This window comes from Vibrio olivae (assembly GCF_042428525.1).
Classification (GTDB): Bacteria; Pseudomonadota; Gammaproteobacteria; order Enterobacterales; family Vibrionaceae; genus Vibrio; species Vibrio olivae.
The window spans coordinates 1,034,893-1,150,235 of the sequence record NZ_JBHMEP010000001.1 but is presented as its reverse complement, the minus strand read 5'-3'; the positions used below and the strand labels follow the sequence as shown (position 1 = coordinate 1,150,235).

Here is a 115,343-nt window from a genome sequence, read left to right as displayed (position 1 = left end):
TAGTTCTAAAAAGAGGTTAAGAATCTGCGAACGCATGGCCATATCGAGTCCATTAAGGGCTTCGTCGGCTACGATGATCGATGGCTGAAGAATTAAAGCTCGAGCTAAGCACACACGCTGTTTTTGACCTGTGGCCAGCATTTGTGGATAAAAGTAAGCATGTTCAGGCAGCAAGCCCACTCGAAGTAAGGTCTCTTTGACCCGTTTCGTTCGCGCTTCGTGGCTCATACTGGTGTTTCGAATCAGTGGTCCTTCAAGGATTCGACCTATTTGAATTCGCGGATTGAGCGAAGTATTGGGATCTTGAAATATCATTCGAATCAGCTTACAACGTGTCGAATAATCTTTATGCTCAAGCAGCTCACCATTCACGCGAATCTCACCTGATGATGGCTCAATGACTCCCGCCAACATCCGTGCCACTGTTGATTTTCCAGAGCCATTTTGGCCAATGAAACCAATGGTTTGCCCAGCGTCTAAACTGAAATTGACGGGTTTGACTGCGTGATGAATTTGCTTACGAAATAAGCCGGGGCGGGTAATAAAATCTTTAGATAACCCCGCGACTTCTAACAGACTGCTCATGCACCTTTCTCCGTTATGGCTGCTTTATCGCTGACCGGTTTACTCTCTAGAGGCTTTTTACCCATGCCGCGTTTTTCAATTGCTTTTTTATCACTAACTTTTTTGTCACTGACCTTCTTTTCAGTATTGAGAGGAAAATGACAGGCAAACTTATGATTTTTAATACGCTGAGTACGCGGGCTCTCCACACATTGGCGTTGAGCATAAGGGCAGCGCGGGCCTAGACGACAACCAATCGGCAGGTGCTGCAACGGTGGAATCGAGCCAGGAAGCGATTGTAGTTTCTGCTTATGAGGGATACTTTCGTCAAAGTCGGGCATCGCTTTGAGTAGCGCCGCAGTATAAGGATGCTTAGGTTTTGCCATGATCTTTTTCGTATCTGCCGATTCCACCGACTGCCCACAATACATAACCGTAATGCGGTTTGCCCATTGGGTGATGGTGGTTAAGTCATGTCCAACCAGCATAATTGTGGTGTTGTCGATCTGATTCATACGACTAAGCAAGCGCAAAATTTGCGATTGGGTGATTGGATCAAGGTCGTTCGTTGGCTCATCGGCGATCAAAAGTTTGGGCTTAGCCGCAATCGCCATTGCAATCATGACTTTTTGACATTCACCATCGGTTAACTCATACGGATAACTTTTCATGATGCGATGGTGATCTTTGATGCCCACTTTATGCAATAATCCTTTCGCTTGTTTCCGACGCCATTTAAAACGTTGCCACCACTTGCCAGCAAACGCGCGTGATGGAATGGATTCAATAAGCTGACGGCCCACTTCTTCCGAAGGGTCTAAACAGGTTGATGGCTCCTGAAAAATCATGGCGACATCGCGAGCAATCACACGGCGGCGCTCGCGGGGAGTAAGCTGCAACAAATCAACGTTGCCTAGGCGCATGCGGTCAGCCGACACGCGCCAGTTATCTTTCATCACGCCAACAATGGCTTTGGCAACCAAACTTTTGCCCGATCCAGACTCACCAACCAGCCCACGGATTTCGCCTTCGGTCATGGTGAGGCTCATTCGGTCAACCGCTTTCATCAAGCCTTGTGGGGTTTCAATTTCTATCGTCAGATGACGAATGTCCAACAATGCCATTATTCGATTCCTGCGTTTAGCGCGCGTCTGACGCCTTCACCAACTAAATTGATGATAATTACGGTAAACATGATGGCGAGCCCCGGAAGCGTTACTGTCCACGGCGCTAAGTAAATAAGTTCAACAGAGTCACCGAGTATCGCTCCCCACTCGGTGCTTGGGGCTTGGGCGCCCAAACCCAAAAAACCAAGTGCAGTGATGTCGAGTATGGCAATGGTTAAACCTAAGGTGATTTCTGACGCAATGACCACCAAAATATTTGGGAAAATCGAGTTCCACAGTAGATAGAGATCATTGGCGCCATCTAAGCGGGCGGCCATGATGTAATCTTTCTCTACTTCACGGTGCACGGCCAAATAGACCGAGCGAATGAAACGCGGAATCAGCGCAAGGCCTATCGCCAGTAAGATATTAAATTCCCCAAAGCCGAGGAAAGCGACAAAAATGATCGCCAGCAGCAATGAAGGAATAGACATTACCGTATCGAGCAGGTGGTTTAGCGTGCTCGACAGCAAGCCTTTGGTCATGCCTGCTAAAATGCCGATCGAACAACCCACTAATGCTGCAACCGCGGTGATGATGACGGCGGCGCCAAAGGTTAGGCGTGAGCCATCAATTAAGCGCGACAAAATATCGCGGCCTAAGTCATCGGTGCCCAAAAAGTAATCGACGGTACCCGCAGGATTCCAAGATGGCGGCAGTAAAAGCTCACCTGACTGCATCTGCGGATCATTCGGAGCAATCCACGGTGCGGCAAGCGTGATCAGCACAATAAGGACTAAGCACCACAGGGCAAACATCGCCATGCTATTGGCACGATAGCTGCGCCAAAATCGCTCAAACTGAGTGGGAATATGCTCTTCCTGGTAAACACTATTTGTTAGCATACCATTCCTTTCTCACCAATGGGTTGATGATGGCGCCAATCAAATCGGAGAGTATGTTGGCGGTTAAAACCAGTGTCGCAACGACAATCACGCCGGCTTGAATCGAAACATAATCTTGGTTGGCTAAAGCATCAAGGAGCCAGCGTCCAATGCCGGGCCAGTTAAAAATCGACTCGGTCATAATCGCTAAGGTTATCATGGTCGACAGTTGAACCCCAATTTTAGGGATGATCGGCGGAATAGCGTTTCTAAGCACATGTTGAGTGACAATTTCGTACGTCGAGAGACCTTTAATACGCGCGGCGCGAATGTAGTTTTGACGCATCACTTCAGCAACTGCGGTTCGCATTTGACCAATCACTTGGGTGGTTGGCGTCAGTGCTAAAACCAGACACGGTAACATTAAATGTTCGATAACACTTTTTAACGCGTGGGCGCGATATTCACCCTCGGAGATAAAGGCATCAATGATCGAAAAACCGGTGACGTGTTTGAAGTCGTAGAGGAGATCATAACGACCAGAGACAGGAAAAACTTCGAATTTGAGTGAGAAGAACATGATCATCATCAGCGCAAACCAGAAGATGGGCGTCGAGTAACCGGACATCGAAATGAATGAAATAATATTATCAATCCATTTACCTTGCTTCATGCCGGCAATGGTACCGAGTGGAATGCCCACCAACAGCGACATAACAAACGCGATCAAACATAACTCAAGCGTTGCAGGAAAGACGACTTTGAGTTCGTCAACGATCGCCACGCCATTTTTATTCACGCCGAAATTTAGCTGCAGCAGTTCACCGAGGTAGCTTGACCAACCTTGCCAGAAGCCAATTTCATTCCAGTGTGAACTTGGGTCGAGTCGTAGCAAACTGAAACCGACCACGGTCAATATCAGCAAGGTGATAATAAACAGGTTAAAACGTCGAATAGCGTACAAAACCATTTATTTAACCCTCTCTACCAAATCAAACGGCTGAGCGTTGAAAGGGCTGACGCGGAAACCCGTTAGTGTTTTTGAATGGGCGCGAAATTGCATCCCGTGACTGAGTGGTATCACCGGAAAACTCTCGTTCAGTATGTTTTGAGCTTGTTTATACAAGTTAATGCGGTAACGCGTTTTATCGACTTCTAACGCGAGATCGAGTAGGAAATCAAAATCAGGGTTACACCAGCCTGCAATATTAACGCCTGCGTTGTGTGAGTAACAAGAGAGCAGCGGGCGTAAAAAGTTATCTGGGTCGCCAGTATCGGCAATCCACCCAGTGAGATACAGGTCGCTATTGGTTTGCAGCGATTGCTGGCGGTCAAAACGGTCGTCTGTCACGATACGTAGCTGCACACCAACATCCGCAAGGTTTGATTGAATTAGCTCAGCAGTCTTTCTCGGGCTTGGGTTATAAGAACGAGGCTCCAAGGGAACAGACATTGTCAGCTCTAATCCTTGCTCATAACCTGCTTCACGCAATAAACCAATTGCATAATTCCGGTCGTAGCGAATTTGGGTATTTTCACGTTGATAGGCCCAAGAATCGGGCGGAAGTAATGAATAGGCTTGGGTGCCGGTACCGTAGTACACCGAATCGAGAATATTTTGACGATTAATGGCGTAGTTTAACGCCTTACGCACGCGAACGTCATTGAGCGCAGGATGTGAGGTATTAACCGCAATAAATGAAACGTTCATGGTTGGTTTGGCCGTCAATTCAATGTTATCACTGGCTTCAATGATCGGAATCTGGCTTGAAATCGGGGAACTCAGCACATCACACTCGTTACGCAGTAATTTCGCCAGTGTGCCAGTACCTCGGTGAGAAATATCAAACACCACTTGCTGCATCAAGGCAGGTTGTTTCCAATAGCGGTTGTGACGTTTGAGGCGAACTAAGTCGTTGGCTTGGTAATCTTCTAGATAGAAAGGCCCAGTGCCGACGGGTTTTTCATCAAGTTGCGGTTTTTCGTCGCGTAATTCCAATTGCGTCGCATACTCTTTGGAGAGAATGACGGCGTGGCTGGTCGCGATATTTGATAAAAAGCTGTTATCTGGGCGACTAAGTGTGAACTTAACTTGATGTTCAGACAGCGCTTCTACCTTGGTCACCAAATTTTGAAAATCAATGCCGTAAAACCAAGGGTAAGTGGCATTGCCAGTATGGTGGAAAGGATGATTTTCATCAATGATGCGTTTAAAGCTAAACACCACGTCATCGGCATTTAATGGACGAGTCGGCGTAAACCAGGCGGTGTGATGGAATTGCACGTTATTACGTAGGGTAAACGTATATTCAGTACCCGCATCATTCACTGTCCACTTAGTGGCAATATTGGGTTGTGGCTGATAAGACGTGGGATCGAGCACTAATAATGTATCGAAGAGTTGAGGGCTCAAGGTTTCCGATGTAATGCCACTGTCGACCAGTTGTGGATTAAAGGTTTCCGGACCAGCTTGGCCACAAAACACAAAGCCAGTTTTTCTGATTTCACTATGGTCAATCTCTTTACCACAACCAGCGAGCAAGCTAAGGCTAAAAATACTTAGCGTCAGTTTTACAAAAGCTTTCATAGAGAGCTCAAATTCATTTAAACAAGACATAAGGCATGAATTCCAGATGCCTTTGGATCAGAGTAATTTACCATTTTTGCTATTGTGAACCAAATGAAAAACGGAAAACCTTTTAGTTTAAGATAGGTTAGTGAGCTGATACTTTCTAATCATTCCGCGAAATTGATGGTAACTCAGTCCTAACAGTTCAGCCGCTTTACGCTGATTAAATTTGGCTTGTTGCATGGCGTGCGTGAGTAACTCGATATCTTGTTCTGCTTGCCAAGTTTTGTAATCGATAGGAAATTCAAGCTTGCTGAGTGGCTGTTTGGGTTGTTCCACTTCTTGCTGTTGTGTTTGCTTGTCAGGGTGCCATTCCACCTCAAACGGATTGAACTGTAAGATCTCAATAGGCGTTTGTTGCTGACCGTGCTGATAGACCGCGCGCTCGATGACATTTTTTAGCTCACGCACATTGCCTGGCCAGTGGTAACTGAGTAGGGCGTTTTGGGCGGAAAGCGAAAACCCAGCGAAATACTCTAATCCGATTTCTCGGCACATGCGAATAGCGTAGTGTTCGGCAAGCAACAGAATATCTTCTGTGCGGTGGCGAAGTGGTGGTAATTGAATGACATCAAACGCTAAGCGGTCAAGCAGATCAGCGCGAAATTCGCCTTGGCTGGCCATTTCAGGCAAATTAGCATTGGTTGCACAAATAAGACGTACATTCGCGCTCATCAACTTATCACCGCCAACCCGCTCATATTCGCCGTATTCAATCACTCGAAGTAGTTTTTCCTGAACCAGCAGTGGCGATGTAGCCAGCTCATCAAGAAAAAGAGAGCCTCCTTCTGCGCGTTCGAAGCGCCCTTTATGCTGACCTCGAGCGCCAGTAAATGCCCCTGATTCATGACCAAATAATTCCGAATCGATCAAACCTTCACTTAGGGTAGCGCAATTAAGAGAGATAAGAGGCTGGTCCCAACGTGCCGACAGATAATGAAGTCGCTGAGCAATCAACTCTTTTCCGGTGCCTCGTTCGCCAATGATCAAAACCGGGCGTTCAATAGCGGCCAGTTTTGAGACTTTATCAAGCACAGAGAGAAACGCTGGGGATTGCCCAATTAAATTCTGTTGCATTGCGCACCTTTAGAGTTGGTTAATTTCGCCTACTATCGGTTAAATTCATCACGCTTTCTGTCTGAGCACAAGACCCTATTTTTTAACTTATTGAATTGTATTGCATTTAATCTTGGCACGTTTGTTGATTAACCATACTCATCGAGCCGCAATTCGCGCTCACCAATTTTGTTAATAAAGGAGTGTCACATGGGCATTTTTTCTCGATTTACCGATATCATCAATTCCAACATTAGTGCGCTACTTGATAAAGCAGAAGACCCTGAAAAAATGATTCGTCTCATTATTCAGGAGATGGAAGATACTCTTGTTGAAGTAAGAACCAACTCTGCAAAAGCGATTGCGGATAAAAAAGAGCTGGCTCGCAAAGTCGAAGCAATTGAATCTCAAGTTGAGGAATGGCAGCAAAAAGCGACACTGGCATTGACCAAGCAAAGAGAAGATTTGGCTCGCGCAGCGCTGATTGAAAAGCAAAAATTACAAGATGTCCTCAAAGGTCTTCATACTGAGCAAACACTTGTCGAGGAGACGATAGAAAAATTGACCAGTGAAATCAGTAAGCTGGAAAGTAAAATTACCGAAACTCGCGCCAAGCAACAAGCACTCGCTATTCGCAATCAAGCGGCTTCAAATCGTCGGGATGTGCAAAAGCACCTGCACACTGCACGAACCAATGAAGCCATGGCAAAATTTGATCAGTACTCACGTAAAATTGATGAGTTAGAAGCTGAGGCAGATTTGTACTCCAATAGCGGTCAAGGTAAATCGCTCGACCAAGAGTTCGCGGAGCTTCAAGCGCAAGATGAGATTGAAAAAGAACTCGCAAAGCTTAAAGCGGATATGGAAAATAAGCAGCAATAAGGTCGTATGTACACTCTCTGCCAATAATAACGGGCTCACTTGTGGGCTGTATAAGGAGCGATAAAAATGTCTTCGGTTTTGTTTTCCGGTCCATTGATTGTTTTTTTAATTTTCGTGGCCCCTTTGTGGTTAATTTTACACTATCGTAGCAAACGCAAAATGAGCCATAGCCTCTCTGGAGAAGAGCACGAGCGGTTACATCAGTTAACGGAAAAGGCGCGAGGGTTGCAACAGCGCGTTGAAACCCTAGAGCGTATTTTAGATGCAGAATCGCCAAGCTGGAGGAATCGTTATGACTGATCTGTATCGCGATCCGGTGAATGGCAAACTGTCTGGGGTCTGCGCTGGGTTAGCCAATTTCTTTGGCATGGAAGTTTGGATTGTTCGTATTTTGGTGATATCTGCGTTCTTGCTAGGGGGCAGTTTTCTGGTTGTCTTGGTCTACTTCGCGATGACGTTTATGCTCGAGAAGACCCCTCCAACGTATCAGAAAAATATCCAAGCGGCTCGTGAGCACACGCTTAAAAACAAGCCATGGCAATCGGGGCTTGGCGTCAGTGAGTTGCTCTCAACGTTGGAGCAAGATTTTGAGCAGATTGAACATCGCGTAAAGACGATGGAAGCGTATGTGACGTCAGAATCGTTTAAAGTTAATCGCGAATTCAAAAATTTGTGATAGCGTCAAATTGGCGGTAAGTTAAAATATTCGGCGCTGCGAGCGATAGGCTTAGCAGCGCCTTTGTATTTTTTGCGCCAATTCTGCTGACATTAGGACGAACATCATGACGGAGACAAACATTTGCGCATGGGCGCTTAATCATCCTCTAGAGCGAGAATATCATGATAGAGAGTGGGGCGTTCCCGTATATGATGATCGCATCTTGTTTGAGTTTGTGACACTTGAGGGAGCTCAAGCAGGGTTAAGCTGGATCACGATTCTTAAAAAGCGTGAAGGGTATCGTCAGGCCTTTCTTGATTATGATATTGCCCAACTGGCACAAAAAGGTGAGCACGATGTTGAAGTCATTATTGAGCAATTTGATGTAGTCAAACATCGCGGGAAAATTGCTTCGGTGTTTACTAATGCTAGGGCGACGCTCGAATTGATTCAAGAATATGGCTCACTCTCCAATGCATTGTGGCAATTTGTCGACAACCAACCGTTGATTAACCATTGGGAATCGATGTCTCAAGTGCCTGCATCAACACCCACCTCAAAAGCGATGAGCAAATTTTTAAAAAAGCGCGGTTTCAAATTTGTTGGTGAGACGATTTGCTATTCGTTAATGCAAGCAACTGGCATGGTGAATGATCACCTTATTGATTGCCCTAAAAAGCATCGCTAATTTGTTATTGAGATGGTAAGAAACAAAAAAGTCTGCCAACGGGCAGACTTTTTACTTCTCAAAAGACGCCGTTAAGAGGCGCTCGATTCTTTTTCAAGGATCACCGCGTTATAACGGCTTAGTCCAGCTTCAAGATCCGCGATGAGGTCATCCACATTTTCAAGCCCAATGTGTAGACGAATCAAGGTGCCTTCAAAGCCCGGGTTAGCGACTGTCCTCAGACTGTTGAAACTTTTGGGTTCGTTGGCCAAAATCAGACTTTCAAACCCGCCCCAAGAGTAGCCCATACTGAAATGCTTCATACCGTCAAGCAATGCGGTGGTGGCGCGAGGTTCGCTGGTTTTCAATACAACGGAAAACAGCCCGTTACCGCCAGTAAAATCCCGTTCAAAAAATTCGTGACCGGGACAAGTGTCGAGCGCAGGGTGGCGCACATGGTCCACTTCAGGGCGCGTTTGTAGCCACTTGGCAATTTTCAAGCTGCTTTGCGCATGCTGCTGTAGGCGGATGTCCAGCGTGCGCAGCCCACGTAATCCTAAATACGCGTCATCAGGAGAAATACACTGGCCCATTAAGTAAGCTTGTTCACGCAGTTGATCCCAGTATTCACTGCTCGCAACAGCGGTTCCCAGCATGACATCGGAGTGACCGACAATATACTTGGTCGCTGCTTGAATCGAGATATCGACGCCATGATCAAAAGGCGAAAAGTTCACCCCCGCAGCCCATGTATTATCCAACATGACAATAATGTCATTGTCGTGGGCGATACGTGAAAGAGTCGGAATATCCTGCACTTCCATTGTGATAGAGCCCGGTGATTCACAAAATAGGACTTTCGTGTTCGGCTGAATCAAGCTTTCAATATCAGCTCCTATCATCGGCGGGTAATAGGTGGTTTCGATCCCCATTTTTTTAAGGATTTTTTCACAAAAATCACGAGTAGGCTCGTAACAGGTATCAGCCATTAAAATATGATCGCCAGACTCTACAAAAGCCAGTAGCGTATTGGAGATTGCCGCAGTGCCGCAAGGGAATAACGCGCATCCAGCGCCACCTTCAATCTCTGTCATCGCTTCTTGGAATGCGAAGTGGGTTGTTGTGCCGCGACGTCCATAAAAGAGGGTTTTATTTGCGCGGTTGATGGTTGCGTAATTTTTATCCGCGACCGTGTCAAAAACGACGGTAGACGCACGTTGTACGGGTGGGTTCACGCCGCCATGAGTCCATTTTTTGTTGCGGCCCGCAGTAATTAATTTGGTTTGTTTGTCTTGCGACATAAGCGTTCCTTGTCTTAACGTTATTGCTTATTTAAATCATGTGAACGCTTGAATATCAAGGGCAAAAAACGTTAACTGTACGTTTGTTAGCCTGTCAATTTCTTATATCTCAGATAAAAAAATACTGAATAAGGCGATTTAGACCAATAAATTACAATAATGGGTTAAAAAGATAGAAAACCCGTTCTAAGAAACGAGAATAAAAGCTACGTTTCTGCCACTCAGTAAAATCAACACGGTATGACTGTTCGATATAGCTTTGTTGAAGTTCATACATTTCTTGCGTAAAGGTTTCGTCGTCAATGGCGAGCGTGAGCTCAAAGTTAAGCCATAAGCTTCTCATATCCATGTTGACGGTCCCAACTAAACAAAACTGGCGATCTATGACTACGGATTTAGTGTGCAGAAGGCCACCATAGAATTCATAGATTTTCACACCCGCTTGCATCAATTCAGTGTAAAACGCGCGAGATGCCCACTGCACCATCATTGAATCATTTTTATGGGGGATAATCAGTTCTACTTCGATGCCACGCTGCGCTGTCATTTTTAAGGTTTCAACTAAATCGGCGCTAGGGACAAAATAAGGTGTTGTGATACGGACCGATTCATTGGCTTGGTTGATGGCTAAGGTCAGGACCTGATGGATCAAGTATTCTGGCATTCCCGGGCCAGAAGGAACCACCTGAATTGGGTTTTGTACTTCTTCAGGTTCAACACTGCACTCAGGCAGAGAAGGTAACATACGCCGACCCGTTTCAACTTCCCAGTCCCAGCCATGGATCGCTGACATCACGTTAACGCTTGGGCCAGTGACTCGCACCATGATATCGACCCACTGACCAACACCAGAATTTTGCTTGAAATAGGCGGGGTCGACCATATTCATCGAACCGGTGTAGGCGACGAGTTCATCAATGACGATGATCTTTCGATGCTGACGTAAATCAAGACGACGTAAGAAGATACGCCAAGGACTGACTTCTAACGCTTGCAATACCTCAATACCGGCATCACGCATCATGGTGTACCAAGGGCTTCGGAAAAAGCGAGGGCTGCCCGCAGAGTCGAGCAGCAATCGAACTTTTACCCCTCGTTTTGCTGCTTGAATCAGCGCCGTCGCCACGGAATCCGCAAGCCCTCCTGGGTGCCAGATATAAAACACCATCTGAATCGACGTTTGTGCGTTCTCAATATCATTGATCACCGAGTGCAAAATATCTTGTGGTGAGCTTTGCAGAGACAGTGTATTTCCACTTAATGCAGGTAGGCTTAATCTGTGATTACACAGTTGGTCAATTTTGTAGATATGCCGCCCCATGGTTTCAGGAGAGTGGGCGTTACAATCGTTAAGTTGGTTAAACCAGTGGCCAAAGGGCTCGAACATCTCTTTTGCACGTTCAGCGCGTTTTTTTCCAAGGTTCATTTCACCAAAGAGAAAATAGCAGATCACGCCCACAATCGGCAGGATGTAGATGATCATTAGCCAGGCGAGAGAGATGCTGACCGCTCGGCGCTTGAGTACCACTCTTAGAGTAACACCTGCAACCAGCAACCAGTAGACGACAATTCCGGCTAAGGTTAAGAAATGGTAGAACTTTTCCATTTGAAATCCTGGTCATTGGTTTGGAACGTAGATACTAAAACGAATTTGATACAAGAGGAACCGCCATGGCGCCAATATGCATGAAATTTAAATAAGAGATTAAATGTATATAACAAATAGAAAGGAGAAGGATGCGTTATGAGTGTTCAAAAAGGCAGCATTTAAAAGTAAAAATATTGTTCAAAACCAAAAAATATACCGTTTGGTCTTCCAATCCTAAACATAAACTGATTTACTTGCCACACTTCGCGGTAACCCCAAAATTCAGCTTTGTGTACACTTAATTTTACACTTGATTTTGGGAATGCAGAAAGCAAACACAACAGTGGTAATAGAACGATTATGGCAACAAATTCAAGAGAACACTTTTCAACGCGATTAGGGTTCATTATGGCAGCAGCAGGCTCTGCTGTTGGTTTAGGAAACGTTTGGGGTTTTCCGACAAAGGCGGCGAGTAACGGTGGCGCAGCATTTTTGGTGATCTACTTGGTGATGGTGTTTTTGCTCGCCTTTCCAATGTTGGTCGCAGAGTTAACGATTGGTCGTCATGGTCAGTCAAATCCCGTCGCTGCACTACGTAGTATCTGGACACGTAACCGAGCTGGCGCGACCTTTTTTGGCTTAATTGCCATGGTGACGGCGTCACTTCTCCTAAGCTTCTACTCCATTATTGCTGGTTGGCTCATGGGCTTTTCAGCAGCACCCACTTTTGAAGCGTTAGGTGTGACTTCGGTTTCCGAATGGTTAATCAACTTTGGGGATAGCCGTAATGTGTCACTGTCTGTGCTGTTTTCCCTATTAACCATTTACGTTGTGAAGAATGGCGTGGCTGACGGTATTGAAAAGTGGTCAACGCGTCTGATGCCGATGCTGTTTGCGCTGTTTGCAATTATGATTGTGTACATCTTTACGCAAGATGGTGCGGTTGAAGGTCTGAAAATGTACCTGATTCCTGATGTTTCACATATCACCGCACCTTTATTGGTTGATGCGCTAGGCCAAGCCTTCTTCTCACTCTCTCTCGGCGTTGGCTCGATGATTGCTTACGGCTCGTACTTGAAGAAAGACGTGAATATTCCTAAAACAGCGGCACAAGTTGCGGCGATTGATACCGGTGTTGCCTTTGGGGCAGGGCTGTTGATTTTGCCTGCGATGTTTGTGGCCAAACACAATGGTGTTGAGATTTTTAATAACGCGGGCGAATTGATTAGCTCAAGTGATTTGGTCTTCCAAGTATTGCCTTCGATGTTTGATACCATGGGCAGTGCGGGTATTCTTATCGGTACGGTCTTTTTTATCTTAATGGTGATTGCTGCGCTGACATCATCGATTTCACTGCTTGAAGTCCCCGTGTCTTGTGCTCAAGATGAATTAAACATGACTCGTGGTAAAGCTACGTGGCTTATTGGTGGTGTGATCATGCTGACCAGCATTGTGATTTCACTCAACTTTGGCGCGTTATTTAACTTTGTTGCGACCTTTACAACGGTCTACATGCAGCCGTTACTTGGCGCGGTTTGGGCTGTGTTTGTTGGCTGGATCTGGCATCGTAACAATTTGCTGAATGAGATTAAGCAGGGTAATCCAGAGATCGAGCAAGGTCTGTTCTGGAAGATTTGGCCGTGGTATGTGCGCCTTGTATGCCCAGTTGCCATTGTTATGGTATTCGTATTTTCAATTCTATAACGATGACAGGTCTGAAAAGCCTCCTTTTAGGGGGCTTTTTGCGTTTCAGTCGCCGCGGTTTTCTGGTATTCGCTGTTTGAATCGGTATACTTTCGCCACCTAATTGGAGCGGCTTAATGTTTGACATCGTATATTCTCATTCCGACTTTGTTGTCATCAATAAACACCCGAATGTGTCTGTGCATAAGGATGACGGAGATACCGTACTGGTGTCTTCGGTGGCCAAAGCGGTTGAGTGCCAAAAGTTATATTTGGTTCACCGTTTGGATAAGATGACATCAGGCCTTTTGATCTTGGCTAAAAGTCATGACAGTGCCCGTCGTTTATCACAATTGTTTGCTGAGCGAAAAATTCAAAAGTTCTATTTGGCTATCGGAACGAAAAAGCCGAAGAAGAAGCAAGGTCTGATTCGCGGTGATATGGTGCGAGCTCGTCGCTCAGCGTGGAAGTTGGTTGCGAGTACTGAGAACCCTGCAGTAACTCAGTTTTTTTCTGTCGCAGGAAGGCCCGGTGAGCGTGTATTTATCTGTAAGCCGCATACGGGTAAAACGCACCAGATTCGTGTTGCGCTCAATTCGCTCGGCTCTTCGATTGTTGGGGATCATATTTATTCGCCGTCAAGCCAAGCTGACCGTGGTTATCTTCATGCTTTTGCCCTGTGCTTCACGTATCAAGGGCAAGTTCTTGAGTTGGTGTGTGATCCAAGACATTACCAAGATTTTGGTCAGCAATGGCAGAGCACTGAAGTTAGCAGCGCGATAGACGCATGGTTGACGCCTTGGCAGCTCGACTGGCCCGCTTTGTAATCCATTCATTTTGATAGCTAACCGATAGTGCTATCTCTAAAAACAAGAGTAACGATTCATGCAAGCAAGCGCATTGCCCGTGTTTTTTGACTATTTAACCTCTCAGCTTGAGCACGCACCCGACGAGGTTCGCCGCCTTTTCCATGGACGAGGACGACGTTGGTCGGGGCTAGAACAGCTCACATGTGATTGGCTGCAGGGGCAATTAGTCATCTCACTATTTAAGCCCGTCGATGATGGGTTTCTCACCGAATTACAGCAAGGAGTTGAGCGTTTCACTCAACAAGAGTTGTGGTTACAAAAAGGCGGCCGCTGTGTGTTACTTCAACACCGTTATCAGGATGGAGCTCCTGCTCAGGTATTGTTTGGTGAGTTAGAAGATGCACCTGTGGTCACTGAGAGCGGTTTACGCTATCAACTGAACTTGGGACGTAACCAAAATAGCGGGCTATTTCTGGATATGAGGTATGGGCGTGATTGGGTCCGCGGCCAAGCGCAGCATAAAAATGTGTTAAATCTCTTCGCCTATACCTGCGGTTTTTCTGTCGCAGCTATTGCTGGTGGTGCAGATAACGTCGTCAATGTTGATATGGCGAAATCATCACTATCAAGAGGGCGTGAAAACCATCGCCTCAATGGTCATAACCTGAATCAAGTGAAGTTCTTGGCGCATGATATCTTTAAATCTTGGGGAAAAATTAAAAAATCGGGTCCTTACGATCTGATTGTGATTGACCCACCATCGTTTCAAAAAGGAAGCTTTGCGCTGAGCAAAGATTATAAGCGTATATTGCGTCGATTACCTGAGTTATTGGCTGAGAAGGGGGAGGTATTAGCGTGTGTCAATTCACCCATGGTGAGCAGCGATTTTCTGATTGAAAGCATGCAGCAAGAAGCGCCGCAACTGCAGTTCATCGAGCGTTTGGATAACCCGCCAGAATTTGCTGATTTAGATTGTGAATCCGCCTTGAAAGCCCTGATTTTTAAATAAAAGAAGCCAGTCGAAAGACTGGCTTTTTACCGTAAAGTATAAGCTGATTATTGACGTTCAAGCGTAAACATCTGATGTTCAAACCCTGCGGTACATTCGTACTGAAGCAGGTTTGCCCCATCGTCTGTTGACGCATCGAGTACATCTAAACACAGCTCACTGTTGCGGTTAATGATACGCCACTTGCCTGACCCTGCTGATTGGAAGCGGAACTGTTGATTCGCGCCGGCCCAGTATTCATAGAGCATAATATTTTCTCCATTGCTGGTTGACGAGTTATACACATCCAACGCTTGGTTTGGTGCATTTACCGGTGAAATGCGGTGCCAGATACCATCAACACTTGAGATATTGAATTTTTGGCAGTCGTTATTCAACCAGCCCCATTGTTGAACATTGGTACCGTTTTCAGTTCCGCAGTTTTCAACATCAATGGTTTTTCCACTATGAAGCGGTGTAATTTTGTATGTCCCATTGACAATACCGTTGTTGGTGGTGCCACAGCTTCCATTTGATACCGCTAACCCGGTATTCGCGCCCGCAGTTTGTGAAACAATGGTCGGTACACAACTGGCGTTATCTAAAGAGTAGTTATAAGGAATCGAAATGGTTGTGGTTGAACTTGGGTTCGGGCCTGCGGGGTGAGAATCGTCACCAGGTGATGACCAAACCACATTATCCCAAATGTTGCCACTGACTTGCCAATAACCCATGTCATTGGTGTAGAAGGTACCAAGTGGATCTTTTGAGTCTTGCACATAGTTGTTTTCTGCGCGAATTCGGCCTCCGATACGAGGGTTCATACCAGAAGAGATCAACCCATTGTAGTAGTTGTTGTAGGAGTGTGCAGTCGCATGACGTAGCAGTGGGGTACGTGAATTGATATTTTCATAGTAGTTGTGATGGAAAGTGACAGGGCCATTGTTATCATCGCTATCACTTGAACCTACTAACCCGCCACGCCCAGAGTTGCGTAAAATACTGTAGGAGAGGGTGACGTATTTGGTGTTGTTTTTCATATCGAACAATGCATCGTAGCCATCACTTTCACCGCCGCTTGCTTCAAGCGTGACATGATCAACCCAAACATTGCTGACATCTTTTTCCATGCCAATGGCGTCACCGCCATTCGATATTGGTGAACCGGATTTTTTTACATTCCGAACATGGACATTTTGAATAATAATATTCGATGAATCACGAATATGGATGCCCAATTGGTCGAATAAAGCGCCATTACCGACACCCAGCAGTGTAATATTACTGACTTCTTTTATTTCTATTTTATCTTCGGCGGTATTACAGCTATTACCGGAGACTTTACTGGTATTACTGTGATTAATTGTTCCTTCAACCTGAATAATAATTGGAGTATCACTGGAAGCACGATTACACAGTGCCTGGTGGATTTGAGTCCCGGTAGTGGCGTAAACCACATTCCCGCCAGCGCCGCCCGTTGTGCCGCCATTTTGAGTGGCGAAACCGTCAGCAAGTGCAGGTGTTGCCGCGAGAGAGACGGTAAGGGCAGTGAATTTTAAAGACATGGGTATGTGTCTATCTAATTGAATTATCATCATAAATCCTATTATATTGTTCTATAAATGATAAATCGGCCAACCAAGATGATACGACATCTTGACCATCATTTATTGTCGTTTCCGTTATTTGATTATTGCTATAAATGTGTTTGACGTTGTTAGTGGTTGTTCTATCTCCTTGTTAGTAAAACAGTGTGCGTTAAATATAGAAACCATGTTTCATATAAAAATACGCCGGACATAAAGAGAGTTCAAAATAATGATCGTCAAATTGAACATATTTCACACAATTAACGGTATATAATTTTATCCTGATTAATTTGTCAGTGAATGATTTTATTTATTTGCGGCTGAGCATCTTTTTAAGAAATGTCATACTGAGCTAGGATAGAAGTAATAAATATAAATAAAAAAGCCAGCAAAAATAGCTGGCTATATAAGTTAAACATCGATCTAAAATAATTGTTTAGCGTAAGGTGTTGAATCCAGAATAAATCCGAGTGGCTGTTGTAAACCAACATGCGGTGGCAAACAGATAGGCGATAAACGCAAAATAATCTGGGAACAAACACATCATTACGAAGCAGGCGATGGTTTCGGTGCCTTCAGTTAGTCCTCCCATGTAGTAGAGAGATTTATTTTTATAAATGGGATTTTCGATATCGCGCTTACTCGCCATCACAGCAAAGGCTAAAAAACTACTGCCAGTGCCAATAAATGCGAAAATAATGAATGCTCCAGCGACGGCATTGAATTCAGGGTTGGCAACAACAAACCCGAACGGGACGAGTGAATAAAAGAGAAAATCCAAACTAATATCAAGAAAGCCGCCCGCATCAGTGACGCCTTGTCGCCGTGCTAACGCTCCATCGAGACCGTCACATAAACGATTGAGCACTATGATAATCAGCGCCAGTGTATATTGTTCTAACGCCAGAGCTGGAAATACCAAAAGACCAATGATGAAACCCGCTAACGTTACTTGGTTCGCGTTAAATCCGGCTTGGTCTAATAGACTCGCTCCCCAGTTCAAAGGCGCTCTAATCACCTTAATGCTATGCCTATCCAGCATTTTTAACCTCCCAAGGCCAAATCATGAGTGGTTGAGACGGTGGAATGTCTTGCTGGTCATGAGTGACCATCACCGTGGGTATTGCGGCTTGCTGTAATTGTCCAAAGACCCAGTCTCTAAATTGGGTACGAAGGTCACTATCGAGCTGGCTAAATGGTTCATCAAGAAGCGCTAAGTTTGGCTCGGAAAGCAACATTCTAAGTAAGCTTACTCGGGCGCGTTGGCCGCCCGATATTTGCTGCGGATAAGATTCTGCAAGCGATATTAAATCGAGTGCTTTCAATGTTTGCGTGGCACGATGTTTTCTCTGATGGCGTTTAATATGGTTAGGCATTGCAAATGCTAAATTTTCCCAAACGTTAAGGTGGGGGAACAAAAGGTCATCTTGAAATAAAATTCCCACCTTACGTTGCTCTGCTGGAAGGGGAAGCAGATTCGTACCATTGAGTTCGATATGACCTTTGCATTCAAATTCAGGAGATAAATGGCCGGCAATCGCACTTAAAATCGTTGATTTTCCGCATCCGCTCGGCCCCATCAAAGAGAGTATTTGACCGGGTGAGACGTCAAAACTTAGGTTATGACACAGTGTTTGTTGGTTATTCGAATGGATGATATTGAGCTGGTGAACCTGGAACGTCATAACGAACAAGCATCCTTGTGTGCGGTGGGTGTTTGGCTTGAAGCCACACCATGACCGCGATGGCTGAGTAACAATGACAAGGCAAAAAATACGAGTGGTAATAAGCCTTGCCAGAGCGCGTATATTGCTGTGACCCTGCGATCAAAGCCGCTAGATAGTGCCACCGCTTCGGTGGTTATGGTGGTAATTCTTCCAGCGCCCAGTATGAGAGTCGGCAGGTATTGGGCAAGGCTAACGCTGGCTCCTAACGCCCAAGCATAGATAATCGCCGCCTTCAATAATGGCATCTTTATAAATACAAAAGTGTAAAAGCGAGATTTACCTAAGCTTAAAGCCATGTTTGAGAAATTCTCGTTGTAACTACGCCAAGGCCCGTCTAGCGCAAGATAGACAAAGGGGAACGCGAAAAATAGATGTGACCAAATTACCCACAGATAGTAATGCTGAGCTCCAAGCCATAGCGTTGTCACTTGCATGCCAAGTAACAACGAAAGTTGTGGAAGTAGCATTGGAATAAGAAACAAATAACTCGGTAAACGCCAGCGTGAACGTAGCCGATATTGCTGAGCAACCATGGCGAGAATTAATGCCAGCGTTGCCGAAATTGTGGCAATACTCAGGCTCGTAAACAGGGTCGGATACACCCCAAACCACTCGTTGATCCAAAATCGATTGGTGAACTGTGACGGGATTAAGTCAGGAAAAGACCAGCGCTGCGCGACACTCCATACACTAAGTAGCGGAATGATGGCAATGCTGAGAGACGCGCACAGCGCCATCAATAGCTTTCCTGGTAGAGCAAGACCAAAGCGACCGGAGTATTGCCAGCGACGCCAGACTAGCGTAATGAGTTTTTCAACGGTGACCATTCCAACCATCACCGCACACAGCAGCACAAAAAGTACTACCGCGCCCGCGGCGGCCTGCGGTAAGTAATTCAGGTCCGGGTCGTTAAACCATTGCCAGACAACAACGGCAAACGTTGGTGACGCTACGGGGCCGAGAATCAAGCCTAAATCGACCACAGAGACGCCATAAGCGGCTACGGCAAACAAGGAAAATCGAATACGAGGCAGCCATTGAGGCAACACGGTTTTCCACCAAAATTGTACGGGCGTGTACCCCATAGAGCGGCAGCTTTGAAATAATTTCGGCACATTCAGTTGCTGCAATATTGGAATGCTCATAAAGAGTAGAAACGGGACCTCTTTAAACATCAAGGCAATGGTTAACCCTAGAGCATTAGGGTCTTGTATGAACGACGTTGCTTCTGAGGCATTTGGCGTGTACTCGAATAGGGCGTAAATGAAACGAGCAATAAACCCGGTAGGCGCAAATAAAAATGCGAAACCAATCGCAAAGGCGACGTGCGGAAGCGCGAGCAGAGGTGCCAACAGCTTTTCAATGTTGGCCCAGTATCGACTTAGCCACAGCGATTGCAAAATGGCAAAGCACAGTAGAAGAGCGCCGTAGGTGCTGACAACAGAGCTTATGATGGTGAGCAAAAGCGACTGAGTGACGCCAGGCCATTGCGTGATCTTCCAAAAGGCGTCAGCGCTTACTTGATCCATACCAATCGCAGGAATAAAGCCGAACGCTGCACTTAACACGCCGATAAAGCCAGGAGCAAGCGGCGCTAGGCAAAGCACAATCACCGTAATGTAGCCCAAATGCAGTATGAATGAGGGGCTGTTATATTTGCTCATTATTGACCGTAACGAGTTTTCCAAGCGGCTTCTAGCGCACCTTGCCAACTAGGATGTGGCTCGGGGATAGCTTTGAATAAACGTGTTTGATGTGCACTACCGGTTAAATACTTGGTCTCCAAAATGGATGGGTCTCCCCATACATTGAGGTTACCCTTACGCGATTGCGCTTCGGAACCCATCAAGAAATTAATTGCTACAAGCGCGCCCGCTTTAGCGTTAGCGTTCCAAGGGATCGCAAGAAAATGCACGTTAGTAAGCGCACCTGCTTGCATCGCATATGCGCGTGTACTTTTCGCTAATGTTCCATTCGCTTGTGCAGAATAAACCGCATTTGGATTGAAAGTGATGGCGAGATCAATTTGATTGTCGTCGAGCAATTGCATCGTTTGTGCGCTGCTGGTTGGAAATTGTTGACCTGAACGCCAAGCACTTAGGTGAAAGTCATCAAGATATTGCCAAAGTGGGGCGGTTACTTTTTCGAAATCGGCATCGCTGACCGGATGGGCCAGTTCTCGAGTATTATCGGTTAATTCAATGAGTAGTGCTTTTAGGAAGCTTGTGCCGTGAAACTCTGGAGGCTGAGGGTAGGTGACACGGTTTGGAAATGTTTTGGCATAGCTTAACAGTTCAGAAAATGACTGCGGAGGGTTATTCAACCGTAATTCATCATAAATAAAGACTAACTGGCCAACGCCCCAAGGTGCTTCTAATCCCATGGTTGGCTCGGAGAAATCACTTTCTACAGGAAGGCTTTTATCAACGAATTGCCAATTAGGTAAAGTTTCAACAAATGGTCCGTAGAGCAGTTTGTTGTCTTTCATAGATTTGAAGTTCTCTCCGTTGATCCACACCATGTCCGCGCTACCTCCGGTGTTTTGACCAGCGGCTTTCTCTGCAATCAGACGGGTCGTGGTTTCTGAAATATCGGTCACTTTGACATGCTTGAGAGTAACGTTATAGCGACGTTTTAGCTGTTGGCTTACCCAGCGCATGTAGTTATTGATCTCCTGACTTCCGCCCCATGCATGAAAATAGACCGTCTGTCCTTTGGCTTGCTGAAGCGTCTCAGACCAATTTGTTTGCGCATATACAGAGAGGGAAAACAGGGATGTTGCAAGAAATATCAGCAGTCTTGTCATAATGGTTCCTAAAAATGAAGGTTATAAGTAGACAGACCGAATAAATCTGACTTTCTATTCATTATGACGGAAATTAATGACTTTGGTATGTTTCTGAAACATCTAGAAATAAAGCTGTGATGAGGGTAAAAAAGAACAAGGCAACCAGTGGCTGCCTTGTCGTCAATTATTTTAATTCACTCAATTTGTAAGTGAGTTGGTTTACATCGGTTTTCAAGGTTAATGTATCGGCAGTGAGCGTGACATCACTCCAGTTTTGCAAAGCTTGAGAAATCGCTTGCTCAAAATCCATCACATCACCAATACACATTTTCATGGTCATGCCCATTTTATCGATGCGAAATTGGTTGTCATTCAGTTCGGCTTGGCCGATGAAGTTATTACAGCCAGCACTTCCTGATGCTCGAAATCCTTCGCTGATCTCAAGGAAAGGACGTTGTTTAGGGTTTGCTGGTTTAAAATCTTGTCCATTAACGTTAACTAACTCCCAGCGGTGATTTTGCAGATCGGCTGCGGTAATTGCATCACTATTGTCATTACTTTTCATTTGAGAACATCCAACGACCAAAAGAGGAAGCGTGATTGTGGTAAGTAACGCTTTTGAACTAAGCTTCATATAAATTGACTCCAAAAAGTGGAATTATTAACTTTACACAGACTTAAACTCGATTCATTTAGTATATTTAATCGCGAACACTGTATGTCAGCGTCGAGTCATACTTTACGAGAGTTCACTATGGAAGTGCTTGATTATATTTATATTCTTAATGGTTGTGGAACCGAAACATGCAGCAGCTAGAGTTTTTCTCCGTCCCCAGCCCTTGCGTCGGTGTCTGTACTGTGGATGAGAAAGGTTACTGTCAAGGGTGCATGCGCAAGCGTGAAGAGCGATTTGGATGGCTCGACATGACGCCGGATCAGCAGCGCCATGTAATCAAGTTATGTCAGCAGCGTTATAAGCGTAAAATGGCAAAAAATAAGTTAAATCCGGACCAAAAAACGTCAGCGATTGAACTCGATAATCCTCAACAAGACTTATTTTAATCCCCAACGGTCACTTACCCAACCGCCAATATGTTCGTCAAAGTGGCAACCCGCAAAACGCCGATTAAGCTCTACTTCTTGGCTGACGCCTTGAGGCTTATGATCCAATAAATCCTGAATATAAGCTGCCATCGGATCGCCGCTATGGAGCCGCTGCTGTTTTACTGCGACTTCTTTTATTAATTGTAGACGATACGAATTTGTGGCACGTTTCATATTTATGACCTCCCAGTGACAATACCTATAAAAAATTTAGGAATCGACGGATTTTTAGTCAACTGAGGTTTTTCAGTTTTTAGTCAAAAAAACTGTGTAAAAGGGGGAAGGTAAACAGATTGTGAACAGAATTATTGGGTATCTCATTGTTTAGCATATAACTCACCATTTTGGTGAAATGATGACTGTCATAAAAAATTCATATTTCTCTTGCCTCTTCGCTTGACCTTACCCCAAGGGAAAGGGCTAAGTTGGTCGTATAAACGTACTGTTAGGAGGTATTATGGGATGCTGCAATGAGCCACCTCGGGGTGGAAGTAACAACGTCAAGTTATTGGTAAAGTGCACCTTAATCTTTTTTGTCATTATCTTCGCCATCGCTTGGCTGTTTGGCTAATACGGCTTGTCGCTGACTGGTTTAACGTATACTGTTAGTTAAGTGAGTAATAACCAATTAGTGAGTAAGATAAGCGTTGGAGTCAATCATGGAAGGCACGGTGACCAAACAACGAAGAGCGTTTTTTCGTTTAAATTATCCTAAGCGCGCACGGCCAAACGTTAGAATTGATGGTGATCTTTATCATGTTAGTGAGGTGTCTGAGCAAGGTATTCGTGTCGTGATGAATCCAAGAGGGTTTTATCATGGTTTGACGTTAAAGGGTCGCCTCAATCTACATCAAGATAAGCAAATTGAAGTGCAAGGACAGGTGATACGCATGGAGGAGACTGAAGTCATTTTAAAGCTTGATCTTGGTCCTTCGTTTCGAGATATGGTCCAGGAACAGCGTTACTTGCGTCAGAATTACCCCTCGATATTTTCTCGAGTGAATCACCAACAGGTATCTAAATAACCGTATCTTTTGGCGATTTGAACCAGTAAAAAGGCTACCTTCGGGTAGCCTTTTTTCGTACGTACAAGCCTGACATTATTGATTATCCATATTGCGTTTGCTTTTAGGAACGTAATTTAGAATAGAAATTGGCACAGGCTTTTTGGGTTCAAAGCCAGCAACGTCACGACGTTCAATAAGATGACCAAGACGGCTCTCAATCATGCATAAGTTCTTAAAGTTATCTTTTGAGACAAATGAGATTGCCTCACCTTTAGCATTGGCGCGCCCAGTACGGCCAATACGGTGAACATATTCATCTGCAGGGAAGGGCAAATCATAGTTGATAACACGAGATAACTCATCGATGTCGATGCCGCGTGCGGCAACGCCTGTCGCAATAAGGTATTGAATGCGTCCCTGCTTGAAATCGTCAAGTAGTTGAGTACGAACTGCTTGGCTGCGTCCACTGTGAAAAGCTTCTGCTTTAATTCCCCGTTTTTCTAGCTGGGTTGCTAGCTTGGCTGCACCGTGTTTCGTCTCGATAAAAATCAGCGCTTGATCCCATTGGTTCTCTTGGATCAAGTGGCTTAATAGTGCCGATTTTTTATCTTTGTCGACGGTAATTAACCACTGCTCAATATTGCTTTTTGAAGCTTGGTTGGCAGCGATACTAATTTCTTTGGGGTTGGGAATCGCTGATTTCGCAAGTTCACGAACTCGATGCGACAGCGTCGCGGAAAAGAGCAGGTGTTGTATGTCTTTTGGCAGGCGATCGAGGATACGATTAATATCATCGATAAATCCCATGTCCAACATGCGATCCGCTTCGTCTATCACCAACATGTCGACTTCTTCAAAATACACTGCTCGTTTGGCGTACATATCAAGAAGCCGGCCAGGAGTAGCAACAAGCACGTCCACGCCATCGATCAATGCTTGCTTTTGCTGAGATTCATCGACACCACCGTACATTGCCAGTGAGGTTAAATCCAGATGTTGGCTATAGTCTGCGACCTTTTGGTTAACTTGAATAGCGAGTTCGCGAGTTGGAACCAAAATTAATGCTCGAACACGTTTTTTCTTTTGAGTTTGTCCTGAGCTGAGTCTATCTAAAATGGGCAGCACAAAGCTTGCGGTTTTGCCTGTGCCTGTTTGCGCGGCAGCAATTAAATCATTCCCCTGCATAATCACAGGAATCGCTTTATTCTGAATATCTGTCGGCTGGGAATAACCGACGTCGGCAAGAGCAGTCAGAATGGCAGGGTTTAAGTTGAAGCTAGAAAATGACATCAGCGATCTCGAAATTGTTAAATGAAAGGCAGAGCAGGGCTGCAAGGCGCGGATTTTAACACAGTCAGTAGAGTAGGCGAATGAATTGTTAAATAGCCGCTATTCACTCAAGAGTAGCGGCTTTCGAGAGAGCAACTAAACTGCAACGCTGTCATAGACAGGAATATGAGTGAGTTCCGTGACTTCATCTATGTATTGGCGTACCCGAGCAGGGAATTCAATGCCTTTAATCACCGTAAGGTTACGCAGTGTTGGATACGTTAAAATATCATCGTAGCTCAGAGAGTGACTTTTCTCTGAAGGTAAGGCCAGCCAGTCCACTTCTTTAAGTAGTTGATTGACTTGTTGTATATATTCTGCACTGTGCTCCAGTGCTTTTTCAAATGTCATTCCAATCATGGTGGATTTGTTTTTGGTGTACCAAGCTTTCGCTTCATCAGACTGAAATTCAGGGAGGTTAATTTTCATCCAACGCGGATGTACCAGTGGCCCCTCATAAGGACGAATTTTTTTCTTCCACGCATCAATGGTTGTCTCTTTACTCGCAGGGGCTAAGTGTGTTGTCGAATCGAGTGTGTCCAAATATGCAACGATGTCTAAACTTTCCCCCATGTAGCTGCCATCTGGTTTTTGCAAAATAGGGACCATATTGGCACCGACTTTTTCAATACGGGCATCCACATCGTGGTTTTGCAGATAGTCGATAGCCACATCGAGTTTCTTATAATTCGCGGTCATCATTGCTCGAACACAGAAGGGGCAATGCTCAAATACGAACAGCTTCATGGGATCTCCTTAGTCATAGTTGACTTTACATCTTCATTGTCACGCTATCAGACCTAAAGTGTATGAGAAAGCGACTCAATCGAATATTTACTGTTTATCCCGACTTTGTGTCTGTTATTCGCTGCTATTGGCTCTTTTGGTGTTGACAGTTCATTATGAACTGATTAATTATGAGCTATAACATCATATGGTCTATTTTGGGGTGTTGAATATGAATTCCTACATTTATACGCGATTGTCTCCACGTAATCGAAGTCATGAAACGCAATTGGCGCAGCTCAATGCTGCTCTGCCGGGCGCAACGCTGTTTGAAGATAAAGTAAGAGGAAATGTGCCAGCGTTTGAGCGAGAGGGCTTTTCGCAATTGCTGGAAACCCTCCAAACGGGTGATACTCTTGCGGTGTGGTGGTTGAACGTTTTTGGGGCTGATTTTCGGCAAAGCAGTGACGTGGTTGAGCACCTTTTGAGTAAGGGGATTCGGCTGATGACGCTCTGTGAACGTTTAACATTCAATCCAAATTCGAGTGAAGCATCGGTGTTACTCTCTGTTTTAAAAGGGTATGCTCAGGTTGAACGTTTCCACCGCTTACATGCTGCAGAGCTTGGGCGTCAAGCATTAAAAGCGGATCCGCAAGCATGGAAAGACAAATTTCGCGGGCGTCCTGCAAATCGTGAAAAGCATCATCAGATCGCGACTCTGTTATTGGCGGGGCAGACGTTACAACAAGTGGCTGACGAAGTCGATGTCAGCTTGTCGACCGTCAAACGTGTAAAATCTCGAATCATCGAGCAAGATGATGAAGGGCAGTTACGTCTGCGTTCTAAACATCATCGAAAAAAATAGTCACTTCGGAGCGAGCCTATCGCTGGCATAGTTATGCTAAACATCAAGATTAAACCTTCTCATTTCCTAGGACCCTAATGACCCACATGATTCAAAAAAAGACCATCATTCTCGCCTGCCTCATCATCAGTGTCGGGCAATTAAGTATGGGTCTTGTTATGCCTTCACTCCCTTGGATCGCAAGAGACTTCAATATTAATCTCGACCAAGCGCAGTTACTGGTGAGTATCTATTTACTCGGTTTTGGCCCATCACAATTTATTTATGGCCCCGTTTCTGATGCGCTTGGACGCAAAAAAGTGTTGCTGTTTGGCTTGATGGTGGCGGTAAGCGGTCTGGCTGTAGTGATCGCCTGCCAATCGTCATTTTCTGGTATGGTCGCTGGACGTTTTCTGCAAGGGCTTGGTACCGGTTGCTGTGCCGTTTTAGCTCGTGCGTCGACACGAGACCGATATAACGGCGACGACTTGCCTGTGGCGATGTCTTACATCGCAATGGTTGCGTCGATTACACCACTATTTGCGCCAGTCATCGGAGGCTTTATTAACGCACAATATGGCTGGTCAATGGTGTTTGTTTCATTGCTTGGGTATGTGGTGTTTGCATGGAGTATTATTGCTCTGCGTTTTGATGAAACCATGCGCGTGAAAAGTGCCATCCCCTCCGTAAAAAACATTACGAAACAATACGTCAGCTTAATCCGTTCAAGCTACTTTTTGAGTTTTGCGAGTATCAGTTGGCTTAACTTCAGTCTGATGATCACAACGGTTTCGGTTATGCCATTTATTATGCAAGATCAGATAGGGATGACTTCTGATGAATACGCGCTTTGGGCATTGATTCCGACCATGGGTATGCTGATTGGAACGTCAACTTGTAATCGTTTAAGGCCCCGTATTGGTACGCGAAACATGCTGATGTTTACTCCAGTCTTGCATGTGAGTTCTGCGATTTGGTTTTTCTTCTGTCCAAATGAGCCACTGTTTTTAATGATTGGACAGTTACTGATGATCCTCGGTAACGGAATCGCTCTTCCTTGTGCTCAAGCGATGGTGATGCTGCCTTATAAAAAGCAAGCCGGTGTTGCTGCAGCGTTGTCTGGTGGAGGGCAAATGATTGTGTCATCGATTGTCAGTATGACCTTAGTACAGCTCGGATTAAGCCAAGTGTGGCATTTATCGCTGGTCATTGTGCTATTTGCCGCAATCACGTTCACTAATATTCGTCGTGGATTCCAAGTACCACAACCACAGGTTGAAATGGCATCGGCAAATTAAGTCGGGGTTGAGCAACTTTAGGTGCCATGGGATTGACAATTATTGACCCCCATAAACGGTGAAACCCCAGAGGTGGTAAGTCTCTGGGGTTTCGAATTTTTAGATGTCTCGGTTGGTAAAGCCGATTATCTTATATATGCAAAAGGCTGGATTTCTCCGTCTTATTCCTGGTAAAGGAATTAAGCGCGGATGAAGTCCATGTGCTCAACTTTTGGCTTGAACGCGTGACGTTGAACGTCTTGCGGCTTAACCTTCACTTCTGCACCGTCGATCACTAGAACGATACCTTCGTAGAACTCAGGCTTGTCCATTTGGTTAACGACGTCATCGTGGTTTAGAGCGATTGATACTGGCGCAGCCTCACCACCGTAAACGATAGCAGGGAATTGACCAGCGTGACGTAGGCGGCGGCTCGCACCTTTACCTAGCTCAGTACGTACTACTGCTTCAAATTTCATAGTATTACTCTCAAATTAGAAATCATAAAGTTATAGGAACAATGCGACCTTGTTCTCTATAGTAAAGTTTTGCAAGAAAGGCTTCTTACAAAACGAGCGCGGATACTAGCATTCAATGTTAATGAGAGCAAGAGCGTTGGCATGATTGTTATTGTTTTAACGAATTATTTCGCTAGAACTTGGTGGTTTTTGACGCTCTTTTATTGCGTTTGTGTGATGGTTGATGGCGCTGCAATGTTAAAATCGCTTTTACGCCACCAAGCTCGGCACACTCTAAAATGAGATTTCCTCGGTAGCTGTGCGCCATTTCGCTGACTATATTTAGCCCAAGCCCACTACCAGGCGTCGACTCATCGAGACGAATGCCTCGCTTCAATGCTTGCTGACGCTGAGGTTCAGGAATCCCGGGGCCATCATCTTCAATCACAATACTGACGGTTTCACTATCACTGGTTTGCTGATGCACCCGAATCAGTGATGCTGCCCATTTATAGCTGTTTTCGAGCAGGTTACCGAGCATTTCATTTAAGTCGTTTTCATCGACCGCAACCAAGGTTTCTGAATCAAGCTCATTGACTAAAGTGACACCGCGCATGGAGTACAGCTTATCAAATGCGGTCCCGATAGTATCTACGCTAAGTGATGGTGATGATTTAACCGAGAGAATATGTTTTGAGCCAGCCATTCGAGCTCGGCTCAAGTGATAATCAATCTGTTGTTGTATCTGTTGTAACGGCAATTGCAGTTTTTCTTGATCTTGCTTATCAAGGGCTGCCACTTCATTACGTAACACGGAAATCGGAGTTTTGAGGGCGTGTGATAAGTTGCCGGCGTGATGGCGTGCTCTATCGAGCAACTCCTGATAATGAAACAACAGAGCATTGAGGTCAGAAATGACAGGGGCAATTTCTTGAGGGTATTCTTGATGCAAGTCGTTTTGCTCGCCAGCTCTGAGCTTGACAAGTTCTTTCTGCAACTTACGCAGTGGTGCTAAAGACCAATAGACTTGTACCCCCATGACCACGATTAAGCCAATAAACAACAAACCGAGTATGACCCATAATTGACCGCGTAGTTTGGCGATGGATTGACGAATTGGTTTTTCATCGATACCGATGGTGACTTGGACGGGCTCTCGATATTCGGGTAAATACAAGGTCTTTTCTATATGGATCAGCGGCTCATTGCGCGCGCCAAGCAAATTGTTTTTCAGAGGTTGAGACTCGATGGTTCTGTCCCAAAGTGACCGTGAGCGCAAGCGGTGATTACCAGCCTCTATCGACCAATAAAGCCCGCTGTAAGGGCGTCGAAAGCGCGGGTCAGAAAGTTCGCTCAGCATCGCCAGTTGGCCAGTATTATTGGTTTCCAAATTAGCAGCTAGCTCGTCCATATAGATATTAAGCTGTGATTTGGTTTCATCGACCATATACGAATAGACTTGGGTCGGTATCACGACGCCCGCGGCGAGAATCATCGCGGATAGCCAAATCAACGCCGCCAACATCAAGCGGTTGCGAAGGCTTAGGTGTGTGAGAATGCGTGTGACCTTAGTTGGCATTCAACTGATACCCAAGTCCGCGAACGGTTTTGATCACCTGTGGTGCGATTTTCTTTCGAATACGACCGATAAATACCTCAATAGTATTGGAGTCGCGGTCAAAGTCTTGTTTGTAGATATGCTCGACCAGTTCAGTGCGTGAAATGACCTTATCGGCGTTATGCATAAAGTAGGCGACGACCTTGTATTCAAGGGCGGTTAAACTCACCGCGTGACCTTGCCACAGGACTTTGGATGTCCGTGTATCAAGGCTCAAATCACCGACTTGTAAAATCGGAGAGGCGTTACCCGATGCGCGGCGCAATTGGGCGCGAAGACGAGCAACCAACTCAAGCAGTTCAAAGGGTTTGGTGAGGTAATCGTCCGCGCCGGCGTTCAGCCCATCGATACGTTGAGTTAAGGTGTCACGTGCACTTAAGATAACGACAGGCGTGTTAATATTCTCATCTCGAATGCCTTTAAGGACGGTTAATCCGTCCAGTTTCGGTAAACCTAAGTCCAGAACAATCGCATCCCACTGTTCAGAGGTTGCGCGGTAAAGGGCATCAATGCCATCGATAGACAGTTCAGGCACCCAACCAGCGTCTTCGAGCGTTTCAATAATTTGTTCGCCAAGGCGAGGTTCATCTTCGACAACAAGAATTTTCATGCTTTATTTCTTTACTATGAATGGGAAAAGTATTTACTGAGCGTGGATTATTCAGCAAGTTGAATCGGTTGAAATTTTAGAACACTTTTAAGGTCTCGACCTTTTAGCAGGCGCATCTCAAGCGTGGTTGCACTGTATTTTACTTGCACAATACGCCCATCGTGAATCAGCTTTAGCTCATAAATCCACTCGTCGTCATCTTCTTCAAGTTCAACTTTAATAATGCGCCCAAACAGGTCTTGTTCAACCTCGTTGTACAATTCAGAAAACGGACGAATTTTTCCTGCCTTAACTGCATCGTAAACGTCGTCTTGATCTTCATCGATGTCGACTTCCGTGCCTTGTTTATACACGTCATTAACCAGATCATGTCCATTTTTTTCTTCCGCGCTGGTGGCAGAAAACGCACAGAGATTGAGTGCGATAAGGGTACACAGGGTAAATGAGCTAGGGCGTGGAATTCGAAGCATAAAGTTACCTTTGGTTAACTGTTTCATTCAGTCTACTATGCCTTGATGAATAGAGACTGAATAGCCATGATATCGAAATTAACCATTTGTTTCATCTACGCTTACTTTCGGCACTACGTCGCTAAACTAGGTCAATTCGTCAGAAAAGACTTTATCTCGCATTTTCCAAAATCGGCCGACTTTGCGCGCAATGACAAACTGAGGAGGACGAAAACGGTGTTGATTATCCACCACTTTGCTTGGAGAGGCGGCATCAAACGTCCGATGCTTATCAGCTAAGTGAGGACGAACAAATCGACTTTTAAATTCAGCTTTTTGCTTTTTGGTCGACAATGACCAAAACTCATGGACCTGCGCTTGGTTGTCGCCCATGTAGGTGACTTTAAGCTGGTTATTCCCTTTGTCTGACTTGTGGATCGTCAGCGACATCTCTAAACACTCGAACACCAGCGCATCTTTGAGATTAAGGGCGTCTTTAAGTTTTTTGTCTGGATCTACTAGGGTGGCATCACACTCATGGCAAATGCGCGCAGCGATGTCATTATCCGCACCGCACTCACCGCAATACTTGGCCCGAAAACGGTAGTTACAGTGTTCTCGTTCCCCGGTTTCCTCATCAGTAAAAAAGCCTTGGCATTTTCGACCAAAATGCTCGAGTAGGAAACCGTTACTATCAAGCTTGCCCCAGAAGTTATTATTAAAACCACAGGCAGGGCACGGAATGGTGATAATTTCGCTGTCGGAGTCAGGTTTAGGATCGCCGACTTCTGGTTGATAAAGATCGTAGCTGTTGCCAGCGTAATCTAAGACTAAACAATCCGTTTTTCCCTCTGAAAGACGCAATCCGCGGCCAACAATTTGTTGGTAAAGACTGATGGATTCTGTTGGTCTTAAAATGGCAATCAAGTCTACATGAGGCGCGTCAAAGCCGGTGGTTAATACCGACACATTGACTAAATATTTGGTCTCTCGGTTTTTAAAGCGTTGAATAATCGCATCACGCTCGAGAGTTGGAGTATCCCCAATCACTAACTCTGCTTGACCCGCAGGAAGCCGTTGATGAATCTCTTGTGCGTGGCGTACCGTTGCTGCAAAAACCATAACGCCCTGACGCTTTTCTGCCATTTCGACAACTTGGTCGATAATTTGCGGCGTGGCACGTTTGGCTTGGTCGATCACCATATCGAGTTCTGACTCTTTATAACGCCCGGTGTGACTCGGGGTGAGCTGTGAAAAGTCATAGCTGAGTACGGGAGTGTCGAGAATCTTTGCGGGGGTTAAAAAGCCTTCATCCAGCAAGTAGCGAATGGGTAACTCAAAAATACAGTCACGGAAAAACCTCGCATCTTCACTGCGAACTTGGCCTCGAGTATGGTATTGATAAATCCATCCCATGCCCAAGCGGTAAGGGGTAGCCGTTAAACCCAGTACTTTGATACCAGGATTAAGCTCTCGAAGATGGCTGATGACTTTTTGATAGCTACTGCCCTTATCATCCGGAACACGATGGCATTCATCGATCACCAACAAAGAGAATTGGTTTTTAAACGCATTAAGATTTCTGACGACTGACTGAACCGAAGCGAACACGACTTGTTGTTCCGTCTCTTTGCGGCCTAGGCCGGCGGAAAAGATCCCCCCTTGCTGGCCATAGCCTTCATATTTAGCGTGGTTTTGTTCAACCAACTCTTTGACATGAGCTAAAACCAAGACGCGGCCTTTGGCTAAGCGTGCGAGTTCTGCGATGACTAAGCTCTTTCCCGCTCCGGTAGGAAGAACGATGACCGCCGGTGTGCTGTGCTGGCGAAAATAGTGCAAAACCGCTTTGACTGAATCGGCTTGATAAGGGCGTAAGGTGTACATAAATTCTGTGAAAGGGCTCAACTATTTAGTTTTAGATGTCTATAATACCGCAGCAAGCAGAGATGAGGTATTCATGCGTTTAGATAAATATTTGTGTGACGCACTAGGCGCGACACGTAAAGAAGCAACAAAAATCATCAAAAGTGGTGATGTTACGGTTAATGACCAAACGCAAAAAAGCGGCGCGTACAAGGTTGGCGAACAAGACGTTGTCGAGTGGCAAGGTCGAGAGTTGAGCCAACCAGGGCCAAAATACATCATGCTATTTAAACCTCAAGGTTATGTTTGTTCACATGAAGATGGTTTCAACCATACCGCATTTGTATTGCTTGATGAAGCCAATACCAAAGATTTGCATTTTGCCGGACGCCTTGATGTCGATACCACCGGCTTGGTTTTGATTACTGATGACGGTAAATGGTCGCATCGTATTACGTCACCTAAACATAAATGCGAGAAAACCTATCGTGTTTGGTTAGTTGATCCTATCGAGTCTTCTTATATCGAACAATTTGAGCAGGGAATTGAGCTTCGAAATGAACGTGAGCTAACAAAACCAGCTCAGCTTGAAATCGTCGATGAGCAAGAGCACGAAGTGCTGCTCACTATCCATGAAGGTAAATATCACCAAGTGAAACGTATGTTTGCCGCGCTTGGAAACAAAGTTGAACACCTGCATCGTGAACGAATCGGCGATATTATACTGGATGAAGCATTGGAACCAGGTGAGTACCGTATGCTTAGCGAGCAAGAAATCAATTCTGTTTGGAAATAAGCGTAAATAGAAATAATCGTTCCTGTAGGAAATTCTTTATTTCCTAATAAGAACTAGTCTTTTGTCTATTTTTCAGTAAGCATAGCCGCACTACACTCAGTTCAGTACTAGAGCCATACCATGAAGCATGACCTCATCGGTCATGCTTTTTCGTCATATATAATTAGGAGTTTTATGCAGCCGCAGCCGTCAACCTCTTCCCAGAGGCCCCCGCTCACATTTTTACTTTTCATTATTTTAGGGGCTATCGGGACGTTAACACCATTTGCTATTGATATGTACTTACCTGCAATGCCTTCGATTGCGAGTGATCTCGGAGTGACGGCGGGGGATGTACAAATTACCTTAACCGCGTATACCGCAGGTTTTGCGATTGGTCAGTTAATTCACGGTCCACTGGCCGATAGTTTTGGCCGTCGTCCCGTATTGCTGCTTGGTGTTATCTTCTTTGGCATTGCGGCGGTTGTGAGTGCAACCACGCATGGCATTGAAGCGCTGACTATGGTGCGTGCAGCACAAGGTTTCTGCGGCGCCGCAGCGGCGGTGATTATTCAAGCAGTGGTTCGTGATATGTTTGAGCGCGAAGACTTTGCGCGCACCATGTCGTTTATCACTCTAGTCATCACGATTGCACCGCTGATCGCACCGATGATTGGTGGTCACGTTGCAGTGCTTCTGGGATGGCGTGCTATTTTTTGGTTTCTTGCTATTTTCGCCGTTGTTGTGGTGGCTATGGTGTTATGGAAGATTCCAGAAACATTGCCTGTCGAGCACCGCCAACCTCTGCATCTTCTCACCACACTGCGTAATTATTCTAAGCTGGTTTCCAATCCGGTCGCGATGGGGCTGATGCTGTCAGGGGCTTTTTCATTTTCAGGGATGTTTGCGTTCTTAACGGCTGGCTCGTTCGTCTACATTGATATCTATGGTGTAAGACCGGAAAACTTTGGTTATCTGTTCGGGTTGAATATTGTTGCAATGATCATCATGACAACGCTGAATGGACGTTTGGTTCGCAAGGTGGGCTCCCACGCGATGTTGCGTTTTGGTTTAACGGTTCAACTCATTGCCGGTTTAGGTTTACTCGCCTGCTGGGTATGGGGCTGGGGGCTATGGCAAACCGTAATGTTTGTTGTGATGTTCATCGGTACACTTTCAACCATCGGCAGTAACTCCATGGGGCTGTTATTAAGCGGCTATCCACATATTGCGGGTACGGCCTCATCATTGGCTGGCACATTACGTTTTGGTATGGGATCATTAATCGGTGTTGCAGTAGCGGCGATGCCATCGGGGGTTGTTTGGCCTATGCTGGTGGTCATGAGCTGCTGCTCTATTTTATCTGCTGCCTGCTATTGGATTTTTGGAAGAAAAGCATAATGACAACGTCATACAGTGAAGAGATTCAGCATGTGGTCAACTCGGCATTAAGTGAGTTGGCTGAAGAACATCGCTCGGGGAAATTGGCCAATGCGCCTGTTGCTAATAATCATTTTTTGGTGCGCTGGGTGACAAAAGCACTCAAGAACCAACGTTTTGCGCGCTGTGTTGGGGATGATTTGACGCGTTGGCAAAAAGCGGGACGCTCTAAAGGAAATGACGCAGCGCTAATGACGGTATTTGAACGGATATCCGCATTCTATCGTCAGTTTTTCACTCAGCATACGAGTGAGCAGCCAATCAAAGACAGTGATATTGAAGCCTTTCTTGATCACATGGAATCTCTTGGGTGGGAGGTGTCGACGTCAGAACCTTTGGTCGGCGTAGGAAAAGTTCAGATCTACACGGACGGTCAGAACTCGCTAGCGCTATGTAGCGAGCAGTGTGACAACTGTTTTGATGGTGAAGACATGGTTAAGCCGATGAGTTGGTTTGTTCGTGGTCATCATGCGGGATTTGTTGAAGCGGCGACTCAAGCGGGCTTTATGGTCCACAAAGTTACCGACTATAAGTCCAATGTTAAGTACCATGGAGAGTACAAAATATTCCCAGGTAATTTGGGGAATCAACTCCCAGAAATTCCCTTGAGCTTTACCGTGGATAAGTAACAAAATTGGGAATCGATAAGATTAAGGCCGCGACCAACATCGCGGCTTTTTTGTGCTAGAAAGCAATCAATAAGCGCACGTTCTTATTGCAAAAGGATCTATAGAGTCGATGTTTATAAAAAGATCGTTTTTATAAAAAAATGTTGCAAAGATTAAAATAAATTTGACTTGAACAAGGTTTGTCACAAGAGGATGATAGAAAAATGAGAGGTAGAACACGTGTTTACCACTTGATCCTCGGTATCAATGATAAATCACAGAAGAGAGGAAGTTTATGAGCAACAGCATTGCCTATTTTATTGCCGAAACGTTACAGCAAGCCGGTATTGAGCGAATTTGGGGAGTCACTGGAGACTCCTTGAATGGCATCAGTGATAGCTTAAGAAAGCTTGGTAGCATTGAATGGTTAGGAACAAGACATGAGGAAGTCGCTGCGTTTGCCGCCGGAGCGGAATCTCATGTTACTGGTAAGCTTTCCGTGTGCGCTGGATCTTGTGGTCCAGGTAATATGCACTTAATTAACGGCTTATACGACTGTCACCGTAATAAAGTGCCAGTATTAGCGATTGCCGCGCACATCCCTTCTTCTGAGATTGGCAGTAACTATTTCCAAGAAACGCATCCCCAAGAACTGTTCAAAGAGTGCAGTGTATATTGTGAATTGGTTTCTAACCCTGAGCAAATGCCTTATATGTTAGAAACGGCGATGCGCCAAGCCATATTGAACAATGATGTGGCAGTGCTGGTTTTACCGGGGGATGTGGCATTGAAACCGATGCCAGAAGGCATCAAGCCGAAATGGAATGTCCCGAAACCCGCACTGTATACGCCCGAAATCTCTGATATAGAAGCGTTAGCAAGCGAGCTTAACAGCGGTAAAAAAATCACCATGTTGTGCGGAGCTGGTACCAAAGGCGCGCATGATGAGGTGGTCGCGCTCGCAGAAAAGTTACAAGCTCCAATCGTTCATGCAATGCGAGGCAAAGAATTTCTTGAGTACGATAACCCTTATGACGTGGGGATGACTGGACTCATTGGATTTGCTTCTGGCTATCACGCCATGGGCGAGGCCGATACGTTATTGATGATTGGTACTAGCTTTCCTTATCGTGCGTTTTATCCCGACAAAGCCAAAGTATTGCAAATTGATCACTCACCAGCTTCCTTAGGTCGTCATACTCAAATTGACTTGGGAGTGGTTGGTGATACGAAGACAACCCTTCAACAATTACTGCCGTTGTTAGAGGGTGAACGGTCAGATCGTCATCTGAAAAATTGTGTTTCCAACTATCGTGAAGCGCGTAAAGACTTGGATGATTTGGCCAACGGTAAAACCGGTAACAACCTGATCCATCCTCAATATTTGGCGCGTTTACTGAGTGAACAAGCGAGTGACGACGCGATCTTTACGTGTGATGTGGGGACACCAACGGTATGGGCTGCACGTTATCTTGAAATGAACGGCAAGCGACGACTCATTGGTTCGTTTAACCATGGCTCGATGGCGAACGCCATGTCGCAGGCAATGGGCGCTCAAGCGATTGATCGTCAACGTCAAGTGGTCGCAATGTGCGGTGACGGTGGTTTTTCGATGCTAATGGGGGATCTGCTGTCTCTTAAGCAACTGAACTTGCCAATTAAAATCGTGGTGTTTAATAATCGCTCTCTTGGGTTTGTGGCGATGGAGATGAAAGCCGGTGGTTATTTGTCTGATGATACCGATTTGGACAATCCAAGTTTTGCCAACATTGCTGAAGCGTGTGGTATTAAAGGCATCCATGTCGCGGATCCGAAGGCGCTTCCTGAAGCAATTTCAGAAACCATGGCGTATTCAGGACCCGTTGTTTTGGAAGTCGACACCGCAAAACAAGAGCTGGCGATGCCGCCGCAAATTAAGTTAGAGCATGCGAAAGGCTTTAGTATGTATATGATGAAAGCAATCATCAATGGGCGAGGCGACGAAATCGTCGAGTTAAGTAAAACCAATTGGTGGCGCCGTTAGACGGGCGATGATAGAGATAAGAAAAGGCCGCGTTAGCGGCCTTTTCTTATTCTTGCTTTCCTTACAATCGCTTTGACCATTCCTTTAAAGATGAACAGGTGGGCTGGCATCATCACAAACCAGTAGAGTAACCCTGGAAAACCTTTTGGGTGCCACCAGGCGGTGACATTCAGCTCTCGTTTCGCACCATGATCAGTAATGGTAAATTCAAGTCGACCTAATCCCGGTCCTTTCATTCCGAAAAACAGGGATAAAAAGGCATTTTTTTTACAGCGAATCACTTTCCAAGAATCAATGTAGTCTCCGACCATGAGCTCCGGGCCGGGAGGTGAGCGCCGAACTGGTTTTCCACCACCCGCAAGTACATCAAGCCACTCTCTAAGGCGCCACAATGCATTGGCGAAGAAATAGCCCTGCTCTTTACTGCCTATGGTTTCAATAACTTGCCACAGTTTTTGTGCACTGACATCGGTATGGATACTGGCACCTGCTTTTTTGGGGAAGTAACCAAATCCGGGTTGCCAGCGCTTTAGAGCGGCGGGGTCAAACCCCCAAACATCGCTGCGAACAAATTGTCCTTCCTGAATAATGCTAATTCGCACCATTTGCTCAAAACTCAACAGCTTTTGAGGATACTCACGGGTTATTTTTGACGTATCAGCAATAAAGTCATGTTCAAGGCCGGCAAGTAATGCTTTACCAATCGAGGAAGGAACGGAGGTAATTACGCTTAACCATTTCGAGGCAATCGAAGGTGTTAGCCAGCGTGTCGACCAAAGACGAAAAGGGCGATAGGTTTGATCGCAAATCACTTTAAATTGTTCGCGGTAACTAAGAACATCCGGCCCACCAACTTCGTATGTTTGATGCTGTGTTGGTCTGCGATGGCTAAGTGCTAACAGATAGTGGTTAAGGTTATCAAGTGCAATCGGGTTTGCTTTCGAATCGACCCATTTCGGGGCAATCAAAATCGGTAAGTTGTAAACAAAGTCGCGCATGATTTCAAAGGCGGCTGAGCCAGGGCCGATAATAACACCTGCTCGAAGTTCAGTCACAGGGACATGAGTTTGACGGATGATTTCTCCAGTTTTCCGGCGAGCCTCAAGGTGGTCAGAATGCCCTGTTTGTGGTTGAAGAGCACTTAAGTAAATGACATGCTTAACATTGCTGATGGCCAGTGCATCACGGACGTTTTCTGCTAACGATAATTCATACTCGATAAAGTCATGACCTTGAGCCATGCCATGGACTAGAAAATAAACCACATCGAACTTAGGAATCATCTCAGCGGTGCGCTTGGCATCGCTTAAGTCCAGAAATAAGTAGTCAAGCAATGGATGACGTTTGGTTCTTGCTTTTAAATAGTGTAATTGTCTGGCCGCGGCCGTGACGTGGTAACCTTCTTCAATCAATTGATGAAGTAGCTGCGAACCCACATAGCCAGAGGCGCCCAATACTAAGACTTTTTTCACCTTGCCCCCTGTGAATGTTCTAGTCGCTCTATAATCACTTACGTATAATGACACACCTCGTGTCTCTTCTCGACCAAGCTATTCAATTTTGGAGTCATTTTGTCTTTTCTTTCTCAGGTATTTGCCCACACTAAAGGCGAATTTTTACGACGCTTAATCGCGATAGCACTGCCAATCACTTTGCAAAGTATCATGTTTTCAAGTCGAGGACTGGTGGATGTGCTCATGCTTGGCCAATTGGGTGAGGCCGAGATCGCTGCGGTGGGCGTTGCGGCGCGTGCGACTTTTGTTACCACCATCATGTTGGTGGGAGTTACGACTGGTGGGGCGTTGCTCACTGCGCAATATTGGGGGGCGGCAAATCGGCAAGGGGTGAGAGAAAGTACAGCATTAACTTGGTTGGTGACCATGCTTTTTGCAGCGTTAACGGTCATCATTTTCTTGCTATTTCCTAGCCAGATCATGGGACTCACGACCGATTCACAGCAAGTCAATGAGCTCGGAAGTCTTTACTTGATGATTACCTCGGTCAGTATGTTTGCCGTGGGTTGCGTGGCGAGCATGGCTGTTGGACTGCGCGCTATGCATAAACCCGGTATCAGTACTTTCTTTAGTGGGATTGGTATCGGTTCAAATATTTTCCTTAACTGGATGTTGATTTTTGGTCACTTTGGATTTCCAGTACTGGGCATTCAAGGCGCTGCAATCGCAACGGTATTGAGTGGTATTATCGAAGTCGGATGCTTATTCGGTTACCTGTATGCGAAACAGCATTTACTCGCTTTTAAATGGCCTGACGTTGTTGCCGTGTTGCGACTAGACCGAATCGTCCGATTTTTGCGTCTATCCTTACCCACCACCTTTAATTTTCTCGCGTGGTCAGGGGGGTTATTTGCCTACCATGCAATTATGGGGCAATCAGGTGTACAAGGTTTAGCGGCTTTGTCGGTGATGACCCCCGTTGAATCGATTTCGCTGAGTTTGTTGATAGGGATGTCCAATGCAGCGGCGGTGTTAGTGGGAAACCAACTCGGCGCGAAAAGTTACGACACTTTATACTATCAAGCGGCCGGTGTTGTCTTTTTGAGTTTACTGGTCGCGATAGGTGTTTCCATTCTATTATTTTTCGGCCAGTCTCTGGTATTGGGAGCGTTTGGAGCGCTGACCTTGCAAACTCGTGAGTTAGCCGAGCAGTTTATTACGATTTTAAGCCTCGGCATTATTTTACGCGCGATCCCAATGACACTGATTGTCGGTATTTTACGCGCTGGTGGTGACGTCAAGTTTTGCTTGTATCAAGACTTTGTGGCGCAATGGTGTATAGGCATTCCTTTGGCTGCGTTTTGCGCAGTGTATTTAGGGGTTGATTCACAATGGATCTACCTGCTGTTTTTGACGGAGGAAGTGGTCAAATGGGGTGGGTCTATTCAGCGTATGCGTAGTCGAAAATGGATGCGTAATTTGATTGAAGATTAGGCGTTAATCAATAGATCGGTGAAATTCAGTGCATAGAGTGTGACGTTCCCGCCAAAACACTTTCTCCATCAAGCATTTTGGTGTAGGCTCACATACCCCTATCAATGAATGTGAGATGTTGAATGTTACAACTTAAAGATCTCTGTAAAGGCTACGTTGACGGTGGTGAATTCCATCCAGTTTTACAGGGCGCTGAGTTGTTGTTGGAACGAGGTGAGCAAGTCGCGCTAATGGGGGAAAGTGGTTCAGGAAAAAGCACTTTGCTCAACATGATCGCTGGGCTTGATACCGTTGATTCTGGTGAGATCTTATTTCCAGACTTTGCCATGCATGATGCCGCTGAAACAAAGCGTACTGTGTATCGTAGAAATAACATCGGTCTTATTTTTCAGCAGTTTAATTTAATTCCAACTTTAAACATCGCAGATAACATTCGTTTTTGTCGTCAGTTAAAAGGGCTACCCGAAGACCAAGGTCTGTGGCGGCAAATTCTTTCGGCGTTGAATCTGATGCCCTTACTCGGGCGTTATCCTGAAGAAGCTTCTGGTGGGCAGCAACAACGAGCGGCTATCGCTCGCGCGCTCTATATGGAGCCCCAAATCCTGCTAGCGGATGAGCCAACTGGAAGCTTGGATGAGCGTAATGCTGAAGCGGTGATGCGCTTGTTGACGTCGCTGACACGGCATCTTAATTGTACGCTTTTACTGGTGACACACAGTGAACACGTCGCCCAGCATATGGAAGGATGCATTAAGCTTCAAGGAGGCGTATTGAATGTTGTGGCCCGTAGTTAAAGCACTGCTTGGTCATTATCGACGTTATCCTTTCCAAATTTTACTTGTGTGGTTAGGGTTAACGCTAGGCGTATCCCTTCTTGTTGGTGTCACCGCGATAAACCACCATGCTCGAGCCAGTTATGAGCATGGTGAGCGCTTGTTTTCAAACCCTCTCCCATATCGTATTCGCCCTAAACACAATATCAACAAAATTCCTCAAGGCTTCTATATCCAATTGAGAAGAGAGGGGTTTAAAGAGTGCGCGCCACTTGAAACTTTACGCCTGCATACCGAGCGTGGGCGAGATTTGCAATTAGTCGGCATCGATCCGGTTGCAATGATTGATCTGAAATCAGATAAAACGCTTGGTCAATTTTCGATTCTCGCATTGATGCACCCACCATATCCGGTGCTGATTAGTAAAGATCTTGCTAAGTACCTTGATGTCTCCTCAAATGATTTTATTAAACTTGATGATGGTCGAGAGCTTGGTCCTTTGTTGGTCGATAGCCAAGATTTGGTCAGTGGTACGCAAGTCGCCGCTGATATCTCGTTATTACGCCAATTTGAGCGCAGTGCTGGAATCTCTGTGATTGCGTGCAGTGAAATGTCGAGTGCGCGTTTGGCGCAGCTTGAATCTATTTTGCCAAATGGCATGTCAGTGACGCGTAGTTCTCGAGCAGAACTGGAGTCCTTGACTAAGGCCTTTCATGTCAATCTGACGGCGATGGGGATGTTGGCTTTTCTGGTGGGGTTATTTATCTTTTATCAGGCAATGTCACTTTCTTTTATTCAGCGTCAGCCACTGGTTGGTGCGCTGCGTCAAATGGGCGTGTCAGGTTGGCAATTAGCTCAAGCTCTGGTTCTAGAGCTTCTGCTGCTTATCTTGGTCAGCTGGTTATGCGGCAATATCTTCGGGCTGCTGCTTGCCAATCAATTGATTCCAACTGTCTCGGAAAGTTTAAATGATTTGTATAGCGCCAATGTTGGGCTTTCGATCAACTGGAGCTGGTCAGCGAGCCTATACAGTTTATTAATGACAGTCATCGGCGCGGTTCTCGCTTGTACTTGGCCGTTGGTTCGTTTGCTGCGCACTCAACCGATACGTTTAAGCGCTCGTTTATCCTTGGTGCGTTTTGCTGGACACGAATTCTTTATCCAAGCTTTGTTTGCGACAGCGCTGTGTGTTGCCGCGATAGCCATTTACCAAGCGCCGAAAACTCAGCAGTCAGGTTTTGCCATTATCGCTCTGATGTTGATGAGCGCCGCATTATTTACGCCGTTCCTGATATGGAAAATATTTAATAGTCTGTCGTTTACGTTACGTTGGGTAAAAATACGTTGGTTTTTTGCTGATGCGGCCTCCAGTATGAGTTACCGCGGTGTTGCAACGATGGGGTTTATGCTAGCGATGGCGGCAAATATTGGTGTTGAAACCATGGTGAGCAGTTTCCGAGATACGACGGATAACTGGCTGAATCAGCGTCTCGCTGCGGACTTGTATGTTTATCCGAATACCAGCAACGCGGCACGAATGAGTGAGTGGCTGATCCATCAGCCGGACGTCGAGGCCGTATGGTGGCGCTGGGAGAAAGAAATTTCCAGTGGGACTGGCACCACTCAAGTTGTGAGCACTGGGGGAGCGGAAGGTGAGCTCGAAGCGTTGACGGTGAAACTCGGCATCCCTAATTATTGGTATCATTTACATCACACGCGCGGTTTGATGATCAGTGAATCAATGGCTATCAAGCAGGGGATTCGACCTGGAGATAGAATTAACCTGCCTGGAGCACTTGGCAATAACTGGTTGGTCGTGGGTGTATATTACGACTACGGAAACCCATACAACCAGATTCTACTATCACATCGTAATTGGCTTTATGCTTATGCGGGTAGCGGTAATGTGGCACTTGGTGTCATAGCCGGCCATAACGCGGATATTGAAAACTTAAAGCAACGCTTGTCGTCGGTCTTTAGGTTAAGCTCCGAGCGGCTTTTCGATAATAGTCGAATCCATACTCAAGCGATGCAGGTATTTGACCGCACGTTCTCGATAGCCGATACCTTAGGCAATATCACACTAGTGATTGCCGTGTTTGGTATTTTCTTTGCGACTTTGGCCGGTGAGATCTCACGTCAGCGTCATTCTGCAATGCTTCGCTGCTTAGGTATGTCTGGGAAAGAAATGATTTTAGCAGGCAGTATGCAACTGTTACTGTTCGGCCTTGTGGCAACGGTGATTGCAATACCATTAGGCATCGGATTGGCCAAATTAGTCGTGGATATCATCATTAAGCAATCATTCGGTTGGACGCTTGAATTGCAGTTTATTCCGAGTTCGTATTTATACACTAGTGTATTAGCGATGCTTTCCTTAGTGGTTGCGGGCGCAATTCCAGTGATTCGTTTAGCGAAAAATACCCCAATTAAGTTATTAAGAGACGCATTGTGATGAAGAAGAACTTCAAAGTATTAATGCTGATTGTTGTTGCTATCTGTGTTGGGACAGGCGCATCGGTATTATGGCTTTGTTGGCAACATGTTTCTCAGCCTAAGTTAACTTCGCTCAATGAGTTTGATTCGATATTAAGTGCGAATAGCCAATCCGTGTTTGAACCCGTGTTACCGGACTCTCCGGTTATTCTTCCAGAAGACTTCCGCTTTCACCAAGATTTTCAACAAGAGTGGTGGCATTTCTTTGCTAATGTGACTGATGAGAGAGGGCGAGAATATGGTATTCAGTGGAGTTATCTACGGGTAGCGAGAGAAGAAGCGGCGCAGAGAGGATGGCTGAATCCTCAATTGTTTATTTCCTACATATCGATTGGTAGCCGAGAGAATAGTGTTCATGAGCAGCGAATCGCACGTGGCGGTGTTGGCCAAGCAGGAATGGAAAATCGACCGTTTCGGATTTGGTTAGATAACTGGAACTGGCGATCGTTAGGAAAGACTCCGTTTCCTGGACAGCTTCGAGCCAGTTCGGATAAGTTTGCGATCGACATGTTAGTAAATCCGGTTGGGCCATTTGTGCTTCCAGGCGAGCAAGGTTACGTCGTCAAAGACGACATGTTGCCGATTGCCTCCTACAATTTCTCAGCGCCGTTTTTAAATGTGAACGGTAAGATGATGTTAGATGACGGAGACCAAGTGACTGTCCGTGGCCATGGTTGGCTGAGCAAAGAGTGGGGCACAGGATTACTCGCGAGTCAGCATCAAGGCTGGGATTGGCTTGTGATTCCGCTTGATGAGACATCGACATTATCGGTTCATCGTTATCGCCGTGAAAGCCGTCAACCTTACCTGTCTGGCTACATAGCAACAAATGATGGTAAATATTGGGCGTTAGATGATTCGCAATTAACGCTCGAGCCTTTACTCCATAGTACGCTAGAGAACGGGCATTCTGTTCCTCTAGAGTGGGAGCTGCGAGTACCAAGGTTTGGTGTAAACGTTCGTGTTCGCCCTATTAATACCAATCAATGGCTGCCGTTTGTCGTGCCGTATTGGCAGGGGGCCATTGAAACGATTGGCAGTCATAATAGCCAAGGTTTCATGCAGCTTTACGGCTATTAATCATTATTTTTCGATAAAATTCATCATATTGGCTTGGACTAAGCTATTCTTCCTATACGTGTGTTCGTTATAGTTTTTACGTACATTCTCTTTCTACTTATCGGTAAAACCGAATTAAAACATCTAAACAAGCGATTTTTCCTTATGTCAGGTTGTCGCTAAACTCACGACTTAGATTGTTGAATTTATATAACTATTTTTAAAAAGGGAGATTTCATGAACAACGTCATTCGCGATTTTTTCAAAATGGAGTCTGCGGGAGGCATTTTATTGGTTATCGCTGCTGCCATTGCAATGGTAATAGCCAACTCTCCTTTGAACGAGTGGTATCAGGGCGCGCTTCACACTTATATTTTCGGAATGTCCTTTTCTCACTGGATTAACGATGGTTTGATGGCCATTTTCTTTTTGTTAATTGGTTTGGAAGTTAAGCGTGAATTACTAGAAGGTGCACTGAAATCTAAAGAAACAGCGATATTTCCCGCGATAGCAGCACTAGGGGGCATGCTCGCTCCTGCGCTTGTTTATGTTGCTTTTAATATCGGTGATCCCGAAGCCATTCAGGGCTGGGCAATACCAGCCGCTACAGATATCGCGTTTGCGCTGGGGATCATGGCGCTTCTTGGAAACCGTGTTCCAGTAAGTCTTAAGGTATTTTTACTCGCGTTGGCGATCATTGATGACCTTGGGGTGATTGTGATTATCGCACTGTTTTACTCGAGCGATCTTTCAACGTTGGCACTGACGATTGGTTTTGTCATGACCGCGGTGCTGTTTATGCTTAATGCTAAGCGGGTGACCAAGTTGACACCTTATCTCATCGCTGGTGCCATTTTGTGGGTGGCCGTTCTTAAGTCTGGTGTGCATGCTACGCTAGCGGGGGTGGTGATTGGTTTTGCGATTCCACTGAAAGGACAAACAGAAAAAGACCATTCGCCATTAGAGCATCTCGAACATGCGCTGCATCCTTACGTGGCTTATGGCATTTTACCTTTGTTTGCTTTTGCCAATGCAGGTATTTCTCTCGCAGGTGTTTCTGTTGAAGGGCTAACATCAATGTTGCCATTGGGTGTTGCGCTTGGTCTGTTTGTTGGGAAACCGCTGGGTATTTTCACCTTTAGCTTAGCGGCGGTGAAGTTAGGAATAGCGAAGCTTCCAGAAGGTGTTAACTTTAAACAGATATTTGCAGTGTCGGTATTGTGTGGTATCGGATTTACCATGTCGATCTTTATTGCCTCACTTGCGTTTGGCGGTGACAACGTTCAATTTGATACTTATGCTCGATTGGGTATTTTGATGGGGTCAACCCTGGCCGCTGTTGTTGGCTATGTACTTCTTAGCCGCTCTCTGCCCAAAAAGTCTCAAGCGTAACGACGCTTATAGCCTACAAAAAAGCCCCAACGATTAGGGGCTTTTTTTACGCTTGGTCCTTATAAAAAGATTATTTTTCTTTGACGCTGAATATTGTCCATTCTTCAACAACTTGCTCTGTTAACCCCACGACTGTTGCGGTAACTTTTCGGTTGACTGCATGTGAGGCTGGGTCATCACCTTCGGCTTCTAAACGCGTTTCACCGTAACCAACAATGCGAACTCGCTTTGGATCTATCTCATAAGAGAGCAATTTATCTTGTACAGCATTCGCTCGCTGTTTAGACAGTGCCAAATTATAGTCTTGCTGTCCGACCTTACTGGCATAGCCTTGAATTTCGATAGATGCGGAACGATAACTTTTTAAGAAGTCCGCCATGCTTTGTATTTGATTTGCAAACACAGGATTAATTTCATAAGAATCATGAGCAAATAGAATACGTAGCTGCCGCTCATCTTGTTCTCTGATACTTGCGCCACATCCGTCGTTGTCGACTAGGGCGCTTTCTGGTGTATCGGGACAGAAGTCTCGAGCGTTCACAACCCCATCTCGATCGTCATCTTGTAAGTCGGCAATCTGATTTGCGATCGGGGTATCAATATAATCGTATTTGTCTGCGCTGCATGCACTTAAAAAAAGTGATCCGGCGAGCGGCATAAGTAGCAGGGGGGTCATTTTCATATTCAGTACTCCACTCGTTCAGTCCACTCTTCCGGTATATCAACCAGCAGGGCATCCAGTAGGTTACCTGTCGCATTCATCACGCGATATTTCGCGTATTGCTCTGCGTAATGCGCATCCAAATAATCCTTGCGAGCTTCAAAAAGCTCGTTTTCAGTATTGAGTAAATCAAGCAACGTACGTTGCCCAATTTGATACTGTTTTTCATACGCAATGACTGTTTCAGAGGCGGAATCGACATGATCGCTGAGGAAGTTTTTTTGTTGCAAAGTTAAGTCAAGAGCACTCCAAGAAAGTCGTAAACTTTCTTCTACTTGGCGGTAGGCATTATCCCTTAAATCCTTAGATTTATTGAGTTGATATGCAGCGCGGTCTGACATGGCGTTATCGCTCCCACCATTGTAGAGATTGAAACGCATACGAAGCATCGCTAGAGTTTCATCGCCTCGGCCTTCATCTCCACCTGCATCATCGCGCCATGTTTGGCTCGCTTCGATAGAAAAGGTTGGGAAGAATGTACTTTTGGATTGTTTGTACTGGAATCGTGCAGAGTCAACATCGGTATTTGCGATACGAATTACCGTGTGATTGTCATAAGCATCGGAGATGGCATCTGTCAATGACAGCGGCAATTTCGATTCGTCTGCACGAGGGTAAATGAGCCCTAGTGGCTCTTGCCCGACCAATCGACGAAACTGTGTATGGGTATCAAATAAATTATTTTGTGCCGCTAACAAGTTACCGTGAGCCTTTGCAATACGAGCTTCAACTTGTGACAGATCGGCTGTGGAGCCAATACCTGATTCCGCTCGACGTTTAATGTCGCGATAAATATCTTTGTGGACAGCAACATTGCTTTCGGACAACGCGAGGATTTCCGTCGCTTTTACGGCTTCCAAGTAAATTTCGGTCACGCGAAGAGCGATATCGGAGGCATCCGCAAAAATTTGCCATCGCACAGATTCCGCTTCAGCCGCCGTTCGAGCCATGTCATGCCATGTCGATGAGCCATCCCAGATGAGCTGCGTTAAGCTAACCGATGCTTCTTTTCTTGTTAGGTCGGTATCATCTCGACCCGTCACTGCCGGAGGGTCGATTCCTTCATAACCAATGCCGGCATCAACGTCTATTTGAGGAAGGTAAGCTCCGTTACTCGCATCATGTTCTTTCAGTGAGCTCACGTAGTCATTAAAAATACCTTTTATCTCAGGGTTAGTTGCTAGTGTAATAGCAACGGCTTGTTCCAGCGTTTGTGCGCTAGAGTGGGGTGTCAACACCACAGCGCAGCTCAGCAGTAGGGGATGTTTCCACTTCACAGCATTCTCCTTAATCACCGTTAAGGGCTACCTACTTTTCACTCGAAAGAAAATACGGCGGGTAACACTAAATTAGTCATAAGAAGCTTAGTTAATGAATGTAAAACTGAGAAGTTAGTTCAAATAAAAATATTCATATTAATTGACAGGTTGTAGCTTATCGTTAGCACTTTGTTGTTATTCGTGTGGATCTGAGCTGTTTGGTCAACTAATTTTTTAGAAGTAAATAAAGTGCCATCAATGTGTCGCTGGCACCAACGTTGATCAACAAGGATAGACATTATGAACAGTGCCAATATCTCCCAAATTATGTTGGCGACGATAATTATCGACGTTAATGGGCAAATTCGTACACTTGCTGCAGGGGAACAACCACGGCCAGGAGAAGTGGTTGTTGACTTGGGTGAAGACTTAACGAACGGTAATAACATTGATGTGCAGTTGGTTGAATCTTCTGGTGAGAACGTTGATATCACCCTCGACAATGAAATCGCGCAGTTACTAGAACAAATTGAGGCAGGGGAAGACCCAACTCAAAACCCTGATCTTGCAACCGCCGCTGGTGGGCAAAACGGTTCTAGCCCAACCGCTTCAGGAGCGATTGAACGGACGGGGGCAGAAACATTAGCCGCGACTTCATTCGATACAACGGGGCTGGAATCTCAAGGGTTGTCTGAGACACAAAGTTTAGCGCTTCTCGATCTTATCGGAGAAACGTTGATCATTTCGAGCGGCGACGCAGTCATTAATTATTTTGAGAATTCGAGTGTTGACACAGTACTTGCGATAGTCAATTTAGCTGAGTTTGAAGGTCTTGAGCAAAGTTTCTCGCTGCAATTTGAAGCCGGTGACCCGCTTGCTGATTATTTTGTGATTAATGAGGCTGGGGAGATTCGCCTTACACAAGCGGGCGTCGAGGCATTTACCAATGACTTCGAAACAGGGCCAAATTCTCACGTATTGACCGTAACGGTTACCGCGGTAGATGGTGATGGGCTAGTTCAGGAACAAACCGTTAATATTACGCTTCAAGAGCTTGATGTGAATGAAGCTCCTGTTTTCACTTTGCCGCCAGATGATAATGGCGGTGATGATGACAATAACAATGGGGAGGCTGATAGCGAGTCGCCTGGCTTCGTGTTTGAATACAGCGAAAACTCATCAACTGACGACATCATAGGTCAAGTCGCCGCTTCTGACCCCGATGCGGGCGATTCGGTCACGTACTCGATTATTGAAAATGTGGTGAATTCTGATGACGAACCATTATATGAAATAGATACGGAGACCGGGGAAATCAGTCTCACCCAGGCAGGCGTTGACGCATTTACTAATGATTTTGAAGATGTAGAGGGTAAAAACAACCATCAAATTTTGGTTGGGGCCTCCGATGGAGAGCTAACGACAGAGATCATCGTTAACCTGAATGAGAAGGATGTGAATGAATCCCCAACCTTTGTCGATGAAAATGATGAAACGGTCAATGCATATACGTTTGAGTACAGCGAAAACTCATCAATTGACGACATCATAGGTCAAGTGTCTGCTCTGGATCCGGAGGGATTAGCGGTAGAGTTTCAAATCGTCTATCAGGAAAATGACCCGCTAGAAGGTTTGTTTGAAATCGACAGCGCAGGGAACATCTCACTGACCTCTGAAGGGGTTGCAGCCTTTACTAATGACTTTGAAGATCAGTCTCTCGAAAATATGCTGTCAGACAATGAGCACACGATAACGGTTGTTGCTACGGATCCTGATGGTAATGAGAGCCAGATTGTCGTTCAACTTAATGAGAAGGACGTGGATGAAGCCCCCATCTTTGTTGATAATAATGATGAAACCGTCAATGCATATACGTTTGAGTACAGCGAAAACTCATCAATTGACGACATCATAGGTCAAGTGTCTGCTCAGGATCCGGAGGGATTAGCGGTAGAGTTTCAAATCGTCTATCAGGAAAATGACCCGCTAGAAGGTTTGTTTGAAATTGACAGCGCAGGAAATATCTCGCTCACCCCTGAAGGGGTCGCAGCCTTTACTAATGACTTTGAAGATCAGTCTCTCGAAAATATGCTGTCAGCTAACCAGCACACAATAATGGTTGTTGCTACGGATCCTGCTGGTAATCAAAGCCAGATTGTCGTTCAACTTAACGAGAAGGATGTCAACGAAGCCCCTATTGCTGAAGATTTTAGTGTGGATGTGGATATCGAAGCGTCAACCCAAATTATCTTTGACTCTGATAATCCCGATTATGATTTTATCTCTGATGTGGAGGACGATATTTCAGGCGAGCAGGTTATGGTTATGCTGACCTCGTTGCCGGATTACGGTACACTTTATTACACTGAGGGTGAAGTGACGAGAGAGATCACGTCGGCAGATTTGTATTCAACGGATAGTCCTTTAGCCACACAATTTGACCCAAATTTTATTACCTATCAAATTGACGAGTCTGACAAAGTTACTTTTGTGTTTGGTGATAGTGACGGTAACTCTTCTACTGTTGGTGAGTGGGGGGAACCGACAGACGCTACAGATACTAAGCGAACGTTTTCTCTTTCCAATGGTAATGACGTCATGTTCTGGATTACTGACCAAAACGGTTCTCCAGATGAATTCGAACTCTATGAAAATAATAACGGGAATGATGGCTATGGTCTTGCTGATGATGATGGTAACGGCATCACCGGCAATGGCGGTAATGGTAATAATGGCCATGAGACATTCCATATCGACCTTGGCGGTAATCCGTTAGAAACGGTTCATTTTGGTATTGATGGGCTAGGTGGCGGCCACAATGAAAATAGCGCTAACTCTGTTTTGGTAACCTATTACTTAGGCAGCGGTGCGACTGAAACAGTCGAGTATCAAAAAGATCCTGGAGATACAGGTAATAGCCAACTGTACTATGAGTTTAGTTATTCCTCTCCTGATGACCCGGTCATCTTTATGGAAATGATAGGCGATGGTGGCAACTGGGTTCTTAGATATTTAAGTGGAGAAGAAATACCGCCAAGTGAAACCAGTTTTGATTATGTTGCCGTCGATTCTGGACAAACTCAAACAGGTGACCCGTCTGATCCAACCAATGATGGTCCACAGCTGGTGAGCGAAGAAGCTACCGTGACGTTAAACAGTGGAGATAATACTTACAATATCGTGTTTGCTGCAAATGGTGATTCACTTAACGGACAACTCGGTAACGATGTTCTGGTGGGGGATGATCAAGCCAACGTGTTTACTTGGCTTGATAGCACGTTAGATAATGGAAGAGATGTGATTGTTGATTTTGAATCTGGCAAAGACAAGCTCGATTTGCTTGATATTTTAAGTGATGGGGAAGGGGCTGAAGACCTTGCCGAGATGCTAGTGACTAATCTCTCGGTAAATGGAGATAACGTTGAGTTAACCGTCGATAATAGTGGTGGAGATACTCAGACCATTGTATTTGAAGATGGTGCCACAATATTCAGCTCATATATATCAAACGATACGATTCAAGCTTCCGAGTTACTTGATAATATCTTAAAAGAGCCAAGTTAAGTAATTTATTGCATATAGGCAGTTTACATTGCCGATAAATAAAAAAGCTCAACAGCGATGTTGAGCTTTTTTAATATTCAGACGTTTATAAATTTATAATATTTTTTTGTTGTCAGAACATTTCAATTTATGATAATTTCGCGCGTAATCTCGGACGTTGAATGTCGTAACGATTTCTGGGGGATACGCGTAGTGAACATTCGGGCTGATTGTGCCACTGCGTAGGGTAGGTATCGACAGAATACTTTTGTCGATAGACGGGATACTTAATGTCGCAAGATATGCGGCATGTGAATGGGAAACCCAACATTGAACTCACATAAACCACACTTAATAATCAGCTTCATTCCTCGACAATGCCCTGTTTTACAAAGCAGTAGCATAACCGAACCTTGATCTACTGATTCTCATAAAGTCATCCATTTGATGACGGTTTAGCTGTTTCTGCTATTTATTGGCAAACGGCTGATTTTATTATGTCTCATACTTAATGGTAGTCATTAAATATGAGAAGGGTTTTTCTATTTCAAGGTAACAGATAATGAGCACAGCCTTTGAAGTCGATAACAATATCGCGACCCCTTTTTCGTCTCAAATCCCAACCGTTGATGGGATTTATGATTTAACCCCTGATCAGGTGCTTTTAGATCAAGCTGAGCACGAGTCTGAAGTTCGTTCATACCCACGCCGAATTCCGATTGCAATTAAGCAAGCGTATGGTGTGCTAGTTGAAGATACTCGTGGACAAGTGTTTTTGGACTGTTTAGCAGGCGCAGGTACGCTATCTCTGGGTTATAACCATCCAGAAATTAATCAAGCTCTGAAAGAGCAGTTAGATTCGGGACTGCCATATCAAACGTTGGATATCGCAACTGAAGTCAAAACTAAGTTTATTAAACAGGTGAAATCCTTCCTGTCTCCAGAGTTTGCTAAAGATTCAGCCATTCAGTTTTGTGGGCCTTCGGGCGCTGATGCAGTTGAAGCGGCTATTAAATTAGCGAAGCAAACGACAGGTCGTAACACCATGTTCGCATTTCGCGGTGCTTACCACGGAATGACCAATGGGACGATGGGGATGATGGGTAACCTGAGCACCAAATCACGCCGTACAGGTTTGATGTCTGATGTCCACTTTATGCCATTTCCATATGATATTCGTTGTCCGTTTGGTTTAGGTGGTGATGAAGGCGCTAAAGCCAGCATTCGTTATATCGACCGCCTGTTGAATGATGATGAATCTGGCATTATGAAGCCAGCAGCGATCATCGTAGAACCCGTGCAAGGTGAGGGTGGTGTGGTACCTGCGCCTGCATTTTGGTTACGTGAATTACGTCGCATTTGTGATGAACATGGCATTTTACTCATTTTTGATGAAATCCAATGTGGTGTGGGTAAAACGGGCTATAACTTTGCCTATGAAGAGTCAGGTATCCATCCTGATATTCTCTGCCTATCGAAAGCCATTGGTGGTGGTCTCCCAATGTCGATGTTGATCTTTAATAAGAAAGTCGACACATGGCGCCCTGGTGAGCACACTGGAACATTCCGTGGTAATCAGTTAGCTATGGTTTCTGGTGCAAAAGCGCTGGAAATTATTGAGCGCGACAAGCTTGTGGAACATGCGAACGTTGCTGGCCAGTACTTGCGTATGGGGCTTGAAAAAATTCAAGATGAAGTGGACTGTATTGCTGACGTACGTGGTAAAGGCTTGATGCTTGGCATCGAAATCAAAAAAGCCAATGGAGAACGCAATAAGTTTGGTGAACCTGTTGCGGATGGTGAGTTGACACTGAACATCCAACGCTGCGCTTTAGAACGCGGATTGATTGTGGAGAAAGGCGGGCGCGAGGGCGCGGTTATTCGCTTTTTGCCACCTATGATCATTTCTTTTGAACAAATTGACTTTGCGCTACGCGTGTTCAAAGAAGCGATCCTAGCTGCGGGAGGAAACCTGGTAAAGAAGTCTCCTAATGCAAAGTGGAAAAAGCACTTTGTTCATACTGGTGAACATGGTGCGACGGAATTTTCTGCCGTGATGAACCACACCACTCAAACGCTAAAAGAATTGTTTGAGCAGGTAGAGAAACCCTACTCAGGTATGGATCCTAAACTGTTGGAAACGCAGATCAACGCTGTTTGTCTTGATGCCAGCAGCGATTGCTTAAAAAACGTGATTGACTCCACCAGTGAGTTGGTAGCGAAGAATGCGATATTTACTCAGCATCCCAATTGCATTGCTCATTTGCATACGCCGCCATTAATGCCGGCTATCGCGGCAGAAGCGATGATTGCAGCGCTCAACCAATCTATGGACTCGTGGGATCAAGCCTCTTCTGCAACCTATGTTGAACAGAAAGTCATTAACTGGTTGACAACGAAGTACCAGCTTGGCGCTGACGCCGACGGTGTATTTACCAGTGGCGGTACTCAAAGTAATCAGATGGGTTTGATGTTGGCTCGTGATTGGATTGCTGACACACTTTCGGGTCATTCCATTCAAAAGCTTGGGCTACCTGAATACGCGGATAAACTGCGCATAGTGTGCTCCGAAAAAGCGCATTTTACGGTGCAAAAGTCCGCCTCTTGGATGGGGCTTGGAGAGCAAGCTGTTCTTACGGTACCGGCGAATGTCGATGGTACCGTGAAAGCTGAACACCTGGCCGATGTTGTTGCGACCGCAAAAGCGCAAGGATTGATTCCATTTGCCATTGTGGGTACCGCAGGCACTACTGATCACGGTGCGATTGATGATCTTAATGCGATCGCCGATATTGCCGCTGAGCATCAAATGTGGATGCACGTGGATGGCGCTTATGGCGGTGCATTGATATTAAGCCAACATAAAGAGCGTTTGGCGGGCATTGAACGTGCCGATTCAGTGAGCGTAGATTTCCATAAACTGTTCTATCAAACAATCAGTTGTGGTGCACTTTTGGTTAAGAATAAAGCTGTGCTTAAGTTTTTGCTTCACCACGCTGATTATCTAAATCGTGAGCACGATGAACTGCCAAATTTAGTGGACAAGTCAATTGCGACAACCAAGCGTTTTGACGCATTGAAAGTGTTCATGACCATGCAGAGCGTCGGGCCTCATACGTTGGGAGAGATGTACGACCATCTCTTAAGCCAAACACAAGACGTGGCAAATTTGGTTCGTAACCATCAGGGTTTCGAATTGTTGTCTGAGCCATCATTGTCCACGGTACTTTTCCGCTCAACGGTGACAACGACGGGGATGGATATCGACCAGTTAAACCAAAAAGTTCGAATTGAAGCCTTGGTTCGAGGAGTGGCAGTACTGGGTGAGACGACGGTTGATGGACACTCGGCGCTTAAGTTTACGATTTTGAATCCTTGCTTAACATTGGCAGACTTTGAAAAACTACTAACAGAAATTAACCAGCTAGCGGTTGAGCTAGCCGAATAAGGGAAAGAATAATGGCGATTCTTCAAATTGGTGCCGGTGGTGTCGGTTGGGTTGTTGCGCATAAAGCGGCGCAAAATAATGATGTTTTAGGTGATATTGTACTCGCATCTCGCACCGTGGCGAAATGTGAAAAAATCATTGAATCGATCCAAAACAAAAACAACTTAAAAGATCCATCGAAAAAACTCGAAGCTCGATCTGTTAATGCTGATGACGTCGAGGCACTGGTTGCTCTTATTAAAGAGGTTCAACCGGATTTAGTGATTAATGCAGGCCCTCCTTGGGTCAATATGTCGATTATGGAAGCGTGTTACCAAGCGAAAGTCTCCTACTTGGATACGTCGGTTGCGGTCGACCTTTGCTCTGAAGGTCAACAGGTTCCTCAAGCGTATGATTGGCAGTGGGGATACCGCGAAAAGTTCGAGCAAGCCGGCATTACAGGGATTCTTGGTGCCGGGTTCGATCCAGGTGTGGTTAGTGTATTTGCTGCCTATGCTGTGAAGCATTTATTTGACGATATCGATACCATTGATGTGATGGACGTCAATGCGGGCGATCACGGCAAGAAGTTTGCGACCAACTTTGACCCTGAAACGAATATGTTAGAGATCCAAGGGGATTCTTTCTATTGGGATCATGGTGAATGGAAGCAAGTGCCTTGCCATTCGCGTATGCTAGAGTTTGACTTTCCGCTTGTTGGTAAACATAAAGTCTACTCAATGGCACACGATGAAGTACGTTCGATGAAAGAGTTTATTCCCGCCAAACGCATTGAGTTTTGGATGGGATTTGGTGATAAATACCTAAATTACTTTAACTGCATGCGTGATATCGGTTTGCTTAGCCCAGAACCACTAACGCTTCATGACGGTACCGTGGTTCAGCCGTTACATGTATTGAAAGCCTTATTGCCTGATCCGACGTCGTTAGCGCCGGGTTATACGGGTAAAACCTGTATCGGGACTTGGGTTCAAGGGACAAAAGATGGCAAAGCGCGCAGCGTGTTCATCTATAACAATGCGGATCATGAAGTGGCGTACGAGGATGTCGAACATCAGGCGATTTCGTACACAACGGGTGTTCCCGCTATTACTGCAGCGCTTCAATTCTTCCGCGGTAAATGGGCGGATAAAGGTGTGTTCAACATGGAACAACTTGATCCTGACCCATTCCTTGAAACCATGCCGGAAATTGGTTTGGATTGGCATGTACAAGAACTTGAAGTCGGACAGCCGGACATTCAAATTCTTAAATAACGCGATACCAGCGACGACATCAATATCTCTAAGCCGATGCGAAAGTATCGGCTTTGTTCGATTTTAAATGGTTAATGACAATGCAAAAAAGCGAATTAAAAACGCCTTACTTCATGATCGATGAAGATAAGCTTATCGCCAACCTCGAAAAGGCCCAGCAGTTAAAAGACATATCCGGTGTGAAACTGGTTCTGGCCTTGAAATGCTTTTCGACTTGGGGCGTCTTTGACATCATCAAGCCTTATCTTGATGGTACAACCAGTAGTGGTCCTTATGAAGTCAAACTTGGGTACGAAACGTTTGGCGGAGAGACTCACGCTTACAGTGTGGGCTATAGCGAAGAAGACGTCCGTGAAGTCGCTGATATTTGTGACAAAATGATCTTTAATTCTCAGTCTCAATTGGCGGCTTATCGTCATATTATTGAAGGCAAAGCATCGGTTGGTTTACGGTTAAATCCGGGAGTGAGTTATGCTGGGCAAGATCTCGCTAACCCTGCGCGCCAGTTTTCACGTTTGGGCGTGCAAGCTGACCATATTGATGATGACGTGTTTGATTCCATTGATGGCGTGATGTTTCACATGAACTGCGAGAACAAAGACGTCGATGCATTTATTACGTTGCTTGATGCTATCTCTGAGCGATTTGGTCAACACCTTGATAAATTGGACTGGGTCAGCTTAGGTGGTGGGGTCTTTTTCACCTGGCCAGGTTACAATATCGAAAAGCTTGGCGCGGCATTGAAAACCTTCGCCGATAAACATGGTGTACAGCTTTACCTAGAACCAGGCGAGGCGATCATTACCAAAACGACTGATCTCGTGGTTACGGTTGTGGATATTGTCGAAAATGGTATGAAAACAGCGATTGTCGATTCGGCGACCGAAGCACACCGATTGGATACGCTTATTTACAATGAACCTGCGTCTGTGTTGGAAGCCAGTGAGCAAGGGGCTCATCAATACGTGATTGGCTCTTGTTCATGCTTAGCAGGGGACCAATTCTGTATCGCCAACTTTGAGCAAGAGCTAGAGATTGGTCAGAAGCTGCACCTTCTCGATAGTGCAGGTTACACCATGGTGAAACTCAATTGGTTTAATGGTTTGAAAATGCCTTCTGTGTATTGTGAACGCTCAAATGGTGATATTCAAAAACTGAACGAGTTTGATTATAGCGACTTCAAACGTTCTCTCTCTCAATGGTCGGTGAAGTAAATTATCGACAAATGATAAAAGAGCAGCAAAGCTGCTCTTTTTTGATTCACCCGCTCTAAGATTCACGGTAAACCTTTACGGATCATGATGCCGTATTACAAATTGAACTTGAGTAAACGCTCATCCAACTGCCGAGACAAACCCGCGAGTTTTTCACTTTCTTCAGCGAGGTAGCGTGCTGCTGAAGACATTTCTAATGCTGAATCATTGATACCACTTACGTTACGATTCATTTCTTCTGCAACAGAGCTTTGTTCTTCCGCAGCGGTGGCAATTTGTGTAGATTTATCACTGACGTGCTCTATGTGGCTGACAATCATAGATAGGTCCGTTCCTGCTCGTTCAGAGCGCTCGACACTGTCCTGCGCCAGAGACTGGCTTTTTTCCATCGCTTTAGCCGTCGTTAGTGCGAGCTGTTGTAACCGGTTTATCGTGGTTTGAATTTCATCTGTGGAGTGATGGGTTCGGCTCGCTAAGTTTCGAACCTCGTCAGCGACAACCGCAAAGCCACGTCCTTGCTCTCCGGCACGAGCGGCTTCGATGGCTGCGTTAAGAGCTAATAAATTTGTTTGCTCTGAAATTCCACTGATCACATTGGTGACTTCGCTGATTTCCATGACACCTTCTTTGAGCTTGTTGACTTGTTCGGAAGCATTAGAAAGTTCATTAGAAAGCGCGCGAATGCTATCAACACTTGAGTGTACATCTCGATTACCAAGACCAGCTTCGCTGGTGGCTTCTTTGGTGTCTCGTGCGGTATCTTCGGCATGTTGTGCCACATCGGCTACGGTTGCACTCATTTCATTCATAGCGGTAGCTAATTGATTAAGCTGGTCTCTTTGGCTTGTGACTGAGGTACTGGTTTCTTCGGCTGAGCTAGCAATCCTTACCGCCGCTTCAGAAACCTCGGTGGCGGAGTGAACCGATTCAATTAACGCCTTACGAACCGATTCAACACTCGTATTGATACGCTCGGCTACAATGCCAATTTCATCCTTCCCTGTGATTGGGATCTTCGCAGTTAAATCGCCAGCTGCGATTTGCTTCATGGTGTGTTTGATCATTTCGAGTGGAACCGTGATTGTACGACTGATAAACACGCCGAGGATAGCCATTAAAATAACCAAGATAATGGTCACGATACCCATTTTTATGATTTGTTGGGTGATAGCCGCGTCGACGTCGTCAAGCAGCATGCCGCTGCCGATTATCCACCCCCAAGGCGCAAAGCCTTTAACCAATGAGAGCTTATCGGCTGGTGTGCCTTTCGCGGTTTTCCATAGGTAAGTAAGCTTTCCTGACTGGCCGTTCTTTCCTTGGTTGACCATCTCTGCCCAAAAGCGTTCGCCGTTGTTGCCCATTTGTTTGCCTTCGAGCTCTGGTTTTATCGGATGGACAATAGCATGGCGCTGCTCATTAATGACAAAGACATAGTTTGATTTGCCATAGCGCAAAGCGGTGATCAGTGCCTTTGCTTGTTCTTTTGCTTCTGCGGGTGGGAGTGTTTTTTCCAGCAGTTGTATCTGTGACATCGTTGCGCTTAGTACGGCATCCAATCTTGCCTCGCGTTCTGCCAGCAGGCTATTTTTTAATGTCGTCGCGGCAATCGCGAGCAAAATGAGAGAGCCAATGATGCAAGCAACGAGCATCGTCGCGAGTTTATAACTCACACTTATATTTTTGAGCTTTAACATAGTGAAACCCTTAGCACCTTACCAACGTTGAGTTCATGGCTTGATATGGTTGTTATGCATGAACTTTCTATCCAACTTAAGTTTGGTTCACTATAACGATTCTGCGAGTTTTATATGCAACACTGTTAGCTGATTCAAAAGTTTAAGATAAAAAATGGGAAGCCAGTTGGCTTCCCATGCGAAATAGTGTGGGGGTAGGCGTACTTTAATTAAGCATCCAGCATCACCTTGGTATCTTCGCTCAAAGACTCAAGCTCTTTTACCACATCCTCAATTTTGACATTGGTTGGGATTTTGATCGCCATAGAGGCAGTAAAAAGACTTGAACTGACACCACCGCCACCGGCGAGAAACACTCGCTGGCAATCCATGTCGAGAATGTTGATTCCTTGGTTATCAAGGACGTGGGTTATCTCGTTGACGATACCTGCGCGATCATTGGCATCAATACGAATTTGGTAAATCACATCCGCGTTATGGGCGTGAAGTTCGGTATTCGTGAATTGGACCAATAGGTCTGGCGTAGACTGAAATGCCTGTTTTACCGTCTCCTCATTGTGAGTTGGGAGTTCGACTTTAATTACGGCGGCAACTTGGTCATCAATAAAGTTGACTTTACTGATCAGCCATTTTCCTCCGTTCTCATGAGTAATTGCAGCCAATTGTTTAATTGTAGCGGGCGTTGCTTTTCCGGAGAAATTGACGATAAAAGTACTGTTCATGGTTGCCTCCTAACTGCGAGCAATTGCTGGTAGTTTGTGTTGACCTAAGTGTAGGATCTTAACGTAATTAACGTTTGATATAGGTCAATTTTTGGCATTAATCATGTTCGCAACAAGTTAATATTAAAAGTGAAACACAAAACAGCGGCAAAATTATACCGGAAGCATTGCGTTTGAAGAGGGGGGTTAAAAAGTAATTTTTAACTGGGCACCATAAAATACAGAATCGTATCGTGCGCCAGATTCTGCCGCGTAAGATGCTGCAGAGTGGTTTCCAAAGTAAGGCGTATTGACAAACTGAAACTCTGCGCTGCCACCCCAAGCGCTCGACACCCAGCCGTGAATGTGCCCAACCGGATTTAAGAAAAACAAACTAATATCGCCCATGGTCTCAGACCCCCAAACCTCACCACCTGACATAACAATGCTTTGTTCGGCCTCAAACATCATTTCTCCGACAACCGAGCCAAGAAATGGTGTGATGAAAATATCTTGCCAAGAAGGGACTTCTGCGAAGGCTTCTACACCGTATTCCCAAAAGAATGTGGACATGGTGGCTGAGTATAGAAATGATTCAAACTCATTAAACCCAGAGTGCCTCGCGGCGGTATAGTACACGCCGCCGAAGTAGGGGTGCATGACGTAGTTAAGGATGTGTTCATCTCTATCCCATACGGGGCCTTCGGTTACATGATCTTTCCACTTTTTACCCAATCCCTTAAGGCTTCGTGATTCTTTATCCCACTTAGTGATGGATTCTGGCAACAGTGTCATGGTCGCTGCGGTGACAACACTTAAACCGAGGATGGTGTAGGTTTGACCGAGTAAATAATCCCAATCTTTTTGATTGGATGCGTCGAGATATCTGGGCAGCGGCTTGGTGTCATCGAAGGTCAAAGCAGCCTGAGAGAGCATTAAGGCATGGGGATTGCTTGTATAATTAACCTCATCAATGACGTAGCCATCTGGTAATAAATTCAAGTGTGATGATGGAGACGCTACCATCGTAAACGCTTGTTTGTTATTGTCCTGATAGGGTAATTCGCTGGTTAGGGGTGATAAACTGCTTACAGCGTAACTACAAGTAGAAAAACAGGTTATCAGAGCCGCGATGCTTTTTATATACACTCAACGCTCCATGATGTAGACCAGTAAAGATAAAATTATCCCATTAAAGATAGATGATTGGAAACAAACCACTGTTCCAAATAAGAAACACTAGTGCTGAAAATGGATAATTGCTAATAGTTTGATTTAGATTGACTTCGTCACGAGAAATCAATAACAAATTTCCACATAAGGAAACATATATGCTGAAAATAGCGATGCTCAGTACCGGCGAAGAAGTTCTTCACGGCGATATCGTTGATACCAATGCCTCTTGGTTGTCTGAACTGTTTTTTGAGTCCGGGTTTGAGTTAGTCAAACGTTCGACAGTCGGGGACCAAATGACAGCATTGGTCGAAGAGTTATTGATGCTAAGTTTTAATTCTGATGTGGTGATCGTAAATGGTGGGCTTGGACCGACGAGTGATGACTTAAGTGCGCAAGCGGCCGCTCTCGCTTCTGAAAAACCGCTTGTATTGCAAAGCGATTGGCTAAAAAAACTTGAGGCGTTTTTTGCTGGTCGTGGCTTGCCGATGCCTGAGAGTAATAAAAAACAAGCCATGCTTCCTGAAGGCTCGGAAATGATCGATAACCCAATAGGAACGGCATGTGGGTTCAAATTGCGTTTGAATGAGTGTGACTTGTATTTTACGCCAGGTGTTCCGAGTGAGTTTAAGCTCATGGTGGAAACACTGGTATTGCCTGATATCCAAAAGCAGCATCCTGATAATGCAGGGCAAGAGTGCAGCCGCTTATATACCTTCGGCACTTCAGAATCCGCGCTCTCGGACAAATTGGATAAAGTCGAGTTACCCAAGGGGTATATGCTGGGCTATCGCTCTTACCTGCCGTTTATCCAAGTGAAGCTTTTTGGCCCCGCCAATGATTTAGAACGAAGAATTAAAGTACTGAACGTCATTTTTAAATTGATTGAGCAACACGTGGTAAGTGTTGATGAACCAATGATTGATCACCTTGGTCTTTTGCTCACTGAACGTCAGGCATCGGTCGCTGTGGCTGAGCAATCAACGAAAGGTTGGTTATCCAATTGGCTACATTCCAATGACAATGCCAGTAAACTCTGCGCACATGGTTGGATTCTGGGTGACCATATTGATGTTGGAGAATCGGATAATGACCCGCTTGCAGCAATTTTTGCCTTAGCAGGGGCAACCAAAGATAAATGTTCTACCAATCTTGCTATCGCGACAGGTAAAGTCACCGACGGGCAGTTTTCAATAGGGCTTGCTGCACCAGAAGGCGAGTGGGGGCAAACATTGACCTTTAAACGTCGCTATAACGATGCAGAGCAGAAAGAAGTGATTTCTACAGTCGCTGGTGACATGTTGCGCCGTTACTTATCAGGAAAAGCCATGTTTGTACCTTACAGCTCACTCACTCGAGATAAGGAAATGTTTGTGCCAAGGCAAGTGCTCGAAAGTTAAATGTGTGCTTAGTGATAAAGCGTGATTTGTCAACTTTTCTATTTGGTGATATGAATAATAAGTGAATGATTATTGAGCTTATTTCGGGGGCTGTCTGGTATTTATTTCTTATGCCAAATCCGTCTATAGCTTAAATGAATGATTTTTAATGGAAGCATTCATTCAGTCTTATTTGTGCACTTTCTTTTCACGAAATTCGACTTAAACTGATATTTCGTAAAGCGTGGTGTCAAAGGAGACTGGCATGTTTCATCAATCAAAAATTGTAGTTTGTTACCAAATAGCTAAGCAAAAATTTGTTTTGGGAGAGGCAGTTGGCACAGAAAGTACCGATCTCATTTCGTTGTGGTGGAATGCGCCAGAAGAGCAAGACTTCACAGAATATAATGGTTACCTGCTTTCCTTATTTGACGATGATGGCCGAGCGATTGGTGAGAAGGCGGTGTCAGATTTAACAGCTGAGGCGTTTTTATCTGGGGGTTATATGACAAAAGCCAGCTAATGATGCTGGCTTTTTATTTGTGCATAATTATGCACTTTTTATCTTGAGTTTGTAGACGACATCTTCAAGTTCGATATCCGTTTTTGCCCGGCATATGCAGGGCAAAATTTCATCTTGTTGAGTGTAAGCCATTGCAAAACCAATGTACTCCACTTCGCCTGAAACGATACGACATTTACATGCGCCGCAATGGCCGTCCCGGCAGTTATATTCAGGCTCTAGCCCCGCTTTCTCCATAGTTTCAAGCAAGGTATCCGACGGGTTAGTCTGAATATGTGTGATACGATTGATCTTTATGTCAGGCATTACAGTTCAAAATCTCCAAAGTCATCAGCGCTGACTTCATTGTCGATTTGGCCAACAAGGTAAGAGCTGATTTCAGCCTCTTGTGGTGCAACTTGAACGTTGTCAGAAGACAACCAAGCGTTGATCCAAGGAATCGGATTCGATTTCGATTCAGGGTAGGCTGCAGGCAGTCCGACCGCTTGCATACGTACGTTAGTGATATATTCAACGTATTGGCTGAGAATATCTTTATTCAAGCCGATCATCGAACCATCTTTAAACAAATATTCTGCCCACTCTTTTTCCTGCTCAGCGGCTTCTTTAAACAGATCAAAACAAGCGTCTTTACACTCTTCCGCGACTTGAATGAAAGAGAAGTCATCTTGACCGTTACGTAGCAGGTTAATCATGTGCTGAGTGCCTGTCAGGTGCAGCGCTTCATCACGAGCAATAAGCTTGATGATTTTCGCGTTACCTTCCATCAGTTCGCGTTCGGCAAAAGCAAAAGAACAAGCGAAGCTGACGTAAAAACGAATCGCTTCTAGGGCGTTTACCGACATCAAGCATAAATAAAGCTTTTTCTTAAGGTCGTGCAAAGTAACAGAAACCGTTTCACCGTTTAGGGTATGTGTCCCTTCACCGTAGCGATGGTAGTCGTTTGTGGCTTGAATCAAGTCGTCATAAAAGTGCGCAATGTCTTTGGCACGCTTTAGAATATGATCATTCTCGACGATATCATCAAATACCACACCCGGATCGTTCACTATGTTACGAATGATGTGGGTGTATGAACGAGAGTGAATGGTCTCAGAGAATGACCAAGTTTCAATCCATGTTTCCACTTCAGGCAGCGAGACTAACGGCAGTAATGCAACGTTAGGGCTACGGCCCTGAATGGAGTCGAGTAGTGTTTGATACTTCAGGTTGGAGATGAAGATATGCTTCTCGTGATCCGGCAACTTATTGTAGTCAATACGGTCACTTGATACGTCGACTTCTTCTGGACGCCAAAAGAACGAAAGCTGTTTTTCAATCAGCTTTTCAAAAATTTCATATTTTTGTTGGTCGTAACGTGCCACGTTAACGGATTGACCAAGAAACATAGGTTCTTTGAGTTGGTCATTTTTATTTCTGTTGAAAGTACTGTAAGCCATTTGCCTCAATCCTTTAAGCCCCTTGAATGATCAAGGGGCAGTCTATCTATTTTTACTGGAGGTGTATTAAGTCAGTGGTTAGATCTTACAACCGCCGCCTGCGCAATCGTCGTCTGCTGCTTCAACAGCATCTTTTTGGTCGTCTTGAGCACCATCACGAGTGTTATGGTAGTAAAGAGTCTTCACACCAAATTTATACGCAGTAAGAAGATCTTGGAGCAGTTTCTTCATCGGCACTTTGCCCGTTTCGTAACGGCTTGGATCGTAGTTGGTATTTGCAGAGATAGATTGGTCAACAAACTTCTGCATAATACCGACAAGATGCAAGTAGCCATCATTCGAGCCGATGTTCCATAGTAGTTCATAATTTTCTTTGTACTGCGCGTACTCAGGAACCACTTGCTTCAAAATACCATCTTTAGAGGCTTTAACTGACACATAACCACGAGGAGGCTCGATGCCATTGGTGGCATTGGAGATTTGTGATGATGTTTCAGAAGGCATTAATGCGGTCAATGTTGAGTTACGCAGACCGTACTCCATGATCTCTTCGCGCAGTGCATCCCAATCGTAATGAAGCGGTTCATTACAAATAGAGTCTAAGTCCGCTTTGTAAGTATCGATCGGTAGCAGACCTTTCGCGTAGTTAGTCTCATGGAACGATGGGCAACGGCCTTGCTCTTTTGCCAGTTCAACCGACGCTTTAAGCAAGTAGTACTGCATTGCTTCAAATGTGCGGTGAGTGAGACCATTTGCGCTACCATCTGAGTATTTCACGCCATTTTTCGCTAAGTAGTAAGCGTAGTTAATCACACCGACACCCAATGTGCGGCGATTCATGGTTGAGCGATACGCAGCGGGTAGAGGGTAGTCTTGATAATCTAAAAGGGCATCAAGTGCACGGACGACAAGATCGGACAGCTCTTCAAAATCATCGAGGGATTCAATTGCACCCAAGTTAAATGCAGACAAGGTGCACAGTGCGATTTCACCCGTTTCGTCTTCAACATTGCTTAACGGCTTGGTTGGCAACGCAATTTCGAGACAAAGATTTGATTGACGAACCGGTGCAACGGTTGAATCAAACGGACTGTGAGTATTACAGTGGTCAACGTTTTGGATGTAGATACGACCGGTTGACGCGCGCTCTTGCATCAGTAGTGAGAATAATTCAACGGCTTTAACGCTTTCTTTCTTGATCGATGGATCGTTTTCGTATTTCACATACAAACGCTCAAATTCTTCTTGGTCTTCAAAGAATGCATCGTAAAGGCCAGGCACATCTGATGGTGAGAATAGAGTGATGTTGCCGCCTTTGACTAAGCGGTTATACATGAGCTTATTCAGTTGAACACCATAGTCCATGTGGCGTACACGGTTTTCTTCTACACCGCGATTGTTTTTAAGCACCAATAGCGACTGAACTTCGCCATGCCACATTGGGTAAAACACAGTGGCAGCACCACCGCGGACACCACCTTGAGAACAACATTTTACAGCGGTTTGGAAATATTTGTAAAAAGGGATACAGCCTGTGTGGAAGGCTTCACCGCCGCGAATTTCAGAGCCCAATGCGCGAATACGACCGGCATTGATACCGATACCTGCACGCTGTGATACGTAACGGACAATTGAACTTGCCGTTGCGTTAATCGAATCAAGGCTGTCACCACATTCAATCAATACACACGAGCTAAATTGACGTGTTGGCGTACGCACACCAGACATAATTGGCGTTGGAAGAGAGATCTTGAACGTCGATGCCGCATCATAGAAACGCTTGATGTATTCTAGTCGTGTCTCTTTTGGATATTTAGCGAACAAGCAAGCGGCCACCAGAATGTATAAGAACTGGGCACTTTCATAGATTTGTCCAGACACACGGTTTTGAACGAAGTATTTACCTTCTAGCTGTTTTACCGCAGCGTAAGAAAAGTTCAAATCGCGTTTGTGGTCAATGTGGCGATCAAGCTCTGCAAATTCCTGTGGCGTATAATCCTCAAGAAGGTGCTTATCGTATTTGCCCATATCAACAAGACGAGTAACGTGATCAAACAGAGCAGGCGGCTCATATTCGCCATACGCTTTCTTACGCAGATGAAAAACCGCAAGACGCGCCGCCAGATATTGGTAGTCTGGCGTATCTTCAGAGATAAGGTCTGCTGCAGATTTGATGATGGTTTCGTGGATATCAGAAGTGGTAATACCATCATAAAACTGGATGTGAGCTTTTAATTCGACTTGAGAGACTGAAACATTATCTAGGTCTTCTGCAGCCCATGTGATAACGCGATGGATCTTATCAAGATCGATTTTTTCTTTACGTCCATCACGCTTAGTGACGGTTAGTTGTTGGTTCATTCTGCTTCATTTCCCTAACAAAACTGATTAAAGCCGTGTTTTTATGTAATTCTTGTAAATTCTCTGGCGGCTTTGTGATCAAAGTGACTCAATGCTTTGTGTTGAAAACACAAGATATAGGGGTATCTCTGCTTTCGGGTTACAAGATAGTGCTATTGGCAGGCTATTTCAAGGTGAAGATCTTGGATGACTTGTGGATAAGTGACAAATTTAAAAAAAACAGTAAGTAGATACTAACCGATAACAAAAGGTGGCTGTAGGCGGGAGAATTTGGCATGTTTAATATTGTATTTTTCCTAACCAAGAACAAAAAAAAATTTCTTGATCTTTAAGTCAAAAGTCGCTCCCAAAAAGCGTTTAATTTTGCCTCAAAAAAAGTGGAACAGAGCGCACGAACTAACGTTTATAAACTAAAAAAGGCAATGGCTTTGTGCTATTGCCTTTTTATTGTACAGCCGTTCTAATTAAAGCTGCTTGAGAGTATGAACAATGTAGTTTACGTCGACTTTTTGACCTAACGAGTAAGTATCGGTCAGTGGGTTATAATGCAAACCTTTTATACCCATGGCATGAAGGTCTGCACGATCGACCATTTTTAATAGTTCGGAAGGCTTAAGAAACTTGTCATGATCATGTGTGCCTTCAGGGACAATCTTCAGCAATTTCTCGGCGCCGACAATCGCGAAAAGATACGATTTAAAGTTTCGGTTGAGGGTAGAGAAAAACACATGTCCACCGGGTTTAACTAAAGCAGAACATGCTTGAATAACCGATTCAGGATCAGGCACGTGTTCGATCATTTCCATGCAGGTCACAAGATCATAGGCCTGCGGATTTTGAGCGGCATGCTCTTCGATTGTACTTTGGATATAGTCGAGTTTGGTTCCTGTTTCCAATGCGTGAAGTCTCGCAACCTCAAGCGGCTCTTTACCCATATCCAGTCCCGTGACGATGGCGCCTTCTTTTGCCATACTTTCTGACAAAATGCCGCCGCCACATCCGACATCGAGCACTTTTTTGCCGAATAAGCCGTGAGCACGTTCTAGGACATAATTAAGACGCAGTGGGTTTATCTGATGTAAAGGCTTAAATTCTCCTTCGAGATCCCACCAACGTGAGGCCATGTCTTCGAATTTTTTGATCTCGCTTGGATCGACGTTCTTTGCTTGAGTCATATCTTCTACCTGGAGTAAAACCGCTTCCATGAAATTAAAACGCATTATACTCGTTAGGCGACCAGGCACCACTATTTGAAAAATTTTTGCTATTAATGGCTAAAATGTAACCATTTATCAGAGGGATAATTGGATAATGTGCAATTTGTCGTCAGTTGATTCACAACCAACCTCACAACCTGATAAAAGCGTAGGGAAAGTGATGCCGCACACCATAAATGTGTGTTATATTTTTGCACCTTAAACGTATTATATATACGAAACTATAGAGGGATATTGGCTCTATGAGCGATCTAGCTAGAGAGATCACGCCCGTCAACATTGAAGATGAGCTAAGAGGTTCGTACCTTGACTATGCGATGTCCGTTATCGTGGGTCGTGCTCTTCCTGATGTGCGTGATGGTCTAAAACCGGTGCATCGCCGCGTGTTGTTCGCGATGAATGTATTAGGTAACGATTGGAACAAAGCATATAAAAAATCAGCCCGTGTTGTCGGCGACGTAATCGGTAAATATCACCCCCACGGTGATAGTGCTGTGTACGACACCATCGTACGTATGGCTCAACCGTTCTCACTTCGTTATATGCTGGTCGACGGTCAAGGTAACTTCGGTTCCATCGATGGCGACTCCGCCGCGGCGATGCGTTATACCGAAGTTCGAATGGCAAAAATTGCCCACGAGTTGTTGGCTGACCTAGACAAAGAAACAGTCGACTATGTACCGAACTATGACGGTACTGAGCAAATTCCAGAAGTTCTTCCAACCAAAATTCCAAACCTATTGGTTAACGGTGCGTCCGGTATCGCAGTAGGTATGGCAACCAATATTCCACCTCATAACTTAGGTGAAGTCATTGATGGTTGCTTGGCATACATTGATAACGAAGATGTTACCATCGACGAGTTGATGGAATATATTCCGGGGCCGGATTTCCCGACCGCGGCGTTGATCAGTGGTCGTAAAGGTATCATTGACGCATACAAAACTGGCCGCGGCAAAGTTTACATGCGTTCAAAAGCGGACATCGAAACAGACAAGAATGGTCGTGAAACCATTATCGTTACCGAAATTCCTTATCAGGTAAACAAGGCTCGCTTGATTGAAAAAATCGCGGAACTTGTGAAAGACAAACGCGTTGAAGGTATCAGTGCTTTACGTGATGAATCTGATAAAGAAGGTATGCGCATTGTTATCGAATGTAAGCGTGATGCTGTCGGCGAAGTGGTTCTGAATAACCTCTACGCAAATACACAGTTGCAAACCACGTTTGGTATCAACATGGTTGCGCTGAATGATGGACAGCCTCAGCTGTTTAATCTAAAAGACATGCTGAAATGCTTCGTCGACCACCGTCGTGAAGTGGTGACTCGCCGTACTATTTTCGAATTGCGTAAAGCGCGTGAGCGTGCGCATATTCTTGAAGGCTTAGCCCTTGCGTTGGCCAACATTGATGAAATTATTGAACTGATTCGTCAAGCGCCAACCCCAGCAGAAGCCAAAGCGGGTTTGATTGCTCGCGGTTGGAACCTTGGTAACGTTGCTGCAATGCTTGAACGTGCTGGTACTGATGCTGCGCGTCCTGAGTGGTTAGAGCCAGAATATGGTATTCGTGACGGCCAATACTTCCTTACCGAACAACAAGCACAAGCGATTCTTGAGCTTCGTCTACACCGTTTAACTGGTCTAGAACATGAAAAAATCCTAGATGAATACAAGCAACTGTTGGATGAGATTGCAGAGCTAATGCACATTCTTGCCAGCACTGAGCGTTTGATGGAAGTCATTCGTGAAGAGCTTGAGTATATTCGAGACGGTTACGGTGATGCACGTCGTACAGAAATCACTGCTGCGACCCATGATATTGACTTAGAAGAGCTAATTGCTCGTGAGGACGTTGTCGTAACGCTCTCTCACGAAGGTTACGTGAAATACCAATTACTGAGCGACTATGAATCTCAACGTCGCGGCGGTAAAGGTAAGAGCGCGACGCGCATGAAAGACGAAGACTACATTGAGCGCTTATTGGTGGCCAATACGCATGATAATATTCTTTGCTTCTCAACACGCGGTAAAACTTATCGTCTTAAAGTCTATCAATTACCACATGCAACGCGTACTGCGCGTGGTAAACCTATCGTTAATATTCTTCCTCTCGAAGAAAACGAACGTATTACCGCGATTCTTCGCGTAGACGAATATTCAGAAGATAAGTTTATCTTTATGGCGACCGCTGATGGTACTGTGAAGAAAACATCGCTCGACCAATTCGCTAATGTTCGCTCTAATGGTCTGATTGCTTTGAACCTCCGTGATGAAGATTCATTGATTGGTGTGGATATCACCTCAGGTGAAAATGAAATCATGTTGTTCTCGAAAGCGGGTAAAGTTGTTCGCTTTAAAGAAGCAGAAGAGATCCCTGTGCTTAACGAAGATGGCACGCCTGTTCTTGATGAAGACGGTAATCCGGAAATTAAGTTCAAAGGTGTTCGTCCTATGGGACGTACCGCTTCAGGTGTTCGTGGTATGAAGCTTGCGGGTGACGATAAAGTGGTATCACTGATTGTTCCTGCCACCGAAGGCGATGTACTGACTGTGACTGAAAATGGTTACGGGAAGCGTACTGCGCTGGCTGAATATCCAACCAAAGGCCGTGGTACTCAAGGCGTCGTTTCTATCAAAGTCTCTGAACGTAACGGCAGTGTTGTTGGAGCGATTCAAGCGGACGAGGGTGATGAGTTTATGATGATCACCAACGCGGGTACATTAGTGCGAACTCGCGTTTCTGAAGTAAGCCAAGTTGGGCGTAATACGCAAGGCGTTACTTTGATTCGTACTGCTGAAGACGAAAAAGTGGTTGGCTTACAACGCATTGAAGAAGTCGAAGAGGCTGACCTTGAAGCGTTGGCAGAGGAGGGGAGCGAAGTTGAATCAGATGTTCAACAAGATGCCACTCAAACACCAGAGCAACCAACGCAACAAGATGACGACGCAGAAAGTGACGAAGAATAATCACGTCTAAAGTGTTTTCATTTTAAAAACCGAGCTTAACCGCTCGGTTTTTTTATGGCTCTAGAAAACAAATAGAGCAGTCTGAGGGCGATTGAGGCATGTGCAGTTCGACTGAGGCATGTGCAGTTCGACAAAATAGGCTGATAAAGGATAAATACCCAAGTGTCTCATTGCTGCAGCGCAAACTTTGATAGCGTATTAACCAACCTTAATCGGCAAGGAAAACACATGTTGGATGACGTACTACTCACGTTATCTTGGATGCTGCTAGGAATGCTGTTTATTTACCCTTTTGCTGTCGCAGTACTTCAGGGCCTGAGTTACTCAAAACATCAAGTTCGTCAACGAAAGCGGGTAAAATACTTCAATTTTATCTTTCTGCTCTTATTTGTCGTGATATCCATCTTATATCTTGATGGGGCGATGATAGGCTACGGTTCAACAAATTATTATGCTTGGCTGACCACACCTTAGTCCTTTATCAGTGTTTAAATACAAAAAAACCGAGCGTTGGCCGCTCGGTTTTTTTGTATCTATTGTTTATTCGCGCTGGCTAGCTTTTGTATTCAGATGTGGTAATACTGCCAATTTCCAGCATAGGCGCAACGTCATAATCTTCCGCATTCATCATAGAAGAAATTCTTTGCACTGATGAAAGCAGCAGTGATTGCTCCCACTCTTCGAGCTTTTGGAAATTATTCACAAAGCTGTGTTGAAGTGGCAGCGGCGCTTCTTCTAACAGTGTTCTACCTTTATCCGTCAAATGCGCATGAACTTTACGCTTATCCGTTTGGCTACGAATGCGCTGTACTAGCTCATTGCGCTCAAGCCTATCAAGAATCGTTGTGGCGGTTGCTTGGCTCATATTGGTGTTCTTTGATAACTCTTTAATGGTGACCTGACCAAGCTCACGAATTGAACGCATTAGGATCAACTGAGGTCCAGTCAACCCAGACTCTTTACTCAGTTTCTTCGAGTGTAGATCTATCGCTCTAATGATTTGGCGGATGGCGACCAAGACTTCTTCGTGTTTTTCCAAACTAATTTCCCAACGATTTTTGAGGTTGTATACAATGACTGACGCGAACATACCGGAAATTAACTGCCATTTAAAGTATAAATCGCAGTGATATTTACGTGCTAATAAATTTTATTTTGACTACGAATAATTGAACGTAAGTAAAAAGATTTGTATTCGAACCATATGGTTTAATATCCATCTAAGTTATATGGTTAATATTTGTGCGCTTGAACCTAATTATTTAAGTTTTTTGGTTGTTTATTAATCATTTGCTGGATTATTAATTCATAAAATGTAAACTATCTGTCGAATTTGTATTCGGGCTCATCAATTTTATCATTGTTGAATGATTTTTGTACTAAACATTATTAGACGATATGACGAGTCACCAGGAAATGTTTATCAGAGAGGATGCATGACGAAAGGTATAGATAAGTACAGTATCGACAGTACCGACTACACAGTCGGTCAAGATAACGTACAAAAGTGGGGGTTTGATGTTCATAACCCTGTGTTTGGGATCAGTGCAGGTTTGATTGGCTTATTTTTATTAGCCGCGATGTTTCTCGACCCTCATGACACTAAAACCGCATTAGATGGCATTAAGTGGAGCATTATCGGTGCTTTTGATTGGTTGTTTATCTGGGCAGGGAATATCTTTGTAATTTTCTGTTTGGCGCTGATCGTATCGCCATTTGGTAAAATTCGACTTGGTGGCAAAGAGGCCACTGCCGATTTCTCTTTCATGTCATGGCTGGCGATGTTGTTCGCGGCGGGCATGGGTATCGGCTTGATGTTCTGGAGTGTTGCTGAGCCTGTTGCTTACTTCACAGGGTGGTATGAAACACCACTTAACGTAGAAGCGAACACTCCGGAAGCTGCGAAGCTTGCTCTTGGCGCAACGATGTATCACTGGGGTCTTCACCCTTGGGCTATCTATGGCGTTGTTGCGTTATCTTTGGCATTTTTTGCTTATAACAAAGGCCTTCCACTCTCTATCCGTTCAATCTTTTACCCTATTTTAGGTGATAAAGCGTGGGGTTGGGCTGGCCATATTGTCGATATCCTGGCGGTTCTCGCAACACTGTTTGGCTTGGCAACATCATTGGGGCTTGGTGCACAACAAGCAGCCAGTGGTATTCACCACGTGTTTGGCTTGGACTCAGGTCTTGGCTTGCAAGTGATTGTTATTATTGGTGTGACTCTACTCGCCACGGTGTCTGTTATTCGTGGTCTTGATGGTGGTGTGAAAGTTATCAGTAACATCAACATGATCGTGGCATTCTTGCTTCTAGTGTTGGTTGCTCTTATTGGTTACGCTGTCACATTTGGATCTATTCCAACCACAATCACAGCGTATGTTGAAAATATTATTCCGCTAAGTAATCCACATGGCCGTGAAGACGAGGCATGGTTCCAAGGCTGGACGGTATTTTACTGGGCTTGGTGGATTTCATGGTCACCATTTGTTGGTACCTTCATCGCTCGCGTCTCAAAAGGTCGTACTGTTCGTGAATTCATGACAGCCGTACTGATTGTTCCAACGCTGGTAACGGTGGTTTGGATGTCGGTATTCGGCGGTTTAGCGATCGAACAAGTTGCTGATAAAGTCGGGGCTCTAGGAACTCAAGGCCTCACAGACGTTTCGCTTGCCATGTTTGAAATGTTTGATGTACTGCCTTACGGCGCGATTCTATCAACCATTGCGATTATCCTAGTGTTGGTATTCTTTATTACCTCTTCTGACTCGGGCTCTATGGTTATCGATAGCATTACCGCTGGCGGTAAAATGGATGCGCCTGTACCACAACGTATTTTCTGGGCGTTGATGGAAGGGGCGATTGCGATTGCCTTGCTATGGGTAGGTGGTACTGAAGCGATTCAAGCACTACAAGCCGGCGCGATTTCAACGGCATTGCCATTTACCTTTGTGCTACTACTGATGTGTGTCAGTTTGATTAAAGGGATGAGCACCGAAGATCGCAGCTAAGCTGATCATGAAGATAAAAAAGGAGCCAATTGGCTCCTTTTTTTGTCGGTATATTAAGATAACGGAATGGTCACTATAACCAGAAGTTCTTCAATGGCTCTTGCTTGTCATAGTTATACGCGATTTGTGCTTGCAGCAGTTCTGCGGTCGCGATTGCGTCCGTCAGAGCGTGATGTGGAGTATAAGCGGGCAAGCAATAACGTGTCCGGCTTTGACCTAATCGCACTGATTGAGGACGCTTTCCTTTGAGGCGATTAAGCAATCCGCCATTTACCTTCTTTTGAACCATACTTTCAAGAGCCAGCGTATCGACAACAGGAAATTCAATGCCTTCTTTCACGCGTGACTTTAGTGCTCGGTCGAGAAACTTTCGCTCAATCTGATGGTAATGAACCACTAAAATTTTACCGCTCATCTCTGCTAGCACATCTGCATAGATATCCTCAAAGTCTGGTGCATCCAAAATATCACTATGCGTAATCCCATGGATAACCACTGAGTCTTCTTCGAGTTGGCGACGAGGACGCACTGTCCAGTGCTTGGCCTTATTTAAAAATATGCGATTTAATGTAAATGGCACGGTACCAATCGTCAGGATTTCATCTTCCTTGGCGTTGAGCCCGGTTGTCTCAAAATCCATTGCCAAAAAGACAACATCTTCGATTGGCGTATCGCCAGCTTGAACTCCAGCTTGATAAAAGGATTGTAGCTGAGGGTTTTTAACCAGCTTCAGCTTTTGTTGAAACTTGTGCTCCCAATCAATCGCAGGAGAGGCGACGTGTCGTTTGAACATATTCGTTCTCTCTTACAATTTTTTACCCGCTTGATAGCGGTACTTTAAAAAGTTTTGTGCATTACTCAGGATCTGAAAGGCATCTTTCAGGTTGCGGCGTTCAAAATCCGACAGATGCTCTGGCTCGATATTGTTATCGGGTTCGATACTGTTTTCGACATCGTAAGCTTGGTGGCGAATACGTACCATAGAGATAAATTCAAGGGCATCGCGAATGTCTTCGGCTTTCCCTTTCGGTAAAATGCCCGCATCAATAATGTCATCGAGGCGTTCGAATGAGTTGCGCGAGCGAGAGCCAACTGCCAAAGCATGAACACGAATCAAATCGGCCAGTGGCGCAGTACCGCGACGTTTCAAGTTGATTGAGTTATTATGACGACCATCTTTTTCCATTACGAAGCTTTTAAAGAATCCGAGAGGTGGGGTTCGGTTGAGGGCATTGCGTGCCAAACAAGCCAAGAATCGGTTATTACGACGTGAACGGCGAACGATAAAACCATTCAGTTGCTCTGCCCATTTTAGGCGTCCGTAAACCCCATCGAGATCAAAGAAGATAGACGCATTGAGCAAGGCTTTTGGATTCGGATCATCAATCCAATCAGCGAAACATTCTTCCCATTCTCGGCGTGTCATACGCCAAGTTGGGTTGGTCGCCATGATATCACCGGTGCAATACGCGTAGCCGCATTTATCTAACCCATCACAAATGATTTTGGAAAATTTTTCAAAATACTCGCCATGTTTTTCTGGGTCATAGCTGTCATCGAGAATAATGGCATTGTCTTGATCGGTCACCAGTAATTGCTCGTCTCGTCCCATTGAGCCAAGAGCAAGGAAGCAATATGGGATAGGCGCTGCGCCTAATTCTTCTTCGGCTAATTCAATGATGCGCTGCTTAAAACTGCGTCCAATCACCGACATCGCGCTGCCTACCATGTGCGAGTTCGCGTCTTCATTGACCAAACGGACGAAGCTGTCTTTGACCTGCTCGGAGAGTGCAGAAAGTTCTTCAATCGAATGCTGTTGGAAAATACTGCTGACTAAAAGCAGTGAACTTTGTGATTCATAACGAACGATGTCACTGGTTTCAATAATACCGATCGGCTTTTTATTTTTCAGTACGGGTAAGTGGTGAACGTTATAGCGCAGCATTTTAAGCATGGCTTCATACACATACGCGTTGTGATCGAGGGAAAGCAGTTCAGTGGTCATCACTGAAGCGACTTCATCATGAGGGTCCAGACCTTGGGCTAATACGCGAGTACATAAATCTCGATCGGTGATAATACCAATCAGAGAGCTGCTGTCTTGCTCTTCGTCTTCCTCTATCTCTGGATCCATAACCAACAGCGCGGAAATGTTCTCTTCCGCCATTTTTATCGCTGAGTTTTGAATACTCTCATTTTTATCGATAAATGGTGCTTCTCGAGTGATCAAAGTGCGAACTTTTGAGGTCGTGAGATCATTCTCTTCTTGAGTACTTGACACTGCTTGACGCAGGCGAGCGCTGTTTTCTACTTCGACATAGTCTGCGAATGAGTCGTGCTCTTCATACAGCTCTTGAAACACTTGTTCTGGAATGCAGTAAACGAGCGTGTCTTCAATCGCTTTTACGGGAAAGCGTACTTTGTTATTCGTTAATAACCCCATTTGTCCAAAGATAGCGCCTTGGTCGAGGCGGTTATACAACTCACCTTTACGTCGGTATACCTCAACCACGCCACTTCGAACCATGTAGAGATCAGTGATGTGATCGCCAAAGTGGATGATAGGGGTATCTTCTCTGAAGTATGAAATCTCGACATGACGAGTGACATTATCGAGGGTTTCATCGGGAAGCTCGTCAAAAGGCGGATACTGTGCGAGAAAATTTTTAATTTCAATCAGTTCAGCTTCCATATCTCTATTTCTCAGTTTGGGATGCAATCCCTCTATCTTACCTTAAGTTGATGATTTCTGCATGACGAGAAGCGCTAAATCCACACTCGAATGGAAGCTGCTGCAATGAAATCGGGTGAAATGATTAAATGTTAACTTTTAATGTTGGAAATGAGTTCAAAAATAATATTAAAAGCTTATATATCAATGAGTTTATACGGTAACATGCCATTCCCTAAATAAACGTTATGGTGTCCTGATAAAAATGAAAATCACTCTAAAGTCCAAGTTAATTGGGTCGAGTTTATTGGCGGTGGTGGCCATGGCCAGCGCGTTAACTTGGTTGGCGTCTCATCGTTTATATGAGCAGACTCAAGCGGCCATTTATAATCGAACAACAAGCTTAGCAAAAGCGACCGCTTCCAGTATTTCCGACTGGGTGGCTATCCGTGAATCGATTGCTCAATCGTTTAATGACCATACCCAAGAAGCGGATGTGATTCCCTTTCTTCAACAATCGCGAAATGCGGGTGGTTTCGATGATATTTTCTTTGGAACAACACAAGGCGAGATGCTGCGCTCGCATCCAGAGCGGAATAGGGCGGGTTATGACCCAAGACAACGTCCTTGGTATCAAGATGCAAAATCGGCGGGTAAACAGATTATTACCACGGCTTATCAAGATGCGATCACCAATGCGCTTTTAATTACGATAGCCGAGCCAATTAACAAGCAAGGTCAGTTTATTGGTGTTGTGGGCGCAGATGTACTGATTGATCAGTTGGTGGAAGATGTGATTGCGCTTGATGCCGGTGTGAATGCCAACACCATGCTGATTGATGCGCAAAATGGTACGTTTCTCGCTCACCAAAATAGCGAACTTATCCTAAAACCTGTCAGTGAATTGTCGTCCAATCTTTCCATGCCCAATATTAAACAAGCGGCAACTGACTCTGTGCTGGAGAGCGTCGACGTCGCTGGCGTCGAAAAGTTGATGTTGTTTAAGAAAGTGCCGAACACCGATTGGTACTTCGCCATTGAGTTGGATAAATCGACAGAGTTACAAAGCTTTTATCAGTTACTTAAAGGGCTGATCTTTACCGCGTCTATTATTGCTTTGGCCGTGTTTGGCTTGGTGTCATGGCTGGTTAACTTCCTATTTCGTGATTTAGGCCGCGTCTCCAAGGCATTGGAAGAAATCGCATCGGGTGACGGTGACCTAACTCAAACCATTACTCCGCGTTTTGATGATGAAGTCGGACAATTGGCGCGTAATTTTAATGTATTTGTTGAAAATATGCGTACGCTAGTTATACAACTTCATTCTGTTGCGGGCGAGCTTTCTGAACAGTCACGCGCCACCGCAAACCAAGCTAAAGAGCGTAGTGAGCGTATTGGGTTGCAACAAGACGAAATCAATATGGTGGCGACTGCCATTAATGAGATGTCAGCAGCGACTCATGAGATTGCCAATAACGCTGATAATGCCGCGCATTCGGCAACGCAAGCGGTATCGACATCGGTTAATGGCTCCGCGCAAGTGGGGCAAACTCAAGCGTCAATTCAAAACCTCGCGAAAGAAGTACAAATCGCCACGGATGTGATTCAAGAACTTAATGGGCATAGCCAGAGTATTAGTACGATTTTGGGCACCATCACTGATATCGCTGAACAAACCAATTTGCTGGCCTTAAATGCAGCAATTGAAGCTGCTCGTGCTGGTGAGCAAGGTCGAGGGTTTGCTGTTGTTGCCGATGAAGTTCGTGTCTTGAGCCAGCGAACTCATGCGTCAACGAAAGAGATCCAGACTATGATTGAGACGCTGCAATCCACGACGGGTAAAGCCGTTACCATCATGGATGATAGCCGCAATCTGGCCAACACTTCCGTTGCGGATGCTGAGCAAGCAGCACATAATTTGGAGCAGATTAAATCGGCGATTGAACTGATCAGCGATATGGCGACTCAGATCGCGACCGCGGCAGAGGAACAAGCCTCAGTGACTTCAGAAGTGACGCGCAATACACAAGGTATTCGTGACGTATCAAATGATCTCTCTGATGAAGCGGTTCAGGCTGCAGAGCAGGCAGGTAAACTCTCAGCACTGTCTGATCAATTGCATGGTCACATTCAGCGTTTTAAGTTATAAGCTGATAAGGTTGCAGCAACAAAAAGCGCCACTTTTTAGTGGCGCTTTTTTTGATCAAGGCATGTTCTTAGTCAATCAAGCCATATTGCGCTTGTAGAATATCGATGATGTCCTGTTTTGGATTATTGCTCATCACGACGGGCTTTCCGGTGATTGTTTCCGCGATATCTGTATAAGTTTTTGACACCGCCATCAGTGCATCAAGCGGCAGTGCGTTGTCTCGTGCTAGCGCTTCACGCTCTGGCATTCTCTCTTTGTTGAGCAGAATATCTGGGTCAGGGAAATGGTTAAGTAAGAACTGTCGGAATCCTTCTTTCGAGTTTTCAACGATCTTCCCTTCAGAGTAAGCGTTTTGATCCCACAGACGCGAGGAGTCTGGCGTACCGACTTCGTCCATATAAATCAGTTTTTCTTGACCGCTACGGTCAGTGACATAGCCAAATTCAAATTTTGTATCAACGAAAATCTGACCCACTTGTTGAAGAGCATCACTGATAACGGTAAACCCGTCTTTAAGAAGCTTTTCGTAGTGAGCGATATCTTGTGGTGAAGCGAAGTTAAATGCGGAGTAATTTTCTTCAATGTTTTGGCGTGAAATATTGACATCATCGGCTTCAGGAACACCGGGAATACCTTTCAGAATGCCTTTAGTGGACGGAGTGATAAGTATCTCGGGCAGGGCTTTATCCTTCTCTAGTCCTTCAGGTAGCTTGATACCACAGAATTCGCGTTCGCCTTTTTCATATGCACGCCACATTGAGCCCGTGATGTATTGACGACAGATGGCTTCGATTTTTACTGGCTTGGCTTTTTGTACTATCCACACAAGAGGGTGGGGAATATCCAGTATATGACTATCCGCCAATCCATTTTGTTTAAAAAGGTTAAACCAATGGTTGGAAATAGCATTAAGCGCCGCGCCTTTTCCTGGAACGCCTTGAAGGTCGTTTTCACCATGCCAAATACAGTCAAATGCAGAAATTCGATCACTGATCACCATGATGGCCAACGGGGCATCATCTGGAACTGGGTAACCTTTTTCTTTGATCAGACGGCGGCTATCTTGCTCTGTTAGCCAGTAAACAGAGCGAACTTTCCCACTGTGAACGGGCTTATCGGTACGAATGGGAAGATCGTCATTGACGGCAAGAACTTGGTCAGCGAGGCTCATGAGGCATTCCTATGCTTAATTTCAAAACAACAGCGTAGAAGTGAAAGAAATCACTTAAATTTGAGAAGAATCATACCAGAAGATTTTGACACTTCCAGAGAAAAAGCAAACGTTTGCCTTGGCAATGAAAAATAGATACAAAAAAGCCTCTTTCGTAATATCAAAAGAGGCGAACAGACAGCTGTAATTCGGAGTGGTTAATGATATTGCGAGTGTTGTCCTTCAACGAAAAACAGTTCACACCCATAACGCTCTGCCATTTGAGTCAGCAGTTTTTGATTAATTAAATCGATATTCGTCGACGCAACTATCGCGCTGGCGTTTTGAGATTTAATAGCCTGTATGACGATTTCAATTTCCGACTTAGTTCGAGATGGCTTCATATGAATCACATTTTTGCAAAGTACGTTAAAAGCATTGAGCTGTTGGAGATCAGGGCGAGGGCATTCTGAAGTGAACAGTACCCATTGCTGCTGCTGAGATAAGCCAGCAATGCGCTCCAATGTTCGGGCATCAATATCTAAAGGCTTTGTTGGTTGGGCAAGAACATTGTGTTTCGAATGAGTACGTGCTTTTAGTTGAATCATAATACTGTTCCTTCATACATGCTGTATGTGCATACAGTATTACTGATCGACAACTGGATCAAGTCATATTTGTTGTTTTTTTATCCATGATGTTGGTGGTTATACGCGGTTTTTGTGTTAAGTTGTTGAATAGTAGATAAAAGTAATCATTTCTTTATGATGACATTGAGGGTGGGGAAGTGGTCGGGTCTAGTGATGTGGACAAAGACTAGGCGGATATACAGTCGTCTACGGCGATCAAAAAAGCGCCCGTATAAGGCGCTTCTTGTTGTTTTTTTCAGCAAAAGGCTGTTATTGACGCATTGATTGCCGAGCTTGTTCACGTTCGCGTTGTTGTATTTCGCCAATATTAAACTGTCGAACGTCAAGCGTTGCAATACTGTTGCATTGTTCACATGAGTAGTGACACTTGCTATCAATATATTCGTGTTTGATTACTAGAGCGGGCTTTTTACACCAATCACAAACACCCTCAATCGTAAACATGTTATCTCCTCACCTGGTTTACAGTATGTAATCCTAGCGGCGCAAATTATTGCATAGCCTACGCACTAATGTTGAAATTTTGTTATGAAATGGGAGGGGTATCGATTGCTTTTCTCGTTGAAGGTATATCGCACATGACTTCGAATTAATAGTTTATATGTAACTACTTATTAACATGGGCCACAAGAATTTTTAATGCGCTGTTTAAACGCTTCATTTCTTCATCACTGCCTTTTAAATCGGGGTGATAAATTTTACACAGCTGTTTATAGCGAGTTTTGAGCTGTTTTTCATCGGGTAAGTTTGCAAGGCGGTAGCCAAACATCGAAGCCGCGAGACCTAGTTTGTGATCACGGGTTTCTGTTTTTGGTGGCTGAGGAGTCGCTTCAAGCTTTTTAAATTGGCGAAAGAGTGTTTCTAGTTGACGCTTTTGCTGCTTGATTGTCGCATTTTGCTGGTCAATGTGTGCTTGCAATTGCTCGACATAATTAGCGGAAGCTTGGTCTTTTTGGTGCGTGAAGCGCTTCTTAACCAATAATAATAGAGTTATCGCCAGCGCTGCCGCAAGAGCAATGATGCTATAAAGCATCCAACCATGGCTGGGGCTTATCTGATTTGCGTTCGTGGATGACTGTGTACTTTCTTCGATACTGTGCTCTCGCTCATTGATAGCAGCCAGTTGTTTTGCTCGCTGCTGGTTGAACTGTTGCTCCAATAACAGCGCGTAGACATCGGCCGCCTGTTCATCAGTGTCTGCCGCAAGTTGATACCAAGCTTGAGCTAAAGATTCTGAAGCGATGGTTTGCCCTTCGGGAGAAAGGTAAAGTTCAGCAATTGCAATTTGCGCTTGGGTATTGCCCGTTACTGCCGATTTCAACAGCCAATAAAAACTTGAAGAAAATTCCATATTGTTGCTGGTGTTTAATGACAACTTGGCAAGGGCGAGGCTTGCTTGAAGGTGCCCATTTTGGGCTGCTTGAGTATACCAATAGCTGGCATCAGGAAGAGCGGACTCGTCGTTTGCATATCGCTGGGCGAGTTCAAATTGAGCTTGAGTATTATTTTGTTCTGCTTGCTGACGTAATGTCTCTAAATCTTCAGCGCCAGCGTGCAAAGGCGCTAGCAGTGCTAAACATAGAACGACGTTTTTGATGCTCAATCTTTATCTCCATGAATACAAAAATCGACCCAGTGAGGGCCGATTTATTTAAAACGATCTGTCGATTATTTTAAAGGCAGGATTTGAATTTCAACCCGGCGGTTACATGCGCGTCCTGCAGATGTTTCATTGGTACAAATTGGGTAACGTTCACCATTACCGCGCGCAACGGCTCGGCCTGCTGCGACCCCTTGCGAAACCAGGTATGAACGAACCGATTCAGCGCGGCGCTCAGATAAGATTTGGTTGGTTGTGTCACTGCCTGTGCTATCGGTATGCCCATCGATGACTAAGCTCGTGTCTGGGTATTCCACCAAAATTCGAGCGACGCCACGAAGAGTGTTGTGAATAGAGGAATCGAGTTGATACGAGTTCGTTTGAAAGCCAATGCCATTTTCCATACGAAGTAATAGCTGATTTTCACCCACACGTTGTACTTGAACACCAGAATCAAGCAATTCTTTACGCAGTGCTGCTTCTTGCTGGTCGAAGTAGTAGCCGACACCACCGCCAATCGCTGCACCACCAGCTGCACCAATTAATGCACGGTTGCGGCGTTCCTTCGCGTCATCACCTGTGGCAAGGCCTGCTGCAATACCAGTAATGGCGCCGATCAACGCTCCCTTAGTGGTTGAGTTGGTTTCATTTTCACCAGTGGTCGCATTTTGGCGCTGTGTCGCCTGACACCCTGTCAAAGCGATGGCAATGGCCAGCGCTGTGGTTAACTTTTTCACAAACACGTCTCCGTTAGTTAAAAAACGTTAGACAATAAACGTTGGATGGTCGCTGCTGTCAAATCAGGTAGTAGTGATTTGACTAAATGTTTACCGAGTGGGGATTTTTAAACCACTTGAGTCATTAGTTTAGATGCTTTTGTACACCTTGAATAATCACAACCACAACAATCTTGTCTTTCTTTCATGAAATCTGGGGGTAGGATCTCGTTATAAGACTTAGGCGTGGAGGTGAAAAGGGAGAGTGGGTTGTTGCCCGCGTTGTCTTACGGGCAAATCGTTAGGGCATCAATTAGCGGAGTAACTTTGGTGCCTGGGCACCATCGATTGGGCGACTGACGGAAACGGTGCGGCCTTTCTTAAGACCTTTCTCATAGTCAGCAGTGATGTTTTTCATCGCTTCTTTAAGCTGCTGCTTAAAGGTTTCACGGTCAATATTTTCAAACTCGCGGTCAATGTAACTGTCAATTTTTCTGGTCGACTCTTCATCGGGTGTGATAATCGGCAGTTTCTCTAAGGCGCCTTCAACCCAGCCTGATACAAACGAGTTGACTCGACGTGTCACCTCTGAGTTTGATGTGCCCGTCCCCGCAAAGCTATTGCGAAAACGTCCCGTTTGTTCGTTCATTTCTCGATAAATGATATCAAATGCAAACGCCGCAAAAATGGCACGGTCAGCTTCACCAATAAATTCTGTCCGTTTTAGCCCCTTGTGGTTAAGCAGCACAGCTTCAACGCCAAACTTGGTATTGATGCCGCGAATGACACGTAAAATAGTCGAGCTGATATTAGCGGGAAGAAGATGAGTTGATTGCGTCTTACCCATTTTAATGAACTCAATATCGTCTTTATCCAGGCCATACTTGACCATAAGACGATGAGCCATTTTGATTGCGTTTGCTGCTTCATTGACGTTTGCTGAGTTACCTAACTCCAAACATTTCGCAATTTTTTTGAGGGCTTTCTGTTTATCCATCGACGGCAAAAAAACTCTGTGATTGACAAAGTCGGCTATTTTAGCGCGTTCGAGGTAAAAACGAAATAATAGAAAAGGCTCGAGTGATGAATTTCATCCATAACTCGAGCTGAGTGTGACTTAAATACCTAATTCATCAAACAGATCATTGTCTGCGCTACCAGAAGTTTTTTCTTCCTGAGTGCGTTTACTGGATTCAGACATCTGCTGACGTGTGCGTTCTAAAATGCTATCTGGCGTTTCGTCTTCGGCGACATCAAACTCTTCTAACTGAATAAACTCTGTTTTATCCATCGCGAGTTCAAGATAAAAAATGTTGTTTTTCTCGGTAGAAAACGTCACGCGGCGTGCTTGAGGACGATCGAGATTGGTGTCCACAGAAAGAATCACTTGTTTGTTCAGTGACAACATTTTAGGTTGGTTCTGCGTAATGTTGGTTTGCAAATCTTTGCGCACTTTATTGGTGAAGTCGCCGACTAATTGGTTCATTAGTTCACCCAACACATCACCAACTTCATCAGACGTGTGGAGCACGGCTAACTCTTCTTCAGGCATCCCCATATTACGCATATAACTGGTGTAAAGCTCAAGGGCGGCTTTAGAGGTAAAGTTGATGACCACCAGCCCAGAAAACCCACCATCAAAAAGGACAAAACAGCCAAAATCAGGCTTTAAACTGGTTTTAGTAATCTTTTGCACCATCGCGGAGTAGGTGACGTTAGTCGCGGTGGCGGAGCTGAGTACGGTGGAGACGGACTGACATAGTTTTAAAAGAATGTCTTCGGTAGTGATGATTTTGTTTTTCTTCATTGATGATTCACTCATAAGATCCCATGGAATGCAGAGGTATAATACTTAAGTTTGGGTAACAATTGCGAGAACTTCCATTGTGCGCAGCAGATTCTGTTTTGATCACCTTTTTAAATGTTGTAAAGTGACGAAAATCAACAAAATTAATAATGATAACCCATTGCTGATAGGATCGGCGCAGTAAGGGGCAGGAAGCACATGTTACCAAGACTAGAATTACAAAATAACGTTGACCCGTTGGTGGTTAATTTCCTTCATGAACTTGAAGCTCAAGGATTTAGCGGCGACATTGAAACTCAATACGCCAGCCGTTTGGCCGTCGCGACAGACAACAGTGTCTATCAACAATTACCGCAAGCGGTCGTTCATCCTAAATCGACACAAGACGTCGCTCTAATTGGCCGTATTTCTTGTCGTGGAGATTACGAGCGCGTCACGTTTTCTCCGCGCGGTGGCGGTACGGGGACCAACGGACAATCCTTGACGAAGGGTATCGTGGTCGACTTGTCTCGCTATATGAATAACATTCTCGAAATTAACGAGCAAGAAGGCTGGGTTCGCGTTCAAACCGGGGTCATCAAGGATCAACTCAATGATGCGGTTCGTCCCTACGGCTATTTCTTTTCTCCTGACCTATCGACCAGTAACCGCGCAACGCTGGGTGGTATGATCAACACCGATGCGTCGGGACAAGGGTCGTTGAAATACGGTAAAACCTCTGACCATGTCCTCTCTGTGCAAGCGGTGTTTGCAGACGGCTCTATTTTGGAATCGGATTTATCTCACGGCTTACCTGAACAGGGTGAATATGCCTTTGACGCACTCAAGGTGACCGAACAGGTGTGCCGTGAAAAACGTCAGCAAATTATTGATAAATTCCCAGATTTAAACCGCTTCCTAACAGGGTATGATTTAAAAAATGCGTTTGATGAACACAGCGATACCTTTGACATCACTCGAGTGTTATGTGGGTCGGAAGGCTCATTGGCGTTCATTACTGAAGCCAAGCTAAACCTAACGCCAATTCCTAAAGCGCGTTGCTTGGTGAATATTAAATACAACACCTTTGATGCCGCATTACGCAACGCACCTTTGATGGTCGAGGCGAAAGCGCTATCGGTTGAAACCGTCGATTCCAAAGTGCTCAATCTTGCCAAGCAAGACATTGTCTGGCACACCGTCAGTGATTTGATTACTGATGTTGCTGGACAAGAGATGTTGGGCATTAATATTGTCGAGTTTGCCGGTCAAGACCAAGCGGAAAATGCGCAGTTGGTTGCGTCCCTTACTCAAAGCCTTGATGACATGATGGCAAAAGGTGAGGCGGGTATCATTGGTTATCAAGTGTGTGACGACCTGGCGAGCATTAACCGTATCTACAACATGAGGAAAAAGGCGGTAGGCCTCTTAGGCGCGGCGAAAGGTCGAGCAAAACCGGTTCCCTTTACCGAAGACACTTGCGTGCCGCCCGAAAATTTAGCGGATTTTATTGCAGAATTTCGTGAGCTCTTAGACTCAAAGCAGCTTGCTTATGGGATGTTTGGTCACGTTGATGCTGGAGTACTGCATGTACGTCCCGCGCTGGATCTGTGCGATCCTCAACAAGAAAAAATGATGCATGAAATTTCCGATCAAGTGGTTAAATTGGTCGCGAAATATGGCGGGTTGATGTGGGGAGAGCATGGCAAAGGCTACCGCTCAGAATATGGCCCAGAGTTTTTTGGTACAGAGCTGTTTAACGAACTGCGACGTGTAAAGGCGGCGTTTGACCCGCACAATAAAATGAACCCAGGAAAGATTTGTACGCCGCTCGACAGTGATTTTGAATTGGTCAAAGTATCCGATACCAAACGCGGCTATTTCGATCGTCAAATTGACGTTAAGGTCCGTGACAGCTTCAAACAGGCGATGGAGTGTAATGGTAATGGGTTGTGCTTTAACTACGATACCGCCTCACCCATGTGTCCATCGATGAAGGTGACCGCAGATCGTCGTCATTCGCCTAAAGGCCGTGCAGGGCTTGTGCGTGAATGGTTACGTCAACTTACCGAACAGGGTATTGATATTCTAGATTTGGAACATCAAGCGCTGATATCATCAACCCCTGTCAAATCAATGATTGATCGTGTTCGTAACCGCTTCAACCGCAATAAAGAATATGACTTTTCTCACGAAGTCTACGAAGCAATGAATGGCTGTCTTGCCTGTAAAGCGTGCGCAAGCCAGTGTCCGATTAAAGTGGATGTGCCGAGTTTTCGGTCTCGCTTCTTAAATATTTATCACACTCGCTATCAACGCCCTGCAAAAGATTATTTAGTCGCGAACATTGAGACTATGTTGCCGATGATGGCCAAAGCGCCGCGCATAGTGAATGGGGTAATTAAACAGAAGTGGGTACAAAGCCTAACGGCATCGACAGTTGGATATGTGGATACGCCGCTGCTATCAACCCCTATTTTGGCAAAGCGAACCCGCAAGATAGAAGGGTTTGATTTACGCAAACTGTCGGCCTTATCGGAACAAGAGCGTGAACGGTATGTCTTGATTGTTCAAGACCCATTTACCACTTACTACGATGCGGATGTGGTTGAAGACTTTGTCAAACTGGTACAGCGCCTTGGTCATACACCGGTGATATTGCCGTTTAAACCGAATGGTAAAGCACAGCACATCAAAGGGTTCCTCAAGCAGTTTTCTGATACGGCGAAAACAACCGCCGCATTTTTAGAACAAGTTTCCGAGCTGAACATTCCAATGGTCGGAGTTGACCCAGCATTAGTGCTTTGTTACCGAGATGAGTACGCAGAGATTTTAGGCCCTGATCGCGGTGATTTTGAAGTTTTGTCTGTACATGAGTGGTTGCTGCCTCGGTTGAATTCTTTTACCGCCTCGAAAGTAAAACAAGATGAACCTTGGTATTTGCTCGGTCATTGTACAGAAAAAACGCGGATGCCGAATTCTGAAAAACAGTGGGGAGAAATTTTTACCCACTTTGGGGGGCGTTTAGAGTCGGTCCCTGTGGGGTGCTGTGGCATGGCAGGTACATTTGGTCACGAAGTGGATAAGCTTCAGATGTCCAAAGATATTTATGCGCTAAGTTGGCGGCCTCGCCTTGACGACTTACCCAAAGAGCGCTGTTTGATCACAGGATACTCATGTCGAAGTCAGGTGAAACGCTTTGAGCATTATAAAGCGAAGCATCCATTGCAAGCTTTGCTGCACCTCGTGTAATTGGATTTTGTTCGCTACGATATATAGACCCGTCGTATGAGGCGGGTCGCTTGTTTTTCATGCTTGAATAGGAACACGGTGTTGAGAAAACTCGAATTGAAAGTCCCACCAGTTGCGGTATTTCTTATTCTTTTAGTGGCGATGGCTAAATCATCGGAATTGTTTCCTGACGCTTACTTACCGCTTCCTAAAACGGACTGGGTATTTATTGGTTGTTTGGTCATTGCTGTCATTCTTGCTTTCAGCAGCCTCTATCAATTTCGCAAAGCCAAGACCACCGTCAATCCGATAAAATTGCATAAGGTTTCTCAGCTGGTGGAGCACGGTGTGTTTTCAGTAACACGCAATCCGATGTATTTGTCGCTATTGACGACACTGTTTGGTGCAGCGTATTGGCTACAAAGCTGGGCAAGCATTGCTTGGTGCTGGGTGTTCATTTTGTATATGAATCGTTTTCAAATTATCCCTGAAGAGCGATTTTTGACGGCGCAGTATGGTGAGCGTTATGAGAAGTACAAGCAGAGAGTGAAACGTTGGTTACTTTGATTTTTGAGTGAGATTCCGATCTAGTTTGATAGAAAAGGGCCTCGTTGAACGAGGCCCTTTTCTTTGGTTTATACGCTGCTCGGCAACAGCTCTGCGGGCATCAGATGATTATGTGTCGCTAATTTGAGCAGTTGGTTCGCGAGTTCAATATCAGGTGCAAAGTAGCGGTCTTTATCATAGAAAGGGACCTGCTCTCGCAGTATTTGCTTTGCTTCTTCTACGTGCACGGATGATTTATTTGGCGCGCGAAAATCCAGCCCTTGCGCTGATGCCAAATATTCTACGGCCAAAATTCCGCGGGTATTTTCACCCATATCGCGCAAGCGTCTTGCGGCGAATGTCGCCATCGAGACGTGATCTTCTTGATTGGCAGAGGTGGGCAGGCTGTCAACCGAAGCTGGATGAGCGAGTGTTTTGTTTTCACTGGCAAGCGCCGCCGAGGTAACCTGAGCAATCATAAACCCGGAATTAACGCCGCCGTTATCCACTAAAAATGGTGGTAATTTACTCAACGCACTATCAATGAGCAGCGCCATGCGGCGCTCAGATAAACTGCCGATTTCAGCAATGGCTAGGGCCAGGTTATCTGCAGCCATCGCGACCGGCTCTGCATGAAAGTTACCACCAGAAATGATGTCACCTTCATCGGCAAACACCAAAGGATTATCTGACACGGAGTTGGCTTCCACGATTAAAACATCGGCCGCACTGCGTATTTGTTGTAAACATGCGCCCATGACCTGAGGTTGGCAACGCAGTGAATATGGGTCTTGCACTTTTTCACAGTCAGTGTGAGAGAGCCCAATCTCACTGTCTTCACCGAGTAAGTGTCGAAACGCGGCGGCGGCGTCTATTTGCCCCTGATGCCCGCGCACTTGATGAATTCGCGCATCGAAAGGACGCCGACTTCCAAGTGCGGCTTCCACCGACATCGCCCCGCATACGGTGGCAGATGCAAACAGGTCTTCGGCGCCAAATAGACCTTCAAGCGCAAATGCGGTAGATGCTTGAGTACCGTTGAGTAGGGCTAGCCCTTCCTTAGGAGCGAGAGTGATGGGTGACAAGCCAGCGATTTTGAGTGCGCTCAGACCAGAGATGATCTCTCCTTGATAACGAGCTTGCCCTTCACCTAATAAGATGGTGCTCATATGCGCCAGTGGAGCAAGGTCACCAGAGGCGCCAACTGACCCTTTTTGAGGTACACAAGGGTAGACCTCTGCGTTGACTAAGGTCATCAATGCGTTGATAACCTCAAGTCGAATACCGGAAAACCCTCGCGCTAAGCTATTAATTTTCAGTACCATCATCAAGCGCACCGTCTCATCGGCCATGAACTGACCAATCCCCGCTGCGTGAGAGAGCACAATACTTCGCTGCAGCGTCTCAAGATCGTGTGGTGCAATTTTGGTGTTTGCTAGTAAACCAAATCCCGTATTAATTCCGTAGACCGTTTTTCCTTCACTGATAACTTGATTGACGATGGATGTACTACGTTCAATCGCTGGAATCGCGTCAGGATCCAGAGTGAGTGTGACAGGAGAACGGCTGACTTGACGGAGTTCATGTAAGGTCAACTGACCCGGTTTTAAAGTTAAGTTCAGCATGCTGACTCCCTTCATCATAATGTGACTTGTACTGAGTAACGCCTGTTATTAACTATGTACTAAACACGTTGCGTTACTGAAAATAAGACTCGCTGGAGATACGCTCAAATCGGCCGTCAACAACCCGTGCGGCAAGTAGGGGAATGCCTTGCTGATAGCTGAGCTCCGCGGGAGATTGAATATTCCATATCGCAATATCAGCATCAAATCCTTCCCGTAATTGACCACGGCACTCGCTTTGGCCTATGGCTTTAGCGGCATGGCATGTCACGCCGCGTAGGGCTTCTTCCGGTGTCAATCCAAACAGCGTGCAACCCATGTTCATCATCATTGTGAGGTCGGCAAAAGGAGATGTACCTGGGTTCATGTCGGTCGCTAATGCCATGGGGACATCGTACTCTCTTAAGGCTTTAATCGGAGGTAATTGCTGTTCACGAAGAAAATAAAATGCGCCAGGTAATAACGTGGCAACCGTGCCCGATTGGGCGATGGCTTTGACCCCTTCAATGTCCAAGTATTCGATATGATCAACCGACACACCGTGATAACGGGCGGTTAACGCGCTTCCACCGAGGTTAGACAGTTGCTCGGTGTGGCCTTTAATCTTAAGGCCAAATTGTTGCGCACTTTTAAAAACGCGCTCGGTTTGTTCCAGGGTAAAACCAATGGATTCACAAAATACATCAACAGAGCAAGCCAGTTTCTGCTCGGCAACCGCCGGGATGATAACGTTACAAACATAGTCAATGTAATCATCAGCGCGTCCGGCATACTCTGGGGGGATTGCATGCGCGGCAAGCAACGTTGTCGACACCTTAATTGATCGGTAACTTTCCAGCGCTTTGGCTGCCTTAAGCATTTTTATTTCATCATCGAGAGTGAGTCCATAACCGGATTTGATTTCAACTGACGTGACCCCGCTGCGAATTAATCCATCGAGGCGGGGCAGCGCCAGTTCGATTAACTCTTGTTCAGTCGCACTTCGCGTTGCTTGAACCGTCGATAAGATACCGCCGCCTTGCTTTGCGATCTCTTGGTATGGGACGCCGTTTAGACGCATTTCAAACTCGTTCGCACGACTTCCGGCAAAAATGAGATGGGTATGGCAGTCAATCAAACCTGGTGTGAGTAGCTTGTCTGCACAATTGATGACTTTTAACGAATTATTTTCAGGAAGGAGGTGACTGATGGCAGAGATTTTGCCGTTAATGACGGTGATATTTTGGGGGGGTGAAACATCATAACCGGCTTTATTGGCCTGCAGTGAAACCATTCGCGCGTTGGTGAGCACAAAGTCCATGTTATCCGCGAGTCCTGAAGATTTAAATGTATATACAATTATTGTCTCTATTACTCGTTAAGTGCAAGTAGCCCGTTAAAAAAATGTGATCGTTCATAGGCGCTTGAAACGACACTGCCTAGTTAGGGCGGTCTACGTAGTTGCAACGCTGACTTTAGAGCTCAGTTTATATTTTGTTCCCGGATGATAGAGAAGGGCTGAGCTGACCAATTTATCACCACTCCAAGTTCGGCGATTAAGCAACAGGCAAGGCTCATTCGCACCAAGACGCAAAGCTCGGCGAACTTGCTCGTCGGGAACCACTGCTTCAACGGTATGTTCAATAGCGCTGAGTGGACAATTGGCCGATAAGTATTGGTTAGGTGTTTGCTGGGTAAAATCTTGGGATAGATAACCTGGAGCGTATTGAGCGTTTACCCAGCGTAGTTCAAGTTGAATCGGTCTTTCATCGGCGTAATGAATGATTTCACTATAATAGACCGTGCTACGTATCATTACTCCGAGTTTAATTGCTATCTCGTCATCAGCAACGAGTTTGGTCTGTTTGAGCACTTTATTGCTGTATTCTTGCCCTCGTTGCTGAACTTCTGCCGCGATATTACGAATATCCAGCAACGGAGATTCCGCTTTATCATCCGGGGAACAAATAAAGGTTCCTGCTCGAGGTTTTCGCTGTAGCATTCCTTCTGCCACGAGATCCCGCACGGCTTTGTTGACCGTCATGCGGCTTACCGAAAATTGCTGGGTTAGCTCGAGTTCGGTTGGAATGCGATCGCCTGGTAACCATCGACCGGACGTAATGTTATCTAAGATATAGCGTTTGATCGTGAGATAACGTGGCGTTTGTGGCATAACGATTGCTCAGTAATTAATTGACTATACAAAATTGACACAAATAAGATGGAATTCAATCGAAATGTGCAAGTTTGCGTGACGAGGTCACATCGTCAGACTCATCAATTACCTAAGCGATATCGGTAACCCAAGGTAAACGCAATGTCGGTACTATTATCGGCGTTGAACATATTTTCGATCATAGAAACTTCAAGTGCTGAGTGTTGCATATTGTAGCGATAACCTAGAACCCACTCGATAGCAAGCTTTGAAAATTCATCGTCGGCATAAGATAAACCTTGATAAATCATGCCCTGAACAATCAACTGATGGCGAACAGTAAAATCATATTGGTAACTCGCGCCACTCGACCATGCATTTTTACGAAACGGCAAATTCTGATATTGCTTTTGATGATTGTGGTGTGTGGCAGACAGCATAAAATCGGCATGATGTGCACCATGGCGATAACTGTAGTTGAGTTGGGTGCCAAACTCGACGTCGTTTGATTGAAAGAGGCTCGCGTCGAAGTGATTGTAGTAAAGTGAGGTACCGATAGAGAAGGCGTGGTTTTGATTGGCAAATAACAAATATTGCCCGTAAGCGGTGATCGCTTGGCTTAAGGTTTTACCACGAAAGTCACGCTGCTCAATACCGTAGTCAGGTAAATCCATGACAAAACGATCATTTTCGACATCATCACGACCATTCTGACTTAAACCGACCAAATCATGGAAGCTGATGGTTAAGCCATCAATATGATTGTTACCCGCATAATTCCATCGGTAGTTTAGACCAAACTTCCAATCCGGTGTTGCCTGCCAGAGCCCACCAAACGCGATTTGATTTTGATAGTAATCCAGCTCGTAATCGGAATTGACCGCCCAGACACTGGCTGCGGTTCCATTGATATACAGCTCAACGTCGTTTTTTGATTTTGGAAAGCTGGATTGCAACTGTGGAGAGAGGCTATTGGTTCGAAAAGGAGTCTGGGTATAGGTTTTTAACGGGCCATAATTATTGTCCGCGATAGACTCAGCACTGTGGCCGAATGCTGGAAGCCACATCAACGATATTAAGAGATAGTGATACTTCATAAGCTACATCGAAAATAGGGGTTAGCTAGTCATAGTATAGTTAAATTATTTCGATGAAAATCACAAAAAAGCAGAGGTAACTCATTGCTGGGTCACCTCTTTTTTGATTAAGCAGCAGATAAATGTGTGGTGATGTAAGGTTGCCACGCGTCTTGATACAAACGTTTAGATTCGCTTCTCATTTTGGCAATTTGTGCTAATTCAAATTCATTTGCTCGGCGTTTTTCTTTTGCGGCAATACGTTCAATCTTTTGGATCTGTTCGTAGAGGCGATGCTCAGGGCCGCTTTTTACATCCGCAATGGCTTTCAGGTGGAGCTGCACTTCGGCAATAATTTGGGTCTTAGGCAGTTGAACCAGTACATTGAGGTCACGATAACCAGATTGTGCAGGGTTTTTAAAGCGGTTTTTTACTTTGAGGATGGTGGTTTCACGGCTTAGCACTTCGTAAGCTTCCATTAAGCTTGGTACATCATCGGCAACTAAGGTTGCTCGCGCGAGGTCAGTGATTCGATCGGCACGGCCGCCCAGTTCGTGCTCAATTTTGTCGACAGAGCGTTGATAAGATTTTACGCCAGCAAAATGGGGCTGTGTATTGGTATGAAGTGCGGCACCTTTGCATAAGGTTTCTAACTCGGCTTGCGCTTGGTGTGCTTTGCTGTAGAGCACAGCAAAATCATTGTAGGGTTGAATTGGGCTAATATGATGAGACTCAATTCCGTAAAGGCCGCTTAAATTGTGCCTGAACGTTTTGGAGCAAACTTGGTTTTGCTTTGTTTCAGGCCCATTTTCTTCCGGATTTAAACTTACCGTGGCCGCAAAAGCAGGGGCGCGACTTAAAACTAAAAGCATCAATGCGGTAGTGCGCAATAATAAACTCATACGCTCTCCTTAATTTGTTGTTGTTTTACTCAGAAAGTGGGTGACGAAAAGTTCGGTAAAACGCGACAAATCAAAGTCTACAGTTCAGTTATGGGGGTAATTGTCAGAGTTCCAAGAGTCTTGATTTAGCTAACGGTCAAAAGCTTGAATTAGATCTCAATTGTGTCTAAATTCCAATCAATTACGTGATCGAATCCTTAAATTTTTATCCAATATCCCATGTGATGAGAGTCAGTATAGAGCGGCTTTTATGAACCAAGTCTGAACGGCTTGTGTATCTATCGAAATTGATCCAATTCGTTTATTCTAATAGCCATAATAATCGGTAAACATAAGGAATCAGAATGCGAGATCCTGAGTTCTGGCATAGTAAGTGGGCATCCAACCAAATTGGCTTTCATCAAGACGATGTTCACCCCTTATTAATTCAATTTTGGCCTAAGCTTCAGCCAAAGCGCGAAGATAAAGTTTTGGTTCCACTGTGTGGTAAAAGTGAAGATTTGGTGTGGCTGGCCAGTAAACACAATGACGTGCAGGGGGTTGAGCTGAGTAACATCGCTGTCCGCTCTTTTTTTGCGGAGCACTTCTACACTCCGCTTGTGATTCCTGTGGACGCAAGACATGAGCTCTATCAGTTTGATGAACTCTCGATTTATGTTGGCGACTTTTTTACCGCGCCAATTGAAAGCGTGGACGTCATTTATGACCGTGCCGCGCTGGTGGCTTTGCCAAGGGAGATGCGAGTCGAGTATGCTGAGCGCATAAAACAGTCACTGAATCCAGGTGGGCGCATTCTGTTAGTGACGTTGGATTATAACCAAGATGAAATGTCTGGCCCGCCATTTTCGGTCACCGAGCAAGAAGTGCGTCAACTGTTTCAAGGGTATACGATCACGCATTTGTATCGTGATGACGCCGATGACACACATCCTAAAATCGCCGATAAGGGCATGAGTCGCTTTGCTGAAGAAGTGTTCTTGATCGAATCATAATCAGCGATGTAAAAAGGCTTACCTTGAGGTAAGCCTTTTTTATTGAAGGTGTATGGTGAAAACCGAATCAGTTGTAAATAACCTTAACGCTTTGAGCAGCTGCTACCGCATCGCTGATTGCGGTTTCTAGGTCGTCACGTTGTGTTACGACAACACCAAGGCGGCGTCGGCCATCAATTTCTGGTTTACCAAACAGGCGTAACTGGGTTTTTGGTGACGCTAAAGCCTCATTGATACCGGAGAACTGAATATCACCGGAAGTGCCCTGACCAAGAATCACTGCGGAGGCGGAAGGGCCGTATTGAGTGATACTAGCAATCGGTAATCCAGTAAAGGCACGGACATGCAGAGCAAACTCTGAAAGGTCTTGGGAAATAAGTGTGATAAGCCCGGTATCATGTGGGCGAGGTGAGACCTCGTTAAAAATGACAGTGTCACCTTTCACAAACAATTCAACACCAAATAAACCATACCCCCCCAACGCCGTGACGATTTTCTCAGCGGTTTCTTGAGCGGCTTGCTGCGCTTTTTCAGACATCATTTGTGGCTGCCAAGACTCGCGGTAATCGCCATCTTCTTGGCGATGGCCTATCGGGGCGCAGAAATGAACGCCATCGCTAGCACTGATGGTTAATTGCGTAATTTCATAGTCAAAGTCAATAAAGCCTTCGACGATAACTCGTCCTGCGCCACTGCGGCCGCCATCTTGTGCGTAATTCCACGCAGTTTCAATGTCTTGCTGTGTTTTAATCACGCTTTGTCCTTTGCCTGATGAACTCATAACAGGCTTACAGACACACGGTAAGCCCACGTGTTCAACCGCCGCGACAAAGTCTTGGTAGTTATCCGCAAATTGATATGGCGAAGTGGTGAGGCCTAGCTCTTCAGCCGCTAAACGGCGAATTCCTTCACGGTTCATGGTCAGTAAAGTGGCTTTAGCCGAAGGCACGACATTCAGACCTTTCGCTTCGAGCTCAACCAATTTTGACGTCGCGATTGCTTCGATCTCAGGGACGACAAAGTCCGGCTTTTCAAGAGCAATAATTGCTTCAAGCGCTTCACCATCAAGCATGTTTAGAACGTGGCTACGATGGGCAACTTGCATTGCCGGGGCATCGGCATAGCGGTCACAGGCAATGACTTCTAGCCCAAGACGTTGACATTCTATCGCGACTTCTTTGCCTAATTCTCCAGAGCCTAAGAGCAAGACACGAGTGGCACTTTTTCGGGTTGCTGAACCAAACATAACAGCCTCAAATTGGTGTGTTTAACAATATTTGGCTCGCATGATACGGAATTTTAATAAAAAAGCAAACGTTTGCGCAGTGATGTAAAAGTGGACAAATTAAGAACTAAAGCACAGTTTTTAAACAAATAAGTTGGCGATTACGGAATCCTTGATCTAACCCCAAGCCTGAAATCGGTCTTAGCGCGAGGATAGTAAACAGTATGAAGTTCGAGGAGTGTTTTCTCGGCGCAGTGACAATAACAAGGCTTTATTTATTATGCGATTATCCATCAAATACTGGCTACCTATTGTTATCCCTATTGTGGTGCTATGCCTCCCATTATCCGCGTTTCCTTTTGACGGCATTACCGTACTGCAACAGCGAGTTATCGCCATCTTTTTACTCGCGGCCTTATGTTGGGTGTTAGAGCCCATTCCAATTTACGCCACATCTGTGGTGATCATTCTTCTTGAATTGCTGATGCTATCTAATAAAGGGTTGGTGTTTTTACGCCTTGAGCAAGGGCAACCGCATTTCGGTCAGTTATTGGATTATCATGATGTGATGGCAACCTTTGCCAGCCCGATCATCATGCTGTTTTTAGGTGGTTTTTTTCTGGCGATGGCCGCGACCAAGTATCGTTTGGATGTTAACTTAGCGCGTGTTTTACTGCGACCATTCGGTCATAACCCGAAGTACGTGATGCTTGGACTGATGCTGATTACGGCTATCTTCTCGATGTTTATGTCCAATACGGCGACGACGGCGATGATGCTCTCAATTTTAACGCCAGTGATGGCGCTGTTCGCTCCCAAAGATCCTGGAAAAGTTGCGTTTGCTTTATGTATTCCTGTCGCAGCTAATATCGGCGGAATAGGGACACCGATTGGCACACCTCCTAATGCCATCGCCCTTAAATATTTAGTCGGTGATAACTTAATTTCGTTTGGCGAGTGGATGGTGTTTGGCGTTCCTTTTGTGGTAGTGATGATGGCGTTGGCTTGGGGATTACTAAACAGTTTGTATCCCGCAAAACAGCGCAGCATTGAGCTCTCAATAAAAGGTAAGTTTCTTAAAACGCCCAAAGCGTACGTCGTTTATATCACCTTTGGCTTGACGATTTTATTGTGGCTAATGGGCGACTTACACGGCATGAATAGCTATACCATTGCTTTGATTCCCGTGGCGGTGTTTTCATTAACGGGTATCATCAATAAAGAAGACCTGAAAAAGATCTCTTGGGATGTTTTGTGGCTGGTCTCAGGGGGGATCGCACTTGGGCTTGCATTAGATCAAACCGGTTTAGCAAGCTTGGTCGTCAATAGCATTCCGTTTGATCAGTGCTCGCCATATGTCGTGCTTTTTGGCGCAGCGTTATTATGTTTATTGATGGCAAACTTTATGTCTCATACGGCAACCGCGAACTTGCTTATGCCCATCATGGCAGCGCTTGGCGCCTCAATGACCAGCCTTGCGCCGCTGGGCGGAGAAGTGACAATGATTTTAGTGGTGACCTTTGCGGCATCGCTGGGCATGTCACTGCCAATCAGTACGCCGCCCAATGCTCTTGCTCATGCCACGGGCCATATCGAGAGCCGGCAAATGGTTAAAGTCGGTGCAACACTAGGTTGTGTTGGTGTCGTGCTGAGTTTTGTTATGGTGTGGATTCTTCACGCCGTAGGCCACATCGGGTAAAGGTAGCGATGATGCAACCTAATCAACTCATTGAAGTGTATTTTTCCGATTCAAATCGGCAGCTCACCATTGCTAGTGGTCAACAGTTACTGGTGCAAGGTGGGTTTAATGATCGCCTCTATTATGTCATTGAGGGCGAACTCGATGGCTATTATTCCCACGATGATGACAGTGACATCAAAGTGTTCAGCGCGAGCAGCGGTGCGTTTATTGGTGTGCACAGTTTTTTCTCTCGAACTTGGATACCGTCTTCAAGTGTGGTCGCCAAGGTTGAGACAACGCTAGCGTGGATTGACCGCCATACTCAAGCTGTGGAAGAGCACAGCTGGGGGAAGCTAACCGAACAATTTATGCCCGTCATTGTACAAGAGCTTTCTCAGCGGCAAAGGCGTGCAACCCAAGAGGCCATTGCGAAAGCGCGAGCGTTACAGAAGCTTCATCTAGCTGAACAGATGACAACCTTGGGTCAGTTAGCCGCTGGGCTGGCGCATGAACTCAATAACGCGATAGGGGTTGTGAGCAGCAAAAGTCGCCAACTAGAAACGGTTATTCAGCAACTGCTTGAAGAAGCGCATCCTGATGAGGTGGAATATTATCAGCATGGACTGACACAAGGTCAGCGTTGCTCTTCATCTCAAGCGCGTCTGTTAGCCAATCAAATCGAAAACTATTGTGGTATTGAGCGTCGTCTGGCGAAACAGTTGGCGAAGGCACTACCGAATGGGGAATTATCACCACATTGGCTTGCTCAGCCAGAGCAAGCGGTGCGGTTCTGGCAAGTAGGACGAGATTTGCATGATCTTCACCTAGCCTCGAAACATGCAATTGGTATTGTTCAGTCAGTAAAGCAGTTAGGCAAAACGGAAATCAATCAAGAGGAGTGGGTGGACATTAATGACACCCTGAACAAAGCGACCGTGCTACTGCAAAGCGATTTACGCAGGGTCGCGCTGAAAGTGCGGCCTGCGGAGTTACCCAAGTTTCAATGCTCTGAGACCGAATTGGTTCAGGTGTGGGTGAATATCATCAAAAATGCGTGTGACGCAATGCAAGAGACCGACAATCCGCAAATTCTGATTCAAACTCGAGTCGATAAGAGCAGAATATTGGTCACCATTGCTAATAACGGACCTGCGATGAATGAATCGGTACGCAGGCAAATTTTTCAGCCTAACTTCACGACGAAGAAAGGCGGATTGTCATTTGGGCTGGGGCTTGGCTTGGCAATCGTGAAACGGATAGTGACGGGATATGGTGGTTCGGTAGCAGTAAAAAGCGATAATCAGTACACCATTTTTCGAATTAAATTGCCGGTGGAGGAATGTTATGGAAAAGCTTAATGTCGTGTGTGTTGATGATCAGCGGGAAGTGCTCAGTGCGGTCGCACAGGATCTTGAAATGTTCTCTGATTGGTTGTCGATAGAAGAGTGCGAATCGGCTGGAGAGGCGTTGGCGTTTATGGATGAATTGGATGCTCAGGGAGAGTATGTCGCGGTGCTGGTTTCTGATCATGTCATGCCTGAAAAAACAGGGATTCAATTGCTAACTGAAGTCGCGCAAGATATTCGCTTTAAGCACACCAAAAAAGTATTACTTACCGGTCAAGCAACCCACTCTGATACCATTACAGCAATTAACGCCGCAGGCATTGATCATTATTTTGAGAAACCTTGGAATCCACAGCAGTTACAAAACGCCATCCGTACCTTGGTATCGGAATATGTGTTTCAGCAAGGTTTTGATTATTTGGAATACCAACAGCATTTGGATTCAAACGTTGTACTTAAATATCTTAGAGAAATATGACACGTAGTAGAAAGCAGTTAACACCATACAAGCGCAAAAAGCGCCAAGGCATCATTTTTAATCTTATTGTCTGCGCAGTGAGTTATGGTTTTATTAAATTAGGCTGGTTGAGTTTAATTCCAGTATTTACCTGTGCGATAAGTTTTATCATGGCACTGTTTCATTCGATGTATTATTTCTTCAACTACGATGATGAAGAGGAATCGATAGAAACTTTTTTACAAAATGAAGTGTATATTACCTCAAATCGTAACCAGATGCCGGGCGAAAACAAGGAGAATAGAGATAAGCCTCATCGTGGGTGACAAACCCAAAGTGATACGGGCATGCTATCGATGCGCTCAATGAGTGCGCGGTGGAAAATCATTGTGAATATTGTTATTAACTCTAATTTAGTTAATTTTTAGAATTACTTAGCAAATTTTAACGCTTTTGTAGCATTCAGGCGTAGCATAAACGTACGGCTTATTGTTAAACTGCATTCACATTAGTTTTGTTATGTGTCTGTGCATGAAGTACGATCCTAACCAATCGATTCAGATTCCAATTCAAGACCTGACCGTCGGCATGTTTGTCACTGCGATTGAAAACAATAAGCGGGTCAATCTGGCTAATGCGGGACGCGTTAGTCATCAGGCATCCATTGAACAATTAATCGAGCGTGGAATCCAATTTGCTTGGGTTGATGTCGCTTTGTCTGAAAAGGGGTGTCAGTTCCCTAAACCTAAACCCGTTCAACAAAGCTTTGATTCAACGTTGATGGCATCCACATCGTCAGCGTCCACAGCAGAGTCTGCAGAGCCACACCATCCCGTGGAAAGCAAGACTAGGCGTTTATTCAGCCGAGACGCCAATCAAAAACGAGCCACTAAGGTCATTGGTGAAGCACGCAAATTGGCTAAAAAACTCTTAAGCCAGACGTTTGATAGTAAACCGCTGCAATTAGATGAACTCAATCAGTGGGCGGATGAGCTTATTGATAGCGTGATGGTGGATCCTGACGCGCTTCATTGTGTTTCAGCGCTACGCAATAAGGATACCTATCTTCTAGAACATTCCGTGAATGTGGCGTGTTTATTAGTGACCTTTGGCAAATATTTAGAGCTGGACACGCAAACGTTAAAACAGTTGGCGATTGGCGGAATCGTTCATGATATCGGCAAAATTAAGGTCGATAACGACATCTTGCATAAGCCGAGTAAGCTGACTCCGCAAGAATTCGAGCACATGAAACTGCACCAAGTGTTTGCTCAAGATATGCTTAAGTCGATTAAAGGTCTTGGGCCTATTAGCCGTGATGTGTGTCTAATGCACCACGAAAAAATGGATGGCACAGGTTATCCGTTTGGTTTGAGCGGTGAGCAGTTACCTTTACATGGCAGAATGAGCAGTATCGTCGATATCTATGACGCGTTAACCGCAGATCGTTGTTACAAAAAAGCGATGAGTTCAGCGGAAGCTTTCAAAGTATTATTGAGCTTGACGCCACACCACCTTGATAAAGAACTCGTATATAAATTCATCAACTGCATCGGCGTATATCCGGTGGGATCTGTGGTGGAGTTGAGCGATCAGCGTTTGGGGATTGTATGGGTGTCGAATGCTCATGAGCCACTTAAACCGGAAGTGAAGTGCTTTTATTCTACTAAATACACTCGCTTTACCGAGGTGACTTACGTCGATTTGAAAAAGGTGCCATTGACTATTGGGCGCGCCATTTCACCAACCGGGCTGAATATCGACATGAGTCCATTTTACCATGTTTAGCGAGTCTATAAATGCAACAAAGGCGCGAGTTACTCGCGCCTTTTTCGTTTGTTTGCTTAGCTTACAGCGATAAGTAGGCCAGCGTTGCATCAGGGTTAATGGCTTCTAAAGTCGATTGTGTGCACGCCAAATGACTTATTGTGCCTGAAGACATTTCAACCAGCGCGCCAGCTTCAATATCATCGATAGATTGCTGGGCGATTAATAATTGCGCCAAGGCAACTTGCAGTGGCGGCAAGCTTGGATTAAACGCTGCGTTTTCCGCGTAAGCACCGGTAAAAATGCGCCCATTCTTAAGTTTTAGTGCGACACCACTTAAATTATGGGTGTATGGGGCGTGGCTTCGATTAAGCGCTGACAAGGCATGTTGAATCAGAGGATCGCTATCTTGGCTAGTCAATTCGTGATTCACACTTGACATCAAACCCGCATCAATACCGAGGTCGCCCGGGCCAAATGAATCGGGCAAATACTCTTGCAGAGACATTGGAGCGCGTTCTGGTAATTGGATCTGTAAGGTCTGAGAGGTGGTCAGTTCATTCATAAACTGTCGACAGTGACCACATGGGCTATAGTTGACGGTCACATCCTTTATACCTGTTTCACCTTTCATCCAAGCATGGCTAATGGCGCACTGCTCAGCATGAATGGTTTGTCCAAGCTGAACACCATCAAACTCGATGTTCGCACCAAAATAAATTTTACCCGATGTTCCGCGAGCTAACGCGCCAACATTAAATTTAGATAAAGGTGTATAGGCCAGAGCGGCCGCAAGTGGTAGCAACGCAAGGCGCAATTCATCATCCGCCAAACCTGTGATGGTTTGTAACTCAGCAAACTGCTCTGTCGATAATGTTGCATCGAAATCTCTATTTAAAAATATCGGTGCCAAAAAGTCTGAGACAACTTTGGGCATCTCTTGCAGCGCCTGTTCAATACGGCTTGTCATAATTGATCCTTTATCCTGCGTGAATCTTGGTCGATGCTTTGGGCTAAGACGAAGAAACATTTAATTAATATGGGTTATATATTCTAGGAATTACGCGCCACATTACGCCGATCAATATCACATAAAAAGATGAAACGTAGTGTTATGTTTCATTATTAGAGTGAGCTCACACATGTTATCGATTGCATTCTAACAATTGTTGATGGTGATCTCGTTGTTTGCTCTCAACCGTGCTTAGGTGCCTGCCAGCCATATGATGGCAGCAAAAAACGAAGGTGCGAGTATCGAAGTAATCACACCACACACGACCAGTGCCAGTGAGCTAAATGCCGCGTCTTGTGGATTTTTTTCCGCGCATGTCGCCGTCCCAAGAGCATGTGAAATGGTACCCATGGTCAATCCGCGCGCAACGGGATGACTGATGTTTAACAGTGTGTAAATCGGGTAGGCAATAATAGCGCCGAGCAAGCCGACAATCAGCACCAACATGGCCGCAATGGCCGGTTCACCGCCGAGGTGACTTGCAACTTCCATTGCGATAGGCGTTGTGACGGATTTACCGAGCAGCGCGGCAATCAGTTCAATATCCGCGTGCATCAGCAGGGCAATGCCACCAGCGGTAACCATAGACAGTACGCTGCCAACCGTACACGCTAACATGATTATGCGCCAGTTAGTTCGGATTTGTGGTAACTGTTCATACAGAGGATAAGCAAGGGCGACGACGGCAGGTTGCAATAAGAAACTGATGGATTGATTGTCAGCGTAGTAGGTCTCAAACGGTATATCCAATACCATCAATAACGGGATAAGTATTGCGATGCTGAGTAACAGCGGATTAAACAGTGGGTTGTTGATTCGCTTACTAAATTCACGAGTAGCAAAAAACACAATGAGCGTGATGAGTAACCACATTATTTTTCTCCTTTCCTCAGCATGCGATCGAGCATTAAACCCAGGACGACCAAGACAATCAGTGTGCCCCCCACGGCGCTTGCGAGAATCGGTAATGCATTATTGACCAGTACATCAAAGTGCTCCATTAAACCGACACTGATGGGAACGAAGAGCAAGATCATGTAGCGAATGAATAAATTGGCGCTTGGACGTACCCATTCAACAGGCACTAAACCACTTGCCATGAGGGCAAATAAGATCAGCATGCCGATGATACTGCCTGGTATTGCGGTACCCATCAGTTGTTGAATATTGGTTCCCGCAAGTAAGCAAAGAAGAATCAGTCCCATAGAGACTACATATTGGAGAATGTTTTTTATCATGGTGGAAGCAAAGAACTCGGTTAAATAGACATTAGAGTGACGGTGTCACTCTAAGAAACTAATTTTTCTACATACTGATAAACAGCTTTTAGGATCGCCATCTTATGCTGATCACTCTCGTGTTCGTGCGCAAGGTTTTCCAAATTGAGCATGTAATCTTCAATGCGTGATTCAAAATAATCTCGGCAATGCATTGCCCATTTTTGTTGCTCAGATTCGTCGAGCGTCCATGGGTAATGGCGAGCACGATATCGGAATAAAAGCAGAGCAATTCGTGGGTCATTAAATGTTATATCCAACGCCGCTAAATTGTTCGGATCCGTTTGGCGAATAATCTCCATAGAGGCTTTATCCGCTGGCGAGAAGAAATCCTTGTACAACTGAGTATCAACGTCAGTCTCATTTTGATATTCCCGCTCGACGCTAAACAGTTCACTGAGTTTCTCTCGCACCTGTGGATTTTGGCGTAAAAGCGCCAAGTTCTGTAAGCACTGCTCACGGTCGATACCAATGCGCTGAGCATTTTCAGCGGTTAAGGTTTTGGCTGGAGCAAGAATCGGGCACTTATTGAGATGAATGAGTTTTACTGGAACCGGCAGTTGCTCTGAGGATAAGTCAGTATGTTTCGTATAAAGACGCTCACGTAACTCGTCACTATCCAACGTTAACAATGGCGTGGGGTCTTTAGCGAGATCAACCACCACAACGGCGTTTTTATTCGTCGGATGCCAAACCACGGGGACAATCCAACTGGTGTACTGGCATTCGCGCCCAAGCATGCCAGAGACATGCATTAAAGGGGTCATGTTGACGATATCAACTAACTCGTTGAGTTTACGCTTGTGACGCATGGTTAAGAAGTAGTCAAACAGTTTTGGCTGTGCGGCTTTCACTTTTTTGGCCATTTCGATCGTCGCGATGACATCCGCCATCGCGTCATGGGCATTAGCGTGTTCAATACCATTCGCAACGGAAAGGTGTTCGAGTTTAAAACTGGTAAAGCCGTCTTCATTCTCTGGCCAGTTGACGCCTTCAGGACGCAGCGCATGGCAAGCGCGTAATACATCCAACAAATCCCAACGAGAGTTACCGTTTTGCCAACTCCACGCGTAGGGATCGATGAAGTTGCGATAACAGGTGTAGCGAGTGACTTCATCATCAAAACGAATACTATTGTAGCCCAAGCTAGTGGTATTGGGCGTAGCCAGTTGTTCATGAATTCTGGCGATAAATTCGGGTTCTGGTAACCCTTCTTTTACGGTTTTTTGAGGTGTAATTCCAGTGATTAATGCGGCTTCTGGTGAAGGAAGGTAGTCCGAAGGCGGCTGACAATAAATCACAAGAGGTTCACCGATAATATTGAAGTCCATATCGGTGCGAACGCCAGCAAATTGCGATGGACGGTCTTTCGCCGGGCTTGTTCCCCACGTTTCGTAATCAAAAAAGAAAAACGTAGGTTGTTGCTCTTGATGCATATTGGAATACCAAAAATATTGAAGTCATCTATAACCAGTATTAGACCACTGCAATAAAGGCTTAGCAATGGACAAACCAAGATTACTTTCCCTTGGGTATTATGTTTCCTCTGCTGACACAAAACAGGGTGACTTTGTGATTCATTGCGGGGAGTTTACGCATTTACCGACACGACGCTTGCCAAAAATAACGTTTGTTATCGTAGATACGTGGAGTCACTGCTTTTATTTTTTGAGGCGTTTTTTTATTTGAGCGTAATGGCGATGCGTAAACTAAACTCACTGTAAAGTTTAGCGATTGTGTCGATAGGTAACGTCTCAATCGATTACAGATGACTAACGATAACGTTTTGAAATTTTTGAAAAGAATCCAAAATAAATAGTTTATGAATCGGGTTGAATTATATAATTGTATGAATCAGAAATTAATTTATAAATAGCATGTGACAAACTAACGAATGGTGTTTAGAGTAATTGCATAATTAATAAATGACTAAATTAGATTCTCTTTTTATTTCGGTTTGATTTTTGGAAGGTTGTGATGTTTTTTAAGAAAAAAAATAGCAGTGATACTGAGCATGTCACTCGCTCTGACAGTATTTTGCATGCCATCAAGCTCAATATGGCGACGATAGAATTTGATCCTCAGGGAAATATTATCGAGGCCAATGAGAGATTTCTCAGCCTAATTGGGTATACAAGCACCGAAATCATCAATCAACATCACCGAATATTTTGTGAAAAGGATTACGTAAACTCCTCTCAATATAAAGCGTTTTGGCAGGCACTAAGACAAGGGCACGCTCAACAAGGGACTTTCAAACGTGTCACTAAAGATGGCACTGCAGTGATGATCGAAGCGACCTATTTTCCCATTCGAGAAAATGACGTGGTGACCGGCGTCATGAAAATCGCCTCAGATGTCACTGGTAAGGCGATTGAAGCAAAAGGTCAAAGCGAATTGGTGACTGCGCTGAATCGCACTTTTGCGGTTATTGAATTTGAAATTGATGGCACGATTTTAAACGCCAACCAGAACTTTCTGGATGTCGTGGGGTATGAACTGAGTCAAATTAAAGGCAAGTCCCACCGTATGTTGTGTTTTGACGACTTTTATAAAGAGAACCCCGACTTTTGGAAAGGATTAGCCAAAGGTGAAGCCTTTTCTGGTCGTTTCATGCGCCAATCTTCATATGGCGAGCAAGTGTGGATTCAAGCATCTTATTGTCCGATTTTTGATGAAAATGATCGCGTGTATAAAGTCGTCAAATTTGCATCGAACATTACAGAGGATGTTCAACGTGAGCAAAGTACGGCTGACGCTGCCTCGGTGGCCTACAGCACTTCGGTCGAGACATCCCAAGTGGCGTTAAACGGCAACAAAGCACTGCAAGATTCCGTAGTATTGGCTGATAAAGTCATGAAAAGTATAGAAGAATCTCGTATATTGATTGCGCAATTGGTTGATCAGTCCAAAGACGTATCAGAAATCGTGAAAACGATTCAGGGCATCGCAGACCAAACCAACTTACTTGCCTTAAACGCGGCGATCGAAGCGGCGCGAGCCGGTGAGCAAGGCAGAGGTTTTGCTGTCGTGGCTGAAGAGGTGCGTAAACTGGCTCAGAGAACATCCACAGCCACGGAAGAGATTAATAATGTGGTGGGAAAAAACATCCAATTGACGGATAGCGTAACCAATTCAATGTCTGACGTATCGGCTTTTTCGAGTGACACTAATCAGCGAATCGTCGAAGTTTCATCGATCATGGATGAAATTTATCGTGGGGCTGAAAACGTCTCTTCTGCGGTCGGCAGTTTGAAACTCTAGCTGCGTAAGACGTTATTTCGTTACAAACAGTCATTTCGTTATAAGCAAAAGGGGAGTCTCGATTGAGGCTCCCCTTTTATTGGATTGCTCAAAGCAAATAGCGCTCTAAGAATCAATCATTCGTATGCTGATATTGGCTCAGCATATGTTTCATCTCTGGTGTCGTTAACAGGGTGACTCGTTTGCTGCTCGGTTGATACACACTATACAGCATGCTCTTAGCCACATGAGACGCGCGAATAGGACGTATTTTCTGAAGGGGGCCGATGAGTAAAGGCTTCAAAACGTTGAGCGTGAATAATGTCAACCATTCGCTGCTTCTTGGTGAATCTCGAAGTCCAACTAGTGGTCCTGGGCGCGCAATAGTCAACTGTTCAAAGCCCATTTCTCGCAGCGCGAGTTCCATTTTCCCTTTACAACGTAGGTAGTGAGACATCGAGCGTGATGATGCGCCTAAGCTTGAAACGACCGCTAATCTTTTGACCCCAATAACTTTCATTTCACGAGCAACTTGGCAGACTAAATCGTAATCGACCTTTTCCAGTCCTTGTTTTGAACCGGCTTGCTTGAGCGTCGTTCCTAAGCAGATAAACCCCAAGCTTGGCGGGGGTGTGTTTTCCTGCCAGTCAGTGATTTGTAACTTCGGCGAGACAAGAGATTTCAGTTTTTGGCTTTGAAAAACCAGTGGCCTACGTGCCAATGCATAGACGTTTTTTATCGATGGCACGTCAAGAAGCTGTTTAATCAGTTCTGAACCCACTAAGCCTGAACCGCCTGCTACGATAACCGACGTGTGTTCTTCACTCATTGACTATCACCTCCCGCTTTTCGTGACTATTTTGAGTGACTCAGTGGCATCATGCCATTGGCCGGTAGCGATTTTCAATCTTTTGCTGATGGTGAGTTAACATATCGCGAGTTACCCCTAAAGCAATAGGTTGTTATTTGGGTATCAACAGAACAAACAAGTGGCAATCAATCCATTTATCTCTTGGATGAGTCTAGTTAAGCCATTGATTCCGGTATAGACTGAAAACGATTTATCCAATGGTCAATAAAAGGAAAGCAAGATGCATATAGATGTTTCACAGCAGAGTCCAAGTGACATTTATCATTTGATTACTCAAACTGTGGTACCTCGCCCCATTGCTTGGGTTCTCACTGACTCAGGAGAGCACAACTATAATTTGGCGCCTTTTTCCTATTTCACTCCAGTATCGAGTAATCCACCATTGCTGATGGTCTCCGTGGGTAAAAAGCCCAGTGGAGAAGTGAAGGATACGACCAAAAATGCATTAGCGACCAAGCATTTGGTTATACACATTGCGTCAGTAAAAAGTGCCGCTTTGGTTACCAACACGGCAGCGACCTTAGAGCATGGGCATTCTGAGGTAACAGAAAGCCAAATTGAGTTGGAACAATTTGCTGATTTTCCTCTACCTCGTGTTAAAGACTGTGCCGTCGCCTTTGGCTGTGAGTTGTATGAAGTTAAAGAGATTGGTGAGACGCCGCAAAGCCTGATTTTTGCGGAAATCAAAGCCATTTATATCAACCCTGAAGTGATAGATGAGGAAGCCAGTCGTTTGAAAATTGATGCACTTGCGCTCGATCCGCTTTCAAGGCTTGGTGGCGGAGAATACGCGACATTGGATTCCACATTTACAATCGAAAGACCGCAATAGGAGCATTGCATGTTAGAACAGTCGTACTCTGACGCAATTTGGCACCGGATTAACCAAAAAACAAAACCTCTCGGCGCGCTTGGCCAACTGGAATCGGTGGCTCATCAATTGGCGCTCATCGCCAGTCATAACCGAGGCGATGTTGCGACTCAGTTATCTTTGAAAAAGCCGAGCGTTTGGGTGTTTGCTGGCGATCACGGTATTGCACAGGAAGGGGTGAGTATTGCGCCTAGTGCAGTGACTCGTCAGATGGTGCTCAATTTTCTGAACGGCGGTGCGGCGATTAACTGTTTTGCTCGCGTCAATGATATTGAACTTAACGTTGTGGATACGGGTATTATTGAGCCGATTGATAACCCACACCCGAACCTTATTGTTCAACGTTTAGGGGCTGGCACTGACAATTTCTCTTTGCAGCCAGCGATGAGTCGAGAACAAGTCAATCAAGGCATTGAGTATGGACGCCAAATGATTGTGGATGCAGTCAAAAACGGCAGCGATATGGTGATGTTTGGTGAAATGGGCATTGGGAATACCAGTAGTGCCTCGGCTATCTTTGCCGCATTGTCACTTGATAACGTTACCGAGTGTGTTGGTCGAGGGACGGGGATTACTCCTGAGCAGCTTGAGAAAAAAATTGAAGTGGTGGCGAAAGGCGTGGTGCGTTGCCAAGGTCAGCCAGTGCTTGACGTCTTAGCAGAAGTCGGCGGATTTGAAATTGTGCAAATGGTCGGAGCGTTTCTTGGTGCCCACCAATCGAGAGTCCCAGTTGTCGTTGATGGGTTTATTACCAGCGTTGCTGCGTATTGCGCGACGTTAATTGCCCCTGACTGTCGCGAATACATGATTTTTGCTCATCAATCTCAGGAGCAGGGCCATAAACGGGTTTTGGAATTAATGAACGCTGAGCCATTGCTTGACTTGTCATTGCGTCTCGGTGAAGGCACGGGCGCTGCATTGGCGGTGTCGCTCATTAAAGGTGCGATCGAATTTTATAATCACATGGCAAGCTTTGAGGATGCTGGAGTCACGGTCTAATGCTCAACAAACTTCGTTACCAAGTTGAACTGTTTTGGCTTGCTCTGAGCTTTTTCTCGCGTATTCCAACGCCAGAATCCACGCCATACTCTGAAGAGCGTATGAATCGTGCGGGGCGCTACTTTCCCTTGGTGGGGATGTTACTTGGATGTTTGTGCACGCAAATTTATCATCTCGCCATTCAAGTTTTTTCGCCGGATGTGGCGATCTTTCTCACTATGGTTGCGAGTTTGTTGCTAACTGGCGCGTTTCATGAAGACGGCTTGGCTGATATGAGCGATGGTATCGGCGGTGGCATGACGCAAGAAAAGCGTTTGAGTATCATGAAAGACAGCCGTATCGGCACGTATGGCGCGAGTGCTTTGCTTATGGCACTGCTGGGTAAATATGTGTTGTTAAGTGATTTGGTTACCTTAGGCTCTCTATTACCGGTATGGATAGTCGCCTATACCCTCAGTAGAGCTGTGGCGATCTCACTCGTTTACTCGATGCCTTACGTTTCAGACCTTGATGCAAGCAAAAGTAAGCCTCTAGCTCATCGCCAGACCAAAACGGATTTGGCGGTGATCATCCTGACTGGAGCTATTCCGTGCTTGTTGTGGGATGTTGAATTGGCAGCGACGTTATTTGTCGTCGCCTTGGTATTTCGATGGTTATTTCAGTTTTGGCTGACCAAACGCTTGGGCGGTTTCACCGGTGACTGTTTGGGCGCGGCTCAACAAGTCATGGAACTTTTAATCTATTTAACGCTGCTTGTGGTACGTTAATACAGTGTAATCAAATCAATTTTAAGTCGATATAAATCGATAAATGGGGGGATGTTCCCATTAAGACAGATGAGACAAAAGGAAAAAGGATGAACGCACCAAGTTGGGATCTTTCCATCGCCTATCAAACCTTGGACGACGCAAAAATCGACCAAGATATTCAATTAATTACCCAGTGTATTGATGTGTTAAATCAGCATGTGGATAGTCGTCACTCTGTTCAGGTGATGCAAAACGCGATCCAAACTCGTGAAGCTGCCGGTACCTTGTTATCGACGATCAATACGTTTGCCAGTTGCCACGCGTCAACCGATGCGGCGAATCATAAAGCCAAAGCGTTGACTGGCCGTGTCGCCAAGCTCAGTTCTCAACTTTCGCAAGCATACACACCCTATCAAGATGTCTTAGCAACAGCCGATGACTCATTTATCGAACAAGTGCTGGAACATGAAAGCGCCGATATTGCGGGACAGGGCTTTGTGATTGAGTGTTTACGTAAAAAAGCACAAACCAATCTCAGTGTAGAGCAAGAGCAATTATTGTCTGCAATGGAAGTGGATGGCCGTGATGCCTGGGGGCGTTTGTATGACAACCTCACAGGATCGCTGAGTGTTACGCTTAAATATGCCGATGGCAAACAAGAAACCATGGGATTCTCACAAGCAGCAAGTCTCCTTTACGGTACTGACTTTGAGCGCCAGCCACTGGCTTGGCGAGCGATTCAGGAAGCGATGAAAACGCATCAGGAGAGTTTTGCCGCTATTCTCAATGCGTTATCAGGTTGGCGCTTAACTGAGTATCAAAAACGTTCTTCCAAACAGTCAGTACATTTCCTTGACCCTAGCTTGCATCAAAGCCGTATCCAACCCGAAACGTTGCAAGCGATGATGCAATGTGCCAAATCCAACCGTCATGTTGGACAAAAGGCAGGAGAATTAATGGCACAGGTTCATGGTTTGAATGCCATGAAACCTTGGAATCATATGGCGGGTATGCCAAGCCTCACCGCTGAAGCGCCAGAACAGTATACCTTTGACGCCGCGATTGAGCTGATCAAAGCGGCGTTTTCCGATGTATCGTCCGACATGGCGAGTTTCGTTGAGTTGATGGTGGAAAATGGTTGGATTGACGCAGCGCCAACAGAAAATCGTCGGCTTGGCGCATACTGCACTAAGTTTGCAGCAACTCGCTCACCGCTTGTGTTTATGACTTGGGGCGGCAGCCGTTCGGACTTAATGACCTTGGCGCATGAATTAGGACACGCTTTTCATAATTGGGTAATGAAAGACATGCCATTATGTCAAACGCGTTATCCAATGACGTTGGCTGAAACGGCGTCTATTTTCGCTGAAACGATTGTTCGCGATTATTTACTGGGTAAAGCGCAAACTCGTGAACAAAAGCTCGAAATGCTGTGGGAAGAGTTGTCCTCGTGCTACGCCCTGATGGTTAACATACCGGTACGCTTTGAGTTTGAGCAGGCCTTTTATGCGCAACGTGAGCAAGGGGAGTTGTCTGCCGAGCAGTTGTGCGATCTAATGGGTGAAACATGGGCGGATTGGTACGGAGACTCAATGGATGAGGTTGATCCATACTTCTGGGCCAGTAAGCTGCATTTTAGTATTCCTGAAGTGAGTTTTTATAATTACCCATACCTGTTTGGTTATCTGTTCAGCTTAGGTGTTTATGCGCAGCGCGAGGCAAAAGGAAATCAATTCTATACTGATTACCTCAACTTATTGCGGGATACCGGTTCAATGATGGCAGAAGACGTGGTACAAAAACATTTGGGTATGGACTTAACGAAACCGGAGTTTTGGCAGCAGAGTATTGATCGTGTTAACGACAAAGTGACGCTGTTTGAACAGTTACTCAATCAGGAGTAAAGCCGTTTCATTGGGCGCCGTGGTCGTGTCAGTTTTTATAGCGGCGCCCAATAATAGAATCAAACATATGGGTTTTGCTTATTATTGATCGTTCTATTTGTGAGCAAACAGCCAGAGCGACTCGATAAGTGAGATCGCAGCAACAGACTTTTCCATATATTTCCGTAACATACCGTCTGTGCAATAAAGGAGTAGCGCATGACAAAATCTCTGTTTCGCAAATCTTTTCTTTTTGACAGCTTAGATCTAAAACAAGAAATGCCAGCAGGTGAACAAGTCCTAGCATGTGGTACACGCTTAACCTTGCATCAGCGAGGTGTGCTGGAAGTGACACCAATGGCGATGACGGTCAATAGCAAAAATATCGTGATTTCGACGGGGATTCATGGTGATGAAACGGCGCCAATGGAGATCATTGATAAAATCATTGATGATATAGTGTCTGGATTCCAACCGATCCGACATCGTTGTTTGTTCTTAATTGCGCATCCGCAAGCCACAAACAAGCACGTTCGTTTTCTGGAAGAAAATCTCAATCGTTTGTTTGATAATAAAGCGCATGAAAGTAGCTTGGAACTCGATATCGCGGATGAGTTGAAATCTCATGTTACGCGGTTCTATCAAGGAACGCAGGAGGCGACACGCTGGCATTTAGACCTGCACTGTGCGATTCGCCTTTCCAAGCATTACAGTTTTGCGGTGAGCCCAAAAGTGCGCCATCCTGTACGTAGCTGTGACCTCATTAAATTTATCGAGAATGCACACATTGATGCGGTGATGTTCTCAAATGCACCAACAAGCACATTTAGCTGGTTTACAGCTGAACATTTTTCTGTGCAGGCGTTAACGCTGGAGCTCGGACGTGTTGCTCGTATTGGCGAAAATGATTTGGATAAATTAGTGGCCTTTGATCTGTCGCTGCGTGATCTGATTGCAGGGGCAAAATCGGATCATCTGCCGAAAAAAGCCACGATGTATCGTGTCAGCCGTACTTTAGTTCGTCTCAATCAAGACTTTGATTTTCTCTTTGATGATGAAGTCGAAAACTTTACTTCTTTTAAGCATGGTGAAGTCTTTGGACATGATGGCGACAAACCTTTGATGGCAAAGAACGAAGGTGAGGCGATCGTCTTTCCTAATCGCCACGTTGCGGTAGGTCAGCGCGCAGCACTGATGGTGTGCCCAGTTAAGATTCGTTTTGAAGATGGGCAAGTGGTTTACGATTAATCGATGCAGACTATCTATTTGAATGGCTTAGCGGTATCGTTAAGCCATTCTTTTTTCTAATCAACCATATTGCCCAATATGGTCAACCTATGAACTACAATCAGCTACTACTTCGCAAACATCGACGCTGGATTCTCGCCATTGGTTTGGCGACGCTGTGTTTGATTTTCTTTTCCGCTATTTACTTGATGGTGGGAGAGCTGTTTATTTCTCCCTTTCAAACCATGACTTCTTTAGAGCAACAGCTGGTGTTTCAATTGCGTTTACCTCGTTTGATTGCGGCGATTGTGATTGGTGCCGGGCTGGCGGTGTCCGGTGCGACGTTACAAGTGTTACTTGGCAACGTGTTAGCGGAGCCAGGAGTACTTGGCATTTCAGGCGGGGCCAGTGTGATGATGGTCGGGCTGCTGTTCTTTTTCCCGGTACTGGCAACGCCACTTGGGTTTATGTTTGCTGCCATGATTGGTTCGCTGGTGTTTACGTTCATTTTAGTGATGGTCGCTCGCCGTAAAGGGTTGACGACTGCGCGTCTGTTATTAATTGGAGTGGCGCTTGGAATATTAGCCAGCGCTATCGTGACATGGGCGTTTTATTTTAGTGATGATTTAAGCCTGCGCCAATTAATGTATTGGTTGATGGGAAGTATAGGCGGAGTCAGTTGGTCGCAACATGTTGTTTCACTGTTTATGTTACCTGTCGTGGTTTGGTTATGTTGGCAAGGCAGCCGCTTAGATAAATTAATGATGGGCGAGTTACACGCGAAACAGTTAGGGGTTGATATTGCAGCGGTACGTTGGAAATTAATTTTTGCTGTTTCTCTTTTAGTGGGTGGAGCCGTGGCGTTAGGGGGTATGATAGGCTTTATCGGTCTTGTCATTCCTCATTTATTGAGAATGTCTTTGGGTAGTGAAAATAGATATTTGTTGCCGATTTCCGCGATCGCTGGCGCGGCATTTTTAGTTGCAGCCGATATCATTGCACGAGTTTCTCTCCAGTCTGCAGAGTTACCGTTAGGCGTTGTCACAACCTCAATTGGTGCGCCAATATTTATTTGGATGCTCGTCAAAAACCATCTTGATTAATAATACACCATGTTATTTATAATTAGGATGACGTATTATTGTTCATATTTAGGACGTTGTAATTCTTTTCTATATTTTTATATTAAGGGAAATTCTTTATATATAAAATTATGACAACGTAACCTTGATTAAAATATTTCATTAATTTGACAATGCCTTAGTATTTTGTGTTTTTAGTTTTCTATTTATTATTTATTTATATTCATCCTTTGAAGCATTGTCACATATTAGTGAAAATGAAATTTATTAAATTGATCTGATTTTATTATTTCATAATATTCTCCCTTGAATTCAGAGAGTGGGTTCAGGCTTAAAGTGGGGGTTAAGGAACGCCGTATTAAATATTGGATATATCCTTAAAAAATATGCGGCATATTCTCCCAATAATAATTTATTAATGGAAATTAAAATGAAATATACAATGTCTAAGAAAACTTTTGCCCTAAGTGTGCTTTCTAGCTGCGTTGCGTTAGCCACTCAAGGTGCTTACGCGTCGGGTTTTGCTACAGAAAATGGTGGGACGACAGGGGGCGAGGGTGGCCAAGTTGTTTATGCGACAACCGGAACGCAAATTCACCAAGCACTCTGTAACCGCGCGAGTAGTGATACACCAATCATTATTCAAGTAGAAGGCACCATCAATCATTCTAATACCAGCAAAGTATCTGGCGATAGCTGTAATACCGCTGAAGATAAGATTGAGCTCAAAGAAATCAGCAATGTGTCGCTGATCGGTGTGGGTGAAGGCGCCTTATTTGATGAGCTAGGTATTCATATT

Annotated in this window: 97 protein-coding genes and 2 pseudogenes (2 of these 99 only partly in view); 46 read left to right on the top strand and 53 right to left on the bottom strand. The window is 45.2% G+C overall.

Features of this window, described 5'->3' with window-relative positions; translation table 11 throughout:
- The 6 genes and pseudogenes from ACFFUV_RS05285 to pspF all read right to left on the bottom strand — a co-directional run.
- On the bottom strand, nt 1-585 hold the 5' portion of the coding sequence (locus ACFFUV_RS05285) for a peptide ABC transporter ATP-binding protein (RefSeq protein WP_390190260.1). It extends 201 nt beyond the left edge of the window; the window shows 585 of its 786 coding nt (coding positions 1-585); its start codon is at nt 583-585; its stop codon lies off the left edge, out of view.
- A 113-nt stretch (nt 586-698) separates the two neighbouring features.
- Nucleotides 699-1,688: pseudogene (locus ACFFUV_RS05280) on the bottom strand (peptide ABC transporter ATP-binding protein); the annotation flags it as partial.
- Nucleotides 1,688-2,575, bottom strand: coding sequence for an ABC transporter permease subunit (locus tag ACFFUV_RS05275; RefSeq protein ID WP_390190258.1), 888 nt, complete (start codon nt 2,573-2,575; stop codon nt 1,688-1,690). The gene ACFFUV_RS05275 and the pseudogene ACFFUV_RS05280, both read right to left, overlap by 1 nt.
- A complete protein-coding gene (locus tag ACFFUV_RS05270) occupies nt 2,562-3,524 on the bottom strand; it encodes an ABC transporter permease (protein WP_390190257.1) in 963 nt (320 codons plus the stop codon). The genes ACFFUV_RS05275 and ACFFUV_RS05270 overlap by 14 nt, the downstream gene beginning before the upstream one ends.
- Nucleotides 3,525-5,141: an ABC transporter substrate-binding protein SapA gene (sapA, locus tag ACFFUV_RS05265; RefSeq protein WP_390190256.1), complete on the bottom strand. Its 1,617-nt coding sequence runs from the start codon at nt 5,139-5,141 to the stop codon at nt 3,525-3,527. It abuts the gene before it with no gap.
- A gap of 117 nt (nt 5,142-5,258) precedes the next feature.
- Nucleotides 5,259-6,260, bottom strand: a complete 1,002-nt coding sequence (gene pspF, locus ACFFUV_RS05260) for a phage shock protein operon transcriptional activator (protein WP_390190255.1) — start codon at nt 6,258-6,260, stop codon at nt 5,259-5,261.
- Between the two features lie 189 nt (nt 6,261-6,449).
- Between pspF and pspA the strand changes: the two genes are divergently transcribed.
- From pspA to ACFFUV_RS05240, 4 genes are all read left to right on the top strand, one after another.
- Entirely contained in the window at nt 6,450-7,121 is a 672-nt protein-coding gene (gene pspA, locus ACFFUV_RS05255; protein WP_390190253.1) for a phage shock protein PspA, read from the top strand.
- Between the two features lie 66 nt (nt 7,122-7,187).
- Complete coding sequence (pspB, locus tag ACFFUV_RS05250; protein WP_390190252.1) at nt 7,188-7,421, top strand: envelope stress response membrane protein PspB; 234 nt, start codon at nt 7,188-7,190, stop codon at nt 7,419-7,421.
- Entirely contained in the window at nt 7,384-7,797 is a 414-nt protein-coding gene (gene pspC, locus ACFFUV_RS05245) for an envelope stress response membrane protein PspC (RefSeq protein ID WP_390190250.1), read from the top strand. Before pspB ends, pspC begins: the two co-directional genes overlap by 38 nt.
- A 106-nt stretch (nt 7,798-7,903) precedes the next feature.
- Entirely contained in the window at nt 7,904-8,467 is a 564-nt protein-coding gene (locus ACFFUV_RS05240; RefSeq protein WP_390190248.1) for a DNA-3-methyladenine glycosylase I, read from the top strand.
- Between the two features lie 71 nt (nt 8,468-8,538).
- Here ACFFUV_RS05240 and ACFFUV_RS05235 read toward each other — a convergent pair whose 3' ends face one another.
- Nucleotides 8,539-9,747: a cystathionine beta-lyase gene (locus tag ACFFUV_RS05235; protein WP_390190246.1), complete on the bottom strand. Its 1,209-nt coding sequence runs from the start codon at nt 9,745-9,747 to the stop codon at nt 8,539-8,541.
- A gap of 151 nt (nt 9,748-9,898) precedes the next feature.
- Complete coding sequence (cls, locus tag ACFFUV_RS05230) at nt 9,899-11,353, bottom strand: cardiolipin synthase (protein ID WP_390190244.1); 1,455 nt, start codon at nt 11,351-11,353, stop codon at nt 9,899-9,901.
- A gap of 342 nt (nt 11,354-11,695) precedes the next feature.
- On the opposite strand from cls, the gene ACFFUV_RS05225 reads away from it, so the two are divergent.
- From ACFFUV_RS05225 to ACFFUV_RS05215, 3 genes are all read left to right on the top strand, one after another.
- On the top strand, nt 11,696-13,039 hold the full coding sequence (locus tag ACFFUV_RS05225; protein ID WP_390190242.1) for a sodium-dependent transporter: 1,344 nt from the start codon (nt 11,696-11,698) through the stop codon (nt 13,037-13,039).
- Between the two features lie 116 nt (nt 13,040-13,155).
- A complete protein-coding gene (locus ACFFUV_RS05220) occupies nt 13,156-13,845 on the top strand; it encodes a TIGR01621 family pseudouridine synthase (RefSeq protein ID WP_390190240.1) in 690 nt (229 codons plus the stop codon).
- Between the two features lie 58 nt (nt 13,846-13,903).
- Entirely contained in the window at nt 13,904-14,836 is a 933-nt protein-coding gene (locus ACFFUV_RS05215; protein ID WP_390190238.1) for a class I SAM-dependent methyltransferase, read from the top strand.
- 47 nt (nt 14,837-14,883) lie between these two features.
- Here the strand turns inward: ACFFUV_RS05215 and ACFFUV_RS05210 are convergent, their stop codons facing one another.
- The 6 genes from ACFFUV_RS05210 to ACFFUV_RS05185 form a co-directional block, all read right to left on the bottom strand.
- The gene (locus ACFFUV_RS05210; RefSeq protein ID WP_390190236.1) at nt 14,884-16,380 is read right to left on the bottom strand and encodes a pectate lyase family protein; all 1,497 of its coding nucleotides are present in this window, start codon (nt 16,378-16,380) and stop codon (nt 14,884-14,886) included.
- A 460-nt stretch (nt 16,381-16,840) separates the two neighbouring features.
- Nucleotides 16,841-17,446, bottom strand: coding sequence for a CDP-alcohol phosphatidyltransferase family protein (locus ACFFUV_RS05205; protein WP_390190234.1), 606 nt, complete (start codon nt 17,444-17,446; stop codon nt 16,841-16,843).
- Complete coding sequence (locus tag ACFFUV_RS05200) at nt 17,436-18,089, bottom strand: ATP-binding cassette domain-containing protein (RefSeq protein ID WP_390190232.1); 654 nt, start codon at nt 18,087-18,089, stop codon at nt 17,436-17,438. The genes ACFFUV_RS05205 and ACFFUV_RS05200 overlap by 11 nt, the downstream gene beginning before the upstream one ends.
- Nucleotides 18,086-19,768 carry an ABC transporter permease gene (locus ACFFUV_RS05195; RefSeq protein ID WP_390191867.1) on the bottom strand — a complete coding sequence of 561 codons (1,683 nt, stop codon included), beginning with the start codon at nt 19,766-19,768 and terminating at the stop codon, nt 18,086-18,088. The genes ACFFUV_RS05200 and ACFFUV_RS05195 overlap by 4 nt, the downstream gene beginning before the upstream one ends.
- Before the next feature lie 26 nt (nt 19,769-19,794).
- The gene (locus ACFFUV_RS05190) at nt 19,795-20,937 is read right to left on the bottom strand and encodes an ABC transporter substrate-binding protein (protein WP_390190230.1); all 1,143 of its coding nucleotides are present in this window, start codon (nt 20,935-20,937) and stop codon (nt 19,795-19,797) included.
- A gap of 166 nt (nt 20,938-21,103) precedes the next feature.
- Nucleotides 21,104-21,553 carry an META domain-containing protein gene (locus ACFFUV_RS05185; RefSeq protein ID WP_390190228.1) on the bottom strand — a complete coding sequence of 150 codons (450 nt, stop codon included), beginning with the start codon at nt 21,551-21,553 and terminating at the stop codon, nt 21,104-21,106.
- A gap of 170 nt (nt 21,554-21,723) precedes the next feature.
- Between ACFFUV_RS05185 and ACFFUV_RS05180 the strand changes: the two genes are divergently transcribed.
- Nucleotides 21,724-21,981 (top strand): DUF1289 domain-containing protein, encoded by a 258-nt coding sequence (locus ACFFUV_RS05180; protein ID WP_390190226.1) that lies wholly within the window; start codon nt 21,724-21,726, stop codon nt 21,979-21,981.
- On the opposite strand, the gene ACFFUV_RS05175 is transcribed toward ACFFUV_RS05180, so the two are convergent.
- Nucleotides 21,973-22,197 (bottom strand): hypothetical protein, encoded by a 225-nt coding sequence (locus tag ACFFUV_RS05175; RefSeq protein ID WP_390190222.1) that lies wholly within the window; start codon nt 22,195-22,197, stop codon nt 21,973-21,975. The genes ACFFUV_RS05180 and ACFFUV_RS05175 overlap by 9 nt on opposite strands.
- 485 nt (nt 22,198-22,682) lie before the next feature.
- Here ACFFUV_RS05175 and ACFFUV_RS05170 point away from each other — a divergent pair, with 485 nt between their 5' ends.
- Nucleotides 22,683-23,048 (top strand): PilZ domain-containing protein, encoded by a 366-nt coding sequence (locus tag ACFFUV_RS05170; protein WP_390190220.1) that lies wholly within the window; start codon nt 22,683-22,685, stop codon nt 23,046-23,048.
- A 75-nt stretch (nt 23,049-23,123) separates the two neighbouring features.
- Here ACFFUV_RS05170 and ACFFUV_RS05165 read toward each other — a convergent pair whose 3' ends face one another.
- Together ACFFUV_RS05165 and grxB are read right to left on the bottom strand one after the other, a co-directional pair.
- Complete coding sequence (locus ACFFUV_RS05165; RefSeq protein ID WP_390190219.1) at nt 23,124-24,320, bottom strand: DEAD/DEAH box helicase; 1,197 nt, start codon at nt 24,318-24,320, stop codon at nt 23,124-23,126.
- A 135-nt stretch (nt 24,321-24,455) separates the two neighbouring features.
- Complete coding sequence (gene grxB / locus ACFFUV_RS05160; protein ID WP_390190217.1) at nt 24,456-25,106, bottom strand: glutaredoxin 2; 651 nt, start codon at nt 25,104-25,106, stop codon at nt 24,456-24,458.
- Between the two features lie 211 nt (nt 25,107-25,317).
- Here grxB and ACFFUV_RS05155 point away from each other — a divergent pair, with 211 nt between their 5' ends.
- Complete coding sequence (locus tag ACFFUV_RS05155) at nt 25,318-25,950, top strand: recombinase family protein (RefSeq protein WP_390190215.1); 633 nt, start codon at nt 25,318-25,320, stop codon at nt 25,948-25,950.
- A gap of 77 nt (nt 25,951-26,027) precedes the next feature.
- Complete coding sequence (locus ACFFUV_RS05150) at nt 26,028-27,227, top strand: multidrug effflux MFS transporter (RefSeq protein WP_390190214.1); 1,200 nt, start codon at nt 26,028-26,030, stop codon at nt 27,225-27,227.
- A 179-nt stretch (nt 27,228-27,406) separates the two neighbouring features.
- On the opposite strand, the gene rplY is transcribed toward ACFFUV_RS05150, so the two are convergent.
- From rplY to radD, 5 genes are all read right to left on the bottom strand, one after another.
- On the bottom strand, nt 27,407-27,685 hold the full coding sequence (rplY, locus tag ACFFUV_RS05145) for a 50S ribosomal protein L25 (protein WP_390190212.1): 279 nt from the start codon (nt 27,683-27,685) through the stop codon (nt 27,407-27,409).
- Between the two features lie 172 nt (nt 27,686-27,857).
- Complete coding sequence (locus ACFFUV_RS05140) at nt 27,858-29,243, bottom strand: ATP-binding protein (RefSeq protein ID WP_390190211.1); 1,386 nt, start codon at nt 29,241-29,243, stop codon at nt 27,858-27,860.
- Nucleotides 29,233-29,892 carry a response regulator transcription factor gene (locus ACFFUV_RS05135; RefSeq protein WP_390190209.1) on the bottom strand — a complete coding sequence of 220 codons (660 nt, stop codon included), beginning with the start codon at nt 29,890-29,892 and terminating at the stop codon, nt 29,233-29,235. Before ACFFUV_RS05135 ends, ACFFUV_RS05140 begins: the two co-directional genes overlap by 11 nt.
- Nucleotides 29,893-29,939: 47 nt before the next feature.
- Nucleotides 29,940-30,362 (bottom strand): PepSY domain-containing protein, encoded by a 423-nt coding sequence (locus ACFFUV_RS05130; protein ID WP_390191866.1) that lies wholly within the window; start codon nt 30,360-30,362, stop codon nt 29,940-29,942.
- A 126-nt stretch (nt 30,363-30,488) separates the two neighbouring features.
- Nucleotides 30,489-32,225 carry a DNA repair helicase RadD gene (gene radD, locus ACFFUV_RS05125; protein WP_390190207.1) on the bottom strand — a complete coding sequence of 579 codons (1,737 nt, stop codon included), beginning with the start codon at nt 32,223-32,225 and terminating at the stop codon, nt 30,489-30,491.
- Nucleotides 32,226-32,298: 73 nt separating this feature from the next.
- Between radD and rsuA the strand changes: the two genes are divergently transcribed.
- From rsuA to poxB, 4 genes are all read left to right on the top strand, one after another.
- Entirely contained in the window at nt 32,299-33,000 is a 702-nt protein-coding gene (gene rsuA, locus ACFFUV_RS05120; protein WP_390190206.1) for a 16S rRNA pseudouridine(516) synthase RsuA, read from the top strand.
- A 174-nt stretch (nt 33,001-33,174) separates the two neighbouring features.
- Nucleotides 33,175-34,380, top strand: a complete 1,206-nt coding sequence (locus ACFFUV_RS05115) for a Bcr/CflA family multidrug efflux MFS transporter (RefSeq protein ID WP_390190204.1) — start codon at nt 33,175-33,177, stop codon at nt 34,378-34,380.
- Nucleotides 34,380-35,048: a DUF2913 family protein gene (locus ACFFUV_RS05110; RefSeq protein ID WP_390190202.1), complete on the top strand. Its 669-nt coding sequence runs from the start codon at nt 34,380-34,382 to the stop codon at nt 35,046-35,048. The genes ACFFUV_RS05115 and ACFFUV_RS05110 overlap by 1 nt, the downstream gene beginning before the upstream one ends.
- A gap of 274 nt (nt 35,049-35,322) precedes the next feature.
- Nucleotides 35,323-37,050, top strand: coding sequence for a ubiquinone-dependent pyruvate dehydrogenase (gene poxB / locus ACFFUV_RS05105; RefSeq protein ID WP_390190201.1), 1,728 nt, complete (start codon nt 35,323-35,325; stop codon nt 37,048-37,050).
- Nucleotides 37,051-37,082: 32 nt separating this feature from the next.
- Here poxB and ACFFUV_RS05100 read toward each other — a convergent pair whose 3' ends face one another.
- Entirely contained in the window at nt 37,083-38,522 is a 1,440-nt protein-coding gene (locus tag ACFFUV_RS05100) for a DUF2867 domain-containing protein (RefSeq protein WP_390190199.1), read from the bottom strand.
- A 99-nt stretch (nt 38,523-38,621) separates the two neighbouring features.
- Between ACFFUV_RS05100 and ACFFUV_RS05095 the strand changes: the two genes are divergently transcribed.
- The 5 genes from ACFFUV_RS05095 to nhaA all read left to right on the top strand — a co-directional run bounded on the left by ACFFUV_RS05095 (nt 38,622) and on the right by nhaA (nt 45,718).
- Nucleotides 38,622-39,998, top strand: a complete 1,377-nt coding sequence (locus tag ACFFUV_RS05095) for an MATE family efflux transporter (protein ID WP_390190198.1) — start codon at nt 38,622-38,624, stop codon at nt 39,996-39,998.
- A 122-nt stretch (nt 39,999-40,120) separates the two neighbouring features.
- Entirely contained in the window at nt 40,121-40,792 is a 672-nt protein-coding gene (locus ACFFUV_RS05090; RefSeq protein ID WP_390190197.1) for an ABC transporter ATP-binding protein, read from the top strand.
- On the top strand, nt 40,773-43,226 hold the full coding sequence (locus ACFFUV_RS05085; RefSeq protein WP_390190196.1) for an ABC transporter permease: 2,454 nt from the start codon (nt 40,773-40,775) through the stop codon (nt 43,224-43,226). Before ACFFUV_RS05090 ends, ACFFUV_RS05085 begins: the two co-directional genes overlap by 20 nt.
- Nucleotides 43,226-44,347, top strand: a complete 1,122-nt coding sequence (locus ACFFUV_RS05080) for a lipocalin-like domain-containing protein (RefSeq protein WP_390191864.1) — start codon at nt 43,226-43,228, stop codon at nt 44,345-44,347. The genes ACFFUV_RS05085 and ACFFUV_RS05080 overlap by 1 nt, the downstream gene beginning before the upstream one ends.
- Before the next feature lie 216 nt (nt 44,348-44,563).
- Complete coding sequence (gene nhaA / locus ACFFUV_RS05075; RefSeq protein ID WP_390190194.1) at nt 44,564-45,718, top strand: Na+/H+ antiporter NhaA; 1,155 nt, start codon at nt 44,564-44,566, stop codon at nt 45,716-45,718.
- A gap of 70 nt (nt 45,719-45,788) precedes the next feature.
- On the opposite strand, the gene ACFFUV_RS05070 is transcribed toward nhaA, so the two are convergent.
- Complete coding sequence (locus tag ACFFUV_RS05070; RefSeq protein WP_390191860.1) at nt 45,789-46,394, bottom strand: OmpA family protein; 606 nt, start codon at nt 46,392-46,394, stop codon at nt 45,789-45,791.
- Nucleotides 46,395-46,402: 8 nt separating this feature from the next.
- Entirely contained in the window at nt 46,403-47,716 is a 1,314-nt protein-coding gene (locus tag ACFFUV_RS05065) for a TolC family outer membrane protein (RefSeq protein WP_390190193.1), read from the bottom strand.
- Nucleotides 47,717-47,998: 282 nt separating this feature from the next.
- Here ACFFUV_RS05065 and ACFFUV_RS05060 point away from each other — a divergent pair, with 282 nt between their 5' ends.
- From ACFFUV_RS05060 to nspC, 4 genes are all read left to right on the top strand, one after another.
- The gene (locus ACFFUV_RS05060) at nt 47,999-51,262 is read left to right on the top strand and encodes a type I secretion C-terminal target domain-containing protein (RefSeq protein WP_390190192.1); all 3,264 of its coding nucleotides are present in this window, start codon (nt 47,999-48,001) and stop codon (nt 51,260-51,262) included.
- Nucleotides 51,263-51,803: 541 nt separating this feature from the next.
- Nucleotides 51,804-54,689, top strand: a complete 2,886-nt coding sequence (locus ACFFUV_RS05055; RefSeq protein WP_390190191.1) for a pyridoxal phosphate-dependent class III aminotransferase — start codon at nt 51,804-51,806, stop codon at nt 54,687-54,689.
- 11 nt (nt 54,690-54,700) lie between these two features.
- Nucleotides 54,701-55,945, top strand: coding sequence for a carboxynorspermidine synthase (locus tag ACFFUV_RS05050; RefSeq protein WP_390190190.1), 1,245 nt, complete (start codon nt 54,701-54,703; stop codon nt 55,943-55,945).
- An 80-nt stretch (nt 55,946-56,025) separates the two neighbouring features.
- A complete protein-coding gene (gene nspC / locus ACFFUV_RS05045; RefSeq protein ID WP_390190189.1) occupies nt 56,026-57,159 on the top strand; it encodes a carboxynorspermidine decarboxylase in 1,134 nt (377 codons plus the stop codon).
- Nucleotides 57,160-57,254: 95 nt separating this feature from the next.
- Here the strand turns inward: nspC and ACFFUV_RS05040 are convergent, their stop codons facing one another.
- The 3 genes and pseudogenes from ACFFUV_RS05040 to ACFFUV_RS05030 all read right to left on the bottom strand — a co-directional run.
- The gene (locus ACFFUV_RS05040) at nt 57,255-58,853 is read right to left on the bottom strand and encodes a methyl-accepting chemotaxis protein (protein ID WP_390190188.1); all 1,599 of its coding nucleotides are present in this window, start codon (nt 58,851-58,853) and stop codon (nt 57,255-57,257) included.
- A gap of 209 nt (nt 58,854-59,062) precedes the next feature.
- Nucleotides 59,063-59,575: a glycine cleavage system transcriptional repressor gene (locus ACFFUV_RS05035; protein ID WP_390190187.1), complete on the bottom strand. Its 513-nt coding sequence runs from the start codon at nt 59,573-59,575 to the stop codon at nt 59,063-59,065.
- A 186-nt stretch (nt 59,576-59,761) separates the two neighbouring features.
- Nucleotides 59,762-60,535, bottom strand: a pseudogene (locus ACFFUV_RS05030) (DUF3943 domain-containing protein); the annotation flags it as partial.
- A gap of 350 nt (nt 60,536-60,885) precedes the next feature.
- On the opposite strand from ACFFUV_RS05030, the gene ACFFUV_RS05025 reads away from it, so the two are divergent.
- A complete protein-coding gene (locus ACFFUV_RS05025; RefSeq protein ID WP_390190186.1) occupies nt 60,886-62,127 on the top strand; it encodes a CinA family nicotinamide mononucleotide deamidase-related protein in 1,242 nt (413 codons plus the stop codon).
- Between the two features lie 244 nt (nt 62,128-62,371).
- The gene (locus ACFFUV_RS05020; protein WP_390190184.1) at nt 62,372-62,629 is read left to right on the top strand and encodes a hypothetical protein; all 258 of its coding nucleotides are present in this window, start codon (nt 62,372-62,374) and stop codon (nt 62,627-62,629) included.
- A 27-nt stretch (nt 62,630-62,656) separates the two neighbouring features.
- On the opposite strand, the gene yfaE is transcribed toward ACFFUV_RS05020, so the two are convergent.
- From yfaE to ubiG, 4 genes are all read right to left on the bottom strand, one after another.
- Complete coding sequence (gene yfaE / locus ACFFUV_RS05015) at nt 62,657-62,935, bottom strand: class I ribonucleotide reductase maintenance protein YfaE (protein WP_390190182.1); 279 nt, start codon at nt 62,933-62,935, stop codon at nt 62,657-62,659.
- Nucleotides 62,935-64,068, bottom strand: coding sequence for a class Ia ribonucleoside-diphosphate reductase subunit beta (gene nrdB / locus ACFFUV_RS05010; RefSeq protein WP_390190181.1), 1,134 nt, complete (start codon nt 64,066-64,068; stop codon nt 62,935-62,937). Before nrdB ends, yfaE begins: the two co-directional genes overlap by 1 nt.
- Nucleotides 64,069-64,146: 78 nt before the next feature.
- A complete protein-coding gene (gene nrdA, locus ACFFUV_RS05005) occupies nt 64,147-66,429 on the bottom strand; it encodes a class 1a ribonucleoside-diphosphate reductase subunit alpha (protein ID WP_390190179.1) in 2,283 nt (760 codons plus the stop codon).
- A gap of 464 nt (nt 66,430-66,893) precedes the next feature.
- Complete coding sequence (gene ubiG / locus ACFFUV_RS05000) at nt 66,894-67,604, bottom strand: bifunctional 2-polyprenyl-6-hydroxyphenol methylase/3-demethylubiquinol 3-O-methyltransferase UbiG (RefSeq protein ID WP_390191853.1); 711 nt, start codon at nt 67,602-67,604, stop codon at nt 66,894-66,896.
- Nucleotides 67,605-67,888: 284 nt separating this feature from the next.
- Here ubiG and gyrA point away from each other — a divergent pair, with 284 nt between their 5' ends.
- Both gyrA and ACFFUV_RS04990 read left to right on the top strand, forming a co-directional pair.
- On the top strand, nt 67,889-70,615 hold the full coding sequence (gyrA, locus tag ACFFUV_RS04995; protein ID WP_390190177.1) for a DNA topoisomerase (ATP-hydrolyzing) subunit A: 2,727 nt from the start codon (nt 67,889-67,891) through the stop codon (nt 70,613-70,615).
- A 228-nt stretch (nt 70,616-70,843) separates the two neighbouring features.
- Nucleotides 70,844-71,089, top strand: a complete 246-nt coding sequence (locus ACFFUV_RS04990; RefSeq protein ID WP_390190176.1) for a hypothetical protein — start codon at nt 70,844-70,846, stop codon at nt 71,087-71,089.
- A 79-nt stretch (nt 71,090-71,168) separates the two neighbouring features.
- Here ACFFUV_RS04990 and ACFFUV_RS04985 read toward each other — a convergent pair whose 3' ends face one another.
- A complete protein-coding gene (locus ACFFUV_RS04985; protein WP_390190174.1) occupies nt 71,169-71,654 on the bottom strand; it encodes a MarR family winged helix-turn-helix transcriptional regulator in 486 nt (161 codons plus the stop codon).
- Nucleotides 71,655-72,051: 397 nt separating this feature from the next.
- Here ACFFUV_RS04985 and ACFFUV_RS04980 point away from each other — a divergent pair, with 397 nt between their 5' ends.
- A complete protein-coding gene (locus ACFFUV_RS04980; RefSeq protein WP_390190173.1) occupies nt 72,052-73,626 on the top strand; it encodes a BCCT family transporter in 1,575 nt (524 codons plus the stop codon).
- 73 nt (nt 73,627-73,699) lie between these two features.
- Here ACFFUV_RS04980 and ACFFUV_RS04975 read toward each other — a convergent pair whose 3' ends face one another.
- Nucleotides 73,700-74,419, bottom strand: coding sequence for a 3'-5' exonuclease (locus tag ACFFUV_RS04975; protein ID WP_390190170.1), 720 nt, complete (start codon nt 74,417-74,419; stop codon nt 73,700-73,702).
- A gap of 12 nt (nt 74,420-74,431) precedes the next feature.
- Nucleotides 74,432-76,318: a DUF294 nucleotidyltransferase-like domain-containing protein gene (locus ACFFUV_RS04970; RefSeq protein ID WP_390190168.1), complete on the bottom strand. Its 1,887-nt coding sequence runs from the start codon at nt 76,316-76,318 to the stop codon at nt 74,432-74,434.
- A gap of 244 nt (nt 76,319-76,562) precedes the next feature.
- Here ACFFUV_RS04970 and ACFFUV_RS04965 point away from each other — a divergent pair, with 244 nt between their 5' ends.
- Nucleotides 76,563-78,446 carry a methyl-accepting chemotaxis protein gene (locus ACFFUV_RS04965; RefSeq protein WP_390190167.1) on the top strand — a complete coding sequence of 628 codons (1,884 nt, stop codon included), beginning with the start codon at nt 76,563-76,565 and terminating at the stop codon, nt 78,444-78,446.
- Nucleotides 78,447-78,513: 67 nt separating this feature from the next.
- Here ACFFUV_RS04965 and ACFFUV_RS04960 read toward each other — a convergent pair whose 3' ends face one another.
- The 7 genes from ACFFUV_RS04960 to ACFFUV_RS04930 form a co-directional block, all read right to left on the bottom strand.
- The gene (locus ACFFUV_RS04960; protein WP_390190165.1) at nt 78,514-79,617 is read right to left on the bottom strand and encodes a phosphoribosylaminoimidazolesuccinocarboxamide synthase; all 1,104 of its coding nucleotides are present in this window, start codon (nt 79,615-79,617) and stop codon (nt 78,514-78,516) included.
- Between the two features lie 197 nt (nt 79,618-79,814).
- The gene (locus tag ACFFUV_RS04955; RefSeq protein WP_390190163.1) at nt 79,815-80,204 is read right to left on the bottom strand and encodes an ImuA family protein; all 390 of its coding nucleotides are present in this window, start codon (nt 80,202-80,204) and stop codon (nt 79,815-79,817) included.
- Between the two features lie 291 nt (nt 80,205-80,495).
- Nucleotides 80,496-80,690 (bottom strand): hypothetical protein, encoded by a 195-nt coding sequence (locus ACFFUV_RS04950; RefSeq protein WP_390190161.1) that lies wholly within the window; start codon nt 80,688-80,690, stop codon nt 80,496-80,498.
- 163 nt (nt 80,691-80,853) lie between these two features.
- Nucleotides 80,854-81,849: a J domain-containing protein gene (locus tag ACFFUV_RS04945; RefSeq protein WP_390190159.1), complete on the bottom strand. Its 996-nt coding sequence runs from the start codon at nt 81,847-81,849 to the stop codon at nt 80,854-80,856.
- Between the two features lie 65 nt (nt 81,850-81,914).
- Nucleotides 81,915-82,583 carry a YiaD family glycine zipper/OmpA-like lipoprotein gene (locus ACFFUV_RS04940; protein ID WP_390190157.1) on the bottom strand — a complete coding sequence of 223 codons (669 nt, stop codon included), beginning with the start codon at nt 82,581-82,583 and terminating at the stop codon, nt 81,915-81,917.
- A 292-nt stretch (nt 82,584-82,875) separates the two neighbouring features.
- Nucleotides 82,876-83,559, bottom strand: a complete 684-nt coding sequence (locus ACFFUV_RS04935) for a DUF2786 domain-containing protein (RefSeq protein WP_390190156.1) — start codon at nt 83,557-83,559, stop codon at nt 82,876-82,878.
- A 120-nt stretch (nt 83,560-83,679) separates the two neighbouring features.
- Nucleotides 83,680-84,369: a DUF3334 family protein gene (locus tag ACFFUV_RS04930; protein ID WP_390190154.1), complete on the bottom strand. Its 690-nt coding sequence runs from the start codon at nt 84,367-84,369 to the stop codon at nt 83,680-83,682.
- Nucleotides 84,370-84,567: 198 nt separating this feature from the next.
- On the opposite strand from ACFFUV_RS04930, the gene ydiJ reads away from it, so the two are divergent.
- Both ydiJ and ACFFUV_RS04920 read left to right on the top strand, forming a co-directional pair.
- Nucleotides 84,568-87,600: a D-2-hydroxyglutarate dehydrogenase YdiJ gene (gene ydiJ / locus ACFFUV_RS04925; protein WP_390190153.1), complete on the top strand. Its 3,033-nt coding sequence runs from the start codon at nt 84,568-84,570 to the stop codon at nt 87,598-87,600.
- Between the two features lie 78 nt (nt 87,601-87,678).
- Nucleotides 87,679-88,146 (top strand): methyltransferase family protein, encoded by a 468-nt coding sequence (locus ACFFUV_RS04920; protein WP_390190151.1) that lies wholly within the window; start codon nt 87,679-87,681, stop codon nt 88,144-88,146.
- Between the two features lie 68 nt (nt 88,147-88,214).
- Here the strand turns inward: ACFFUV_RS04920 and hutH are convergent, their stop codons facing one another.
- The 5 genes from hutH to ACFFUV_RS04895 all read right to left on the bottom strand — a co-directional run bounded on the left by hutH (nt 88,215) and on the right by ACFFUV_RS04895 (nt 93,862).
- Entirely contained in the window at nt 88,215-89,750 is a 1,536-nt protein-coding gene (gene hutH / locus ACFFUV_RS04915) for a histidine ammonia-lyase (RefSeq protein ID WP_390190149.1), read from the bottom strand.
- A gap of 73 nt (nt 89,751-89,823) precedes the next feature.
- Complete coding sequence (gene hutI / locus ACFFUV_RS04910; protein WP_390190148.1) at nt 89,824-91,050, bottom strand: imidazolonepropionase; 1,227 nt, start codon at nt 91,048-91,050, stop codon at nt 89,824-89,826.
- Between the two features lie 132 nt (nt 91,051-91,182).
- The gene (hutC, locus tag ACFFUV_RS04905; RefSeq protein ID WP_390190147.1) at nt 91,183-91,902 is read right to left on the bottom strand and encodes a histidine utilization transcriptional repressor HutC; all 720 of its coding nucleotides are present in this window, start codon (nt 91,900-91,902) and stop codon (nt 91,183-91,185) included.
- Between the two features lie 104 nt (nt 91,903-92,006).
- Nucleotides 92,007-92,981, bottom strand: a complete 975-nt coding sequence (locus ACFFUV_RS04900) for a DUF3187 family protein (RefSeq protein ID WP_390190145.1) — start codon at nt 92,979-92,981, stop codon at nt 92,007-92,009.
- Nucleotides 92,982-93,088: 107 nt separating this feature from the next.
- Nucleotides 93,089-93,862, bottom strand: a complete 774-nt coding sequence (locus ACFFUV_RS04895) for a nucleotidyltransferase family protein (protein ID WP_390190144.1) — start codon at nt 93,860-93,862, stop codon at nt 93,089-93,091.
- Nucleotides 93,863-94,206: 344 nt separating this feature from the next.
- Between ACFFUV_RS04895 and ACFFUV_RS04890 the strand changes: the two genes are divergently transcribed.
- Complete coding sequence (locus ACFFUV_RS04890) at nt 94,207-94,854, top strand: thiopurine S-methyltransferase (RefSeq protein ID WP_390190143.1); 648 nt, start codon at nt 94,207-94,209, stop codon at nt 94,852-94,854.
- A 67-nt stretch (nt 94,855-94,921) separates the two neighbouring features.
- On the opposite strand, the gene purT is transcribed toward ACFFUV_RS04890, so the two are convergent.
- Nucleotides 94,922-96,100 (bottom strand): formate-dependent phosphoribosylglycinamide formyltransferase, encoded by a 1,179-nt coding sequence (gene purT / locus ACFFUV_RS04885; RefSeq protein WP_390190142.1) that lies wholly within the window; start codon nt 96,098-96,100, stop codon nt 94,922-94,924.
- A gap of 259 nt (nt 96,101-96,359) precedes the next feature.
- Between purT and ACFFUV_RS04880 the strand changes: the two genes are divergently transcribed.
- The 5 genes from ACFFUV_RS04880 to ACFFUV_RS04860 all read left to right on the top strand — a co-directional run bounded on the left by ACFFUV_RS04880 (nt 96,360) and on the right by ACFFUV_RS04860 (nt 101,351).
- The gene (locus ACFFUV_RS04880; RefSeq protein WP_390190141.1) at nt 96,360-97,778 is read left to right on the top strand and encodes an SLC13 family permease; all 1,419 of its coding nucleotides are present in this window, start codon (nt 96,360-96,362) and stop codon (nt 97,776-97,778) included.
- An 8-nt stretch (nt 97,779-97,786) separates the two neighbouring features.
- A complete protein-coding gene (locus tag ACFFUV_RS04875; protein WP_390190139.1) occupies nt 97,787-99,118 on the top strand; it encodes an ATP-binding protein in 1,332 nt (443 codons plus the stop codon).
- On the top strand, nt 99,105-99,584 hold the full coding sequence (locus ACFFUV_RS04870; RefSeq protein ID WP_390190138.1) for a response regulator: 480 nt from the start codon (nt 99,105-99,107) through the stop codon (nt 99,582-99,584). Before ACFFUV_RS04875 ends, ACFFUV_RS04870 begins: the two co-directional genes overlap by 14 nt.
- The gene (locus tag ACFFUV_RS04865; RefSeq protein ID WP_390190137.1) at nt 99,581-99,889 is read left to right on the top strand and encodes a hypothetical protein; all 309 of its coding nucleotides are present in this window, start codon (nt 99,581-99,583) and stop codon (nt 99,887-99,889) included. Before ACFFUV_RS04870 ends, ACFFUV_RS04865 begins: the two co-directional genes overlap by 4 nt.
- A 205-nt stretch (nt 99,890-100,094) precedes the next feature.
- Nucleotides 100,095-101,351, top strand: coding sequence for a cyclic di-GMP phosphodiesterase (locus tag ACFFUV_RS04860; RefSeq protein WP_390190136.1), 1,257 nt, complete (start codon nt 100,095-100,097; stop codon nt 101,349-101,351).
- A gap of 61 nt (nt 101,352-101,412) precedes the next feature.
- Here ACFFUV_RS04860 and cdd read toward each other — a convergent pair whose 3' ends face one another.
- The 4 genes from cdd to sbcB form a co-directional block, all read right to left on the bottom strand.
- Entirely contained in the window at nt 101,413-102,300 is an 888-nt protein-coding gene (gene cdd, locus ACFFUV_RS04855; RefSeq protein WP_390190135.1) for a cytidine deaminase, read from the bottom strand.
- Nucleotides 102,301-102,534: 234 nt separating this feature from the next.
- On the bottom strand, nt 102,535-103,215 hold the full coding sequence (locus tag ACFFUV_RS04850; RefSeq protein WP_390190134.1) for a CidB/LrgB family autolysis modulator: 681 nt from the start codon (nt 103,213-103,215) through the stop codon (nt 102,535-102,537).
- Nucleotides 103,215-103,580: a CidA/LrgA family protein gene (locus tag ACFFUV_RS04845; RefSeq protein ID WP_390190133.1), complete on the bottom strand. Its 366-nt coding sequence runs from the start codon at nt 103,578-103,580 to the stop codon at nt 103,215-103,217. The genes ACFFUV_RS04850 and ACFFUV_RS04845 overlap by 1 nt, the downstream gene beginning before the upstream one ends.
- Before the next feature lie 50 nt (nt 103,581-103,630).
- Nucleotides 103,631-105,055, bottom strand: coding sequence for an exodeoxyribonuclease I (sbcB, locus tag ACFFUV_RS04840; protein WP_390190131.1), 1,425 nt, complete (start codon nt 105,053-105,055; stop codon nt 103,631-103,633).
- A gap of 541 nt (nt 105,056-105,596) precedes the next feature.
- On the opposite strand from sbcB, the gene ACFFUV_RS24065 reads away from it, so the two are divergent.
- Complete coding sequence (locus ACFFUV_RS24065; protein WP_446697908.1) at nt 105,597-106,883, top strand: methyl-accepting chemotaxis protein; 1,287 nt, start codon at nt 105,597-105,599, stop codon at nt 106,881-106,883.
- Between the two features lie 112 nt (nt 106,884-106,995).
- On the opposite strand, the gene ACFFUV_RS04825 is transcribed toward ACFFUV_RS24065, so the two are convergent.
- Complete coding sequence (locus ACFFUV_RS04825) at nt 106,996-107,691, bottom strand: NAD(P)H-binding protein (RefSeq protein WP_390190129.1); 696 nt, start codon at nt 107,689-107,691, stop codon at nt 106,996-106,998.
- 262 nt (nt 107,692-107,953) lie between these two features.
- On the opposite strand from ACFFUV_RS04825, the gene ACFFUV_RS04820 reads away from it, so the two are divergent.
- From ACFFUV_RS04820 to ACFFUV_RS04790, 7 genes are all read left to right on the top strand, one after another.
- The gene (locus ACFFUV_RS04820; RefSeq protein WP_390190127.1) at nt 107,954-108,565 is read left to right on the top strand and encodes a flavin reductase family protein; all 612 of its coding nucleotides are present in this window, start codon (nt 107,954-107,956) and stop codon (nt 108,563-108,565) included.
- 9 nt (nt 108,566-108,574) lie between these two features.
- Complete coding sequence (gene cobT / locus ACFFUV_RS04815) at nt 108,575-109,603, top strand: nicotinate-nucleotide--dimethylbenzimidazole phosphoribosyltransferase (protein WP_390190126.1); 1,029 nt, start codon at nt 108,575-108,577, stop codon at nt 109,601-109,603.
- Nucleotides 109,603-110,370 (top strand): adenosylcobinamide-GDP ribazoletransferase, encoded by a 768-nt coding sequence (locus ACFFUV_RS04810; protein WP_390190125.1) that lies wholly within the window; start codon nt 109,603-109,605, stop codon nt 110,368-110,370. The genes cobT and ACFFUV_RS04810 overlap by 1 nt, the downstream gene beginning before the upstream one ends.
- 89 nt (nt 110,371-110,459) lie before the next feature.
- Nucleotides 110,460-112,256 (top strand): M3 family oligoendopeptidase, encoded by a 1,797-nt coding sequence (locus ACFFUV_RS04805; protein WP_390190124.1) that lies wholly within the window; start codon nt 110,460-110,462, stop codon nt 112,254-112,256.
- A 198-nt stretch (nt 112,257-112,454) separates the two neighbouring features.
- Nucleotides 112,455-113,483: a succinylglutamate desuccinylase gene (locus ACFFUV_RS04800; protein ID WP_390190122.1), complete on the top strand. Its 1,029-nt coding sequence runs from the start codon at nt 112,455-112,457 to the stop codon at nt 113,481-113,483.
- A gap of 89 nt (nt 113,484-113,572) precedes the next feature.
- On the top strand, nt 113,573-114,565 hold the full coding sequence (gene btuC, locus ACFFUV_RS04795; RefSeq protein ID WP_390190121.1) for a vitamin B12 ABC transporter permease BtuC: 993 nt from the start codon (nt 113,573-113,575) through the stop codon (nt 114,563-114,565).
- A 421-nt stretch (nt 114,566-114,986) separates the two neighbouring features.
- On the top strand, nt 114,987-115,343 hold the start of the coding sequence (locus ACFFUV_RS04790; RefSeq protein WP_390190120.1) for a pectate lyase family protein. It continues 1,173 nt past the right edge of the window; 357 of the gene's 1,530 nt are visible here — the first part of the coding sequence; its start codon is at nt 114,987-114,989; its stop codon lies off the right edge, out of view.

Coding starts and splice junctions, on each gene's coding strand:
- hutC (WP_390190147.1), bottom strand. CDS start 91,902: ATGCCACAAACGCCACGTTATCTCACGATCAAACGCTATATCTTAGAT.
- ACFFUV_RS04930 (WP_390190154.1), bottom strand. CDS start 84,369: ATGAAGAAAAACAAAATCATCACTACCGAAGACATTCTTTTAAAACTA.
- ACFFUV_RS05150 (WP_390190214.1), top strand. CDS start 26,028: ATGACCCACATGATTCAAAAAAAGACCATCATTCTCGCCTGCCTCATC.
- ACFFUV_RS04935 (WP_390190156.1), bottom strand. CDS start 83,559: ATGGATAAACAGAAAGCCCTCAAAAAAATTGCGAAATGTTTGGAGTTA.
- ACFFUV_RS05190 (WP_390190230.1), bottom strand. CDS start 20,937: ATGACAAGACTGCTGATATTTCTTGCAACATCCCTGTTTTCCCTCTCT.
- rsuA (WP_390190206.1), top strand. CDS start 32,299: ATGCGTTTAGATAAATATTTGTGTGACGCACTAGGCGCGACACGTAAA.
- ACFFUV_RS05205 (WP_390190234.1), bottom strand. CDS start 17,446: ATGCTGGATAGGCATAGCATTAAGGTGATTAGAGCGCCTTTGAACTGG.
- ACFFUV_RS04890 (WP_390190143.1), top strand. CDS start 94,207: ATGCGAGATCCTGAGTTCTGGCATAGTAAGTGGGCATCCAACCAAATT.
- ACFFUV_RS05090 (WP_390190197.1), top strand. CDS start 40,121: ATGTTACAACTTAAAGATCTCTGTAAAGGCTACGTTGACGGTGGTGAA.
- ACFFUV_RS04860 (WP_390190136.1), top strand. CDS start 100,095: ATGAAGTACGATCCTAACCAATCGATTCAGATTCCAATTCAAGACCTG.
- ACFFUV_RS05235 (WP_390190246.1), bottom strand. CDS start 9,747: ATGTCGCAAGACAAACAAACCAAATTAATTACTGCGGGCCGCAACAAA.
- ACFFUV_RS04990 (WP_390190176.1), top strand. CDS start 70,844: ATGTTGGATGACGTACTACTCACGTTATCTTGGATGCTGCTAGGAATG.
- ACFFUV_RS05020 (WP_390190184.1), top strand. CDS start 62,372: ATGTTTCATCAATCAAAAATTGTAGTTTGTTACCAAATAGCTAAGCAA.
- nspC (WP_390190189.1), top strand. CDS start 56,026: ATGCAAAAAAGCGAATTAAAAACGCCTTACTTCATGATCGATGAAGAT.
- hutH (WP_390190149.1), bottom strand. CDS start 89,750: ATGCTGAACTTAACTTTAAAACCGGGTCAGTTGACCTTACATGAACTC.
- ACFFUV_RS05110 (WP_390190202.1), top strand. CDS start 34,380: ATGACAACGTCATACAGTGAAGAGATTCAGCATGTGGTCAACTCGGCA.
- ACFFUV_RS05130 (WP_390191866.1), bottom strand. CDS start 30,362: ATGCTTCGAATTCCACGCCCTAGCTCATTTACCCTGTGTACCCTTATC.
- ACFFUV_RS04950 (WP_390190161.1), bottom strand. CDS start 80,690: ATGTTTACGATTGAGGGTGTTTGTGATTGGTGTAAAAAGCCCGCTCTA.
- ACFFUV_RS05115 (WP_390190204.1), top strand. CDS start 33,175: ATGCAGCCGCAGCCGTCAACCTCTTCCCAGAGGCCCCCGCTCACATTT.
- ACFFUV_RS05240 (WP_390190248.1), top strand. CDS start 7,904: ATGACGGAGACAAACATTTGCGCATGGGCGCTTAATCATCCTCTAGAG.
- ACFFUV_RS04900 (WP_390190145.1), bottom strand. CDS start 92,981: ATGAAGTATCACTATCTCTTAATATCGTTGATGTGGCTTCCAGCATTC.
- ACFFUV_RS04965 (WP_390190167.1), top strand. CDS start 76,563: ATGAAAATCACTCTAAAGTCCAAGTTAATTGGGTCGAGTTTATTGGCG.
- nhaA (WP_390190194.1), top strand. CDS start 44,564: ATGAACAACGTCATTCGCGATTTTTTCAAAATGGAGTCTGCGGGAGGC.
- ACFFUV_RS05175 (WP_390190222.1), bottom strand. CDS start 22,197: ATGAAACGTGCCACAAATTCGTATCGTCTACAATTAATAAAAGAAGTC.
- sbcB (WP_390190131.1), bottom strand. CDS start 105,055: ATGCATCAAGAGCAACAACCTACGTTTTTCTTTTTTGATTACGAAACG.
- pspA (WP_390190253.1), top strand. CDS start 6,450: ATGGGCATTTTTTCTCGATTTACCGATATCATCAATTCCAACATTAGT.
- sapA (WP_390190256.1), bottom strand. CDS start 5,141: ATGAAAGCTTTTGTAAAACTGACGCTAAGTATTTTTAGCCTTAGCTTG.
- nrdA (WP_390190179.1), bottom strand. CDS start 66,429: ATGAACCAACAACTAACCGTCACTAAGCGTGATGGACGTAAAGAAAAA.
- ACFFUV_RS05025 (WP_390190186.1), top strand. CDS start 60,886: ATGCTGAAAATAGCGATGCTCAGTACCGGCGAAGAAGTTCTTCACGGC.
- ACFFUV_RS05050 (WP_390190190.1), top strand. CDS start 54,701: ATGGCGATTCTTCAAATTGGTGCCGGTGGTGTCGGTTGGGTTGTTGCG.
- cobT (WP_390190126.1), top strand. CDS start 108,575: ATGTTAGAACAGTCGTACTCTGACGCAATTTGGCACCGGATTAACCAA.
- yfaE (WP_390190182.1), bottom strand. CDS start 62,935: ATGCCTGACATAAAGATCAATCGTATCACACATATTCAGACTAACCCG.
- ACFFUV_RS05060 (WP_390190192.1), top strand. CDS start 47,999: ATGAACAGTGCCAATATCTCCCAAATTATGTTGGCGACGATAATTATC.
- rplY (WP_390190212.1), bottom strand. CDS start 27,685: ATGAAATTTGAAGCAGTAGTACGTACTGAGCTAGGTAAAGGTGCGAGC.
- nrdB (WP_390190181.1), bottom strand. CDS start 64,068: ATGGCTTACAGTACTTTCAACAGAAATAAAAATGACCAACTCAAAGAA.
- ACFFUV_RS05040 (WP_390190188.1), bottom strand. CDS start 58,853: ATGTTAAAGCTCAAAAATATAAGTGTGAGTTATAAACTCGCGACGATG.
- ACFFUV_RS05085 (WP_390190196.1), top strand. CDS start 40,773: ATGTTGTGGCCCGTAGTTAAAGCACTGCTTGGTCATTATCGACGTTAT.
- ACFFUV_RS04825 (WP_390190129.1), bottom strand. CDS start 107,691: ATGAGTGAAGAACACACGTCGGTTATCGTAGCAGGCGGTTCAGGCTTA.
- ACFFUV_RS24065 (WP_446697908.1), top strand. CDS start 105,597: ATGTTTTTTAAGAAAAAAAATAGCAGTGATACTGAGCATGTCACTCGC.
- ACFFUV_RS04895 (WP_390190144.1), bottom strand. CDS start 93,862: ATGAGTTTATTATTGCGCACTACCGCATTGATGCTTTTAGTTTTAAGT.
- ACFFUV_RS04820 (WP_390190127.1), top strand. CDS start 107,954: ATGCATATAGATGTTTCACAGCAGAGTCCAAGTGACATTTATCATTTG.
- ACFFUV_RS04960 (WP_390190165.1), bottom strand. CDS start 79,617: ATGAGCCTCGCTGACCAAGTTCTTGCCGTCAATGACGATCTTCCCATT.
- ACFFUV_RS04810 (WP_390190125.1), top strand. CDS start 109,603: ATGCTCAACAAACTTCGTTACCAAGTTGAACTGTTTTGGCTTGCTCTG.
- ACFFUV_RS05135 (WP_390190209.1), bottom strand. CDS start 29,892: ATGAAAATTCTTGTTGTCGAAGATGAACCTCGCCTTGGCGAACAAATT.
- ACFFUV_RS05220 (WP_390190240.1), top strand. CDS start 13,156: ATGTTTGACATCGTATATTCTCATTCCGACTTTGTTGTCATCAATAAA.
- hutI (WP_390190148.1), bottom strand. CDS start 91,050: ATGGACTTTGTGCTCACCAACGCGCGAATGGTTTCACTGCAGGCCAAT.
- ACFFUV_RS05080 (WP_390191864.1), top strand. CDS start 43,226: ATGAAGAAGAACTTCAAAGTATTAATGCTGATTGTTGTTGCTATCTGT.
- ACFFUV_RS04955 (WP_390190163.1), bottom strand. CDS start 80,204: ATGATTCAACTAAAAGCACGTACTCATTCGAAACACAATGTTCTTGCC.
- ACFFUV_RS05210 (WP_390190236.1), bottom strand. CDS start 16,380: ATGTCTTTAAAATTCACTGCCCTTACCGTCTCTCTCGCGGCAACACCT.
- ACFFUV_RS05035 (WP_390190187.1), bottom strand. CDS start 59,575: ATGAACAGTACTTTTATCGTCAATTTCTCCGGAAAAGCAACGCCCGCT.
- ACFFUV_RS04800 (WP_390190122.1), top strand. CDS start 112,455: ATGACAAAATCTCTGTTTCGCAAATCTTTTCTTTTTGACAGCTTAGAT.
- ydiJ (WP_390190153.1), top strand. CDS start 84,568: ATGTTACCAAGACTAGAATTACAAAATAACGTTGACCCGTTGGTGGTT.
- cls (WP_390190244.1), bottom strand. CDS start 11,353: ATGGAAAAGTTCTACCATTTCTTAACCTTAGCCGGAATTGTCGTCTAC.
- ACFFUV_RS04845 (WP_390190133.1), bottom strand. CDS start 103,580: ATGATAAAAAACATTCTCCAATATGTAGTCTCTATGGGACTGATTCTT.
- ACFFUV_RS05055 (WP_390190191.1), top strand. CDS start 51,804: ATGAGCACAGCCTTTGAAGTCGATAACAATATCGCGACCCCTTTTTCG.
- ACFFUV_RS04875 (WP_390190139.1), top strand. CDS start 97,787: ATGATGCAACCTAATCAACTCATTGAAGTGTATTTTTCCGATTCAAAT.
- ACFFUV_RS05275 (WP_390190258.1), bottom strand. CDS start 2,575: ATGCTAACAAATAGTGTTTACCAGGAAGAGCATATTCCCACTCAGTTT.
- ACFFUV_RS05270 (WP_390190257.1), bottom strand. CDS start 3,524: ATGGTTTTGTACGCTATTCGACGTTTTAACCTGTTTATTATCACCTTG.
- ACFFUV_RS04850 (WP_390190134.1), bottom strand. CDS start 103,215: ATGTGGTTACTCATCACGCTCATTGTGTTTTTTGCTACTCGTGAATTT.
- ACFFUV_RS05070 (WP_390191860.1), bottom strand. CDS start 46,394: ATGACCCCCCTGCTACTTATGCCGCTCGCCGGATCACTTTTTTTAAGT.
- poxB (WP_390190201.1), top strand. CDS start 35,323: ATGAGCAACAGCATTGCCTATTTTATTGCCGAAACGTTACAGCAAGCC.
- pspF (WP_390190255.1), bottom strand. CDS start 6,260: ATGCAACAGAATTTAATTGGGCAATCCCCAGCGTTTCTCTCTGTGCTT.
- ACFFUV_RS05200 (WP_390190232.1), bottom strand. CDS start 18,089: ATGACGTTCCAGGTTCACCAGCTCAATATCATCCATTCGAATAACCAA.
- ACFFUV_RS05215 (WP_390190238.1), top strand. CDS start 13,904: ATGCAAGCAAGCGCATTGCCCGTGTTTTTTGACTATTTAACCTCTCAG.
- ACFFUV_RS04805 (WP_390190124.1), top strand. CDS start 110,460: ATGAACGCACCAAGTTGGGATCTTTCCATCGCCTATCAAACCTTGGAC.
- ACFFUV_RS05180 (WP_390190226.1), top strand. CDS start 21,724: ATGCAGCAGCTAGAGTTTTTCTCCGTCCCCAGCCCTTGCGTCGGTGTC.
- ACFFUV_RS04870 (WP_390190138.1), top strand. CDS start 99,105: ATGGAAAAGCTTAATGTCGTGTGTGTTGATGATCAGCGGGAAGTGCTC.
- ACFFUV_RS05165 (WP_390190219.1), bottom strand. CDS start 24,320: ATGTCATTTTCTAGCTTCAACTTAAACCCTGCCATTCTGACTGCTCTT.
- ACFFUV_RS04865 (WP_390190137.1), top strand. CDS start 99,581: ATGACACGTAGTAGAAAGCAGTTAACACCATACAAGCGCAAAAAGCGC.
- ubiG (WP_390191853.1), bottom strand. CDS start 67,604: ATGACTCAAGCAAAGAACGTCGATCCAAGCGAGATCAAAAAATTCGAA.
- ACFFUV_RS04980 (WP_390190173.1), top strand. CDS start 72,052: ATGACGAAAGGTATAGATAAGTACAGTATCGACAGTACCGACTACACA.
- ACFFUV_RS05140 (WP_390190211.1), bottom strand. CDS start 29,243: ATGCCAACTAAGGTCACACGCATTCTCACACACCTAAGCCTTCGCAAC.
- radD (WP_390190207.1), bottom strand. CDS start 32,225: ATGTACACCTTACGCCCTTATCAAGCCGATTCAGTCAAAGCGGTTTTG.
- ACFFUV_RS05225 (WP_390190242.1), top strand. CDS start 11,696: ATGGCAACAAATTCAAGAGAACACTTTTCAACGCGATTAGGGTTCATT.
- grxB (WP_390190217.1), bottom strand. CDS start 25,106: ATGAAGCTGTTCGTATTTGAGCATTGCCCCTTCTGTGTTCGAGCAATG.
- ACFFUV_RS05155 (WP_390190215.1), top strand. CDS start 25,318: ATGAATTCCTACATTTATACGCGATTGTCTCCACGTAATCGAAGTCAT.
- ACFFUV_RS05185 (WP_390190228.1), bottom strand. CDS start 21,553: ATGAAGCTTAGTTCAAAAGCGTTACTTACCACAATCACGCTTCCTCTT.
- pspC (WP_390190250.1), top strand. CDS start 7,384: ATGCAGAATCGCCAAGCTGGAGGAATCGTTATGACTGATCTGTATCGC.
- ACFFUV_RS05170 (WP_390190220.1), top strand. CDS start 22,683: ATGGAAGGCACGGTGACCAAACAACGAAGAGCGTTTTTTCGTTTAAAT.
- pspB (WP_390190252.1), top strand. CDS start 7,188: ATGTCTTCGGTTTTGTTTTCCGGTCCATTGATTGTTTTTTTAATTTTC.
- ACFFUV_RS04970 (WP_390190168.1), bottom strand. CDS start 76,318: ATGGAAGCTGAACTGATTGAAATTAAAAATTTTCTCGCACAGTATCCG.
- ACFFUV_RS04880 (WP_390190141.1), top strand. CDS start 96,360: ATGCGATTATCCATCAAATACTGGCTACCTATTGTTATCCCTATTGTG.
- cdd (WP_390190135.1), bottom strand. CDS start 102,300: ATGACAAGCCGTATTGAACAGGCGCTGCAAGAGATGCCCAAAGTTGTC.
- btuC (WP_390190121.1), top strand. CDS start 113,573: ATGAACTACAATCAGCTACTACTTCGCAAACATCGACGCTGGATTCTC.
- purT (WP_390190142.1), bottom strand. CDS start 96,100: ATGTTTGGTTCAGCAACCCGAAAAAGTGCCACTCGTGTCTTGCTCTTA.
- gyrA (WP_390190177.1), top strand. CDS start 67,889: ATGAGCGATCTAGCTAGAGAGATCACGCCCGTCAACATTGAAGATGAG.
- ACFFUV_RS04975 (WP_390190170.1), bottom strand. CDS start 74,419: ATGTTCAAACGACACGTCGCCTCTCCTGCGATTGATTGGGAGCACAAG.